The organism is Nocardioides anomalus (genome assembly GCF_011046535.1).
Taxonomy (GTDB): Bacteria; Actinomycetota; Actinomycetes; order Propionibacteriales; family Nocardioidaceae; genus Nocardioides; species Nocardioides anomalus.
The window spans coordinates 4,294,500-4,408,248 of record NZ_CP049257.1 but is presented as its reverse complement, the minus strand read 5'-3'; the positions used below and the strand labels follow the sequence as shown (position 1 = coordinate 4,408,248).

Below are 113,749 nucleotides of genomic sequence, written 5' to 3'. Positions count from 1 at the left end.
GAGCTGAGCCATCGAGCACGACTCGCCGGTCCGCTCGGACAGCGCGACCAGGTGCGGGCGGGCCACCTCCCACAGCCCCTGCGACCCGACGTACGCCGTGCCGAGGTCGAGCACGCGCGGCGTCAGGGCGTAGCGCCCGCCGTCGGTGCGCACGTAGCCGAGCTCGGCCAGGGTCAGCAGGATCCGCCGCACGGTCGGTCGCGCCAGCCCGGTCGCGGCGGACACCTCGGCCAGCGTCAGCGCGTCCCGACCCGGCCGGAAGGCGGTGATCACCTCGAGGCCGCGGGCGAGGGCCTCGATGAAGTCGGGGCCGGTGCCGGTGCGGGGCATGGGGCCACCCTCCCACGCCGCGGACCCGTTGACACCTCGCCGTTCCGGCGCCAGAGTGGCGACGACCGCACAGCGGACGGGTGTCCGCAACTGTCGGGATACCCGGGTACCCGGGTATCCCGACAAGGGACGGCGGCACGGACGGACCACGCCGAGGAGGGCGAATGGCTGACCAGGGCGCGCGACCGCCGGTGCTGCTGCGCGGCGCGACGGTGCTGACCATGGACGACGCGAAGACGGTGCTGACCGACGCCGACGTCCTCACCCAGGACGACCGGATCGCCGCCGTCGGCCCCGGCCTCGAGGCGCCTCCCGGTGCGGTCGAGGTCGACGCCAGCCGCGGCATCGTGATGCCGGGCATGGTCGACACCCACCGCCACATGTGGCAGACCGCGATGCGCGCCTACGGCGCCGACTGGACGCTCACGCAGTACTTCGTCTGGTACTACCTCGAGAACGGCAAGCACTTCCGACCCGAGGACATCCACGCCGGCAACCTGCTCGCCGCCGCCGAGGCGATCGACGCCGGCGTCACCACGTGCGTGGACTGGTCGCACGGCCTGCAGACCGTGGACCACGCCGACGCGGCCGTGGACGCTCTGCAGGCGGTGCCGGGCCGCTTCGTGCTGGCCTACGGCAACATCCAGGCGCCCCCGTCGGAGTGGTCGGCGGCCCCGGAGTTCCGCGACTTCGTCGACCGCCGGATCACCGGCGACGACATGCTCGGCTTCCAGATGGCCTTCGACGTCCCCGGAGACCCGGCGTTCCCCGAGCGCGGTGCCTTCGAGGTGGCCCGCGAGCTGGGCGTCACCGTGACCACCCACGCAGGCGTGTGGGGCGCGACCAACGACGACGGCATCCGGCTCATGCACGAGCACGGCTTCATGACGCCGGGGACCGTCTACGTCCACGCGGCCACGCTGACCGAGGACTCCTACCACCGCATCGCCGCGACCGGCGGCTCGATCTCGGTCTCCACCGAGAGCGAGCAGAGCGCGGGTCAGGGCTACCCGCCCACCTGGGCCATCCGCAAGCACGGCATCCCGGTCTCGCTGTCCATGGACACCAGTGTGTGGTGGAGCGGCGACCTGTTCAGCGCGATGCGGGCCACGCTGGGGGCGGACCGCTCGCGCGAGCACATGGAGGCGCACCGCGGCGGCGACACCGTCACCCACAGCGCGCTGCGGGCCAGCCAGGTCGTCGAGTGGGCCACGCGCGGTGGCGCCGCCGCCCTCGGCCGTGACGCCGACCTCGGCAGCATCGAGGTCGGCAAGAAGGCCGACCTGGTCCTGCTCAAGGACGACCGGTCGCCGGTGTCGTTCCCCGTCCTCAACCCCTACGGCCACGTGGCCTTCCAGGCCCAGCGCGACCAGGTGCACACCGTCCTGGTCGACGGCCGGGTGGTCAAGCGCGACGGCGAGCTGCAGGGCGTCGACCTCGCGGCCATCCGCACCCAGGTCGAGAACACGATCGACCACCTGCGCTCGGTGATGGGCGAGGAGGCGTGGCAGGCCGGCATGAACCCCGACGTGCCGGAGACCGCGCTCCTCGACAACCCCTACCAGTACACCGACTACCGCAGCGACGCCCCGCGCGGCCCGGTGGAGGCCGGCTGACTCCCTCTGGGTCCCGCCGTACGCCGGTCGTAGTCTCGCCCCCGTGGGCGACCAGGCGACCAACGCGCTCGTCGCGGTCGTCCTCGGCACGCTGCTGGCGGTGCTGCTGCTCATCCCGACCGCAGCCGTGCAGTACCGCCTCGACGGCCGGCTCGGGCCGCTCGACCTGGCCGTCCTGGTCAGCGCGGCGGTCTACGCGCTGGCCATCTGGACCTACACCCTGCTGCCGATGCCGGCCGACGGCACCTTCGCCTGCAAGGGCAGCCAGTGGGACGTGTTCGGCTCCCTCGGGCTGATCCACGTCCCCGACCGCGGCGGGCCGCTCGCGCTGCTGCGCGAGCCGGCGTTCCTGCAGATCGTGCTCAACGTGCTGCTGTTCGTGCCGCTCGGCTTCTTCATCCGGGTCATCGCGCACCGCGGCGTCGTGGTCGCCACCCTGGTGGGCTTCACGGTCTCGCTGCTCGTCGAGCTGACCCAGCGCACCGGCGTGTGGCACCTCTACTCCTGCGCCTACCGGCTCTTCGACGTCGACGACCTCATCGTCAACACCCTCGGTGCCGCCCTGGGCTCGCTGGTGTCGGCGCTGGTCGTGCGTCGACGCCGGCCCGACGTCGTCCTGCCCACCACGATCTCCTCCGGTCGCCGACTGGTGGGGATGGTCTGCGACGTCCTCTTCATCGCCATCGCCGGGGCGGTGGCCGCGCTGGCCTACCGCGCGTGGGCGCTCTACCTCGTCGACGACCGCGTGGACCAGACCGTGCAGGCCGCGCTGCAGTGGGGCGTGCCGTTCGTGGTCGAGGCCGTCCTGGTCCTCGGCGCCGGCCGGACCGTCGGGGAGTGGGTGGTCTCGTTGCACACCGTCCCCCGCCGGCGCGCCCTGCTGCTGCCGGGCCGGCTGGTCAAGCTCGCGCTCGGCGTCGGGCCGCTCTTCGTGCTCGCCCCGCTGTGGAACCAGGTCGTCGGGCCGGTCGCGCTGGCCCTCCTGGCGGCGTACGTCGTGGTGACGCTGGTCTTCGCCTGGCGCACCCGCGGCCACCGCGGGCTCAGCCACACCCTGGGCCACCTGGACCTGCGCATCGGCGACGACGCGGACGAGGACCCGGTCGAGCGGCGCGGGGTCAGAGCAGGCGCTTGAGCAGGGGCAGGGGCGTGTGGCGCATGACGGGTGCCAGCGCGGTCCAGGGCAGGGCCGGCACGTAGGCCTGGGCCTTCTCCTTCTCGATGGCGTCGACCATCGCGCGCACGCCGTCCTCGGTGGAGACCATGAACCGCACCTGCTGCTGCACCGACTCGTTCATCTCCGAGGCGATGTAGCCGCAGTGCAGCACGGTGACCTTGATCGGCCGGCCCAGCAGCTCGTACTGCAGCCCCTCGCCGAGGTGGGACAGCGCGGCCTTGGTCGCGGCGTACACGGTCATGGACTTCGGCATCCCGCGCATCGCCGACATCGACGAGACCAGGACCAGGTGCCCGCGGTCCTGGGCGCGGAAGACCTCCATCGCGGCCTCGGCCTGCGCGAGGGCCGCGACGAAGTTGGTCATCGCCGTCTCGCGGTTGGCGTCGTGGCGCCCGGTGCCGAGCGGCGCGCCCTTGCCCAGCCCGGCGTTGACCACCACCCGGTCCAGGCCGCCGAAGTCGTCGCGGAACGCGCGGACCACCTCGAACACCCGGTCGTCGTCGGTCACGTCGAGGGCGCGCACCTCGACCCGTACGTCGGGGTGCGCGGCGGCGATCTCGGTGCGCAGCGCGTCGAGCCGGTCGGTGCGGCGTGCGCAGAGCGCGAGGTCGTGGCCCTTCGCGGCCAGCTGGCGGGCCAGCTCGGCGCCGAGCCCGGAGGAGGCACCGGTGATGAGGGTGGTCGGCATGGCGCCCAGTCTGCGGGAGCGGCGCCGACGTCCGCGCAGAGGGCTTTCTAGCGCTCTTCCGGTGTCATGCATACGTGGTATACATACCCAGTATCCACCGCGAAGGAGACGCTCATGTCGGTCCGCCAGGCCCTGTTGGCCCTGCTCGAGCAGGGCCCGATGTACGGCTACCAGTTGCGCTCGGAGTTCGAGCGGCGCACCGGCTCGACCTGGCCGCTGAACGTCGGGCAGGTCTACACGACGCTGACCCGCCTCGAGCGCGACGGCCTGGTGGCCGAGGACGGTGCCGACGGGGAGGGCCACGTCATCTACCGCGTGACCGACGCCGGACGCGACGAGGTGGCGACCTGGTTCACCACTCCGGTCGAGCGGACCCAGCCGCCGCGCGACGAGCTGGCCATCAAGCTGGCCCTCGCGGTGACCGTGCCCGGCGTCGACGTGGGCGGCGTGATCCAGCAGCAGCGCAGCGCGACGATGTCGGCACTGCAGGACTACACCCGGCTCAAGCGGGCCCGGCCGACCGACCTCGCCGACCCCGCGGACATGGCGTGGAGCCTGGTCCTCGACTCGCTGGTCTTCGCGGCGGAGGCCGAGGTGCGCTGGCTCGACCACTGCGAGGCCCGGCTGCGGCGCGCCCAGCTCGAGCGCGCCGACGCGCCCACCGCGAGCACGACCGCCACGACCGGCGCGAAGGAGGCCACCCGATGAGCGCGGTGCTCCGGCTCGACACCGTCACCCGGGTCCACGGCGAGGGCGAGACGGCGGTGCAGGCCCTGCGCGGCGTCACCTTCGCCGCCCACGCCGGCGAGCTCGTCGCGGTCATGGGGCCGTCGGGCTCGGGCAAGTCGACGCTGCTCACGCTGGCGGGCGGCCTGGACACGCCGACGACCGGGTCGGTGCGCGTCGAGGACCAGGACCTGGTCGAGCTCGGCGCGCGCGGACGCGCCCGGCTGCGGCGCACGTCGATCGGCTACGTCTTCCAGGACTTCAACCTCATCCCGGCCCTGACCGCCGTCGAGAACGTCGCGCTGCCGCTGGAGCTCGACGGCCGCAGCGGCCGGTCCGCGCGGGCCCTGGCCCGGGAGGCACTGGAGGAGGTCGGGATCCCCGACCTGGCCGACCGGTTCCCCGACCACATGTCCGGCGGCCAGCAGCAGCGGGTCGCGATCGCCCGCGCGGTGGTGGGGGAGCGGCGGCTCGTGCTGGCCGACGAGCCCACCGGCGCCCTCGACACCGAGACCGGCGAGGAGATCCTGCGCCTGCTCCGCTCGCGCTGCGACGCGGGCGCGGCCGGCGTGCTCGTCACCCACGAGGCCCGGCACGCGGCCTGGGCCGACCGGGTGGTGTTCCTGCGCGACGGCGTGGTGGTCGACGAGACCGGCACCGACCGGGTCGAGTCCCTGGTCGACGCCGGCGCGGACCGGTGAGGTCCCTCTCCGCGTGGCGGCTGCCGCTCCGGCTTGCCCGTCGCGACGCCGTACGCCACCGCGCCCGCTCGGCGCTGGTGCTGCTCATGATCGCGCTGCCGGTCCTGGCGGTGACCGCCGCCGACGTGCTCATCTCGACCTCGTCGGTGAGCGGCCCGGAGTCGCTCGACCGGCGGCTCGGCTCCGCGCAGGCGCTGGTCACCGTGACCGACGGGATCCAGGACGTCCAGCAGCGGCCCGACCCCGAGGACGGCTTCCCCAACCTCCAGGGCGACGGCGAGAGCCCGGCGCCGGACGCCGACCAGGTCGCCTCGCTGCTCGACGGTGCCCGCCTGCTCGACCTGCGCCAGGGCCAGGTCCAGATCGCCACCGACGACGGCCGCACCGACGCCCAGGCCGTGGAGACCGACCTGTCCGACCCGGTCACCGACGGCCTCTTCCGGCTCACCTCGGGCCGGCTGCCGCGCGCCGCCGGCGAGGTGGTGGTCAATCAGGCGCTCCTCGACGAGGGGTACGACGTCGGCGACCGCCTCGACCTCACCGCGGACGGCGCCCCGGCGGCGCCGACCATCGTCGGCGTGGCGGAGTCCGCGACGGTGCGCGGCTTCCCGGTGGCGGCCGGACCCCTCGACACCCTCGGGGTGCAGACCGAGGGCGCGACCACCTGGCTGGTCGACGGCGGCGCGGTCTCCTGGGCCACCGTCCGCCAGCTCAACGCCATCGGCGCCCTCGTCGCGTCGCGCTCGGTGATCGAGCACCCGCCGCCGTCGTCGCAGTGGCCGCCGGGCCTCCAGCCCGGCTCGAGCGACGACTCGTCCCTCGCGGTCATCGGGCTGGTCGTGGTGATGGCCCTCATCGAGGTCGTGCTGCTGGCCGGGCCGGCGTTCGCGGTGAGCGCGCGCAAGCAGCAGCGGTCGCTGGCCCTGCTCGCCGCCACCGGCGGCACGCCACCCCAGGCGCGGCGCGTCGTCGTCGCCGGGGCCGTGGTGCTGGGTGGTGTCGGCGCGGCCATCGGCGTGGTGCTCGGGATCGGCGTGGCCCGGCTGGCCCAGCCGCTGTTCCAGGCCCGGTCGGTGGAGTGGTTCGGACCGTTCCAGGTGTCGTGGCTGCACCTGCTCGGGGTCGCCGCGTTCGGTCTGCTGAGCGCCGTCCTCGCCGCCGCGGTGCCGGCGTACCTCGCCTCCCGCCAGGACGTCGTCGCCGTCCTGGCCGGTCGCCGCGGCGACCGGCCGCCGTCGCTGCGCTCGCCGCTGCTCGGCCTGGTGCTCCTCGGTGCCGGGATCGCCGGCTCCGTCGCCGGCGCGACCCGGAGCTCGGGCGGCGAGCTGCTCATCGCGGCCAGCGCCATCCCGGCCGTGCTCGGCATGGTGCTGCTGGTCCCGGTGGTGCTGGCCGGGCTGGCCCGGCTGTCGGGCCGGCTCCCGCTCGCGCTGCGCTACGCCGTGCGCGACGCCGACCGGCACCGCACCCGGACCGTCCCCGCGGTCTCCGCCGTGGCGGCGACGGTGGCCGGCGTGGTGGCCCTGGGGATCGGCATGAGCTCCGACGCGGCCGAGAACCAGGCGACCTACCAGCCCTCGCTGCCCCGCGGTGTCGCGATGGTCTCGGGCGCCGACCCCGACACCTCGTGGGACTCCCTGCGCGCGATCGTGCAGCGCACCCTGCCCGGGGCGACCATCACCGCGCAGCGGGGACTGACCGACGAGGACTCCTACACCGAGGTGCTCGACGGCGACGAGCCGCTGGTCAGCAGCTCGGGAGGCGCCGTCGGCGCCAACATCATGGTCTCCGACGACGACCTCCCGCTGGGCCTCCTGGGGGTCTCGGCCGCCGACGCCCGCCGGGCCCGGGCCGCCCTCGCGGCGGGCGAGGTGGTCGCCTTCGCGAACAGCCGTCGTCCCGACGGCCCGGTCGCGCTGGTGACCCACCGCTTCGACCCGACGACGGGTGAGGACCAGGGGGTGCGCCGCGCCCAGGCCGACGCGACGTTCGTGACCGTCGACGGCACCTGGCCCGGCCCGGCCGCGGTGGTGCCGACCGCGGTGGCCGACCAGCTGCAGACCGAGCCGCGCACCGTCTCCCTGGCCGTCACCGGCGTCTCGGTGAGCGAGGACCAGGAGAAGGCGGTCGACGAGGGTCTGACCGCCGTCGCGCAGTACGCCTCGATGTACGTCGAGCGCGGCTACCAGGCCGACGACGCCACCGTCATCATCCAGATCGTGCTGGTCCTGCTGGGCGGTGTCCTCATGCTCGGCGGCACGCTGACCGCCACCTTCCTGGCGCTCTCCGACGCGCGCCCGGACCTGGCCACCCTGGCCGCCATCGGCGCCTCGCCTCGCACCCGCCGGGCCGTCGCCGCGGCGTACGCCGTCGTGGTGGGGGTCGTCGGGGCCGTGCTCGGGGCCGCGGTCGGCTTCATCCCCGGCGTGGCGGTGAGCCGGCCGCTGACCACGGCGAACTACAACGACGGCCCGAGCGGGCCGTACCTCGACGTCCCCTGGCTGATGGTGTTCGGGCTGGTCGTGCTCCTGCCCGCCGTGACCGCGCTGGTGGTCGGGATCGCGGCCCGGTCGCGGCTGCCGCTGGTGGCGCGCTTGGATTGAGGGGTGCCCGAGCTCCGCGTCGACTCCTCGCCGATCGCCGGGCGCGGCCTGTTCGCGGTCGAGTCGCTGCCCGCGGGCACGGTCGTCCTGCGACCGGAGGCGCCGGTGCACGAGACCGGGCCGGTCAACCACGCGTGCGACCCCAATCTCGGCTGGGCGGGCGACGCCCTGGTCGCCCTGCGTGACGTCGCGGCGGGCGAGGAGCTCGTCGTGGACTACGCGATGAGCACCGCCGACCCGGACTGGTTCCTGCGCTGCCACTGCCCGTCGTACCGCTGCCGCCAGATGGTCGAGGGCACCGACTGGCGCATCCCCCAGCTCCAGGCGCGGTACGCCGGCCACTGGGCCCCGGAGGTCCAGCGGCTGGTCGACTCGGGCTGAAGGCCTCCGCGCGCCGCCTCGGCGAGGTACGGTCCGCGCGTGCGTGGACGGATGCGGCCGACGGCCCTGGCAGTGCTCATCGCGTTGATCTCGGCGCTGGTCGCCCTGGTCGGTGCCGCGCCCGGCTCGGACGCGGCCGGCGCCAAGCTCAAGAAGCCGGTGGTCACCCAGGTCGACCCCAAGAACGGCTCGACCGACGGCGGCACCGTGGTCACCCTCAGGGGCAAGCACCTCAAGACCGCCAAGAAGGTGCTGTTCGGCGGCTCGGCCGGCACCTCGCTCAAGGTGGCCTCCGACAAGCAGCTCACGGTCGTCTCGCCGCCGCACGCCGCCGGGCTGGTCGACGTCCGGGTCGTGACCAAGGCCGGCAAGTCCGCGAAGTCGTCGCTGGCCCGCTACACCTTCGCCGTCGTCCGCCCGCAGGTCGCCGCGATCAGCCCGACCACCGGCCCGACCGCCGGCGGCACCCGCGTGACGGTGACCGGCACCGGCTTCAACGCCGTGACCTCGGTGACCTTCGCCGGTGTGCCCGGCACCGACGTCACGGTGACCTCGCCGACCTCGCTGCAGGTCACCTCGCCGCCGCACGCGGCCGGCGTCACCCACATCAACGTCGTCGCCGCGGGTGGCACCTCGCCGACCAAGAACACCGACATCTTCCGCTACGCCGACGCCACGACGATGCGGCTGCTGCTGTCCGACCGGTCCTGACGGATCTGGGCAAAGCGCCCGCGCCGGGGCTCCCGGCTGCTTAGCCTCGGGGAGTGAGGCGGTCGGGGAGCGCGGTGGTGGTCGCGCTCGCCCTCGTGCCGGCCCCCGCGCTGGCCGGCGTCCCGGTCGCCGGGCCGGGCCGGGCCGCTGTCGTCGTCGCCTCGGCGCCGCTGCCGGCGGAGCGGACCGCGGAGCAGGCGAAGCCGGTGGTCCAGCGGGTCACGCCCGCATCCGGTCCCACGCGCGGCGGCTTCACGGTCGTGCTCAAGGGCACGGGGTTCACCGGCGTCAAGCGGGTGCTGATCGGGGAGGGCCGGGCCACCGGCGTGCGGGTCGTGTCACCGCGCAAGCTCACCGCCGACGCCCCGGCGCACGCGGCCGGGCCGGTGCGCGTGCGCGTCGTCACCGACCACGGGTCGTCCAAGGCGACGGGCCAGGCCGAGGTCACCTACCTGGCCCCACCGACGCCCCCGCCCCCGCCGCCGCCCCCGCCGGCCACCGCGCTCGCCTCGGTGAGCCCGGGTGCCGGTCCGACGGCCGGTGGCACGACGGTGACCTTGAGCGGTACGTCGCTCGACGGCGCCAGTGCGGTGCGCTTCGGCGGCACGGCCGCCACGTCGTACCGCGTGCTCTCCGACTCGCGCATCACCGCGACCACACCGGCGCGGCCCCCCGGCCCGGTCAACGTCACCGTGACCACGCCGCACGGCACCGCGGTCCTCGAGGACCGCTTCAGCTACGTCGCCCGGCCGACGCTCGACCACGTGAGCCCGTCGTCCGGCCCGGTGGCCGGCGCGACCGCCACGGTGTTCGGCTCGGGGCTGACCTCCGACCTGGCGGTGAGCTTCGGCGGTGTGCCGGCCACCGAGACCCACGCGGCCGCCGACGGACGGTCGCTGGTGGTCCACGCGCCGCCGCACGCCCCCGGCTTCGTCGAGGTCGCGGTCAGTGGTGTCGGCGGCACGGCGAGCCTGCCGAGCGGCTACCGCTACGTCGGTGGGCCCGATCTGGTCGGCGTCCAGCCGGCGGCCGGCCCGACCGCCGGCGGGACCGCGGTGACCCTCACGGGCACCGGCTTCACCGGCGACACCCTCGTCGTCTTCGGCGCCAAGCCGTCGCTGGCGGTCTCGGCGAACCTGGCCGGCACCGAGCTCACCGCCGAGCTGCCGCCGAGCACCGTCGCCGGCCCGGTCGACGTCACCGTCGGCACCGAGGGCGGCTCCGACGTCCTGGCGAGCGCCTTCACCTACGTCGCCGCGCCGACGCTGGCCTCGGTCGTGCCCGACCTCGGCCCCAGCGCCGGGGGCACGAGCGTCGCCCTCACCGGCTCCGGCTTCCGGCCGGGGATGACCGTGACCTTCGGCGAGACGTCCGCCACCGTCGCTGCCGTCACGGCGACCACGGCCACGGTGACCACCCCGGCCCACGCGCCCGGTCCGGTCGCGGTCGTCGTCACGACCCCCGGCGGGTCCGCCGCCCTGGCCGGGGCGTACACCTACGTGGCCGCCCCGACCCTGACCGCAGTCGAGCCCGACACCGGGCCCGCCACCGGCGGCGCGGCGGTCCGGCTGAGCGGCACCGGCTTCCGCGCGGGCATGACCGTGACCCTCGGCGGCGCGCCGGCCACGGTCACCGCGGTCACGGGCACGACCGCGACCGTCACCACGCCCGCGCACGACCCGGGCCCGGTCGACGTCGCCGTGACCACCCCGGGCGGGTCCGCCTCGCTCTCCGCCGCCTACACCTACGTCGTCGGCCCGACCCTCACGGCGCTCAGCCCGACCGAGGGCCCGGCCGGCGGCGGCGCCACCGTGACGCTCTCGGGCTCCGGCTTCACCCCGGGCCTGACCGTGAGCTTCGGCGGCCGCGCCGCCGAGGTCGGAGCGGTCAGCGCGACGAGCGCCACGGTGACCACGCCGGCGCACGCGCCGGGCTCGGTGAACGTCGTGGTCGCGACCGCGGGCGGCAGCGCGAGCCTCGCGGCGGCGTACACCTACCTGGCGACGCCCACCCTCTCCGCCGTCACCCCGGGGGCCGGTCCCACCGGCGGCGGCACCGCGGTGATCCTCACCGGCAGCGGCCTCCGTCCGGGCATGACCGTGCGGTTCGGCGGCACCGCGGCCACCCTGGTCGGCGCCGCGGACGACGGCACGTCCGCGACGGTCACGACGCCGGCCCACCCCGCGGGCGTGGCCGACGTCTTCGTGGCCACCGCGGGCGGGGCCGGCTCGCTGCCCGGCGGCTACGAGTACGTCGCCGCGCCCGACCTCGACGCGCTCACGCCCGACGAGGGCCCGGCCGGCGGCGGCCAGGGCATCACGCTGAGCGGCACCGGCTTCCGGCCCGGGATGGTGGTCAGCCTCGGCGGCACTCCGGCGACGATGGTCGGCACACCCACCTCGACCACCGTCACGGTCACCACCCCGGCGCACCCGGCCGGGCCGGTCGACGTCACCGTGACGACGCCGGGCGGCACCGCGACCCTGAGCGCGGGCTACACGTTCGTCGCCGCCCCCACGCTCACGTCCGCTGCCCCGGCGGCGGGGCCGGTGACCGGCGGCCAGGCGGTGGTCCTCACCGGGACCGGCTTCCGCGCCGACCTCGCGGTGACCTTCGGCGGTCAGCCGGCCACGGTGATCGGCACGCCGACGGCGACGCAGGCGACGGTGAGCGCCCCCGCGCACGCAGCCGGAATGGTCGACGTCACCGCGAGCACGGCCGGCGGGACCGGCACCCTGGCCGGCGGCTACGAGTACGCCCCCGCGCCCACCCTCGGTGCGGTCAGCCCGGCGGAGGGTCCGGTGACCGGCCACGGCACGGTGACCCTGACCGGCACCGGGTTCCGGCCGGAGCTGAGCGTCAGCATCGGCGGCCAGCCGGCCCCGCTGGTCGGCCCGCCGACGGCGACGCAGGCCACCGTGAGGGTCCCGCCGCACGTCGCCGGCCCGGCGGACGTCGTGGTCACGACGGTGGGCGGCACGGCGATCGCCGCCGCGGCGTACTCCTACCTCGACGCGCCCACCCTCACCTCGGTGGCGCCCGCCCAGGGCTCGAGCGCGGGCGGCACCGTCGTGACCCTGACCGGCACCGGCTTCCGGCCCGGCCTGACCGTGGCCTTCGACGGCGTGGAGGTCCCGGCGGACAGCGTCACCGCCACCTCGGCCACGGTGACCACGCCGGCCCACCCGGCCGGGACCGTCGACGTCTCGGTGGCCACCGACTGCGGGACGGCGACCGCCGCGTCGGCGTACTCCTACCTCGACCCGCCGGAGCGCGTCGCCGTGACGCCGGCCCAGGGGCCGATCGCCGGCGGCAGGGTGATCACGCTGCGGGGTCGCGGTGCGGCGGCCGTGGCCGTCACGACGCCGGTCGGGTCGAGCACGCCGGCCGACGCTTTCGCGTACCTGTTGCTCTAGAAACAATCAGTCTTGACTGTTTGTTGCTGAGCCGCCATCCTGGCCGGGATGGCAGGTCAGGCGGCGGCGACCACGCGGGTCCCGCAGGAGGAGCGCAGCCGCGTCATGCGCGGGCGGCTCCTGGACGCGACCGTCGAGCTGCTCGTCGAGCGGGGGTACGCCGGCACGTCGACCACTCTGGTCAGCGAGCGCGCCGGGGTCAGCCGGGGCGCGCAGCTGCACCACTTCCCGACCAAGCAGGACCTGGTCGTGGCCGCGGTGCAGCACGTGACCGAGGCGCGTGGCGCGGAGCTGCGGCGTGCGGCGCAGGCCCTCCCGCGCGGCCGCGGCCGCACCCGCAAGGTCCTCCGCGTCCTGGGCGACCACTTCACCAGCCCGGTCTTCACCGCGGCGCTCGAGCTGTGGGTGGCCGCGCGCACCGACCCGCAGCTGCTGGCCGAGGTCCAGCGGCTCGAGCGCGAGGTCGGCCGCGAGACGCACCGGATGACCGTCGAGCTGCTCGGCGCCGACGAGTCCGTGCCCGGTGTCCGCGAGCTCGTGCAGGCGACCCTCGACCTGGTCCGCGGCCTCGGGCTGGCCGACACCATCACCGACGACCGCCGGCGCCGCACCCGCATCCTCGACCAGTGGGCAGCGACCCTCGACGCGACCCTGACCCTCACCCCGGAGCGCGCATGAGCGACCTGCTGACCAGCCTGCTCGACGACCTGCGGGCCGAGACCGACGACCTCCGCGCGACGGTCGAGCGGCTCGGCCCCGACGGCTGGACCACCCCCACCCCCGCTCCTGACTGGACGGTGGCCACCCAGGTCGCGCACCTGCTCTGGACCGACGAGGTGGCGGTCGTCGCCGCCAGCAGCCACGAGGGCCCGGAGCAGGAGCAGTCCTGGGACGACATCGTGCTGGCCGCGGTCGAGGACCCCCTCGGGTACGTCGACCAGGGCGCCTTCGACGTCGCCGCCCTCGAGCGCGAGGAGGTCCTGTCGCGCTGGGCCGAGAGCGGCCGGGCCCTCCGCGCCGCGCTGCTCGCGCTGCCGGCCGGGCAGAAGATGCCGTGGTTCGGGCCGCCCATGTCCGCGGCCAGCATGGCCACCGCCCGCTTCATGGAGACGTGGGCGCACGCGCTCGACGTCCACGACGCCGCCGGCGACCGGCCCGCGCCCACCGACCGGATCAAGCACGTAGCGCACCTCGGCGTCCGCACCCGCGACTTCGCCCACTCCGTCCACCAGGAGCCGCCGCCGGCCGAGGAGTTCCGCGTCGAGCTGACCGCGCCCAGCGGTGCGACCTGGACCTGGGGGCCGCAGGACGCCGCCCAGCGGGTCACCGGCTCGGCGTACGACTTCTGCCTGCTCGTCACCCAGCGCGTCCACCGCGCCGACACCGACCTCGAGGCCACCGGCGCCGCCGCCGAGCACTGGCTGACCATCGCGCAGGCCTTCGCCGGCCCGCCCGGACCGGGACGGACCCCGGCGTGAGCGGCAGTCTGCGGATCGGCAACTGCTCGGGCTTCTACGGCGACCGGCTCAGCGCGATGCGCGAGCAGCTGGAGGGAGCCGGTGGCGAGGACCGCCTCGACGTCCTCACCGGCGACTACCTCGCCGAGCTCACCATGCTCATCCTCGGGCGCGACACCATGAAGGACCCGAGCCTCGGCTACGCCCGCACCTTCGTGCGCCAGGTCGAGGACTGCCTCGGCCTCGCCCTCGAGCGCGGCGTGCGGATCGTCAGCAACGCCGGTGGCCTCAACCCCGCCGGCCTGGCCGACAGGCTGCGCGAGGTGGCCCGTGGCCTCGGGCTCGACCCGCAGATCGCGCACGTCGAGGGCGACGACCTGCGTCCTCTGGCCCTCTACGACGGCGCGCTCACGGCCAACGCCTACCTCGGCGCCTCCGGCATCGCGGTCGCCCTGCGCGAGGGCGCCGACGTGGTCGTCACCGGGCGGGTGACCGACGCCAGCCTCGTCGTCGGGCCCGCCCTCGCCCACCACGGCTGGAGCGCCACGCAGTACGACGAGCTCGCCGGCGCCGTCGTCGCGGGCCACGTCATCGAGTGCGGCGCCCAGGCCACCGGCGGCAATTTCTCCGGCTTCCTCTCGCTGCCGCACCGCGACCGGCCGCTCGGCTTCCCGATCGCCGAGGTCGCGGCCGACGGCTCGAGCGTCATCACCAAGCACCCCGGCACCGGTGGCGCGGTCACCGTCGACACCGTCACCGCACAGCTGCTCTACGAGGTGCAGTCCGAGCGCTACCTCGGCCCCGACGTCACCGTCCGCCTCGACACCGTCGAGCTGAGCCAGCAGGGCGAGGACCGGGTCGCCGTCACCGGCACGCGGGGCGAGGCGCCGCCCGAGCAGCTCAAGGTGTGCGTCAACGAGCTGGGCGGCTTCCGCAACCAGCTCGAGTTCGTGCTCACCGGCCCCGACCAGGGCGAGAAGGCCGCCTGGGTCCGCGCCCAGCTCGAGCCGCGGCTCACCGCGCAGGAGGTGCACTGGTCGACGCTGCCCGGCGAGACCACGCTGCTGCGCTGCACCGTCCTGGACCCGCAGGCCGACCCGGTCGGTCGGGCCTTCACCGGCCCCGCCGTCGAGCTGGCCCTCGCCTCCTACCCCGGCTTCACCATGACCACTCCGCCGCAGCCCGGCTCGCCGTACGGCGTCTACCGCCCGGCGTACGTCGACCGCGACCGCGTGCACCACACCGTGGTCCACGCCGACGGCCGCCGCGAGGAGGTCGCATGAGCTTCGTGCACGCCCGCTCCGGCGACAAGGGCGGCGACGCCAACCTCGGGCTGTGGGTCGCCCACGACGGCTCGCCCGCCTACGACGCGCGCGTCGCCTGGCTGCTCGGCCACCTCACGCCCGACCGGGTCCGCGAGCTCGTCCCCGACGCCGCCAGCCTCGAGGTCGAGGTCTTCGCGCTGCCCAACCTCGGCGGCGTCAACGTCGTCCTCCACGGACTGCTCGGCCAGGGCGTGGCCGCCTCGACCCGCCTCGACCCCCAGGCCAAGGGGCTCGGCGAGCAGGTCCGCGCCCGACTCGCCGTACCCGAGGAGCTGGCGTGAGCGACGGGGCCGCGATCCGCGAGCTGGGCACGGAGTTCGTCCGTCGCGAGGTGCTCCCGCACCTGCAGGACTGGGAGGACGCCGGCACCATCCCGCGCGAGCTGCACGCCACCGCGGGCGAGCAGGGCCTCCTCGGCGTCGGCTTCCCCGAGGAGGTCGGCGGCAGCGGCGGCACCCTGCTCGACACCCTCGAGCTCCAGGAGGCGATGTTCGCCGCCGGCGCCTCGAGCGGTCTGATGGCCGGGTTGTTCACCAGCGGCATCGCGCTTCCGCACATCGTTTCGTTCCGGAACCATTTGCTTCTGGAACGATACGTTTCGCCAACGCTACGAGGCCGGACGATCGGCAGTCTCGCCATCACCGAGCCCGGCGGCGGCTCGGACGTGGCGGGCATCCGCACCACCGCCGTGCGCGACGGCGACCACTACGTGGTCAACGGGGCCAAGACCTTCATCACCAGCGGGGTCCGCGCCGACTTCGTGACCACCGCGGTCCGCACCGGGGAGGCCGGCCACGCGGGCGTGAGCCTGCTGGTGGTCGACCGCGGCACGCCCGGCTTCACCGTGGACCGGTCCCTGCGCAAGATGGGGTGGCACTGCTCGGACACCGCCGAGCTGTCCTACGTCGACGTGCGCGTCCCGGTGGAGAACCTGGTCGGCGTCGAGAACACCGGCTTCTACCAGATCGCCGAGCAGTTCGTGACCGAGCGGATCGCGCTGGCGGTGCACGCCTACGGCATCGCCGCGCGCTCGCTGGAGCTGACCGCCGCGTACTGCCGCGAGCGCCAGACCTTCGGCAAGCCGCTGCTGGCCAACCAGGTGGTGCGCCACCAGCTGGTCGAGATGCGCCGGCAGGTCGAGGTGGCCCGCAGCTACACCCGCGAGGTGGCCCGCCGGCACGTGGCCGGCGAGGACGTCATCGCCGAGGCCTGCCTGGCCAAGCAGACGGCGTGCGACGCCGCGACCTACGTGTGCGACCGCGCGGTGCAGCTGCACGGCGGCACCGGCTACATGCACGGGACCGAGGTCGAGCGGCACTACCGCGACGCCCGGATCCTGCCCATCGGAGGAGGAGCGACCGAAGTGCTGACCGATCTCGCCGCGAGGCTGCTGGGGTACGCGTCATGACCGCGATGGGAGGCGAGGTCAGCGTCCACGTCGACGCGCCGCCGGCGCAGGTGTGGGCGCTGGTCAGCGACGTCACCCGCATCGGCGAGTTCTCGCCGGAGACCTTCGAGGCCCGGTGGACCCGCGGCTCGACCGGCCCCGAGGTCGGGGCGACCTTCAAGGGCCACGTGAAGCGCAACGGCATCGGCCCGACGTACTGGTCGGCCTGCCGGGTCACCCGGTGCGAGCCCGAGCGGCTCTTCGAGTTCTCGGTCGGCACCAAGGAGATCACGGTCAACAACTGGGGCTACCGGCTCGAGCCGGACGGCTCGGGCACGAAGGTCACGGAGTACTTCCGGCTCGAGGCCGGACTGCCCATGCGGATCTACTGGACGCTGCTCGGCTGGGCGCGCGGCAAGACCAACGAGAAGGGCATGCGCACCACGCTGGAGCGGATGAAGGCGGTGCTCGAGCAGTGAGCGGCGACAACCGGACGGCGATGCTCGAGAAGCTCGAGGCCCTCGACGCCGAGCACGCCGAGGCCGTGGCCGGCGGCGGCGAGAAGTACGTCGACCGCCACCACGCGCGCGGCAAGCTGATGCCCCGCGAGCGCATCGAGCTGCTCGTCGACGAGGGCTCGGCCTTCCTCGAGCTGTCGCCGCTGGCCGGCTGGGGCTCGGACTTCACCGTCGGCGCGAGCGTGGTCACCGGCATCGGCGTGGTCGAGGGCGTGGAGTGCATGATCACCGCCAACGACCCGTCGGTGAAGGGCGGCGCCTCGAACCCCTGGACGGTCAAGAAGATCTTCCGGGCCAGCCAGATCGCCGAGGAGAACGGCCTGCCCACCGTCTCCCTGGTCGAGTCCGGTGGTGCGGACCTGCCGACGCAGAAGGAGATCTTCATCCCTGGCGGCAAGCTGTTCCGCGACCTCACCCGCGCCAGCGCGCGCAAGGAGCCGACCATCGCGATGGTCTTCGGCAACTCCACCGCCGGCGGCGCCTACGTCCCCGGCATGTCCGACTACACCGTCATGGTCAAGGAGCAGGCCAAGGTGTTCCTCGGCGGTCCGCCGCTGGTCAAGATGGCCACCGGCGAGGAGTCCGACGACGAGTCGCTCGGCGGCGCCGAGATGCACGCGCGCACCTCCGGACTGGCCGACTACCTGGCCGAGGACGAGCGCGACGCCATCCGGATCGGTCGTCGCATCGTGGCGAGGCTCAACCACCGCAAGGCGTACGCCGAGCCCGACCCCGCGTCGTACGCCGAGCCGGACGCCGACCCCGACGAGCTGCTCGACCTCATCCCGACCGACCTCAAGGAGCCCTTCGACCCCCGCGAGGTCATCGCCCGGCTCTGCGACGGCGTCTCGGCGAGCAACGCGGTGGCCTTCGACGAGTTCAAGCCGCTCTACGGTCCCTCGCTGGTCACCGGCTGGGCCCGGATCCACGGGCGCCCGATCGGCATCCTGGCCAACGCCCAGGGTGTGCTGTTCAGCGAGGAGGCGCAGAAGGCCACGCAGTTCATCCAGCTGGCCAACCAGGTCGACACCCCACTGCTGTTCCTGCACAACACGACCGGCTACATGGTCGGCCGGGAGTACGAGCAGGGCGGGATCATCAAGCACGGCGCGATGATGATCAACGCCGTCTCCAACTCCCGCGTCCCGCACCTCAGCGTGATCATGGGCGCGTCCTACGGCGCCGGGAACTACGGCATGAACGGGCGCGCCTACGACCCCCGCTTCCTCTTCACCTGGCCCAGCGCGAAGTCCGCGGTCATGGGCCCGGCCCAGCTGGCCGGCGTCCTCTCGATCGTCGCGCGCGCGTCGGCCGAGGCCCGCGGGCAGGCCTACGACGAGGAGGCCGACCGCGGCATGCGCGAGTTCGTCGAGGCCTCGGTCGAGGAGCAGAGCCTGCCGTTCTTCCTCTCCGGGATGCTCTACGACGACGGCGTCATCGACCCCCGCGACACCCGCACGATCCTGGCCATCTGCCTGTCGGTGATCGAGAACAAGCCCTTCGCCGGCACCGACCGCTTCGGGGTGTTCCGGCCGTGATCGACCGCCTGCTCGTGGCCAACCGCGCCGAGATCGCCAGCCGCGTCTTCCGCACCTGCCGCTCGCTCGGCATCGCCACCGTCGCGGTCCACTCCGACGCCGACGCGGGGCTGCCGTACGTCCGCGAGGCCGACCTCGCCGTACGCCTCCCGGGGAACACTCCCGCCGAGACCTACCTCGACGCCGACGCGGTCCTGGCCGCCGCCCGCGCGGCCGGCGCGGACGCGGTCCACCCCGGCTACGGCTTCCTGTCCGAGAACGCCGCCTTCGCCCATGCGGTCGAGGCCGCCGGCCTCACCTGGGTCGGCCCGGCGCCGGAGTCGATCGAGGCCATGGGCTCCAAGATCGAGGCCAAGCGGCTGATGCGCGGGGCCGGCGTACCCACGCTCGAGGCCCCGGAGGAGCCGACCGAGGCCGACCTGCCGCTGCTGGTCAAGGCCTCGGCCGGCGGCGGCGGCCGCGGCATGCGCGTGGTCCGCTCGCTGGACGTGCTCGACGCCGAGATCGCCGCCGCCGAGGCCGAGGCCCTCTCGGCGTTCGGCGACGGCACGGTCTTCGTCGAGCCGTACGTCGAGCGCGGCCGTCACGTCGAGGTCCAGGTCGTCGGCACCACCGTCTACGGCGACCGCGACTGCTCGCTCCAGCGCCGCCACCAGAAGGTGGTCGAGGAGGCCCCGGCCCCCGGCCTGTCCGACGACGTCCGCGCCGCGCTGCACGAGGCCGCCCGCAAGGCCGCCGAGGCCATCGACTACCGCGGCGCCGGGACCGTGGAGTTCCTCTACGACCCCGACACCGAGCGCTTCTTCTTCCTGGAGATGAACACCCGCCTCCAGGTCGAGCACCCCGTCACCGAGGCCGTCCACGGCATCGACCTGGTCGCCCTGCAGCTCGAGGCTGCTGAGGCTGGTGGGTCCCCTGGGGAACGCCCACCGGTCAACGGTTGGGTGGTTGGCACAGATTCACGCTCAGAGGTACGACAACCGGTTAACGATTGCGCGGTTGGCGGACACGCCATCGAGGTCCGCCTGTACGCCGAGGACCCGGCGGCGGACTACGCGCCGCAGAGCGGCTTGCTGACGCTATTCGAGGTGCCCGACGGCGTGCGGGTCGACGCGGGCTACGAGTCGGGGAGCACGGTCTCGACGCACTACGACGCGATGCTGGCCAAGGTCGTGGCGCACGCGCCGACGCGTGAGCTGGCCGCACGCAAGCTGGCGGGGGTCCTCGAGCGCGCCCGGATCCACGGCGTGCGCACCAACCGCGACCAGCTGGTCGCCGTGCTGCGCGACCAGCGGTTCCTGGCCGGCGAGGTCAGCACCGCGCTGCTGGCCGAGATCGAGCTGCCCGAGACCGACCCGAGCCGGGCCATGGAGGCCGCGGCGCACGCGCTGGCCGAGCGGGCCAGGGCCGAGCGGACCGTCCAGCGCGGCATCCCGGTGGCCTGGCGCAACGTGCCGAGCCAGCCGCAGCTCACGTCGTTCGAGTCCGGCGACGTGACGTGGTGGCCGGGCGGGGCGGTCGCGGCCAGCCCGACCAGCGTGACCCTCGAGCACGACGGCGTGCGCACGACGTACGCCGTGACGGTGAGCGGGCCGAGCGGGCTGAGCGTCGACGTCGACTGGCCCGGCGGCCACGTGACGCTGACGCGCAAGCCGCGGTTCGTCGACCCGGCCGACGCGGTGGCGACCGGCAGCCTGCTGGCGCCGATGCCCGGGACGGTCGTGGCCGTCCACGTGCAGCAGGGCGAGGAGGTCGAGGCCGGCCAGCCCGTCCTGGTCCTCGAGGCCATGAAGATGCAGCACACCGTGCGCGCGCCCGGCGCGGGCACGGTGACCCAGCTCGACGTACGACCCGGTGCGCAGGTCGCCGCCGGAGAGGTCCTGGCAGTGGTGGAGGAACAGTGAGCGAGTTCAGCGAGACCGAGGAGCGCCAGACGCTGCGGCGGGAGGTGGCGAAGCTGGCGGCGAAGTTCGGCCGCGAGTGGTTCACCGACAAGGCGCGCTCGGGCGAGAAGACCACCGAGCTGTGGCTGGAGATCGGCAAGTTCGGCTACCTGGGCATCAACATCCCCGAGGAGTACGGCGGGGGCGGGGGCGGCATCGGCGACATCGCCGCGGTCTGCGAGGAGCTGGCCGCGCAGGGCTGCCCGCTGCTGCTCATGGTCGTGAGCCCGGCGATCTGCGGGACGATCATCAACCGCTACGGCACCGACGAGCAGAAGCGGCGCTGGCTGCCGGGCATCTGCGACGGCACCGGGACCATGGCCTTCGCCATCACCGAGCCCGACGCGGGGACCAACACCCACAACATCACCACGACCGCCCGCAGGGACGGCGACGAGTGGGTCCTCAACGGCCGCAAGGTCTGGATCTCCGGCGTGGACGAGGCCGAGAACGTGCTGGTGGTCGCCCGCGCCGAGGACGCCAGGACGGGCAAGGTCAAGCCGGTGCTCTTCGTGGTGCCGACCGACGCGGCCGGTTTCGAGTACCAGTCGATCCCCATGGAGATCGTCAGCCCCGAGCTGCAGTTCCAGGTCTTCATCGACGACGTGCGGCTCCCGGCCGACGCGATCGTCGGCGACGAGGACGGCGGCCTCGTGCAGCTGTTCGCCGGCCTCAACCCCGAGCGGATCATGGCCGCGTCGTTCTCCACCGGCCTGGCCCGTTTCGCCATCGAGAAGGCCTCGGCGTACGCCAAGGAGCGCACGGTCTTCCAGGGCCCGATCGGCTCGCACCAGGCCATCGCGCACCCGCTCGCCCAGTGCCACATCGAGACCGAGCTGGCCCGGCTGATGACCCAGAAGGCCGCCGCCCTCTACGACGCGGGCGACGACCTGGCGTCGGGCGAGGCGGCCAACATGGCCAAGTACGCCGCCGCGGAGGCCGCGTGCCACGCCGCCGACACCGCGGTGCAGACCCACGGCGGCAACGGGATCACCCAGGAGTACGGCATGGCCGGCCTCCTGGTGGCCACCCGCGCCGGCCGGATCGCCCCGGTCAGCCGGGAGATGATCCTCAACTTCGTGGCCATGCACTCCCTGGGTCTGCCCAAGAGCTACTGAGTGTCGACCCGTCCGGCCTCGACCCGCCAGCGCTGGTCGAGGCGGACGTGGTCGAGCAGGCGGCGGTCGTGCGAGACCAGGAGCAGCGCGCCGTCGTAGGACTCCAGCGCCTCCTCGAGCTGCTCGATCGCCGGCAGGTCGAGGTGGTTGGTGGGCTCGTCGAGGACGAGCAGGTTCACGCCACGGGCCTGCAGCAGCGCCATGGCCGCCCGGGTCCGCTCGCCCGGTGACAGGTGGCCGACCAGGCTGGTGACCTGGTCGGTCTTGAGCCCGAACTTGGCCAGCAGGGTGCGCACGTCGGCGGGGGCCATCGACGGCACCGCCGCCTCGAACGCCTCGCCCAGGGGCCGGGCCTCGGCCAGCCCGGTGCGCGCCTGGTCGATCTCGCCGACCGCGACGGAGGCACCCAGGGAGGCTCGCCCGGTCGTCGGGGCCAGCCGCCCGAGGAGCAGCCGCAGCAACGTGGTCTTGCCGGCGCCGTTCGCACCGGTCACGCCGATGCGCTCGCCGGCGACGACCTGGAGCGAGACCGGACCGAGGGTGAAGTCGCCGAGCTCCGCGGTGACCTGGTCCAGGGTGGCGACCACCGAGCTGGACCGCGGAGCCGCGGCGATCGAGAAGCGCAGCGCCCACTCCTTGCGCGGCTCCTCCACCTCCTCCATCCGGGCGATCCGCGACTCCATCTGACGCACCTTCTGCGCCTGCTTCTCCGAGGACTCCGACTGGGCCCGGCGCCGGATCTTGTCGTTGTCGGGGGACTTGCGCATCGCGTTGCGCACGCCCTGCGAGCTCCACTCGCGCTGGGTCCGGGCCCGGCCCACCAGGTCGGCCTTCTTCTCGGCGTACTCCTCGTAGGCCTCGCGCGCGTGCCGGCGGGCGGTCGCGCGCTCCTCGAGGTAGGCGTCGTAGCCGCCGTCGTGGACCGCGACCTGGTGCTGGGCCAGGTCGAGCTCGACCACCTTGGTCACCACGCGGGAGAGGAACTCGCGGTCGTGGGAGACCAGCACGACGCCGGCCCGCAGGCCGCGCACGAACGCCTCCAGCCGTTCGAGCCCGGCGAGGTCGAGGTCGTTGGTGGGCTCGTCGAGCAGCGCGACGTCGAAGCGGCTCAGCAGGAGCGCGGCCAGCGCGGCCCGGGCCGCCTGGCCGCCCGAGAGCGAGGTCATCAGCGCCTCCGCGCCGACGTCGAGGCCGAGCTCGGCCAGCACCGGAGGCAGCCGGTCGTCGAGGTCCGGCGCGCCGCTGGCCAGCCAGTGGTCGAGGGCCCGGGCGTACGCCTCGTCCGCGTCGTCGCCGCTGCCGAGCGCGGCGGCGGTCCGCTCCATGGCCTCGGTCGCGGCCGTGGCGCCGGTACGCCGGGCGACGTACTGCCCGACCGTCTCGCCGGCGATCCGCTCGTGCTCCTGTGGGAGCCAGCCCACGAACGCGTCGCCGGGCGCGGTGGTGACCGACCCGTCCAGCGGTGCCAGGTCGCCGGCGAGGATGCGCAGCAGCGTCGTCTTCCCGGCGCCGTTGGCCCCGACGACGCCGACCACGTCGCCCGGGGCGACGGTGAGGTCCAGGGCCTCGAAGAGCACGCGGTGCCCGTGCCCACCGGCCAGGCCCTTCGCCACCAGCGTCGCGCTCACCGGGCGATCGTAGGTCCGGGCCCCGGCCTACCTACGCACCCAGCTCCGGTCCGAACCGCCAGCCGCTGTTGCGCACGTCCCCGGCGCGCTGGGCGTCGTCGGCGTACTCCTTGGTGGGGCTGTAGACGCGCACGCCGTGGGCGACCCGCACCCACGCCGGTGACCCGAGGCAGTCGGCGGGGATGATGAGGGTGACGGTGCGGGCCGCGCGGTCCAGGCGCACGCTGCCGCAGTCGGGCTCGTTGGCGACGGGGTCGATGAGCACGAAGATGCCGCGGTCGCGCCCGGCCGGGAGGGTGTAGTCCGCGAACCAGGTGAAGCGGTCCTCCGAGGTCCTGAGCAACCAGCTGAAGTCCTGGTCGTCGCGCGAGGACAGCTGGCGCACCTTGGTGGTGACGACCAGCTCAGAGCCGTACGTCGCGGTGAGCCGGACGATGTCGCCGACCCGCTGCGCCGGCTCCGGGTGATGCGGCTTGCCGTCGTCGGTCACCCCTCGGCTCAGCACGTCGCGGGCCGGGTCCCGGCCGGCGACCGTGGTGGTCGCGGAGGCGGGCCCGGCGACGCCGAGGAGCAGGGCGGCGAGCGCGACGGCGCCCGGGACACGGGGCATGGCAGGAGACTAGGGCGTCGCCGCCGTGTCGTCGCGGAACGCTCGGTAGCGTCATCGCCGTGGGGTTCGTCGGCGCACTCGATCGCGCGCAGCGCAAGCGGTCGGTGCTCGGCTTCCCCGTGGCCACCTTCTACAAGTTCTTCGACGACCAGGGGCCCTACCTCGCGGCCATCATCAGCTTCTACGCCCTGCTCGCGATCTTCCCGCTGCTGCTGCTCGCGGTGACCATCTTCGGCTTCTTCCTCCAGGGCGACGCGGAGCTGCAGAAGCGGGTCATCGACTCCGCGCTCGGGACCTTCCCGATCATCGGCGACGAGCTCGGGCGGCCCGAGCGGCTCCAGGGCTCGACGACCAGCACCGTGGTCGGGATCCTCGCGGCGACGTACGGCTCGCTCGGCCTGGGCCAGGCGCTGCAGAACGCGCTCAACACCACGTGGTCGGTGCCGCGCAACCGGCGCCCCAACCTGGTCCGGCTGCGGCTCAAGAGCCTCGGACTCCTGGTCATCGCCGGCGCCTCGGTGCTGGCCATCACCACGGTGTCCACGATCGGCAGCGAGACCGAGGTGTTCGGCCCGCGGTTGGACACCACGCTGCGCTGGGCGGTCCGGCTGCTCACGGTGCTGCTCATCGGGTTGGTGCTCACGGCGGTGTTCCGGCTGGCCGCGGCCCGTCGGCACCACCTGGGACGGGCGGCGCCGGGGGCGTTCACGGTCGCGGTGCTGTGGCAGGGCCTGCAGTACGTCGGCACGGTCTACACGACCCGCGTGCTGCGGGAGACCGCGGGCATGAGCGGCGTGTTCGGGCTGGTGCTCGGCCTCATCGGCGTCATCTACGTGGCGGCGTTCGTCGGCGTGCTGGGCATGGAGGTCAACACCGTCCTCGCCCGTCGGCTCTGGCCGCGCTCGCTCGCCTCGCTCTTCGTGGACCGCTCCGACCTGACCGAGGCCGACCGCCGCGCGTACGCCAGCTACGTGCGCGCCCAGATGCACAAGTCGGCCGAGATCGTCGAGGTCAGCTTCGAGGATCCGCAGACCGGAGAGCTCCTCGTCGTCGACGACCCCGGTCCACGCGGTAAGAAGGGACCATGAGCGACGACTGGCGCACTGCCACGGCCCAGCGGGCCCGCGAGCTGATCCTGCAGGCCGACCCCGAGATCGAGGAGGAGGCCAAGTGGAGGAAGCCCACCAACCCCGACGGCGTCCCGACCTTCTCCCGCGACGGGATCGTCTGCACGCTGGAGACCTACAAGGACAAGGTGAAGCTCACCTTCGCCCAGGGCGCCTCGCTCGACGACCCGGCCGGGATCTTCAACGCCAGCCTCGACGCCGGCACCCGCCGTGCGGTCGACCTGCACGAGGGCGACGAGCTCGACGCCGAGGCGTTCCAGGCGCTGGTCCGCGTGGCCGTCGCCAGGAATCAGGCGTCGTAGTGCACCAGCCGCGCCCAGACTGAGGACCACGAGCCGGCCGGTCCGTCGCACACCCACACCGGCAGGCCCTCCTCCTCGTTGTCCAGGCCGTAGCGGTTGTGCAGGGTGGTGCGCTGCTCGCACCCGGTGAAGTCCGCGTCGTCCGGGTCGAAGCCGACCACCACGACCGGGGCCGCGCCGTCCGGTGGGGGTCCCCAGTCGCGCCAGCCGTTGTGACCCGAGTAGACGGGCGCGCCCACCCCGTACCACTCGAAGGCCCCGCCCTCCCCGTAGTTGCCGGTGAACACCACCGCCGCGTCGGGCAGGTCGCGGACCACGTCGCGCACCTGTGCGGCGTACGTCGGCCAGCCGATCGTCTCGGGCTGGTCGTCGTCGATCGAGGGGTAGAACGAGCCGGCGTACGTCGCCGCGGGGAGGACCGGAACCAGCGCGGGCCAGGCCACGACGGCGGAGAGCGCGAGCACGAAGCCGAGCTCGTCGGCGTGGCTGGGCCAGCGCTCGGCGACCCAGGTGCACCCGGCCGCGAGCAGCGGCACGATCGCGCCGGCCAGGTAGTAGGCCTTGCCGCCGGTGACCAGGAAGACCACGAGCACGACCACGAAGACGTACGCCGGGAGCCGGACCGCCCGCCAGCGCGCGTCGCGCAGCAGCGCGCCGAGCCCGCGCGCCCAGACCAGGAACATGAGCGGGCTGAAGATCAGCACCGCCTGGACCACGAGCTGCACCCGACCGCCGACGCCGCCGTACTCGTCGGCGATGTCCGCGGACAGGTCGAGCACCGGCCAGCCGTGCTGGGCCTGCCACACCAGGTTGGGCACCCACATGACCGCGGCGACGAGCCCGGCCAGCCACGGCCAGCGGGTCCGCAGCACCGGCCGGTGGATCGGGTCGAGGGCCAGTGCGACCAGCACCCCGAACAGCAGGAAGACCACGGCGTGCTTGTTGTTCAGCCCCACGCCCGCCACCACGCCGGCGACCAGCCACAGCCGCGGCCGGTCGTCGACCAGCGCCTGGGTGACGAGCACCAGGACCGCGGTCCACGCCAGCGTGTCGAAGGTGGCCGTGCTCAGCCGGTGGCCGAGCGCCATCACCACCACGCTGCTCGCGACCACGGCCGCGGTCAGCACCTGGCCGCGGCGGGCGGCGCCGAGCAGCCGCGCGTACTGCACCGCGAGGGAGCACCAGGCCGACCACGGCCAGCAGCGACGGCAGCCGCAGCACGACCGGCGAGTGCGGCGCGACCTCGGTGGCCAGGCGGGCCAGGAGCGGGGTGAAGGACGGCTGGTCCGGGTAGCCCCACGCGAGCCGCCGGCCCGCGGCCACGAAGTAGAGCTCGTCGCGGTGCGGGCCGTAGAACGGCGCCATCGCGAGCAGCACCACCGCTTGGACGGCGACGACGACACCGACCGCACGCCAGGCGTACGCCGGGCGGTCGGGGCTCATGCCCGCAGTCTGGCGCGCAACCGCGCCAGCGTCTCCTCCTCGAGCCCCAGCCCGTCGCGCAGGTAGCCCGCCAGGTCGCCGTACGACGCGGCGACGGCGTCGAGGGCCTCCTGCAGGAAGCCCTCGCTCACCAGCATGGCGACCTCGTAGACCTCGACCTTGTCCGCGCCGAGGTGCTCGCGGACCAGCCCGAGGTACTTCTCGCGGGTGGCGCTGGAGAAGGTGTTGGTCAACAGGTAGTCCTCGAGGACCACCTCGTCGGCGACCCCGGCCACGTGCAGCAGCAGCGCCGCGCCCCACCCCGTGCGGTCCTTGCCGGCCGCACAGTGGAACAGCGTCGCGCCCGCGCGCTCCTCGGCCACGTGCCGCAGGAGCTGCGCGAACGCCGCGCGCGCCTCGGGCGACTCCACGAAGCTCCGGTAGACCGACCGCATCACCTCGTCGGCCGCCTCTCGCGTCGAGAGGTGCTCGAGCTCGAGCATCGGGATGCCGCCGACCTCGAGGTGGTGCCACGTCGCCCCGGCCACCTCCACGTCCGGGTGCTCCTCGACCTCGTGCGCCGTCCGCAGGTCGTAGATGTCGGTGACGCCCAGCCCCGCGATGGTCGTCGCGTCGGCGTCGCTCAGCTGCAGCTCGTTGGAGCGGTAGGCCACCCCGCGGCGCAGCGGTGTCCCGTCCGCGGCGACGTACGCCGTGTCCGGGCCGGCCACGTCACGGAAGTTGTCGGCCGACGCCAGGCGGACCAGCTCCTCGCCCAGCTCGGCGTCCCCCGCGTCGGTCACCGCAGGAGCCTAGGCAGGTGAGGTGAACGCCCGGTGACCGGGACCACCCCCACGGACCAGAGACAGCGGCGGCCCCCAGGGGTCACACTGCGGCGGTGATCAAGCTCGAGCTGCTCGTCAGCGTGGTGGCGTTCGCGGTGTGGGTGTTCACGCTGATCGACGTGGCCCAGACCCCCGAGAACGCGGTCCGGGCGCTGAACAAGATCGCGTGGCTGCTCATCGTGTTCTTCTTCTCCGTGCTCGGCACCATCGCGTGGTACGCCTTCGGCCGGCCGCAGGGCCAGACCCGGCGGATGGGCGCCTGGGACCGCGAGCAGCCGGCCTTCCCGGAGTACGACCGCCCCGGCCGCGCCGCGGCGGTGGACCCGGCCAAGGACGAGGAGTTCCTGGCCCAGGTCCGCGCCCGGGCCGAGGCGCAGCGCAAGCGCCACGAGGAGCAGAAGCGCCGCGAGGCCGGCGAGGCCGGCGAGGCCTAGGCCCTGCGGGGCGGCAGCGGCACGAAGGCCGACGTGCGGGCGGCGTACGCCGGGTAGCCGGGGCGCTGCATCATCGTCTTCTCCAGCAGCTTCACGCCGGTGACCTGGTAGATGAAGAACGTCATCGCCGCCGGGCACAGCACGGTGACCAGGCCGGCCACCCAGCCGGAGCCGAGCCCGGCGACCAGCCACAGTCCCCACCACACGCAGGCGTCGCCGAAGTAGTTGGGGTGCCGCGTGTAGCGCCACAGCCCGCGGTCCATCACCTGCGGACGGCTCTCCTTGGGCTCCGCCTTGTACGCCGCGAGCTGGCGGTCGCCGACGGCCTCGAAGAACAGCCCGACCGCCCACACCACGACGCCGACCGGGACCAGCGGCCACCAGTCCGCCTGCAGGGCGGCGCCGACCATGACCGGGCCGGCCACGAACCACTGCACGACGCCCTGGGTGAGGAAGACCCGGCGCACGACAATGCCCATGCCGACCTCGGACGGCGGCCCGCCGAGCATCTCTGCGTACCGCGGGTCCTCCTTGCCCCCGTGCTCGCCGACGGCGCGGCGACGCACGTGCCAGGCCAGCCGGCCGCCCCACAGCGCGACGAGCACGAAGACCAGCCACGCCCGCCACGGCGAGCCGTCGTCGACCAGCGAGGCGACGACGGCCGAGGCCAGGGCGATGAGCACGAAGCCGGCGCCCCACGCGATGTCGACGACTGCGACCTTGTCGAGCTGCTGGGCCCGTACGGCAGCCGCGGTCATGCCGGCCGCGCCGGCGAGCAGTCCGACGACGAGGGCGACGAGGACGTCGCTCACCAGGAGCGCTCCAGCGGCAGCGTGTGCGCGCCGCCCGGGCGGACCATGAGCAGCTGGTCGACCCCCATCCGACCGTCACGGAAGGCCATCGAGCCGCCGACGAGGTAGAGCTCCCACACGCGCACGACCTCCTCGCCGACCAGGTCGACCAGGCGCGGGCGGTTGCGGTGGAAGTTCTCCAGCCACCCCGCCACGGTCAGCACGTAGTGCTCGCGCAGGGCGTGCACGTCGCGGACCTCGAGCCCGGCGCGCTCGAAGAACGCGACGGTCTCGCCGACCGGGCGCATGTACATGTCCGGCGCGATGAAGCTCTCGATGAACGGCCCGCCGCCGGGCCACTTGCCGGCCCGCGACATCTGCTGCACCAGGACCCGGCCGCCCGGCTTGACCGAGCGGTGCAGGACCGCGGCGTACGTCGGGTAGTTGTCCTGCCCGACGTGCTCGCCCATCTCGATCGAGGACACCGCGTCGTGCTGGCCGACGGAGTCGCGGTAGTCGCGCAGCTGGATGGAGACGCGGTCCCCGAGCCCCCGCTCGCGGATGCGCTGGTCGATGAAGCGCTTCTGCTCCGCGGCGATGGTGATGCCGGTGACCTGCGCGCCGAAGTGCTCCGCCGCGTGCAGCGACAGCGAGCCCCAGCCGCAGCCGACGTCGAGCAGGGTCATCCCGGGCTCGAGGCCGAGCTTGCGGCAGACCAGGTCGAGCTTGGCGGTCTGCGCCTCCTCGACGGGTACGTCGGGCGTGCGGTGGTAGCCGCACGAGTAGGCCATCTGCGGCTCGAGGATGAGCGAGTAGAACTCGTTGGACAGGTCGTAGTGGAACGAGATCGCGCTCCGGTCGCGCAGCGGGCTGTGCAGCCGGCCCCGGAGCCTGGCCTGCGAGCGCGGGGCGGCCGGCGGGCGGCCCAGCGCCCCGATGCCGACCGCGGTGCGCACGGCCTGGAGCAGGGCCGAGGGCGTGGGCCGCACGCCGGAGAGGCCGCGCTGGGCGGCCACCGCGAAGGCGTGGGTGAGCGCCTCGTCCAGGTCGCCGGGGACGTCGAGCTCACCGGTGACGTAGGCCTGCGCGGCGCCGAGCTCGCCCGGGTGCCACAGCAGCCGGCGCACGGCGTCGGGGGAGTTGAGCACGACCAGCGGGGCGTCGTCGGGACCGGCGGTCGAGCCGTCCCAGGCCTTGAGCCGCACCGGCAGGTCGCCGCGCAGGAACGGCCGCAGCGTCTCCTCCAGCAGCGGCGCGACACCCGTCGGCGCGGTCATGCCGCCCGCTCGAAGGTCAGCTGGTGCACGTCGAGGTAGCCCGAGGCGAAGCCGGCCAGGGAGTACTCCAGGTAGAAGTGCCACATCCGCAGGAAGGTCTCGTCGAAGCCGAGCGTCAGCACCCGGTCCGAGGCGGCCAGGAAGGCTTGGTCCCAGCGCTGCAGCGTCCGCGCGTACGACGCGCCCATGGCGAACGGCGCGTCCATCCGCAGCGTCGTGTGCTGGCGGGTGATCTCGTCGATGACGCGCACCGAGGGCAGGAAGCCGCCGGGGAAGATGTACTTGTTGATCCACGTGTAGGTGTTGCGGGTCGCGAGCATCCGGTCGTGCGGCATGGTGATGGCCTGGATCGCCACCCGGCCGCCCGGCGCGAGGACCCGGTCGATGGTCTGGAAGTACGTCGTCCAGTACTGCCAGCCGACGGCCTCGACCATCTCCACCGATACGACGGCGTCGTACTCACCCTGGGCGTGGCGGTAGTCGCGGAGCTCGACCGAGATCCGGTCGCTCAGGCCGGCGGCCGCGATCCGCTCGTCGGCCAGCGCCTTCTGCTCGACCGAGAGCGTGAGGGTGGTGACGGTGGCGCCGCGGCGCGCGGCGCGGATGGCCAGTTCGCCCCAGCCCGAGCCGATCTCGAGCAGGCGCGTGCCGGCGCCGACCCGGGCCTGGTCGAGCAGCCGCTCGATCTTGCGGACCTGGGCCTCCTCCAGCGGCTCGTCGCCCTCGAACAGCGCCGAGGAGTAGCTGAGGGTCCGGTCCAGGAACAGCTGGAACAGCTCGTTGGACAGGTCGTAGTGGTGGGCGATGTTCTGCTGGGAGTTCTCCGGGCTGCTGACCTGCTCGGCCGGCGGCTTGCGCACCACGAGCCCGCGCAGCTTCTGCAGCGGTTCGGGCACCAGGCGCGGCATCTCGGCGGCGAGGACGGAGAGGAAGCCGCCGAGGTCCTCGGCGTCCCAGGCGCCGGTGAGGTAGGCCTCGCCGAAGCCGATGAGCTGGTCGCGCCCGAGCCGCGCGAAGAACTCCTCGGGGCGGTGCACGACCGCGACCGGTCCGCCGCGACCGTACGTCGCGTCGCCGACGTGGACGGTGACCGGGAGGCGGTGGACCGCGCCGCGGAACAGCGTCCGCGCGATGCGGGCGGACACCCGGGCGCGCGGGCCGGTGGGGACCACGTCGAGGCCGGGCCAGTGGTTCGCGTCGAGGTGGCGTCGGGTGGGCTGCAGGTCGGTCATGCGTCGACTCCCTCCTGGTGGTGGGCGGGCCGGGTCTGCACGGGCAAGCGTCGCAGCCACAGCCGGACGCCGTGCGCCCGGATCAGCAGCGAGCCCTTGAGGGCGGCGGGGGCAGCATCACGCACGGTGGCGCCGGTGCGCCGGCCGCTGAGCGAGGCGTGGAAGGTCGCGCCGTCGTCGGTGGTCAGGTTCACGACCACGTCCACGCGGTCGTCGTGCGGCACGGGCACGACCAGGTCGTAGGTGCCGTCGGTGCCGTGGAACGGCGAGACGTACATGGCCTTGTCCGTCTCCGCGCGTCCCTGCGCGTCGGGGTGCACCAGGTAGGCGTGCCGGTCGCCGTAGGTGTTGTGCACCTCGACCACGGTGGCGACGTGCGCGCCGGCCGCGTCCCAGCACCAGTGCACCGAGATCGGGTTGAAGCAGTAGCCGAAGGCACGGGCCTGCGCGGCCATCACCACCCGGCCGCCGGTGAGGTCGACGCCGTGCCGGGCGAGGAAGGCCTCGACGTTGGCGCGGATGCCCAGGTCCGGGTCGCCCAAGTGGTCGCGGGCCTCGAACCGGGCCAGCACGCCGTGGTCGGGCAGGTCGTCGAGGTCGACCACCCACAGGTGCGAGCGGTGCTCGAAGGAGCGCTTCCACGGCGTGCGCCGGGTGTGGCGGACGGTCGTCTCGTAGACGCCGGTCGGCACGTCGTCGGCGGGGGAGTGCGGCAGCACGTCGGGCCAGCTGAGCCCGAGCCGCTCCACGGCCCGCAGGCCGGAGCGCGCGCCGTCCTCGTGGAAGCCCCAGCCGTGGTAGGCGCCGGCGAAGCTGATCCGTGCGGTGTCGATCTCGGGCAGCCGGGCCTGGGCGGCCACCGACGCGGGGTTGTAGAGCGGGTGCTCGTACTCCATCCGGTCCAGGACCGTGGCCGGGTCGATGAGGTCCTCGCCCCCGAGCGTGACCAGGTAGCGGGTGTCGGTGTCCAGGCGCTGCAACCGGGTCAGGTCGTAGGTGACGAGCACCTCGCCGGCACCCTCGGTGCGGCGCGCGAAGTTCCACGACGCGCGGGCGTTCTCCGAGCGCGGGAGGACCGATGCGTCGGTGTGCAGCAGCGCCACGTTGTGCGAGTAGGGCATGGCCGCCAGCACGTCGTGCTGCAGCCGCGTCGGGGCCGCCAGCATGTCCAGGGCCTGGCCCGGGTGGGTGGCGATGACCAGGGCGTCGAAGGTCTCGGCGACGCCGTTGCCGTCGGTCACGACCACGCCGTCGGCGGTCTCGAGCACCGAGGTGACCTTGGCTCCGGTGCGGACGGACTGGATCCGCGCGGCCACCGCGGCGACGTACTGCTGGGAGCCGCCGGTCACCGTGCGCCACTGCGGGCTGCCGAAGACGCCGAGCATCCCGTGGTGCTCGAGGAAGGTGAACAGGTAGCGCGCGGGGTAGTCCAGGGCCACGTCGGGGTCGCAGGACCACACCGCGGCCACGAGGGGCTCCATGAAGTGGCGACGGAAGTACGCCGTGAAGCGGCCCGAGCGCAGGAACTCACGCAGGGTCAGCTCCGGGCCGTCGTCGGCCAGCAGGGCCTGCGCACGGTGGTGGAAGCGCGGGACCTCGGCCAGCATCCGCAGGTAGCGCGGGTTGGTGAGGTTGGCCCGGGTCGGGAACACGCCCTTGCGACCGAGCGCGCCCGCCCACTCCAGGCCGGTGCCGTCGTCGCGGATCGACATCGACATCTCCGAGCCCTGCGTGCGGATCCCCAGCTCGGCGAAGAGCCGCAGCAGCACCGGGTAGGTGCGCGGGTTGTGCACGATGAAGCCGGTGTCGATGGCCAGCTCCCGGTCACCCTCCCGCACGAGGTGGGTGTCGGCGTGGCCGCCGAGGCGCTCGTCGGCCTCGAACAGGGTGACGTGCGCGGTCCGCGAGGCGACGTAGGCCGCCGTCAGCCCGGCCACGCCGGAGCCGACGACCGCGATCCGCTGCGGGGTCTGCGTCATGCGTCGGTCCTAGGCGTCGAAGGAGAACGCGGCGACCACGTCGTCGCTGGGCTGGGTCGGCGCGGTGCCGGCGTCCTCGATGCTCACCGCCGCGCCGTCCGCGGTGGCCGCGTCGCCGCTGAGCTTGACCTTGCTGTCCGCACCCTCCGGCATCACGCCGGCCTGGGTCATGGTCCCGTCGTGCTGCAGCCACAGGACGTACTGCTTCCCGGACGGCGCGGCCGGCATCCGCTTGGCCTCGATGTAGGCCTCGTTGCGCTGCTTGGAGACCACGACCGTCGCGCTGCCGCCGTTGCCGAGCTCGGTGGTGAACGTCCGGGCGTCCGGCGCCTGGGCGATCGCGCTGAAGGTGTCCTGCGGCGCGTCGTCGTTCAGCTGGGTGACCGCGATCCCGGTCCCGACCGCGGCGACCGCCGCAGCGGCCGCCAGAAAGCTGGCGACTCGCCGGCGCCGGCGTGGCGCGAGGGCGACCACGGTCGCGGCCGGCTCGTCCGCCGGACCCTCCGTCCGGTCGTCCGCCCGGTGCCTGGCCTGCTCGGGCAGGGCGGGCGGCAGGGGCCGCACGGTGCTGATGTCGGCGAGCACACGCTCGCGCAGCGAGGCCGGCGGCGTGCCCAGCGTGGTCTCGGCGAACAGCGCCGCGGTCTCGGCGAGCGAGTCGACCTCGGCGCGACAGGTGTCGCACGTGGCCAGGTGTCGCTCGAACTCGCTGCGCTCGTCCTCGTCCAACGCGTGGACGGCGTACGCGCCCGAGAGAGCATGAATGTCACTCATGCCCCCACCCCCATGGTGTCTCGAAGTCTGATGAGTCCGTCCCGGATGCGGGTCTTCGCTGTCCCTACCGGAAGGTCGAGCATGCTCGCCACTTCGGTGTGCGTGTAGCCCCCGAAGTAGGCCAGCTCCAGCGCCTCGCGCTGGACGTCGGTCAGTGTGCTCAGCGCGCCGCGGACCCGCTGGGCCTCCAGCGAGGCCAGGCCGGCCTCCGCCGTGGCGTCGTGGTCCACCGGCTGGTTGCGCTGGGTGTACGTCGTGTCGCGCCGCGTGGACGCCTCGGCCGAGCGGACCCGGTCGACGGCCTTGCGGTGGACGATGGTGAGCAGCCACCCGAGCGGGCTGCCCTTGGCCGGGTCGAAGCGTCCCGACATCCGCCAGATCTCCAGGAACGCCTCCTGGGCGACCTCCTCGGCCTGGGCCGGGTCGCGCACGACGCGCACCGCGAGGCCGAGGACCCGGCTCGAGGTGGCGTCGTACAGCTGGGCGAACGAGGACTCGTCCCCGCGCCCGCAGGCGCGGAGCAGGTCCACGAGATCAGGTGCGGGCGACGACGCCCCCTCCTGCGAGGGGGCGCCGTCGGGCACCGGCCGGAGCTGGTCCACGTGCTCAGTCTTCCTGGTGGAAGGTCACTTGGTGGGCATCAGGACCGAGTCGATGACGTACACGGTCGCGTTGGCGGTCGGGATGTTCCCGCACAGGACCTTCGCGGTGCCGTCCACGGTCATGCCCGACTCGGCGTCACCGGTCACGGAGACGGTGTCACCGTTCAGGGTGTCGTGGTCGCCCACGACCGCGGTCGGGTCGAGCTGCTCGCCGACCACGTGGTGGGTCAGGATCGCGGTCAGCGTGGCCTTGTCGGCCAGCACGGACTTGAGGTCCTTCTCCGGGATCTTGGCGAATGCGTCGTCGGTCGGCGCGAACACCGTGAGGGCCGGCGCCGAGTTCAGCGTGTCGACCAGGCCGGCCGCGCCCACGGCGGAGACCAGCGTCTTGAGCAGCGGGTTGTTCGACGCGGCGGTGGCCACCGGGTCGGTCACCATCCCGTTGAACGAGCCCTTGCCGTCGGCCGGGACCGCGTCACACGCGGGGCCGAAGACCTGGGCGGCGGCGTCGCCGGAGGCGGCGTCGGAGCTCGGCGCAGCGGCGCTGGACTCCTCGCTCGGCGACGCGGCGGCCGACGAGCTGGTGTCGCTGCTGGTGTCGCCAGCGGTGGTGTCGGAGCTGCTGTCGGAGTCGTCGCCACAAGCGGCGAGGCCGATCGAGAGAGCGACGAGGGCGGCACCGGCGGCACCGGTACGGCGGAGGGAGCTGAGGTTCATGGTGAGGCCTTTCAGTCTCAGTGTGATGTCGAGTGGTCTTCGCTGCGGCGGGCTCTTCGGATTTCGCTGGTCTAGTTGGTTCGAGGTCTAGGTGCTGTGTCTCGTGGTGCGGGCTCTCGGGTCCGGCCGCCTGTGGACTGACCCGGCCACCGCCGGATCCGGTGTTCGCCGCCGAAGGCAACCGACGCCGTGTTGCACGCGACTGCTCCCAGCCCTCTTGCGTTGGGCATGCGTGCCCCACGCCGCGGATTCAGCCTTCGACGGCGAACCCCGGCCCGGCGGTGGCCGGGTCAGCCCACAGGCGGCCTGGTCTGGCGGCGGCACCGTCTCGCCTCCGCCCTCACGTGGGTGGGTGGGGGCGGTGCGGGCTCCCGCGGCCGGCGCCGCCGAGAACTTGTAACGCGCAGTTGTCGGATCTTCCGACCCGTTGCAACGGGTCGACAGTTCCCGTAACTGAGCGTTACAAGTGCGTGCAGGCGGACCGCAGCGTGGCCGCCAGAGGCGGCCGCGCACTGCGGGCGGGGCGTGCCCCGCCCTTGAGCGCGTCTTACCGCCCCGACCGGGTCCCGCTGTCAAGGACGGACCACTCGCCGAAGGCCGCCGTCCGCCACGAAGTGGCGCGTAGCGCCCTTGACAGCGGGAGTCGGGGTGGTGAGCGCGCGGCCGCTACGCAATTGATCACCCGAGCAGCGAGAAATGGCGACGGACGAGCCCACAACAGGGCCGTGCGAGGAGAGACCCCAGGGTCAGCGCGGGACCCGGACGAGGACCCGTCCGTGGATGCACTCCATGCGCAGCTCGCGACCGGCTCCGATCGAGTCGCCGTCGAGCTGTCGCGGGGTGTCGGTCGAGGCCCGGACGGCGACCGTGCGGCCGGTCATGCGGTTGACCAGCTCGTCGGTGCGGGAGCGCTTGGCCAGGACGCGGAAGGCCAGGGGGATCCAGGACAGGAAGCGACGCGGGTGCAGGAGGACCACGTCGAGCATGCCGTCGTCGATGGCGGCGTCGGGCAGGAGCGGCATGCCGGCCTGGAGGTAGCCGACGTTGCCGACCACGATGGTGCGGGCGCGGTGGGTGGTGAACTCGGCGCCGTCGACGGAGACCTCGAGCTTGGCGGCGGGGAACATCAGGGACTTCAGGGCCGAGAGGACGTAGGCGATCCAGCCGACGCGGGCCTTGATCTCGTCGTTGACGCCCTCCATGATCGCGGCGTCGAAGCCCATGCCGGCCATGACCATGAAGTAGGTGTCGTCGGCGATGCCGTCGCCCTCGACGTGGACCATGTCGATGGCGCGGTCCTGGCCGGTGAGGGCGACGTCGATGGCGGCGCGGAGGAAGAGCGGGATCGCCAGGTTGCGGGCCAGCAGGTTGCCGGTGCCGGCGGGGATGATCCCGATCGGGATGCCGGTGCCGGCGAGCTCGGCGCAGACCTCGCGCACGGTGCCGTCGCCGCCGCAGACCATGACCAGGTCGGCGCCCTCGATGGCGGAGGCCTCGGCCATGCCGGCGCCCGGGTCCTCGACGGTGGTGTAGCGCCAGGTCACGGGCGACCAGCCGGCCTCGGCGGCCATCGAGGTGACGATGGCGCGGAAGGACTCGACGTCCTCGACCTTGGAGGGGTTGAGGATGACCGAGAGCCGGCGCGAGGTGGGGTACGGCGACGCGGTGAGGTCGGGCAGCAGCTCGGCGTGGCTGCGGGGGAGCGGGCTGTAGACGGCGAGCCCCAGCAGGACCATGCCGGTGCCGAGCAGGAAGCCGCCCACCACGTCGGAGGGGAAGTGCCGGCCGAGCAGCACGCGGTCCAGGCAGACGGCCACGTCGACGAGACCGATGAGGACGTACAGCAGCCGGCGCACGTTGCCGCGGCGGACGAGCATCACCACCAGCACGATCAGCACGCCGCAGAGGGCGGTGGTCGACGACGCGTGGCCGGACGGGAAGGACTTGCTCGACAGCAGGGCGTCCTCGAGCTGCCACTCCGGACGGGCGCGGCCGACGAGCGCCTTGAGGACCTGGGTGACGACGAAGGTCGTCAGCGTGACGCCGATGACGTACGCCGCCGCGCGGCGGTGGCCGCGCGCGAGCATGAGCACGGTGACGAGCAGGACCATGAGCGTCTGGCCCACCGTGTCGAAGATGACCTCGACCACTCGCAGGACGTCGCGGAAGCCGGTGGAGTCCACCGCCCAGTCGCTGGCCGGGCTGCCGCGCTCGTCGAAGGTCGCCACCGGGCCCCAGCCCTGGACCACGGTGACGAGGACGACCACGAACAGGACGAAGCAGACGCCGGCCCAGCTCGCGAGCACGAGGCGGGGGCGGTCCAGCACGTCAGAAGTATGACGGGGCCCCTCCTGTGCAATCTCGGGTGAGGTGCCCCGGACCGCCCGACTAGCCTTGCCGACGTGATCGATCCCCGCATCCTGCGAGACCAGCCCGACCGCGTGCGTGCCGCCCAGGCCAAGCGCGGGCTGTCCGACGCGGTGGTCGACGAGGCCCTGGCCGCCGACCAGCGCCGCCGCCAGGCCATCGCGACCTTCGAGGCCAAGCGCGGGGAGCAGAAGACGCTGGGCAAGCAGATCCCGCAGGCCCAGGGCGAGGAGAAGCAGGCCCTGCTGGCCCGCACCAAGGACCTGGCCGCCGAGGTCAAGGCGGCCGAGGCCGCCCAGGCCGAGGCCGAGGACGCCTGGCAGGGCGCGATGCTCTCGATCCCCAACCTGGCCCACGACGACGCGCCGGCCGGGGGCGAGGAGGACTACACGGTCATCGAGACCGTCGGCACCCCGCGCGACTTCGCCGCCGAGGGCTTCGAGCCGCGCGACCACCTCGAGCTGGGCCGGATGCTCGGCGCCATCGACGTCGAGCGCGGCGCCAAGGTGTCCGGCTCGCGCTTCTACTTCCTCACCGGCGTCGGCGCGCAGCTGGAGATGGCGCTGGTCAACCTGGCCATGGAGCAGGCCCGCGCGGCCGGGTTCATCCAGGTCGCGGCGCCGTCGCTGGTGCGCCCCCGGGCCATGGAGGGCACCGGCTTCCTGGGCCAGGCCGCCGACGACGTCTACCGGATCGAGGGCGAGGACCTCTACCTCGTCGGCACGTCGGAGGTGCCGATGGCGGCCTTCCACTCCGAGGAGATCCTCGACGTCGGCGCGCTGCCGCTGCGCTACGCGGCGTTCAGCCCGTGCTTCCGCAAGGAGGCCGGCTCGCACGGTCGCGACACCCGCGGCATCTGGCGGGTGCACTGGTTCGACAAGGTCGAGATGTTCGTCTACACCACGCTCGAGGACTCCGACGCCGAGCACCAGCGGCTGCTGGCCTGGGAGAAGGAGTTCCTGGACAAGCTCGAGCTCTCCTACCGCGTCATCGACACCGCGGCGGGCGACCTCGGGCTGTCGGCGGCCCGCAAGTTCGACTGCGAGGCCTGGATCCCCAGCCGCGGCGGGTACGGCGAGCTCACGTCGACCTCCAACTGCACCGAGTTCCAGAGCCGCCGGCTCGACATCCGCGGCCGGTTCCCGGCCGACCAGGGCGGCACCCGCCCGGTGGCCACCCTCAACGGCACCCTGTGCGCCTCGACCCGCGCGATCGTCGCGATCCTGGAGAACCATCAGAACGCCGACGGCTCGGTCACCGTCCCTCAGGCCCTGCGCCCGTTCATGGGCGGCCTCGAGGTGCTGAAGCCCCTCCATGACTGAGGCGGCACCGGACGGCTGGGTCCCCCGCCTGGTCGCGCTCGACATCGACGGGACGCTGCTGTCCTGGATCGAGGACACCGGCGCCCCGCACCCGGAGGTCTCGCCCGCGGTCGCGGACGCCGTACGCCGCGCGCGCGAGGCCGGTGCCGAGATCGTGCTGGCCAGCGGCCGCTCGCCGCACGGCATGACCGCGATGGCCGACACCCTCGGCCTGCACGAGCTGACCGAGCGGGCCTGGATCGTGGCCAGCAACGGCGCCGTGGTCTTCCGCTACCCGCCGCTCGAGGTGGTGCTCGAGGAGACCTTCGACGCCGCGCCCGCGGTCCAGGCCGTCCTCGACCGGCGCCCGAGCGCGATGGTGGCGGTCGAGGAGCGCGGGGTCGGCTACCGCGTGAGCAAGGACTTCCCGGTCGGCGAGCTCACCGGCGAGATGATCCTCACCGACGTCGCCGACATCGTGGCCGAGCCCGTCAGCCGCGTCATCATCCGCGACCCCGAGGCCACCGCCGAGGACTTCATCACCCTCGCGCGCGAGCTGGGCCTGCACCCGACCGAGTACGTCGTCGGCTGGACCGCCTGGCTCGACCTCGCCCCGCGCGGGGTGTCCAAGGCGTCCGGGCTGGCCCACGTGGCCGACCGGCTCGGCGTCGACGCCTCGGACGTGCTCGCCATCGGCGACGGCCGCAACGACATCGAGATGCTGCGCTGGGCCGGGCGGGGCGTGGCCATGGGCCAGGCCGTGCAGCAGGTGATCGACGCGGCCGACGACGTCACGGCGCCCGTCGCCGAGGACGGAGCCGCGCTCGAGCTCGCCCGGTGGTTCCCGTGATCGCGCCCGAGCTGGCCACCGCCCGGCTGCGGCTGCCGCTGTGGAGCGCGGCCGACGTCGAGGCCATCCGCGGCGGTGCGCACCTCCCGGGCTGGCACCCGCAGTTCCCGCGCGAGGACGACCGCGACGCCGCCACGCTCTGGCACGACGGCGACCCGTGGTCGAGCCGCTCGGTGACCGTCGACGGCGTGACGGTGGGGTCCATCGGCTTCTTCGGCCCGCCGCAGCCGGCGGCCGACGGGGCACCCGAGGTCGAGGTCGGCTACGGCCTGGTCGAGGACGCCCGCGGCCGGGGCTACGCCACCGAGGCGCTCACCGCCATGGTCGCGGCGGCCGAGGCCGAGGGCGCCCGGCTCCGCGCGAGCGTGCTGCCCGGCAACGCCGCGAGCATCCGGGTGCTGGCCAAGTGCGGCTTCACCGAGCTGCGCGGCAGCACAGAGGACGGCGAGCTGGTCATGGTCCGCCCGCGCGCGGTCCGGCCCGCCCCCGCGCCGGCGTGACGCCCCGGCTGGTCGCCACCGACCTCGACGGCACCCTGGTCCGCTCCGACGGCAGCATCTCCGGGCACACCCGGTCGGTCCTCGCGGCGGTCGAGGCGCACGGCGTGCCGGTCGTGTTCGTCACCGGCCGGCCCCTGCGCTGGGCGCGCGAGGTCTTCGAGCACGTCGGCGACCACGGCCTGGCCATCGTCTCCAACGGCGCCCTGGTCTGGGACGTCGCCGCCGACGAGCCCCGGCTGCGCCGCGAGATCGACCCCGCGACCGTGCTGGAGGTGTGCGCGGACCTGCGCGCCGCCGTACCGGGCTCGGTCTTCGCCCTCGAGACCCTCGACGGGATCGCGCTGGAGCCTGAGTTCATGGAGCGGCACCCCATGCCCGAGGACGTGCGCCGGGCGCCGCTGGCCGAGATCGCGGACGCGCCGGTCGTCAAGCTGCTCGCGCGGCACGAGGAGCTCGGCCCGCAGGAGTTCTGGGACGCCGCCGAGCAGGCGATCGGTGACCGGGTCACCATCACCTGGTCCTCCACCACGACGCTGCTCGAGATCAGCGCCTACGAGGTCACCAAGGCCACCACGCTCGCGCTGCTGGCCGACTCGCTCGGCGTCCCGGCGGAGGCGGTCGTGGCCTTCGGTGACATGCCCAACGACCTGCCGATGCTGGCCTGGGCGGGCACGCCGTACGCCATGGCCAACGCCCACGAGAGCGTCCTGGCCGCCGTCGACCGGGTCGCGCCGGGCAACGACGAGGACGGTGTCGCGTCCGTCCTGGCTGGCATCTTCGCGCTGTGATCTGTTGTGATGAACGGGTGCTCCGCCGCCCGCTGACCGCCCTGTGCCGGGTGGTCGGGGTCGTGCTGGTGGCGCTCCTCGCCCTCGCGCCGCTCGCGCCGGCGCACGCGGCGGACCGTGCCAAGCAGGCGCCGACCTGCGCGCCGATCACCGTCGAGGACAGCGCCAAGAAGGCCACCGCGGTCTTCAGCGGCACGGTCAGCGACCAGACCCAGCAGCCCCGGCCCGACGGCCAACCCGGAGCGGTCTACCTGCAGACCATCACCGTGGACATGGTCTACCGCGGCGGCATCCGCACCGAGACCGTGCAGGTGCAGACCGACCGCCTGCGCGGCGCGTGCAGCCTGGGAGCGCTCGAGGTCGACCGCGAGTACATGTTCTTCGTCAGCGGCACCGGCGAGCCCTGGGTGGCCGCCGGCGACAGCGGCACCCGGGTGCAGAACGACAAGGTCCTCGGCGAGGTCGGCGACCTCCTCGGCGAGGGCGAGCCGCCCATCGCCCCGCCCACCGAGCACGCCGTCTTCGAGCCCGTCGACACCTCGGCGCCGCAGTCGCTGAGCCGGGCCGCCGCCCCGGGCGCCGCGCTGGTCATCGTCGGGCTGCTGGGCCTGCTCGTCGTCGGCGGCATCCGCCGCCGGCTCGGCTAGGGACGGGCCCTAGAGGTACATCCCGCCCGAGTCGCCGGGCTGGGCGCCGGGCTCGCCCTGCCCGGGCGAGGCCTGCGGCCCCGGCATGCCGCTCGCGCCGGCGGGCAACCCGCGGCGCATCTGCTCGAACTGCATCTTGGCCGCCATCTGCTGGGCGTAGATCGCGGTCTGGATGCCGTGGAAGAGCCCCTCGAGCCAGCCCACGAGCTGGGCCTGGGCGATGCGGAGCTCGCCGTCGGAGGGGGTCTGGTCGTCGGAGAACGGCAGGGTCAGCCGCTCGAGCTCCTCGACCAGCTCGGGCGCGAGCCCGGCCTCGAGCTCGCGGATCGAGGCCTGGTGGATCTCCTTGAGCCGGTTGCGGCTGGCCTCGTCGAGGGGCGCGGCCTTCACCTCCTCGAGGAGCTGGCGGATCATGCTGCCGATCCGCATCACCTTGGCCGGCTGCTCGACCAGGTCGGTGATCGCGCGCTCGCCGTCCTCGCCGTCCTGGCCGTTCGCGGCGGCCGCCACGGCCTGCAGGGCCGACTCCGGCACCGAGCCCATCGGCTGGCCGTCGGGGCCGATGACCACGACCTGGCGCTCGCCCTCGGCGGGCGCGTCGGGCTGCTGGTCGGGCTGGTGGTCCGGCTGCTGGTCGCCCTGCTCCGTCATGCCGCCACGGTAACCACCGGGCCCACTCACACCGTGAGCAGGATCTTCCCGGTGTGCGAGCCGGACTCCATCAGCTCGTGCGCCCGACGTACGTCGTCGAGCGGCACGGTGCCCTCCACGATCGGCCGGACCGCCCCGTCGGCGACGAGGGGCCAGACGTGCTCGACGACCGAGGCGCAGATCGCCGCCTTCTCCTCGGCCGGCCGGGCGCGCAGCGTGGTGGCCAGGACCGCGCCGCGCTTGCGCAGCAGCGTGCTGAGGTCGATCTCGCCCTTGGTGCCGCCCTGCATGCCGATGACGACGAGGCGGCCCTCGGTGGCCAGGGCGTCGACGTTGCGCTGGAGGTAGGACGCGCCCATGTTGTCGAGCACGACGTCCGCGCCCCGGCCGTCGGTGACCTCCTTGACCACCGCGACGAAGTCCTCGTCGTGGTAATCGATCGCGCGCTCGGCGCCGAGGGACTCGCAGAAGGCGCGCTTGTCCGCGGTGCCCGCGGTGGTGAGGACCCGCGCCCCGGCCGCGCTGGCCAGCTGGATGGCGAAGCTGCCGATGCCGCCGGCGCCGCCGTGCACGAGGAGCACCTCGTCGGCGGCGAGGTGGGCGAGCATGAAGACGTTGGACCAGACCGTGCACGCGACCTCGGGCAGCGCGGCGGCCTCGACCAGCCCGACGCCAGTCGGTACGGGCATCAGCTGGCCCGCCGGGACGGTGACGTGGGTGGCGTAGGCGCCCGCCGACAGCAGCGCGCACGCCTGGTCGCCGACCGACCAGCCGTCGACGCCCTCGCCGACGGCGGCGACGGTGCCGGAGCACTCCATGCCGAGCACGTCGGAGGCGCCGGGCGGCGGCGGGTAGAAGCCCTGGCGCTGGAGGAGGTCGGCGCGGTTCAGCCCGGCGGCCGCGACCTCCAGGACGACCTCACCCGGACCCGGCGACGGGTCGGGCAGGTCACGGACGACGAGGACCTCGGGGCCGCCGGCCCCGTCGGCGAAGACGGCGCGCATGCCGCCAGCCTCGCACGTCAGTCGTCGACGAGCTCCCCGGCCCGGTCGTCGTCGTACACCTCGCCGCTGTGGTCCACCGTCGCGTCGTCCGGCACGTCGTCGTCGACGTCGTCGGGGTCGCGGGCGCCGGCGGGCCGGTCCCAGCCCTCGGCCAGGGCCTGGGCGCGCGCGGCCAGCCGCTCGACCTCGGCCGGGTCGGCGTGGCGGTCGCCCACCGCGAGGCCCAGGAGGTACGCCGTGACCGGCGCGGCCAGCTTCTCGACGTTGGTGGCGGCGGTCTTGGTCAGGTCGGCGAGCAGCCCCTCGTCGACCTCCACGTCCTCGAGCTCGAGGACGTCACTCAGCTCGTCGATCCAGTCGTGGAGGTTCACCGCTCCAGACTCGCCCTGCGAGCCGCGACCCGCAAGAGTCGGACGGGCTCAGCCCAGGTCCCGCACGTCGGCCCAGGTGTCGACGTCGCGGTGCTCCTCGCCCTCGGCGGGGACCTCGACCAGGTCGAGGGGCGCGAGGAGCCGGTGCAGGGCCAGGCCGTGCTGGTCCTCCGGCGTCGGCCGCACCGCGTCGAGGCGGCCCACGTCCAGCACGAGCGCGAGCTGGCGGCGCCCGTCCGGACCGACCAGGGCCGCGCCGTCCCGGCCCGCCGCCGCGGCGCGGAGCCGGGCGGTGGTCGCGGCGGTGACGTAGGGCATGTCGCAGGCCAGCACCACGACCTGTCCACGCGCGTCGCTCAGTGCGTCGCGGCCGGTGAGCAGCGCGGCCACCGGGCCGCCGTACGGCGGGTCCTCGCGCACGAAGGTGACCGGTCGCCCGGTCGGCACCGGGTCGCCGACGACGACCACCTCGTCGGCCTCGGCCACCGCGTCCAGCGCCCAGACCAGCAGGGTGCGGCCCTGGCGCTCGACCGAGGCCTTGTCGGCCCCGCCGAGCCGGGCCGCGGTGCCGCCGGCCAGCACCACCGCGGTGAAGGGCATGGCCCCAGTCTCGCCCCGGTGGCACCCTGGGCGGGTGAGCAGCCTGTCGGTGACCGTGGTGCAGGAGGCGTCCGGGCTGGACCCGGCCGGCAACCGCGAGCGGCTCGCCGCGCTGGTCCCGGCCGGCAGCGACCTGGTCGTGCTGCCCGAGGCGTTCGCCCGTGACTTCGGTCAGGCCGGCTCGGACGTGTCGCCGTACGCCGAGGCGCCGGACGGTCCCTTCGGCGCCGAGCTGGCCCGGGTCGCGGCCGAGCGGGACACCACGGTGGTGGCCGGGATGTTCGAGCGCTCCGAGCACCCGACGCGGCCCTACAACACGCTGCTGGTCCGCGGCGCGGCTCGTGCGGCGTACCGCAAGATCCACCTCTACGACTCCTTCGGCTACCGCGAGTCCGACGCGCTCAGCGCGGGCCCGTTGGCGCCGGTCCTGGTCACCGTGGCGGGGTTCCGGGTCGGGCTGATGACCTGCTACGACCTGCGCTTCCCCGAGCTGGCCCGGCTGCTCGTCGACCGCGGTGCCGACGTGCTCGTCGCCCCCTCGGCCTGGGTGGCCGGCGAGCGCAAGGTCGACCACTGGCGCACGCTGGTGCGCGCCCGGGCCATCGAGAACACGGTGTACGTCGTCGCGGCCGCTCAGCCCGGTCCGCGCTACACCGGCCACTCGCTGGTCGTCGACCCGCTCGGCGACGTGCTGGCCGAGGCGGGCGACGGCCCCGAGGTGCTGCGGGCCACGCTGGACACGTCCGTCCTCGAGCAGGCCCGGCGCACCAACCCCTCGCTCGCCAACCGACGGCTGCCTTCGACGGCTCTGTAACCTGTCCTGTCGTGCCCAGGACCGCCCCTCGTCGCCGTGCGACGCGCCACGAGCGGGTGGGAGTGCGCCCGGCGGTCCTCTCGCCCGCCCCGGCGGCCTACGTCGAGGAGCCGGTGCACGAGGAGGTGGTGGCCGGGCCGCCCGCGGCCGCCGCACCCGAGCTGACCGTCACGGTCCCCGACCACGAGCCGGTGCAGAGCCGGGTCCTGGCCGGCGTGTGGCTGGTCGTCGTCGGGCTCGGGCTGGCCGCGCTCGTCGCCGCGCTGGTCCCGGTCGGCCCCTCGTGGCTCGACGGCGTCGGCGCGGTCGCCGTCGTCACGGCGTACTCCTGGGCCCTGGCCGCCCGCACCGGCGGCCGGCCCGTCGTCTTCGGTGTGCTCTCTCTCGTGGTCGGCCTCGCGGTCCTGGTGGTCGACAACGACCACCTGCGCACCGGGGCCGCGGTGATGACGTGCGTGGTCTCCGCCGTGCTCGCGGTCATGCTGACCACGCCGGCCGTCCGCTTCGTCCGCGCCGCCCGCGAGTGCGCGGTCGCCGTGCTGGTGGCCGGCATCGGCGCGCTGGCCACGGTCGGCTTCGACCCGGTCGTCTCGGTGGTCCGCTTCGAGTACGTCACGCTAGCTCTGGCCATCCTGGGCGCCTTCGCCGTGGTCTACCGCCTCGGCGCCGGCCTGCACGGCCTCGGGCGCCGCGGCGTGGTCGTGGTGGCCATCGGCGCCGTCGTGCTCGCCGTCACCCTGCTGTACGCCGAGATGCTGCGCCGCTACGGCAGCGCCGGCCTGGTCGACCACCTGCTCGACGGCGTGCGCTGGTCGCGCGACCACCTCGGCGCCTTCCCCCGCCCGATCGAGACCGTCCTCGGCGTGCCCGCCCTCGCCTGGGGCTGCCACATGCGGGCCCGCCGTCGCCAGGGCTGGTGGCTCTGCGCCTTCGGCGTCGCGGCCACCGCCCCTGTCGCCAACGCCCTGGTCAACCCGGCCATCTCGCTGCTCGAGTGCGGCCTCTCGGTGCTCTACGGCCTGGTCGTCGGCCTGGTCCTCGGCTTCGTCGTCATCCGTGTCGACCTGCACCTCACCGGCTCCCGCGGCCAGGGCGGCCGCCGCCTCGAGGAGGCGGGCGCCGTGCGCCCCGAGCCCCCGCGCTCCGCCGCTCTGCTCTAGGTTGCCCTCATGGCCCGGGAGCGCGTGCAGGAGATCGTCGCCGAGATGGTGGCCAACGTCCTCACCGTCTCGGTCGAGCCCGGCGACGCCGTCGCCGCCGGCGACACCGTCGTCATCCTCGAGTCGATGAAGATGGAGATCCCCGTCATCGCCGAGGACGCCGGCACGGTCCGCGCCGTCAAGATCGCCCCCCGCCGACGTCGTCCAGGAGGGCGACGTCCTCGTGGAGATCGTGCTGGCGGACTAGCCACATCGGGCCATACCGCCCGGTCCCCGCCCCTGTCACTGTTCGCAGGACCCAGGGAGGGTGCCATGAGCGTGACGTCGGAGGCGGAGCAGCTGCTCAAGTGGCTGGCGGACCTGGTGGCCGAGCCGCCGGCGCCGAGCTCCGGGGAGGCGGTCGCCGGCACCGTCTGGGAGCTCGCCACCCGGGACCTCCAGCGTGCGGCCGATCGGGCCTGGGCGATCGCTGCCGCGATCGACCGGCGTGCGACGCGTCTGGCCCAGGCGCGGAGCGCGAAGGCGTCGACTGCGGAGCCGGGGACGCGCACCACGGTGCTCGACGAGCTGGTCTCCGACTGGCGCGTCCTCGCCGAGGCCACCCGCGACCAGCACCGCGGCTGCGCCGACCTGGTGGTGCGCGCGCGGGTGCTCGCGCCCCGGGAGGACGTCAAGCACGTCGCCCAGGGCAAGACGGCACTGCCCGCGGAGACGCTCGAGTCGCTCGGTGCGGCGGCGCGGGCGATCGAGTCGCTGGCCAGGCTGCAGGAGTCGATCGCCACCATCGACCGGGACCGCAAGCGACTCGAGCTGGAGCTGGCCCGCGCGGTCGCCGCCGGCGACGAGGCGGAGCGGGCCTACCGGACCGACCTGGCCGCGAAGCTGGACGCGGCACGCGGGCGGGCGGAGGAGGACCGGGAGGACGCGGGAGGGGGTGCCGACGGCCCGGAGTCGCGACGGCCGCCGTCCACCCAGCTGGCGTCGCTGGCCACCAGGACGCTGGAGACGGCGCGAGGTCGTTTCGGGGACACGAGCAGGGTGAACCGGACCACGGAGTCCTTCCTGGACGAGGTCGACCTGCTGTCGGAGAGCACGCGGCGGCTCGGCCGGCGCGCCCGGGAGGTCGAGTCGCGCGAGGACCTGGCCGGGCTCACCGAGGTCGCCACGCCGCGTGTTCTCACCGGACCCGCGGTCGACCCGGCCGTGGAGACCGCCGACGAGGACGGGCAGGCGTCCGGTGACTGACACAGTGCCGAGCGGCGGCCGCTCACCCGAGGAGGTCCGGGCCCTCGCCGACTCCCTCCGCTCCCGCGTCGACCTGTTCGGCAAGGGCCTGGCCGCTCTCGCCACCGTGGGGACCGGGGCCGTCGGGCTGACGCGGATCGGTGACGTCTTCCCGCTCAGCACGTGGGGCTCCTGGGTGGGCGCGGCCGCCGCCGTCCTCGGTCTGCTGGCCGCGGGGATCGGCGCCGTCTTCATCGCCACCCAGCTCATGCAGGTGGGCGACGCCGCCGTGGTCGACTCCAGCCTCGACGGCGTCGCGGAGCAGGACCGGGCGAACGTCAGGCGGGTGTTCGTGGCCGCCGCACGACGCTTCGGCTACGAGTCGCTGCCCGGTCTGGAGGAGCGGGAGCGCGCGCTGCGCCAGTCGGCCTCGCGCGCCTCCTCGACCTCGGAGGCCGAGCGCCGCACGGCCCTCGCCGACGAGGTGAAGCTCGAGGTCGAGCAGGCCCTGGCGCGGGGGCAGCTCGCCGTCGTCCGGGGGCGCGCGACGCGGGCCGTGACCGGGGGCTGGGCGCAGGCGTCGTACGTCGCGATCCTGGTCGGGCTCGTCGTGTTCGCCCTGGGCGCGGACGCCGCGTCGAGCCCGCGCACCGACAAGATCAGCGTCGCCCAGGCCTGTGCCGAGGCCCGGACCGCCGGCGCCGTCGGGCCGGACCTGGAGGACAGCGCGTGCGCGGCCACGCAGAAGAGCACGCCGGACCCGGAGCCGCCCACCGCGGGGGAGGCGCGACACCAGCTGCTGGCCTCGCTCACCGAGGCGTCCGGCGACTGCCAGGAGCTCTCCGGCGGGCCTCGCGGCACGGGGGACCGTCCGCTCACCGACGCCGACTGCCAAGTCATCGACGAGGCGATCGCCGCCCTCGCGGGCAGGCGGTGAGGAGCAGAGGGGGCGGGATTCGAACCCGCGGCTGACATCTCTGCCAGCGACCGCTTTCAAGGCGGTTCCGATCGGCCACTCCGGCACCCCTCCGGAGCCGTCGCGAGCGACGGCACCGGGGTCAGCCTAGGACGTGAACGCTCCCGCTACTCCGAGCCGCCCAGCTCGAGCTCGACCTCGTCGTAGGCCAGGTCGTGCAGGCGCTGGACGTGGCGCTGGATGTCGAGCAGCAGCCGCTTGAGCTCGGCGCGGGTGGCCTCGACGTCGGAGGTCTCGAGGATCGCGGGGCCGAAGGCACCGAGCCGGGCGAGCAGGGCGTTGCGCTCGCGGAAGGCCGAGCCGCCGCGCGCGGCCAGCCAGCCGTCGTCGGAGCCGGCGGCCTCGCCCACGAGCGCGTCGCGCACCGCGCCCATGCGCTGGCGCACCACCCAGCGCCAGTTGCCGAGGGCGACGCCGGGGCGGCGGGGGGCATCCAGGGCGGCGTCCAGCGCCTGGAGCGCTGCGGGCAGCGCGGGTGGGACGGGCACGGGCACGGCGGCCTCCTCGGCCGGGGATCCCCCGAGTGTGACCCAGGTCACTCAGTCGGACAACCCCGCGTCCGGGTGGTGTGGGGTCGCCCTGTTCAATCGTCGGGTGCCCACCGAGCCCACCGTCTACCGCCTCGCGCCGGCGGTCGTCGCGCGCCTGGTCGGGCTGGGCCTGGTGGTCGTGGCCGTGGTGCTGTTCGTCGGTACGGCGGTCGTGGCCCTGGCCGGCTGGCCGTTCCTGGTCGTCGTCGTGCTCGCGGTCGTGGGCGTGGCGGCGGTGGCCGTGACGGGCTGGTGGCTGCGGTCCAGGGCGTGGGTGCTGCGGTGCACCGACGACGGCTACCGCGTGCGCCTGGTCCGGGGCGCCGGCGTGGCCACGGCTCGGTGGAACGCCGTGGAGGACGCCGTCACGACGTACCGCCACGACGTCGCCTGCCTGCAGCTGCGCCTGCGCGACGGGCGGACCACCACCCTCCCGGTCGGGGTGCTGGCCGTGGACCGCGACGCGCTGGTGCGCGAGCTGCAGGAGCGCCTGCAGCGCGGTCACGGTCTGCGGCCGTTCCGGCAGCCGACCGAGGGCACTTCCTGATCGATTCGGCGCTCGCCGCGCGGTCCTTGTAGCCTGCTCCGCGGAGGAGGCGTCGCCTAGTCCGGTCTATGGCGCCCGCCTGCTAAGCGGGTTTGGGGCTACAACCCCATCGAGGGTTCAAATCCCTCCGCCTCCGCCGAGCGCCACGGCTCCCACCCGGTCCGGGTGGGAGCCGTCGCCGCGCCGGGCGTCAGGCATGCTTGGCATCGTCGGTCCCGTGGTGCACACTGCACTCGGTACGGGTGTCTCGGCGGTCTCGGGGTGGCCCCACGTTCTCGTGTGCGGCCCTCAGCGACGTTCTGCAAGGCGACAGGACGGCCTGGTCAAGCGCGCGCCAACTGCATGTTTTTGCAATGCAGGTTTATGAGGCACGCCGGACTCTCCCGCTTCGGCGACCTCCGGGGAGACTACCTGAGCAGGGCCATTCCGTGGGCCCTCGGAACAGCAGAGTGGGGTACGACGATGAAGACTTTCGTGCGCAGGGTGGCCGTCGTGATCGGCGCCGTCGCCGTCTCGGCCGGACTGATCGGGGCGAGCGCCGTGCCGGCTCACGCCGACGACTCGCCGACGGTGTCGACGTTCTTCAAGGACACCAGCTGGGGTCGCTGACCCCCACACAGATTTGAGACGAGGACCCGACTTTCCCCCACTTGTCCGGTCCAGTGCCTACCCCCCAGGCCCGTCTCAACGGCACGAGGGCAGTGACCGTCAGGTCGCTGCCCTCGTGACATGTCCGCGGGTGCACACGGAACTCCCGCGGCACGGATGAACCGGCGGGGTGGGCCACGCGCTCACTCCGCCGGTTCGTCGTCCGGCTCCTCGTGGCCGCTGACCCCCATCCGGCCCATCACGTAGCCGAGCTGGAAGCGCGTCGCGGCGTCGTACTCCGCCTTGAGGTCGGCCACGTAGCCCGCGTAGGTCCGCGGGCTCACCCCGAGCCGCTTGGCGCTGACCGGGTCGCTGTGGCCCTCGATGAGCATCCGCATGGTCATCGACCGCTGCTCGATGGCGATGTCCTTCATCAGCGAGGTCTCGCGGTTGGTGAAGGCCCGCGCGCGCTCCCAGGAGCGCTCGAAGACGTCGACGAGGTAGGCCACGACGGCCGGCTCGCGGATCGCCACGGCGACCGAGAGGTCCTCCTGGTTGGGGATCACCGCGATCCGCCGGTCGATGACGATCATCCGGTTGAAGAACTCGTCCAGCGTGCGCACCTCGGCGCCCCGCGACGTCACCGCGGCGACGTACTTGTGTGTGACCGAGCTGCGCCGCGCGCTGTGCTGGTAGAGCGTGCGCATCTTGACCCCGCGTTCGAGCATCTCGGTGTCGCGCAGCGCGGCCATGGCCAGGAACCGCGGGTCGCGCCCCGCCTGCGGCTGCGCGGTGAGGGTCTCCTCCTCGCACTCGGCCACGATCTGCTCCAGGAAGGAGTCGATCGCGCTGTCGCGCAGGTAGGTGAACGGTCCCCGCGACGACGACTGCGGCGCCCGCCGCCACGCCTGGGTCAGCTGGCTGAACGCCGACGACCACTGCGAGCTCTCCGCCAGCAACTTGGCCGCCTGCTGGCTCAGCGGCGAGACGATCCGCGACTGCACCGTCGTCGGGTCCTCCGGGACCCACGCCTCCTGCTCGCTGTCGTGGACGACGAGGCCCATCTCCACCAGCAGGTCGAACGCCGCCCGCAGCTCGCCGCCCTCGGCGATCCGGTAGTCCGAGACCGCCACCCCGCCGCGCTGGCAGATCTCCTCGTAGAGCTTGGTGGCGTCGTCCTCGAAGAGCGCGCGCTCCTCAGCCCCGTAGCCCGGCACGGCGATCGGTCAGAACCGCCCCGCGGGCGCGTGGTGCGGCGTCTGCTGCGGGCTGGTCGCCGGCTGGGTCACGACAGGCAGGCGCGCGCTGAGGCCGGTCGAGGCGGCGGCCCGACGGAAGGCGTCAGCCGACTCCGCGAGCAGCCCGGCCTGCGCAGCCAGGGTGCCGAGCTCGAACCACATCTGGGCCGCTTCGCGGTCGGCACCCGCGCCGGTCAGCAGCATGATGGCCTGCCGGTACGACGCCTGGGCGCCCTCGCGGTCGTCGAGCGACCAAGCGGCCTGGCCCAGGAGCGTCAGCGCCTCGGTCCGGATGATGACGAGGTCGTCGTCGGCCGTGGCGAGCACGGCCTGGGCGACCGCACGGCATTCCTCGGCCTCTCCGGCCATGAGCATCGCCTTCGCCTGCACGATCTGGTTGCGCGCTCGGTCCGCGGGGCCGGCCTCGCTCCAGTCGAGCTCGGTGTCGGCCAGGCGGAGCTGCTCGCGGGCGTCGTCCAGCTGCGGCTCGTCGGTCTGCAGCTGGATCCACACCATCTGGGTGCGGAGTCGACCGAGGTCGCGCACGCGCTCGGTGGACTCCAGCAGGTGCAGTGCTCGTTTCGCGAGCGTGAGCGCCTCGGCGACGTCGCCGGAGTTGGCGCGGATGGTGGAGGCGTTCCAGTACGCCGACGCGCGCGCAAGGGGAGAGCTGAGCCGCTCGGACTCGGCGATGGCACGGTCACACAGCTCAGCGGCCTCAGCGGTTCGGCCGGACATGTAGAGAGCGGCGGCCAGGGTCACGGCTAGGCGGACGCCCTCCTCGCTCGCGAGGACACCATCGGCCATGTCGCCGAGCTCGCCTCGAGCACACGCGATGGCGCGCTCGAGCTGGCCCTGCTCACGCCAGATGCGGCACAGCGCGGTCGCTGCCTTGAGTCGGATGGCGGGATCGCTCACGTCCGCGAGCAGCGCCTGCATGGCCTGGGCGGCCTGGGGCTGGCCCAGGGTGTCGAGGGCAGCAGCCTCGACGTAGCGAGCGCGATTGCGTCCGCCTGGAACGTTGTCCAACGAGACGGAGGTCAGGGCGTCGCGCACCTGGAGCAGAGCCTGCTCCGCCTCGCCGCCCACCAGGGAGAGCTCCGCGTGGTCCAGTTGGAGCTCGAGGCGCCGGGCGTCCTCCCAGCCCTCACCGATGACCAGGAACTCGACCGTCACGCCGAGGCGCTCTGCGAGGGATCCGAGCAGCTCGGGACCTGGGCGTCGCTGGCCGGTCTCGATGCGCGACAGGAAGGCGATCGATGCCTCTTTGCCGGCCAGCTCGGCCTGGGTCAGGCCGAGCGACACGCGCGTGGCCTTGATCCGCGCCCCGAGCTGGGAGGGGTCGACGGTGGTCAGCGCGTGAGCCAACTCAGGAGCCATACACCACATCTTGCCCTGAAATGTGCTGATTCGTGTCAATTCCCTCGATTTGGTGACGCCAGAACTGGCGCGAGGCGCTTGCCTGTTCTTGACTCGTCGGTGTGGGAGGGACCCACACAACTCTGAGGGAGCACAACATGAACCGCAAGCCCGCCCGTCTCGCCGTCGCCACCCTGGTCGCCGTTCTCAGCGTCTTCGGCCTCTCGCAGGCTGCCCCCGGCGGCGTGGCCTCGGCCCGCACCGGTGGCAGCGGCTGGTGCTGCTGATCATCCACAGCTGAACAGCAACGGGGCTGACGGGCCGTCTCGGGGGACACGGCCCCCTTCAGCCTGCCCGGACACTGGTTCAGGCCAGTGCTGGCGATTGCCAGGATTTGCCTTATAGTTCCCGTGTTGGCTCAGCGCGACCTGTCAGTGCACAGGCCCCCCACGCGCGAGACTTCGTCAGGAAAGTGTCCTGGCGCCGGGAGCCCCCCACACGCACCCCCGGCGCCGGACATCCTGATCCCATGAGTCGGCCCCCGACGCGTTCGCGTCGGGGGCCTTCTCCATGTCGGTGCGCTCAGGCGTCGAGCCGCGCCTTGAGGCCGTCGAGCTCGGTCCACAGCACGGTGGGCAGCTGGTCGCCGAACTTCTCGAACCACTCCTGGATGCCGGGCAGCTCCGCGCGCCACTCCGCGGGGTCCACGGCCAAGGCGGCGGCGAGCGCCTCCTCGGTCATGTCGAGCCCGTCGACGTCGAGGGCGCCCGGGGCCGGCACGTGGCCGATCGGGGTCTCCACGGCGGCAGCCTGGCCGTCGATGCGCTCGACGACCCACTTCAGGACCCGGCTGTTCTCGCCGAAGCCCGGCCACAGGAAGCCGCCGTCCTCGTCGCGGCGGAACCAGTTGACGTAGAAGATGCGGGGCAGCTTGGCCTCGTCGTTGTCCTTGCCCATCTGGATCCAGTGGTTGAAGTAGTCGCCCGCGTGGTAGCCGATGAACGGCAGCATCGCCATCGGGTCGCGGCGCACCACGCCGACCTGGCCGACCGCGGCGGCGGTGGTCTCCGAGGAGAGCGTCGCGCCGAGGAAGGTGCCGTGGGCCCAGTCGCGGGCCTCGAAGACCAGCGGGACGGTGTCGCGGCGGCGACCGCCGAAGAGGATCGCGTCGATCGGGACGCCGCGCGGGTCGTCGTACTCCGCCGCGAGGATGTCGCACTGCTTGATCGGGGTGCAGTAGCGGCTGTTGGGGTGGCTGGACAGCTCGTCGCTGTCCGGCGTCCACGGCTCGCCCTTCCAGGAGGTGGCGCGGGCCGGCTGGTTCTCCAGGCCCTCCCACCAGATGTCGCCGTCCTCGGTGAGCGCGACGTTGGTGAAGACCGAGTTCCCCTTGTTGATGGTCTTCATGGCGTTGGGGTTGGTGTGCTCGTTGGTGCCGGGCGCGACGCCGAAGAAGCCGTACTCCGGGTTGACCGCCCACAGCCGGCCGTCCTCGCCGATCTTCATCCAGGCGATGTCGTCGCCGAGCGTCTCGACCTTCCAGCCGGGGACGGTCGGCTCGAGCATCGCGAGGTTGGTCTTGCCGCAGGCGCTGGGGAACGCCGCCGCGACGTACTTCGTGACCCCCTGCGGGCTGGTCAGCTTGAGGATCAGCATGTGCTCGGCCAGCCAGCCCTCGTCGCGGGCCATGACGCTGGCGATGCGCAGGGCGTAGCACTTCTTGCCGAGCAGCGCGTTGCCGCCGTAGCCGGAGCCGAAGGACCAGATCGCGCGCTCCTCGGGGAACTGCACGATGTACTTGGTGTCGTTGCACGGCCACGACACGTCCGCCTCGCCCTCGGCCAGCGGGTGGCCGACGGAGTGGATGCAGGGCACGAAGTCGGCGTCGAGCTCGGTCATGCGCTCCAGCACCTGCGAGCCCATCCGGGCCATGACGCGCATCGAGGCGGTGACGTACGCCGAGTCGGTCAGCTCGATGCCGAACATCGGCTTCTCGGCGTCGAGGTGACCCATGACGAACGGGATGACGTACATCGTGCGCCCGGCCATGCAGCCGTCGTACAGCTTGCGCATGATGGCCTTCATCTCGTCCGGGGCCATCCAGTTGTTGGTGGGCCCGCAGTCCTTCTCGTCGACCGAGCAGATGTAGGTCCGGTCCTCCACGCGCGCGACGTCGATCGGGTCGCTGGCGGCGTGGAAGGAGTTCGGCTTGAGCTCCGGGTTGAGCCGGGTGAAGGTCCCGGTCGCGACGAGCGCGTCGGTGAGCTCGGTCCACTCCTCGTCGGAGCCGGTGCACCACTGGATGCGGGCCGGCTTGGTCATCGCGGCGACCTCGGCGACGAAGTCGAGGATCCCCTGGTGCGTCGTCGGGGCGCTGCTCGTGAGCGTCGTGTCCGTCGGTGCGTCCTGCGTGGCTGTCATTCGTGTCCTCGTGCGGTTCGCGGTGGGAGGGCTCGCGCGGCAACGTTGTCGGCGACTCGGAGGCCTCGGACGCTACATCTGTACGGAGCCCGGACATATTGGATCGGTCCAAGCCCCATGACCTGGATCACACTGCTCCCGGCGCCTCGTCCGGCGGCTGGCGAGCGGGCACCACGGCCGTTCGGCCGGGGCGGTGCAGGCACGATTCGGAGCCGCCGGGACGCTCGGCTATCCTCGTGCGAGTCCCTCGGTACGACAGTGCCGTGGACGAGCGCCCGTAGCTCAACGGATAGAGCATCTGACTACGGATCAGAAGGTTTGGGGTTCGAATCCCTACGGGCGCGCAGAGCATCTCCACCCGTTCTCCAGCCGCAGTCGACCTCGGTCGGTTGCGGCTGTTGCGTCTCCGGGCCGAGCGTGCCGAGCGTCCCCACAGGGAGCCCGTGCACAATGTGCGCGTGCCGGACGACCTCGCTGAGCTGTTGGCGACCGTCGAGCCGGTTGCCCTGGGGGCACGGCTCAAGCAGGCTCGCCTGCTGGCGGGACTGACCCAGACCCAGCTGGCGGACGGCGCGGCGAGCGTCGGCTACGTGTCGCGGATCGAGTCCGGCCAGCGGCGCCCGGACCTCTCCGTGCTGCTCCGGTTGGCCGAACGGCTGAACGCCTCACCGCTGGCCCTGCTCACCGGTGCCCCGGACCCCACGCTGACCCGGATGCAGGTGGCGCTGGACCACGCGGAGCTGACGCTGCGGGGCGGATCGCCGGACGCCGCGCTGCTGCAGCTCGAGGAGCTCCTCGCGGCGTTGGCGGCCACCCCCGTCGCGGACACCGGGCTGGTGCAGAGCGCCAGGCTCACCCACGCGACCGCCCTGGAGGCGACGGGGCGGCTCGACGAGGCGATCATCGCCCTGGAGGACTTCCGGGCCGAGGTGGGCGACCGCTCGGCCGACTCGGTGCGCGCGGCGGTGGCGCTGAGTCGCTGCTACCGCGAGAGCGGAGACCTCGGCCGCGCGGTGGAGACCGGCGAGCGGGAGCTCGAGGCGCTGCAGGGGCTGGGGCTGGAGGGCTCCGACGAGGCCGTGCAGCTCACGGTGACGGTGGCGGCGGCGCACTTCCTGCGCGGCGACGCGGCCCACGCGGCCCGGTTGTGCCGGCGCGCGATCGAGCGGGCCGAGGAGCTGGGCACGCCGGTGGCCAAGGCGTCGGCGTACTGGAACGCGAGCATCGTGGAGTCCGAGCGCGGCGCGGTGGCCGCGGCCGTCCCCCTGGCCGCGAAGGCCCTGCGGCTGCTCGAGGACGCCGAGGACAACCGCAACCTCGCGCGCCTGCGCTCCGAGCTCGGCATCCTCCTGCTGCGCCTGGACCCGCCGGAGGTCGAGGAGGCCCGCACCAACCTCGAGGCGGCCGAGGCCATGCTGTCCTGGTCGAGCGCCAGCCAGGTCGACCTGTGCCGGAACCGCCTCCACCTGGCGCGGGCCGAGCTGCTCTCCGGCGACGTCGAGGGCGCGCGCGAGGCCGGCCGGGCCGTGCTGGTGGACCTCCCCCGGGGGGTCGCGCGGTTGGACGTGGAGGTGCGGCTGTTCCTGGGTGAGGCCGCGGCAGTCGCGGGTGACGACGCCGACGCGGCCCGACAGCACGCCGCCGCCGCCGAGGCGCTCGAGGCCCAGGCCCAGGACCGCTCGGCCGCCGAGCTGTGGTTCCGGCTCGCCGCGTCGCTGGACGAGGCGGGCTCGGTGCACGAGGCGCTCGACGCCTACCGCCGCGCGGCCGCCTGCAGCGGGATCGCGCCGTCGCGCGCCCGCACCGACGCGTAGGCCGCTGTCCTCCCTGGGCAGACAGCGGCCGCAGCGGACCGCAAGAAGTTGCCGGTGGCGGGTAACAAATGTGCCAACGGTCTGAGATGATCGAACGGCCTCGTCGAACGGCCCCCCCCGTTCGTCGAGGCACACCGCTCGCGGCGGACCGTGCACGTCGACACGGTCCGTCGCGAGCGGTACGAACGGGGAGCGGCTTCCGGTCTCGGCGGAAGTGCGCCCGTCCTCGTGTCCGGCTAGTCGTCTTCCCAGTACGGGCCGGCCGCGGCGGCGCCGTGGTAGACCAGCGACGGGTCGATGACGACCCTCTTGCGGGTCACGGTCCGGTAGGTGACGACCTTCTCGCCGTCCGGGCCCATGCGCACGACGGGCACGCGGAAGTGCAGGTACGTCGTGGTGTAGGCGTTGCGGGAGTTGCCCGGCTTCCACATGAAGTCGAAGTTGGCCTGGTACTGCCGCACGACCCTCTTGCCCTGGATGCCGACCAGGATCTCGTCGTTCACCGAGCCGAGGGCGCCCCAGTTGGAGGAGCCGGTGAAGACGACCTTTGCGTGGGGGTTCCCGTCGTAGTTCCCGTCGATGATCAGGATCTTCTGGTGGGAGTAGTAGTCCAGGGTGAGGTCGAGCTTCCCGTCGGGGTTCTTGACCTCCTGGTCCGGGTGGTAGTCGAAGCTCGAGGCGCGCAGCGGCATCCGGCCGCGGATGGTCTTGGCGCCCAGGTGCGGCTTGGTCTTGCCACCCACCAGGCCGAAGCTGAAGCGCGCCGCGCAGCCCTCGGCGAACTTGCGGCGGTAGGCGTCGGCCAGGTAGCTGCCGCGGCGCCCGCGGATGGTGTGCATGTTGACCGACAGCTTGGTGCGCACGCGCGAGCCGTCGGGCTGCACGGTGATGCACTGGACCTTGTCCAGGATCTGCACGATCGGGTCGTTGACCGGGCCGACCAGGCGCGGGAACGTGACGGTGGTGCCGAAGTCGACCGCGTCGTTGCAGGCCACGCCGTCGGCGGGGACGCCGCAGAACGTCGGCAGCGGCGGCTGGGCGACCTCGTAGTCCTTCTTCATGTCGTCGAACAGCGCGACGTACTGGTTGAAGAGGTCCTCGCGGCCGGCGCTGAGGTACAGGTCGTTCCACTGGTGTCGCGCGGCGTTCATGGTCAGGTTGTGCGAGCCGAAGAACAGCGCGTACTTGGACTTGCCGGTCTTGGTGAACGTGTAGAACTTCGAGTGCAGCAGCCGGTTGCGGTTGTCGGTGCGGCAGCCCGAGTGGCACTTGTAGATGAAGTCCTTCTTGTCCCGATCGGTGCCCAGGCGCGCGCGGAGCATCTTCATCGCGCGGGTGTCCTGGTGGTCGTTGAGCAGCAGCTGCACGTGCACGCCGCGGTTGCGGGCCGCGATCAGCCGCTGGGCGACCGGGATGCGGTCGAAGGAGTAGAGCGCGATGCGGATGTAGGAGCCCTTGCGGGTGTTGTCGATCGCGCGGACGATCTGACGCTCGATGCGCAGCCGCGCGGTCCAGTTGCCGCGGGGGTTGTTGAAGTAGGCGCCCTCGGGGACGGAGTAGCGGTGGCCGCCGCCCTTCCCGCCCTTCCCGCCCTTGCCGCCGCCCTTGAGGATCAGCGGGGACGGACTGGTCGGCGCGCTGGTGGCGGCCGGGCCGTCGAACGACGCATCGCCGTCGGCGGCGTGGCCGGGCGCGGAGCCCAGCGTCAGTGCCAGCACCGCCGAGACGGCGGTCGCCACGAGGGCAGGGACCTTCTTCACGTGCACCCCAATCTGCCGGAGACTCCCTCCGCACTACCGAAGACGCGCGGACGGGGCCGGAGGTTCGCTCTCCCAGCTGGCATTGTGCGACGCGGTTCGCGGTACTGCCTCATCGGCAGGGACGAGAGGGTCCCGGCGTGCCCCCGATGAGCCCTGAGGTCTGGAGCGGTCAGATCAGGGTCGAGTTGGGGACATACCCAGTGGCGTTCCGGTGTTGGGACCCGATAGACCAGCGGGAGGAGGTGTCTTGATGACGATGGTGCACCCCGGCCAAGCGCCGAACCCGGTACGCCGGACGGCAGGCCGCGCCCTGTCGCGCACCGTGGACCGGGTCGGTCCCGCGGCGCTGTCGGCGCTGCGCGAGCTGGTGCTGGTGGCGGTGCTCTTCGAGTTCTACCGGCTCGGTCGCCTGCTCGCCCGCGACGAGGTCGTCGACGCCCGCCACCACGCCGAGTTCGTGCACCGCCTCGAGCACGTGCTGCGGCTGCCCTCCGAGGCCGACCTGCAGGCCCTGGTCCCCTCCGACGCCTGGCTGCACGCGGCTAACGTCTACTACGTCTCGGTGCACTTCCCGGCGATGATCGCGTTCCTGGTCTGGGGCTACGTCTTCCGCCCCCGCTGGGAGTACGTCTGGGCGCGCAACCTGGTCATCGCGCTCACCGGCGCCGCGCTCGTGGTGCACATCCTCTACCCCCTCGCACCGCCGCGGATGTTCCCGCAGTGGGGCTTCGTGGACACCATGGCCGTCCTCGGCCCGGATGCCTACGCCGGCGCGAGCGGCGACCTGGCCAACCAGTTCGCGGCCATGCCGAGCCTCCACGTGGGCTGGGCGGCCCTCATCGCCTACGTCCTGCACCGGACCGGGCCCAAGTGGCTGGCCTGGGTCGCCACCCTGCACCTGGCCCTCACCGTCGTGGTGGTCGTCGTGACCGCCAACCACTACTGGATGGACGGCGTCGTCGCCCTGGCCCTGCTCGCGGTGGCCAGCCGCATCGTGCGGCCCAAGGTCCCCGCGGACGACGCGGGCGAGCAGCCGACCACGCTCGCGCTGTCGCGGGAAACCGCTCACCGCTGACAACCCGACCGCTCCGGTCGGCGTTCAGACGGTTGTGACGAGGAGCAGACCGTGATCAGCGGCCGGGACAAGCGTGAGTTCGAGGCCTTCGTGGCCGCGTCCTCGGACCGGCTGGTGCGCACGGCGTACCTCCTGACCGGCGACGCCGGGCACGCCGAGGACGTGGTCCAGACCGCGCTGCTGCGGACCGCTCGCCGGTGGCGCACGGCCCGGTCCGCGCCCGAGGCCTACGCCCGGACCGTCGTGGCCAACCTGGCCAAGGACCGGTGGCGCCTGCTGGGCCGCCGGCCCGCCGAGGCGCCGCTCACCCTCGACGTGCCTCTCCCGGACGCCGAGCCCCTGCTCGACCGCGACCTGCTGGTCCGGGCCGCGCGCGGGCTGCCGGAGGGGCAGCGGGCGGTGCTCGTGCTGCGCTTCTTCGACGACCTGTCGGTCGAGGAGACCGCGCGGACCCTCGGGGTCAGCACCGGGACCGTCAAGTCACAGACCTCGCGCGCCCTCGCCGCCCTGCGGGTCGCGCTCACCACCCCGAAGGAGAACGCCGATGCTCACCGATGACGACCTGCTGCGCGAGCTGTCCGCCGCGATGAGGGACGAGACCGCCCACCTGAGGTACGCCGGGCGCGTGCCCGCCCCGCGCCGGTCGCTGGCCGCGCCCCTGACCGCCGTACCCGTCGCCGCCGCGGCCGCCGCCGTCCTGGTGCTGCCGCAGCTCGACGGCGGCACGCGCTCCGCGGCGCCCGCCGTACCGGTGACCAGCCCCAGCGCCAGCGCTGCGCCGACGGGCACGCCCACCGCGCCCGCCCTCGTCACCGACACCCTCGAGCTGGCCGGGATGACCCTGAGCTACCGGCACGCCGAGGGCACGCCGTCGCCGGCCGAGCTGCTCTTCCTCGGGGTCCGGCCGCCCGCCGACGCCCGTGCGGTCGACCTCACCGGAGCGCCCGACACGGGCTGGCTGGTCAAGGCCTGGGTCGGCACCAGCCCGGAGATCGGGAAGGAGGGGCTGTTCGTGCAGACCCGCGACGAGGGGATCGGTCAGTACTCCTTCTTCACCGCCGACGGCGTCAGCGCCGACGACTGGGAGCAGATGATCACCACGGGCTCCAACTAGCGGCTCACACCGGCAGCCGGTCCGCGCGGGCCTCCACCAGCGCGGCCGGCGCCGTCAGCCGCCAGGCCTCGAAGGTCAGCTCGGCGAGCTCGTCGCGCTCCAGCCCGTCGAGGCGGCACACCACCCACCCGAAGCCGCCACCGGTGAACTGCACCTCGAAGACCTCCGGCCGCTCGGCCACGAGGGCCGCCTGCTCGGCGATGGTCTGCTTGAGGCCGACCGTGCTGGTCCGCGGCCACAGGTAGCCGAAGGTCCGACCGCCGGTGGTGTACGCCGACCAGTGCTCACGGTCGCGCTGCCCCACGTCGTCGAGCTGGCGGACCAGCTCCACGAAGTCCGCGATCGCGCACGCCACGGGGGCACGCTAGCCACTCGTGAGGAACCCCGGCAGCACGTCCAGCGTGGGGTGCTCGGCCACCGGCGGGTGGTCGGGGTCGCCGTCGAGACCGACCCGGTTGTGCCACCACACGTCCAGCCCGGCACCTGCCGCGCCGGCCAGGTCGTAGCGGGAGCCGGCCACGAACAGCACCCGGTCCGGGGCCAGGCCGAGCTCGTCCGCGGCCCGGAGGTACGCCGTCGGGCGCGGCTTGTAGGCGCCGGCCTCCTCCGCGGTGACCACGACGTCGAACGGCACGCCCACCCGGGCCGCCGCCCGCCGCCCCAGCGGCACCGAGCAGTTGGTGACCACGCCGACGCGGGCGTGCTCGGCCAGGGCGGCCACCACGCCCGGCGCCTCGGGCCAGGGCGCGAGCTCGTCCCAGCGCCGGACCAGCTCGCCCGGGAGCCCCGGGTCGAGGCCCTCGTCCGCGGCCGCCCGGGCGACCAGGTCCTCGTACGGCACGTAGGCGCCGGTGGCGTAGGTGATCGCCAGGTAGCGGTGCCGCCACCGTCGACCCGTCGCCTCGTCGCCGGCCACGTCGTCCCAGAGCGACCACGAGTCGAGCAGGGCGGAGAGCAGGTCGAAGAGGACGGCGTCGTAGCGGGGCACGGTGTGACGGTGCCCACCCGGCGGTGCGGACCACCGGTGACCGGGGTTGGCTGACGCCACGGCGTCTGTCCTAGGTTCGTGGACCGTGTCCGTGAGCAGACGATCCCTGTTGGGCGGCGCGGCGGTGGCGCCGGTGGCCGCGCTCGGCCTCCCGGAGCCGGCCCTGGCCGCGCACTGCGCGCCCCTGGACCACGTGGCGGGGCTCCTCGCGCACGACATGGTCGGCCAGCACGCCGGGCGCATGCACGGCGTGCCCTCGACGTACAACTGGGCCAAGGGTCCCCGCGTCGGCGTGGGCAACCACCCGGCGCGGCACGGGTTCACCGCGGTGAGCGCGTGGGGCCAGGTCTACGAGGACGCGGCCGGCAGCCCGGCGCGCAACGTGCGGGTCTCGTGCAAGGACATCGGGCTCTGGATCCTGTCCCGGCGCACGGGCAGGTGGCGCTCGGCGAACGCCTCCAAGCGCGTGAACGGCGCCAACTACGTCGAGGACTTCGCCGGCAACGCCAGCAAGACCGCCGACCTGCGCGACGAGCCGGGCGGCGCGGTGTCGGCGACCCTGGGCGGCGGCTGGAACTTCCACCTCTACTCCATCCGCGGCCGCGCGCCCATCGACCCGCACGACGTCGGCGGAGTGGTGGCGGTCTACTCGGCGCGGGTGATCATGGACGACCCCAACGGCCCCGACGAGCGGCACCTGGCCCGCTACCTGGCCAGCGCCGGCGCGGACTACTGGCTCGACCGGTACGTCGGCGCGCAGGCCGGCACCGTGGCCGACGTGGGCATCGGCAAGGCGCGCTACCTCACCAGCGAGTGGCTCACGCTGACCATGTCCACGCTGCCGCTGCGCAAGCTGGCCAAGAACCCGCCCACGATCTGTCTGCGCGGCCGGGGCTGACCCCGCGCACCGGAGGCGCCCTCAGCGCGCGACCGGAGCGGTGCTCCCCGAGCCCGCCGCGGCCGCGAAGCCCGTCCCGCCCGTGCCGTTGAGCGCGATGGTCTCGACGAGCAGCTGAGGGCTGTAGACGTAGGACGCCCCCTCGGAGAACGCGCACAGTCGGAACGTGTGGGAGCTCCCGGCCGCCAACGGCTGCAGGACGTCGAGCGAGCTCCCGGTGCCGGTGGCGCTGGCGCCGCCCTGCATGCGGTGGTCGAACCCGAACCCGCTCAGCGTGCTGCACGCCGTGTCGACGGCGTACCACGTGCTGGTGTACGTCGCCGTCGTGCTGAGGTACGCGAGGCCGGCGTGCACCGCGACGGCGTTGACGCCGGCGGGCAGCACGAGGGCGACGGGTGGGAGGACCTCGGTGGCGGAACCCGCGGCCAGGGGCTGCGGACCGGGCGGCTTGGTCGAGGAGGCGGCCCGGTTGAGGTAGGTCGTCGGCGACTGGCCGGCGAGACCGCCGGCGTTCGCGGCGCTGTCAGCACTGCCTGCCGTCGCCGCGTGGGCGACGGACAGCTTTCCCGCCTTCTTCTCGACGACCGAGGCGGCGATCTTCTTCACCGCCCCCTTGGTCAGTCCGGACGCGCTCGCGGTGCCGACGGAGCCGAGCACGAGCGCGACGACCGCGACGACGACCAGCGGCAGTGGGTGGGTGGGTCGCTTCACGGGTGTTCCTCTCGGGGGTGCCTGGACGGCAGGTCGGGCGCGGCCCCGTCAGGCGACCCTCGGCTCCCTTCGGGATGGGGGACGCGCCGCCCGCCCATCGTCGTGGACTCGGGACCTGCTCCGCGTGACCCGTTCGGGCCACGCGCGGGCCACCCCGACGTGCCGGTGCGGCTTCGCCGCCGAGCGACGGGCCCTAGACCTCCGCGGGCGCCGCTTCCCGCTTCTCGTCGCCGTGCCCCGGCCACCAGGCGGCGCGGCCGATGAGCGCGGTGAGCGCCGGGGTGAAGAACATCGAGGTGACGAAGGCCGAGACGATGATGCCGAAGGACAGCGCGAAGCCCATCGAGGACAGCAGGCTGTTGCCGGCGAGCATCAGGGAGCCGAAGGTGCCGGCCAGGATGACGCCGGCGGCGGCGATGGTCGGCCCGGCGTGCTTGACCGCCTCGGCGGCCGCGTTGCGGCTGTCGAGCCCCTCACGGGCCTCCTCGCGCAGCCGGGCCACCATCAAGATGTTGTAGTCGGTGCCGAGCGCGACCACGAACAGGTAGATGTAGATCGGCAGCAGGAAGATCAGCCCGGAGTCGCCCAGCAGGTTCTGGAAGACCAGGGACGTCGCGCCGAGGGTGGCGCCGAAGCCGAGGCCGACCGAGGCCATGAGGTACCACGGCGCGACCAGGCTCCGCAGCAGCAGGGCCAGGATGACGGCGATGATGAGCGCGGCGACCGGGAACACGACCGAGTAGTCGCGGTTCATCGCGGCCTGGAAGTCCACGAAGATCGACGTGGTCCCGCCGACCAGGGCCTCGGTGCCGTCGGGCGCCGCGTCGTGCGCCGCGGTGCGGATCGGGCCCTTGACGTCGGCGATCGAGGCGTCTGAGGCCGGGTCGCCGTTCAGGAACACGCTGTACGACGCCGTCGTGCCGCTCTTGGACGGCGTGGGCGGCCCGACCTGGGCCACGCCCTTCGCCGCGCTCAGCGCCGTGCCGAACTCGGTCATCGCGTCCTGGCCCAGCGGCTGGTCGTCGGTCGAGTGCAGCAGCACGACGGTGGGGTCGGTGGCGCCGGCCGGGTAGCCCTTCTCCAGGGTCTTGAGGGCGACGGCCGACTCCGCGGTGTCGGAGGTGCCGCTCGAGCCGAGGTCGAACGTCGGGTTGAAGGTCAGTGCGGCCAGGGCCAGCAGGGCGAGCACGCCGCCGGAGGCGATGGCGTAGCGGCCGGGGTGCCGGCCCAGGGAACGGCCGACGGCCTCGAAGCGCGCGGACTTGGGCTCGACGAGGTACTTCTTCGACGGCCAGAACAGCGCGCGGCCCAGCAGCGTCGCCAGGGCGGGGATCAGCGTGAGCGCGGCCAGCAGGGTCACCGCGACGGCGATGGCCAGGGCCGGGCCGAGCGAGCGGAAGATGCCGAGCGAGCTCAGGATCAGCGCCATGAAGGCGACGATGACCGCGCCACCGGCCGAGGCGATGGCCTCGCCGGCCCGCTCCAGGGCGTGGGCCACGGCCTCGCGCTTCTCCTCGCCCTCACGCAGGCGCTCGCGGTAGCGGAACAGGAAGAACAGCAGGTAGTCGGTGCCGATGCCGTAGAGGACGACGACCAGGATCGTCTCCACGTCGGTGCTGGCCTTGAGGTCGAACAGCTTGTTGGCGGTGGCGATCAGCCCCATCGAGATCGGGGTCAGGATCGCGCCGACGGTGACGATCGGCAACAGGCAGATCAGCACGCTGCGGAAGATGATCGCGAGCAGCAGCACGATGAGCACGACGGTGGCCACGCCCACGATGAGCAGCGCGTTGTTGCCGGACTCCTGCTGGTCGTAGCCCTGCGCGACCTGCCCGGTCACGCCGTACTGCAGGTCGCCGGTGACCGCGTCCGTCAGGTCCTCGCGCAGCTTCTCGACCGAGTCGAACGACGCGTCGTCGTAGCCCGTGACGTCGTCGGACAGCCCGACCACCGCGATCTGCACCAGGCCGTTCTCCGACGGCGGCGTGGCCTGGATGCCGGTGAAGGCCTTGCCCAGCTTGCCGTCGAGCCCGTCGACGACCTGCTGGATCTCGGCGGTGTCGGCCTCGCTCAGCTTCTCCCCGTCCTTGCGGTCGAAGACGACGATCGCGCCGGTGGTGTCCTCGGACGGGAACTCGTCGGCCTGCAGCTCCGCGGCCTTGATCGACTCGTAGTGGCGGGGCAGGAAATCCGCCTGGTCCTGGGTCGACTCGAACTTGGGGGCGAGCGCGACGACGAGGACGTAGATCACCACCCAGGCGGCGATGACGAACCACGGACGACGAGAGGCGAGGCGACCCAGAGCACCGAACACGTGGCCTCACGCTACCGGCGGTCGCCGACCGGTCGACACCGACTTTCGTATCTCAGAGGCTCACCCGGAGGATGCGGTCGTCCCCCTCCCGGGGAGTGGTGCGACCGTCGCGGTTGGAGGTCGTCACCCAGAGCGAGCCGTCGGGTGCGGCGACCACCGACCGGAGCCGCCCGTAGCGGCCGTCCAGGTGCCGCTCGGCGCGCCCGGCGTCGGGGCCGTCGAGGACCACCGACCACAGGCACTCGCCCCGCAGCGCGCCCAGCCAGGCGCGTCCGGCGGCCACCGCGACGCCGCTCGGCGAGCACTGGTCGACCGGCCACTGCGCGACCGGGTCGGCGTACCCGCCGGCGCCGTCGGAGCCCTCGACGTCGGGCCAGCCGTAGTCCTTCCCGCGGCGGATCAGGTTGAGCTCGTCGGCACCCTTGTCGCCGAACTCGGCGGCCCACAGCCGGCCCTGGTCGTCGAACCGCAGCCCCTCGACGTTGCGGTGCCCGAGGCTCCAGGTCCGGTTGCCGAAGGGGTTGTCCGGCGCGGGCGCGCCGGTGTCGGTGACGCGCAGCACCTTGCCGTTGAGCGACGCGCGGTCCTGCGCCGTGCCGGTGTCCTCGGCGTCGCCGGTGCTGACGTAGAGCCACCCGTCCGGACCGAAGGCCAGCCCACCGCCGTTGTGGTGCGTCGACGTCGCGATGCCGGTGAGGACCGGCTCGGGCGTGCCGAGGCGACCGTCGTACGTCGCGCGCACGACCCGGTTGTCGTCGTCGGTCGAGAGGTAGGCGTAGACCAGCCGGTTGCTCGCGAAGTCCGGGTGCAGGGCCAGGCCGAGGAGGCCGGTCTCGCCGCCCTCGTCGAGCCGGCTGCGCACGTCGAGCGTGGCCACGGTGTCGAGGCCCGACCCGGTGACCCGCAGCAGCCGTCCGGTGTCGCGCTCGCCGACGAGCGCGGACCCGTCGGGCAGGAAGGCGACGCCCCACGGCACGGCCAGGCCGGTGGCGACCTCGCCGGCCACGCGCGGTCGCGGGGCGGCACTGGCCGTGGGGGTCGGCGTGGGCGTGGGCGTGGGCGGGGCGCTGCTCGCCGGCGCGGTGGAGGGGGACGGGGCGGGGTTCGGCGTGCTCGTCGGGCCGGGGTCGGACTCCGAGGAGCACGCCGCCAGCGACACCGCGGCGCCGCCGATCAGCAGCCCGCGCCGGCTCGTGTGCAGCCCCATCCCGCGAGCGTAGGTTGCGGAGCATGACCACCGCCGACCTCGAGCCGATCGAGACCGCCTCCGTCGACGAGCTGCGCGCCCTGCAGACCGAGCGGCTGCGCTGGACGGTGCGCCACGCCTACGAGAACGTCGGGCACTACCGACGCGCGTGGGACGCGGCCGGGGTGCATCCCGACGACGTGCGCGAGCTGGAGGACCTGGCCAGGCTGCCGTTCACCACCAAGGCCGACCTGCGCGAGAACTACCCGTTCGGCATGTTCGCGGTGCCCCGCGAGCAGGTGGCGCGGGTCCACGCCTCGAGCGGGACCACCGGCCAGCCGACCGTCGTCGGCTACACCGCCGAGGACATCGACACCTGGGCCACCGTGATGGCCCGCAGCATCCGCGCGGCGGGTGGCCGGCCGGGCGACGTGCTGCACAACGCCTACGGCTACGGCCTGTTCACCGGCGGCCTCGGCGCGCACTACGGCGCGGAGAAGCTGGGCTGCACCGTCGTGCCGGTCTCCGGCGGCATGACCGAGCGGCAGGTCCGGCTCATCGTCGACTTCGGTCCCCGCGTCATCATGGTGACGCCGTCGTACATGCTCGCGGTCGTCGACGAGATGCGCCGCCAGGGCGTCGACCCGCGGTCCACCTCGCTGGAGATCGGGATCTTCGGCGCCGAGCCCTGGACCGACCAGATGCGCAGCGAGATGGAGGACGTGCTGGGCATCGACGCCGTCGACATCTACGGGCTGTCGGAGGTGATGGGGCCGGGCGTGGCCCAGGAGTGCGTGGAGACCAAGGACGGGCTGCACGTGTGGGAGGACCACTTCTACCCCGAGGTCATCGACCCGGTGAGCGGCGCGGTGCTCCCGGACGGCGAGCGCGGCGAGCTGGTCTTCACGTCGCTGACCAAGCAGGCCATGCCGGTCATCCGCTACCGCACCCGCGACCTCACCCGGCTGCTGCCGGGCACGGCCCGCACGATGCGCCGCATGGAGAAGGTCACCGGCCGCACCGACGACATGATCATCCTGCGCGGCGTGAACCTGTTCCCGACCCAGGTCGAGGAGCTGCTGCTCACCCTGCCCGCGCTCTCGCCGCACTTCCAGTGCGTGCTGACCCGGCCCGGCACCCTGGACGAGATGACGGTCCGCGTGGAGCGTCGCACCGACGCGTCGTACGACGACGGGGTGGCGGCCGGCGCCGAGCTCGAACGGCTGGTCAAGGCCACCATCGGCGTCTCCGTCGCGGTCCGGGTCGTCGACCCCGACGGCATCGAGCGCTCGGTGGGCAAGATGCGCCGGATCGTCGACGACCGCCCGGCCCGCTGAGCGGTCAGCCCAGCCAGCGCAGGGTGGCCAGGACCGACTCGACCAGCTGCGGGTCCTGCGCCAACGTGCCCGGGTCCAGGGTGAAGGTGAGGGAGACGACGCGACCGCTGCGCACCGCCGTGACGACGTAGTCCTCGGACTTGGTGCCCTTGCGGGTGGAGTGGACGTACGACGCGGGCGTGCCCTGCAGGTCGAGGTCCGGCAGCCGCTCGTAGGTGAGCCTCTTGTCGCCCTTGTTCAGCGACACGAAGGACGCGTAGAGGTCGTCGATGGTGGCATCGGGCCCGGCCAGGCTCGCGTTGTCGATGAGCAGCAGCGAGTCGCTGCGCCCCGGCCCGCGCGCCGCGGAGGAGAACTCGGCGGGGGCCGAGTCGGGCTCCCAGCCGGTGGGGGCTTTCACGGCCACGACGGTCTGGGCGAGCTCGGGACCGGCGGCAGCGGCCACGGTCTCCGAGGGGGTGGTCGGAGGCGAGGAGGCGGGCTCGCTGCTGCCGGTGGCGGAGGGCGTGGGGTCGGCACTTGCGCCGGTGCTGGCGCCCGTGTTGGCCGAGTCGTCGGAGCCGCCCCCGCAGGCCGCCGCGCCCAGGGCCAGGGTGGCCACCAGGGCGGGCCCGGCGAGGCGTCGTACCGTCTGGATCACGGGTCCCTCCTGTCACACGCGGGCACAGCGGTCAGCCTGGGACCGCGAACGCGTCCTCACCGTAACCCGACGGTCCTGACCACCTCCTGGTTGCACGGCCTCTCGGGTTTTGCGTCCGCGGAGGCCGGGTAGCAGAGTCTTTGCCCGGCACTTCGCACACCTCTCGGGAGCACACAGCAATGGCCAACTTGTTCGGCGACATCGCGGCGATGGTGGACCGCCTCGTCGAGTTCGGCATCTCCGAGAGCCTGGCTGCGCAGCTGAAGTCGTTCCTGACCGACAGCGCGGACCAGCTCACCGACCAGAAGCCCAACACCGTCTCGCACACCGCGTTCGGTGGCACTCCTGGGAGCGTCCAGCTGGCCAGCGACGCCGGCAAGGCCCGTGCGCACGTGGTCGAGGCGCTCAAGGACATGGCGAGCGGTCTCGACGGCTACGGGCAGATCATCCACCAGCTGTACGTCGACGCGAAGGACACCGACGACGCGGCCGAGGCGGACTTCATCGCCCAGACCAAGAAGGCCGACTCGATGATCCCGGTCTCCTTCGCGGCCGCACACCCGCACAGCCACGGACACGGTGGCCACGGAGGAGGGAGCTGACGTGCTCGGACCCAAGGCCCAGCAGCTCAAGGCGTACGTGCAGCACTCGCGCCCCGAGGACCTGGACGACGCCAGCACCGAGTGGAAGAAGGGCGCCGACCTGCTCAGCAAGATCGCCGAGCAGGTGGCCACGAAGGGGCACTCCTTCGGCAGCGACGACCGGTTCAGCGGTGAGGCGGCCTCGGCCGCGTCCAAGGCGTTCACGCACTCGGCGCAAAAGATGCAGAAGCGCTCGGAGCAGATGAAGCAGGGCTCGGAGGCGTTCACCCACGCCGCCGAGGACCTGCGCCACGCCAAGAAGCAGGTCGCCGAGCTCGACAAGCACGCCGACAAGCAGCCGCCGACCCAGCCCTCGGACCTCGGTGACGCCAAGGCGCAGAGCAAGTTCCAGACCGACAACAAGTTGTTCTGGGACCACTACGCCGACAGCGAGACCGCGGCGGACCACGCCATCACGACCCTGGACAACCACCACCAGAAGCGGGCCGAGGTCTTCCAGAGCATCCACGGCGAGCCGCCGCCCCCGCCGCCGCCGACCAACCCCGGCACGCCGAGCACGCCCACGGGCACCCAGCCCCCGGTGGGCCCGACCGGTCCCGGCGGCAACCCGGGCGAGCCGCACCCGCCCAAGCCGCCGAAGCCGCAGCCGCCCGTGCCCCCGATCCCGCCGGAGCCGCCGGTCCCGCCCCAGCCGCCCCAGCCTCCGCAGCCGCCGAACCCGACGCTGCCCAACCCGACGCAGCCCCCGGTCGACCCGTCGACGCCGCCGACCGGCCACCCGCCGTACGGCACGCCGGCCGGCCCCGGTGGTCCGCTCTCGCCTACCCCGACCATCGCCAACCCGGGTGTCTCCGCGCCCGGCGGAGGGGCCGGGGCCGTGGGTGGCCTCGGTGCCGCTGCCGGCGGCGCGCTCGGCGGCGCGGCCGCGGCCGGCCTGGCCGGTGGTCTCACCGGTGGGCTGCAGCCCGGCCTGGGTGGGCTCGTGCCCGGCTCGGCCGGTGGACGCGGGATCTCCGCGGCCGGCGTGCGCGGCATCGGCAGCACCGGTGCGCGCGGCGCGGGTGCCGGCTCGGTCCTGGGCCGCGGTGGCGGCGCGGGCGGCGGCGCGCGCGGGGCCGGTGCCGGCGGCACCGGCGGTCGTGGCACCGGCGGACGCGGCTCCGGTCGCGGCACGGGTCGTGGCGGTCGCGGGAGCGCGGCCGGGCGAGGCGCTCGGGGCGCGGCCGGCGCGCGCGGCGCTGGCGCTGGCGCCGGTGCGGGTCGCGGTCGCGGTCGAAAGGACGACGAGCGCCGCGGCGAGGAGCGCGACCTGTTCGACGACGGCAAGGACTGGGTCGACGACGAGGACGCCGCACCGGGCGTGCTGGACTGAGGCTCGGGGCTACGCCGCGGTGGCGGCGAAGCTCCAGCAGCCCGCGACCACGTTGCGGGCGTGCACGCACTCGACCCGTTCGTCGGCGACCAGCGCCTCGAGCGCTTCGGCGAGCCCGCCCGGCTCGACCACGCGGTGCAGGTCGTAGGCCTGCCGGCGGTCGTGACCGTAGACGCGCAGCACCTGGCGACGCTCGTGGAACTGCGGCGGCAGCGTGCCGTCCGGTGGGCCGGGGCAGCCCGCGACGTGCACGACGACCGGCCCGGTCTCGGCGTACGCACTGCGCCAGGGGAACGGCGAGAACGCCACGACCGCGATCTGGTCGCCCGGGACCGAGTCGGTGAGGCAGCAGCGCAGGGCCCAGCCGCCATCGTCGTCCTCGAACGGCGCCACCCGGTTGCCGGCGTGGTCGACGCAGCGGTGCAGGAGGTCGGCAAGGGCGTCCGGGTCGGCCCCGGTGATGCGGTAGGTCATGGTCGTCAGGGTGGTCCCACGGCCCCTGCCGGTGCTGGCGGGAAACGGACGGCGAGGCGTCAGGGTCGCGACCACTCGACGGCGACCACCTGGTGCTCCCCGGTCAGCCCCTTGAGCCGGACCTCGCGGGGCTCGGCGAGCGGGAGGTCGTCACAGTCGGCCACGGCGTCGGCGACGGCGCCGCTGAGGAGGATCTCGCCGCCGTCGGCCAGGGCGGCGACGCGGGCGGCGTGGGCGACGTTGCGGCCGAAGATGTCGTTGTCGCGGTGCACCACGTCGCCGTGGTGGATGCCGATGCGGACGAGCACGGGGTTCGGGCCCTTGGTCCGGCCGCGCTCGAAGGCGCGCTGCACGGCGACGGCGCTGCGCACGGCCTGCTCGGGAGCGGCGAACGCGGCCATGAAGCCGTCGCCCTGGGTCTTGACCACGTGGCCGTCGAACCGCTCGATCGCCGAGCGCACGGCCGCGTCGTGCCGGGCCAGCAGGCGCACCCACTCCCGGTCGCCGAGCCGCTCGTTGAGCTCGGTCGAGCCCTCGATGTCGGAGAACAGGATCGCCACGCTGCCGTCGGGGCCGGCCAGCTGCACCAGCGCCGGGCGCTCGACCTGGGCCCAGCCGGCCAGGTCGTCGATCGAGCTGCGGAGCGCGCCGCCGAGTCCCTGCTCGCGGACCCGGTCCACGGTCTCCCAGACCGCCTTGACCGCCTCGTCCGGCGTCGGGACCAGTCGGCGCGGGCGCGGCCTGCGGCCGGTGCCCTCCAGGGCCGTGGCCAGGTCGCCCTCGAGCACGCGCTGACGTCGTCGGCCCCGCAGCCACAGCACGGTCAGGACCACGCACGCCGCACCCTCGAGCGAGACCGCGACGACGAAGACCACCAGCGCCCCCGTGCCCACGACGGCATGGTGGCAGAAGCACCCCGGCGGTGGGCGCCCGCTGTCGGAGCGGTCGAGGATGATGGAGCGACCATGCCCCGGTGGAACCTCGCGTCGGTCGAGAAGGCCGCGCCCGACGCGGCCTCGCTCAAGGCTGCCCACCGGCTGGCCGTGCCGGGGCCGTGGTCGGACACCGGCAGCAGCGAGACCCTGGTGTGGGGCAAGTGCCAGGGCTCCGGCCGGCAGCCCTACCAGGTCAGCATCGACCTCACCGGGCCGGCGTACCGCTGCAGCTGCCCGAGCCGGAAGTTCCCGTGCAAGCACGCGCTGGCCCTGCTGCTGCGCTGGGTGTCCGGGCACGGTGAGATCGGCGCCGGCGACCCGCCGCCCTTCGCCGAGCCCGCGGCCGAGCGGCCGGCGCGGACCACCAAGCCCGTCGACCCCGAGGCGCGGGCGAGGCGGCAGGCCGAGCGGTTCGCACTGATGAGCGCCGGGATCGGTGACTTCTCGCTCTGGCTGGCCGACCTGGTGCGCAGCGGAACGGTCCAGGCGCGACGCCAGCCGTGGGGCTGGTGGGACTCCGCCGCGGCCCGGCTGGTCGACGCGCAGCTGCCCGGGCTGGCCGACCGGGTCCGGACCATGGGCTCGGAGGTGAGCCGGCGCGAGGACTGGGCCGACCACCTGCTCAGCGAGCTGGGGCGCTGGTGGTCGGCGGTCCGCTCCTGGGAGCGGTGGGACGACCTCGACGAGCGCACCCGCGCCGACCTCCGCGCGTACGTCGGTTGGCCGCAGGCCTCCGAGGACGTCCGGGCCGGCGAGACGCTGACGGACGCCTGGCTGGTGCTCGGCGCGCACCGCACCGACGACGGACGCCTGCTCCAGCAGCGCACCTGGCTGCGCGGCGAGGCGAGCGGCGAGGTCGTGCAGCTGCTGGACTTCGCGGCCGGCGGCAACCCGCTGCCCATCGCCCACCTCGCGGGCTCGACGCTGGAGGCCACGCTCGCGCTCTACCCCGGCAGCCGCCCGCGGCGCGCGCTGGTCGTGGACGAGCCGGTGGTCCGGGAGACGCCGGCCGCGCTGCCGGCCGGCGGCAGCCTCGCCGACGGGCTGGACGCCCTGGCCGCGACCGTAGCCGACAACGCGTGGGGCGGGCGGGTGCCCGTCGTGCTCGAGGCCGCCGTGCTGCCGGGCCAGGTCGTGGACGCCGCCGGTGCCGCCGTCCCGCTGCTGGCCGACGCGACCCCGTGGGCCGCGCTGGCCCTGACCGGCGGCCGGCCCACCACGCTGGTCGGCGAGCTGGAGCGGACCGGCTTCCGGGTGCTGAGCGTGGGCACCGACACCGGGCTGGTGGCGGTGTGAGCGAGCGCGTCGAGGGGGTGGGCTCGTGGTGGGAGGAGGTGTCCGCCGCGGCGCTCATCGGCACGGCGCGCCGCCCGGTCCCGGCCCTGCCCGCCGCGCTCGGAGCGGGTCGTCCCGACGCGCCCCGTGAGGTCGCGCTGCTCGACGCCGCCGCCCTGGGCAGCGCGCTGCGCCGCGCCGGCGTGCGACCGGGGGAGCCGGAGGCCGTCGACCCGGCCGCGCCCGACGACCGGCCTGCGGCACCCGCCCGCGCGGTGCAGCTGCTCGAGCTGTTGGTCCGCCAGTCGCCGGTCGGGCCGCACCTGGCCCCCGAGCTGGTCCGGCGGTGGCTGGAGGCGGCCGACGTGGCCGGCGCCCGCCTGCCGCACCACCTGCTGCCCGAGCTGCTCGACCTGGCCAGCGGCCGGACCGACCTCCGCCCCGGCACCCGCCGCGTGGCCGACCAGCGCGGCGCCTGGCTGGCCGCGGCCAACCCGGTCTGGGCGTGGCTGCCCGAGGAGGAGCAGCCGGTGGCCGACGGCGGTGACGTCCGCGCGCTCCTGGCCGAGACCTGGGACCGGGCCACCGCCGGCGGCCGGGCCGAGCTGCTCGACCGGCTCCGGCCGGTCGTCGCTCCCGAGGACGAGCCGCTCCTGGAGCGCGCGCTCGACGACCGGTCCGCGCGGGTCCGCGAGCTCGCCGCGGGCCTGCTCGACGCGCTGCCCGGCTCGGCGCGGGCCGCGCGGATGGCCGCGCGCCTGCGGCCGCTCATCACGAGCGGCGGCCTGCTCCGCAGGACCGTCGACGTCGAGCTGCCGGGTGATCCCGATCCCGCGGGCGTGCGCGACGGGCTGGTCCGACCCAAGCGCGTCGGCTCGGTCCGGGGCTGGTGGCTCCAGCGGCTGGCCGCCGGCGCGCCCCTCGACGTCTGGGGCGAGCCGAGCGCGTGGCGCCGGCTGGCCAGCCAGGACGCCAAGGTCGGCATCGCCGAGGCCGTGCTGGCCCGCCGCGACACCACCTGGGCGGCCGCCCTGGTCGAGGACGTCTGGCACCCCGACCTGGTCGCGCTCGTCCCGCCCGAGCAGCGCGACGCGGTCGCGGCGAGCCAGCTGGCCCGGGCGACGTCGCCGCAGCAGGTCGTCGTGGTGGTCAACGCGGTCCCCGCGCCGTGGGGGCCCGTCTTCAGCCGTGCGGTGCTCCAGCGGCTCGGCTCGGACCGGCAGCCGGCGCTCCTCCTGGGCCAGCTCGGCACCCGCCTGGCCACCGGGCTCGACCCGCTCGCCCGCCCGGCCCTCGAGGCGTGGGCCCGCACGCTCGACGACCCCGGCGCCCGCGACCGGGTCAGCCGCGTGATCCAGTACCTCACCCTCGTCACCGAGATCCCGGAGGCCTTCCGATGACCGTCACGCCCGACCTGCCCACGGATCTGCTCCGCGCCCACGCCGAGGACGAGTACGCCGCCGAGCTGGCCGCGCTCGCGGCGGCCGACGACCGGCCCCGGCCGCCGCGGTGGCGGCTGTCGCCGTGGGCCGTCTCGACGTACCTCCTCGGCGGCGAGCTCCCCGACGGCACCACCATCACGCCGAAGTACCTCGGCGCGCGCCGGCTCATCGAGGTCGCCGTGGCCAGCCTGGCCACCGACCGTGCGCTGCTGCTCCTGGGCGTGCCCGGCACGGCCAAGACCTGGGTGAGCGAGCACCTGGCCGCCGCGGTGTCCGGCGACTCCACGCTCGTGGTCCAGGGCACCGCGGGCACGCCGGAGGAGTCGCTGCGCTACGGCTGGAACTACGCCCGGCTGTTGGCCGAGGGGCCGAGCCGCGACGCGCTGGTCCCGAGCCCGGTGATGCGGGGGATGCAGGCCGGTGCGGTGGTGCGGATCGAGGAGCTGACCCGCATCCCCGCCGACGTCCAGGACGCGCTCATCTCGATCCTGTCCGAGAAGGCGCTGCCGATCCCCGAGCTCGACGACGAGGTGCAGGCGCTCCAGGGGTTCAACGTCATCGCCACGGCCAACAACCGCGACAAGGGCGTCAACGACCTCTCCTCGGCGCTGCGCCGCCGGTTCAACACGCTGGTGCTGCCGCTGCCGGACACCCTCGACCAGGAGGTCGAGATCGTGCGCACCCGCGTCGCCGCGATCGGGCGCTCGCTCCAGCTGCCCGCCGACGTCGAGGCGCTGTCGGAGATCGAGCGGGTGGTGACGATCTTCCGCGAGCTGCGCTCGGGCCGGACCGCCGACCAGCGCACCCAGCTCAAGTCGCCGAGCGCGACGCTGTCGACCGCCGAGGCCATCTCGGTGATGACCAACGGCGTCGCCCTCGCGGCCCACTTCGGCGACGGCGTGCTGCGGGCGGCCGACGTGGCCGCCTCCCTGACCGGCGCGGTGGTCAAGGACCCGGTCCAGGACCGGATCGTGTGGCAGGAGTACCTCGAGACCGTGGTCAAGGACCGCGCGGAGTGGACCGACCTCTACCGCGCCTGCCGGGAGATCGGCTGACCGTGGGTGAGCAGTGACCGACCTCGAGGTCCTCGGCGTGCGCCACCACGGACCGGGCTCGGCCCGGTCCGTGGCCGGCGCGCTCGCGGAGCTCGAGCCCGACCTGGTCGTCATCGAGGGCGCGCCCGAGCTCGACGCGCTGCTGCCGCTGGCCGGCCACCCCGACCTGGTCCCGCCGGTGGCCGGGCTGGTGTACGCCGTCGACGCGCCCCGCCGCGCGGCCTTCTACCCGCTGGCCGTCTTCTCGCCGGAGTGGGTGGCCCTGCGCTGGGCCCTCGCGCGCGGCGTACCGGTGCGGTTCGCGGACCTGCCCGCCGCGCACTCGCTCGCCGAGCACGACCGCGCGGAGGGGCGAGGGTCCGACGCCATCGCCACGCTGGCCCGGGTGGCCGGCTACGACGACCCCGAGCGCTGGTGGGAGGACGCGGTCGAGCACCGCGACAGCTCGACGCTCGAGCAGTTCGCGATGATCCGCGAGGCGATGGCCGAGGTCCGCGCCGGCGACGACGACGACACCGAGAACCAGCGCCGCGAGGCTGCGATGCGCCGGGTGCTGCGGGCCTCGCTCAAGGAGGGGTTCGCCCGGATCGCGGTGGTGTGCGGCGCCTACCACGCCCCGGTGCTGCACCCCGACGCGTTCCCGCCGGCCACCCACGACAACCGGATGCTGACCAGGCTGCCGCGCACCAAGGTCGCGGTGACCTGGGCACCGTGGACGGCCGACCGGCTGGCCACGGCGAGCGGGTACGGCGCCGGCGTCACCTCGCCGGGCTGGTACCAGCACCTCTTCGTCACCTGGGAGCAGGACCCAGCCGCCGTCGTGCCGTCCTGGCTGACCAGGGTGGCCCGCGCGTTGCGCGACGAGGGGCTGCCCGCGGCACCGGCCACGGTGGTCGAGGCGGTCCGGCTGGCCGAGGCCCTGGCCGCCGTCCGCGGCCGCCCGTCGGTCGGGCTGAGCGAGCTGACCGACGCCACCCGGTCGGTGCTCTGCGAGGGCTCCGACGTGCCGCTGGCCCTCATCGACCGCCGGCTGGTGGTCGGCGAGCAGCTCGGCTCGGTTCCCGACGAGACGCCGATGATCCCGCTGGCCCGCGACCTGGACCGGCTCCAGCGCTCGCTCCGGCTCAAGCCGTCCCCGACGCCGACCACCGTGGTGCTCGACCTGCGCAAGGAGAGCCAGCGCGACCGCTCGGTGCTGCTGCACCGGCTGCGGCTGCTCGGCGTGCCGTGGGGCACGCCGGCCGACGCCGGCCGCACCACCGGGACGTTCAAGGAGGGCTGGCAGCTGGAGTGGCGCCCGGAGTTCGCGGTGTCGCTGGTCGAGGCCGGGCTCCACGGCACCACCGTCGTGTCGGCGACCACCGCGCTGGTCTCGGAGAGGGCCCGCGACGCCGCCGACCTCGACGCCCTCGGCGCGCTCGTCGAGCAGTGCTTCCTGGCCGACCTGCCCGAGGCCCTGGACGAGGTGGTCACCGCGCTCGCCGCCGCGACGGCCCGCCAGCAGGACGTGGTCGGGCTCCTCGAGGCCATCGAGCCACTGGCGCGGACGCGGAGGTACGGCGACGTGCGCGACGCCGACACCGGCCGGGTCGCCGAGGTCCTCGACACGGTCGTGGCCCGCGCGTCGGTCGACCTGCGGCCGGGCTGCGCCTCGCTGGACGACGACGCGGCCACCCGGATGCGGGCGGCCGTCGACGCGGCCCAGCGCGGCATCAGCCTGGTCCAGGACGAGCCACCGGTCTGGCGCGAGGCGCTGGTCGCGGTGGCCGCCGACGACGGCGTGCACGGCCTGGTCTCCGGCCGGGTGAACCGGATCCTGCTCGACCTCGGCGTGCTCACGTCCGAGGACGCGGCGGCGCGGCTGAGCCGGCGGCTCTCGGTCGGCACCACGCCGATCGCCGGCGCCGCGTGGCTGGACGGCTTCCTCGAGGGCGACGCGGTGCTGCTGCTGCACGATCCGGAGCTGCTGCGGATCGTGGACGAGTGGGTGACCACGGTGGCCGAGGACTCCTTCGAGGACCTGCTCCCGCTGCTGCGCCGGACCTTCGCGCGCTTCGCGGTGGCCGAGCGGCGCCGGCTCGGCACCCGCCTGCGCCAGCTCGGCGAGGGCGGCCCCGCGCCGCTCACCGCAGCGGCCGAGTGGGACGTCGAGCGCGCGCTGCCCGCCGTACGCCGGGTGGCCGAGCTGATCGGACTGACCCGTGGCTGAGGACCGGGACCGGCTCACCCGCTGGCGGCTGGTGCTGGGCGGTGAGGACGCCGACGGCACCGGCGTCGGCGGCGGGCTCGAGGCCGAGGACCTCGAGCGCGACCGCGCGCTGTCGGAGCTCTACGACGGCGACCGGCGCGGCGGCATGGGCACGAGCGCGCCGCGGGTGGCGCGGTGGCTGGGCGACATCCGCACCTACTTCCCGTCCTCGGTGGTCCAGGTCATGCAGGCCGACGCCATGGACCGGCTCGGGCTGCACCAGCTGCTGCTCGAGCCCGAGCTGATGGAGGCGGTCCAGCCCGACATCGGCATGGTCACCACGCTGGTCGGGCTCAACCACGCCATCCCCGAGGCCAGCCGCGCCACCGCTCGTGCCGTCGTCCGCACGGTCACCGACCAGCTCGAGGAGCGGCTGCGGGCCGAGACGGTCCAGGCCGTGACCGGTGCGCTCAACCGCGCCGCACGCACCCGCCGACCGCGCGCGGCCGACATCGACTGGGGCCGGACCATCGCGGCCAACCTCAAGCACTACCTGCCCGAGCACCGCACGGTCGTGCCCGAGCGGCTCGTCGGCCACGCCCGGCGCACGACGCGGGTCGAGCGACACGTCATCCTCTGCGTCGACCAGTCCGGGTCGATGGCGGAGTCGGTCGTCTACTCCAGCGTCTTCGGGGCGGTCCTGGCCTCCCTGCGCTCGGTCGAGACCAGCCTGGTCCTCTTCGACACCGAGGTCGTCGACCTCACCGACGAGGTCGACGACCCGGTCGACGTGCTCTTCGGCGTCCAGCTCGGCGGCGGCACCGACATCAACCGCGCCATCGCCTATTGCCAGGGGCTGGTCCGCGACCCGGTCGACACCGTCTTCGTGCTCATCAGCGACCTCTACGAGGGCGGGATCGCCGAGGAGATGCTGCGGCGAGCGGCCGAGGTCGTGGGCTCCGGCGCGACCATGGTGGCGCTGCTGGCGCTGAGCGACTCCGGTGCGCCGTCGTACGACGTGGAGCACGCCGCCGCACTGGCCGGCATCGGCGTGCCGGCGTTCGCCTGCACCCCCGACCTCTTCCCCGACCTGATGGCGGCGGCCATCGAGCGCCGCGACCTCGGCCAGTGGGCGGCCGCGAACGACGTGGTCACGGCGGCGCCGCTCAGCGAGGAGTGAGCAGCACCCCGTCCGCGAGCCGGTAGGGACCGGTCGCCACCAGGGCCCCGACCACGCGTCGCAGCCGCGAGACCTCGGCCCGCGCGGTGACCACGTGGGCGTCGTCGCCGAACAGCCGGGTGCTGAGCACGGCCGCGGTCATCGGCCCCGTGGCCAGCAGTCGCAGGATCTGGGCGTGCCGGGGGGTCAGCACCGCCCGCCACGCGCCGCCGTCGGCGTGCACCTCGAGCACGGTGCCGGTCAGCGTGGCGTGGATGGTGGTGGCCCGGTCGTGCGGACGCACCAGCCACCCGGCGCCGAGCCGCTCGGGCAGGCAGAGCCCGAGGCCGGGGACCGCGACGGGCCGGTCGGCCTGGGGCACGTCGATCCGGTCGCGGACGGCGACCCCGGTGCGGTGGGCCACCCACCCGTGGTCGTCGACGACGAGCAGCGGCCCGGACGTCGTGCTGACCACGGACTCGGTCGAGCGGCGCAGCGCCTCGAGCCCCTCCTGGTGCTGGCGCCACAGCGCGCCCTCGGCCAGCCGGACGGCGCTCTCCACGAGCGCGCCGATGGCCGGGTGCAGGGTCAGCGCGGGACCGCTCACGTCGACCACGCCGAGCAGCGTGCCGTCGCGCGGGTCGTGGACCGGCGCGGCCGTGCAGTACCACGGGTGCTGCTGCGCCTCGAAGTGCTCGGCCGAGAACAGCTGCACCGGCGCCGCCTCGGCCAGCGCGGTGCCGATCGCGTTGGTGCCGACGACCTGCTCGGTCCAGTCCATGCCCTCGAGGAAGCCGAGCCGGTCCGCGGTCCGCTGCACCCGCGCCGAGCCCTCGCGCCACAGCACCACGCCGTCGGCGTCGGTCACCACGACCAGGAACATCGAGGCGTCCGCGACGCTGGTCAGGACCCGGCGCAGCTCGTCGACGACCAGCGAGAGCCGCGACGTACGACGGCGGCGCTCGAGCTCGGCGGTGGGCAGCGGCCGGCGCTGGTTGACCCGGTCGGCGGCCAGGCCCAGCCCCATGACCCGGGCCCAGGAGCGGGCGACCAGGGCCCGCGGCCGCTCCGGTGGCCGCGCGCCGGAGAGCACCGCGTCGTGGATGCGCACCAGCTCGCGCGCGTGCTGCGACAGGTCGGTGCCCGGCGCGACCGCGCCGAAGGAGGGCATGACCCAGTGTGACGCCGGCCACGTCGCAACTCAATGCAACCCTGTCCTCGCCCGACCCCGGAGGCGTCTGCTGACGCCATGACCCAGACCGAGGAGCGGCCCAGCGCCGCGACCACCGCCGACGACCGGGCCACGGCCTGGTTCGCGGCCTTCGAGGACGCCCTCCGTGCGCGCGACGTGGACCGGGCGTCCAGCCTGTTCGCCGCGACCAGCTTCTGGCGCGACCTGGTCTCCTTCACCTGGAACCTCAAGACCGTCGAGGACCCCGGCGGCGTCGCCGACCTGCTCACCCAGACCCTCGAGGCCACCGACCCGAGCGGCTTCGCCCTCACCGAGTCGGCCACCGAGGAGGACGGTGTCGTCACCGCGTGGTTCCGCTTCGACACCGCGGTCGGCCGCGGCGTCGGGCTGGCCCGGCTGGTCAGCGAGGACGGCCGGGACAGGGCCTGGACCTTCCTCACCTCGCTCCAGGAGCTCAAGGGCCACGAGGAGCCGCGCGGCACGAGGCGGCCGATGGGCGCCCAGCACGGCGCGGACCGTGACCGGCAGACCTGGAAGGAGCGGCGCCAGGAGGAGGCGGAGTCGCTGGGCTCGACCACCCAGCCGTACGTGCTGGTGGTCGGCGGCGGTCAGGGCGGCATCGCGCTCGGCTCCCGGCTGCGCCAGCTCGACGTACCGGCCCTGGTCATCGACAAGCACCCGCGCCCCGGCGACCAGTGGCGCAACCGCTACAAGTCGCTGTGCCTGCACGACCCGGTCTGGTACGACCACCTGCCCTACCTCAAGTTCCCCGACAACTGGCCGGTCTTCGCGCCCAAGGACAAGATCGGCGACTGGCTCGAGTCCTACGTCACCACGATGGAGGTGCCGTACTGGTCCTCCACCGTCGCCACCTCCGCGACGTACTCGGAGGAGACCGGGGAGTGGACCGTCGAGGTGGAGCGCGAGGGCCAGCCGCTCACCCTCCGTCCGCAGCAGCTGGTGCTCGCCACCGGCATGTCCGGCAAGCCGAACATCCCGACGCTGCCCGGCCAGGACGCCTTCCGAGGCGACCAGCACCACTCCTCGCAGCACCCCGGCCCCGACGCGTACGCCGGCAAGAGGTGCGTCGTCATCGGCTCGAACAACTCGGCCTTCGACATCTGCGGGGCGCTGTGGGAGCACGGCGCCGACGTGACGATGGTGCAGCGGTCCTCGACGCACATCGTGAAGTCGGACTCGCTCATGGAGTACGGCCTCGGCGACCTCTACTCCGAGCGTGCGCTCGAGGCCGGAGTGACGACCGAGAAGGCCGACCTGATCTTCGCCTCGCTGCCGTACCGGATCCTGCACGAGTTCCAGATCCCGGCGTACGAGGCGATGGCGGAGAAGGACAAGGACTTCTACGAGCGGCTCGAGGCGTCCGGCTTCTGGCACGACTGGGGCGACGACGGCTCGGGGTTGTTCATGAAGTACCTGCGCCGCGGCTCCGGCTACTACATCGACGTGGGTGCCGCCGACCTGGTGGCCAACGGCGACGTGAAGCTGGTGCACGGCCAGGTCACCCACCTGACCGAGGACTCGGTGGTGCTCGACGACGGCACCGAGCTGCCCGCGGACCTGGTCGTCTACGCGACCGGCTACGGCTCGATGAACGGCTGGGCCGCCGACCTGATCTCGCAGGAGGTCGCCGACCGGGTCGGCAAGGTGTGGGGGCTCGGCTCGGACACCACCAAGGACCCCGGACCGTGGGAGGGCGAGCAGCGCAACATGTGGAAGCCGACCCAGGTCGAGAGCCTGTGGTTCCACGGCGGCAACCTGCACCAGTCGCGGCACTACTCGCTCTACCTCGCGCTCCAGCTCAAGGCGCGGCACGAGGGGATCGCGACGCCGGTGTACGGCAAGCAGGAGGTGCACCACCTGGCTTGAGCTCCACCGCGGTCCACGTCCTACCGTGGCGAGGTGACCGCGACCGAGGAGCCGGCGACCACGCCGCTGCTCGCGGCGCCGTACCGCTCGGCGACCATCGGCATGGTCGGGCTGATCTTCCTGGCCGCCTTCGAGGCCCTCGCGGTCACCACGATCATGCCGTCGGTCAGCGCGGACCTGGACGGTCGGGCGTGGTTCTCAGCAGCGTTCTCGGCGACCCTGGCCGCGAGCGTGGTGGGCATGGTCGCGGGCGGGCTGTGGGCCGACCGCACCGGGCCGCGGCGGCCCCTGGTGGTCTCCACGCTGGTCTTCGTGCTCGGGCTGCTGCTGGCCGGGCTGGCGCCGAACATCGAGCTCTTCGTGGCCGCGCGGTTCCTGCAGGGGCTCGGCTCGGGCGCGGCCATCGTCGCGGTGTACGTCGCCGTCGCGCGGATCTTCGCGCCGGTCGACCACCCGCGGATCTTCGGTGCCTTCGCGGCGGCCTGGGTGATCCCCTCGATGGTCGGCCCGACGCTGGCCGGGGTGGTCAACGACACCGTCGGCTGGCGCTGGGTCTTCCTCGGGGTGGTCGGCCTCGCGCTGCTCTCCGCGGTCACCCTGGTGCCGGCGCTGCGCACGATGGTCGACGACCCCTCGCCGACGCCGGTCGCCACCGGCGGCCGGCTGGTCCTCGCCGTCGTCGTCGCGGGCGCGGTGGTGGTCCTCGACCTGGCGGGCCGGGCCTCGGCGGCCCTCGGCTCGGTCGTCGCCGCCGGGGCGGTGGTCGTCGTGCTGCTCGCCGTACGACCCCTGCTGCCGGCCGGCACCCTGCTGCTGCGCCGGGGCCTGCCCGCCGTCGTCGCGCTGCGCGGCGTGATCGCGGCGACGTTCTTCGCCACCGAGATCTACCTGCCCTACCTGCTCCAGGAGCAGTACGACGTCCGCCCGTGGCTCTCCGGCGCCACGCTCACCGTCGGCGCGCTCGGCTGGTCGGCCGCGTCCGAGGTCCAGGCCCGGCTGGGCTCCCGGCTCACCCACGCCGCCGCCCTGCGGACCGGCTCGACCCTCCTCGCCGTGGGCGTGGGCGCCGAGCTCGCCGCGGCGGCCCTGCGGCTGAGCCCCGTGCTCATCGGTGCGGCCTGGGTGCTGGCCGGGGCCGGCATGGGCCTGATGTTCCCGCGCATCACCTCCGCCGTCCTGGCCGCCTCGTCCGAGCGCGAGCAGGGCGGCAACTCCGCGGCGGTCTCGATCTCCGACGCGGTCGGCGGCGCCACCGCCATCTCGCTGTCGGGGCTGCTGTTCACTGCCGTCGGCACCTCGGCCGACCTCGCGCCGTTCCTCGCCGCGCTGACGCTCACCACCGCGCTGGCCGTGGGCGCGGTGCTGGTCTCGCGGCGCACCGGCTGAGCCTGGTTGGATCGCGGGGTGCACCGCGCCGAGGAGATCACCGAGGCGTACGCCGCCCTGCACGCCCGGGTCCAGCAGCACGCCGCGAGCGGCGACTGGACCGGCTTCGCCGACAGCTTCACCGAGGACGCGACGTACGTCGAGCACGCCTTCGGCACCTTCCGCGGCCGCGAGGAGATCCGGGCCTGGTCGGTGCGGACCATGACGTCGTTCCCGGGCTCGGTGATGACCGGCTTCCCGCTGGCCTGGCAGGTGGTGGACGCGCCGACGTCGCGACTGATCTGCGAGGTGCGCAACCTGATGCCCGACCCCGGCGACGGCACGGCGCTGGAGGAGTCGAACCTGACGATCATGACCTACGCCGGCGACGGGCTCTTCGCGCGCGAGGAGGACGTCTACAACCCGCTCCGCTTCGCCCGGATGTCGGTGCGGTGGGCGCGCATCGCGGAGGCCCACGGCCGCCTCGACGACGAGGGTCGTGCGTACCTCGAGCAGTTCGGCTGAGGTCCACACCGGTCTTGCCCCGCTCTGGCAGGCTCACCCCATGAAGGGCGCAGCCAAGCGGGTCGGTCTCGAGGCCGTGGGCTGGCTCCTGGTGGTGGCCGGCATCGCGGCACTGATCCTGCCCGGACCCGGCCTGCTCATGATCGCCGGCGGGCTCGTGATCTTGTCCCAGCAGTACGAATGGGCCGAGCGGCGCGTGGAGCCGGTCAAGCGCGAGGCCCTCAAGGGCGCCGCCCGCTCGGTCGAGACCTGGCCCCGGGTGGTGGCCACCGCGCTCATGGCCGTGCTCATCGCGGCCGCCGGCGTGCTGTGGTTCGTCGGCCCGGCGATGCCGGGCTGGTACCCGCTCTCGGAGAAGTGGTGGCTGCCCGGCGGCAAGGCCACGAGCATCTCGCAGTTCCTGTCCGCGATCATCGTGGTCGTCCTGCTCGTCTGGAGCTTCCGCAAGTTCCACGGCAAGCCCGAGGAGATCGAGAAGGTCGTCTCCTCGGCCTCCGAGGACGACGACCGCAGCGGGTTCTGGGGCAGCTGACGACGCCCCCCGCGTCTGTCGGACCCTCCGCCTAGGGTCGTCCCGTGGTGCTCCACCTCCACCGCGCCCCGCGGACCGACCTGCTCGCCGATGCCCTCGGCGAGCTGTTGTCGACCCCGCTGGGCGACCCGTTCGCGACCGAGCTGGTGCTGGTGCCCGCGCGCGGGGTGGAGCGGTGGCTGAGCCAGCGGCTGTCCCACCGGCTCGGCACGTCGTCCGGCGGCGCGGACGGGGTGTGCGCGGGCGTGGAGTTCCGGTTCCCCCGCTCGCTGGTCGCCGAGCTCACCGGCACCCGCGACGAGGACCCGTGGGCGCCCGACGCGCTGGCCTGGCCGCTGCTGTCGGTGCTCGACACCTGTCTCGACGAGCCGTGGGCGGCGACACTCGCGGCGCACCTCGGGCACCGCGACACCGGCGACGAGGCGGAGTTCCGGCGCGGCCGGCGCTACGCCGTGGCCCGGCGCCTGGCCGGCCTCTTCGCGTCGTACGCCGCCCAGCGGCCGCAGCTGCTCGCCGACTGGTCGACGGGGCGCGAGACCGACGGGCTGGGCGGCGAGCTCGACGCCGACCTGCGCTGGCAGCCACCCCTGTGGCGAGCCCTGGCCGCGAGCGTCGACGCCCCCGTGCCGGCCGCGCGGCACGCCGCGACGCTGCGGCGCCTCAGCGACGGGCCGGCCGACCTGCCCGAGCGCCTGTCGCTGTTCGGCCACACCCGGATGCCGGCCACCGAGATCGAGCTGCTGCGCGCGCTGGCCACCCACCACGACCTGCACCTGTGGCTGCCCCACCCGAGCGCCGACCTCTGGGCTCGGCTCGGTGCGGCGGCCGGCCCGGTGCCACGGCGCGCCGACCACAGCCACCGCGAGGTCCGCCACCCGCTGCTGGCCTCGCTGGGCCGCGACCTGCGCGAGCTCCAGCGCGGGCTCGGACCGGCTGCTCACGACCAGGCGGTGCCGGCCGGCGACCTGCCCGACACCCTGCTCGGCCGGCTCCAGTCCGACCTGCGCGCCGACCAGGTGCGACCGGCCGGTCGCCGCCACGACCCGGCCGACCGCTCGGTGCAGGTGCACCGCTGCCACGGCCCGGCCCGGCAGGTCCAGGTCCTGCGCGAGGTGCTGCTCGGGCTGCTCGCCGACGACCCGACCCTCGAGCCGCGCGACATCCTCGTGATGTGCCCCGACATCGAGAGCTACGCACCGCTCATCACCGCGTCGTTCGGCCTGGGTGACGTCGTCGAGGGCGGCCACCCCGCCCACCGGCTGCGCGTCCAGCTGGCCGACCGGTCGCTGACCCAGACCAACCCGCTGCTGGGGGTGGCGGCCCAGCTCCTCGACGTGGCCGGCAGCCGGGCCACGGCCAGCGCGGTCCTCGACCTGGCCCAGAGCCCGCCGGTGCGGCGCCGGTTCGGCTTCGTCGACGACGACCTCGACACCCTGGCCGACTGGGTCCGCGAGGCCGGCGTGCGGTGGGGCTTCGACGCCGCGCACCGCGAGCCGTTCGGCGTCCGCTACCTGCAGAACACCTGGCGCTTCGGCCTCGACCGCGTCCTGGTCGGCGTGGCCATGTCCGACGACTCCCAGGCCTGGCTCGGCACCGCGCTGCCGCTCGACGACGTCGGCAGCAACCGGGTCGAGCTGGCCGGCCGGTTCGCCGAGTACGTCGACCGGCTGGTCGCCGCCACCGACCGGCTCACCGGGACCCGGCCCCTGGCCGACTGGCTCGACGGGCTGGTGGCCGGCGTGGCCGACCTGACCCGCGTCGACGGCGACGACCAGTGGCAGGTCGGCCAGGTGCAGCGCGAGCTGGCCCGTGTCGGGGTCGAGGCGGGCGAGCGCGGGGCGAGCCCGCTGCGGCTCACCGACGTCCGCGCGATGCTCGAGGACCACCTGGCCGGGCGGCCCACCCGCGCCAACTTCCGCGCCGGGAGCCTCACCGTCTGCACCATGGTGCCGATGCGCTCGGTGCCGCACCGGGTGGTCTGCCTGCTCGGCGTGGACGACGGCGTCTTCCCGCGTCAGCGCACGGTCGACGGCGACGACGTGCTGGCTCGCGAGCCGGTGACCGGCGAGCGCGACGTGCGCGCCGAGGACCGCCAGCTGCTCCTCGACGCGATCGGCGCCGCGACCGAGCGGCTGGTCGTCACCTACACCGGGGCCGACCCGCACAGCGGGCAGGAGCGACCGCCCGCCGTACCCCTCGGCGAGCTGCTCGACGCCCTCGACCGCACCACCGAGGCGCCGGTGCGGGCCGACGTCGTCGTCAAGCACCCGCTCCAGGGCTTCGACCTGCGCAACGTCGAGCCCGGGCGGCTCGGCACGCCCACGCCGTTCACCTTCGACCCCCAGATGCTGGCCGCCGCGCGCGCCGTCACCGGACCGCGCCAGGACCCGCCGGCGTTCTTCGAGCGGCCGCTCACCGAGCCGGCCGCCGGCGTCGAGGAGATCGCGCTGGCCGACCTGGTCCGCTTCTTCGGCCACCCGGTCAAGGGCTTCTTCCGGGCCCTCGACCTCACCCTGCCCTGGGACGTCGACGCGGTCAGCGACGCGATGCCGGTCGAGATCGACCAGCTGGAGACGTGGGGCGTGGGCGACCGGATGCTCGACGACATGGTCCGCGGCATCCACCCCGACACCGCCCGCGAGATCGAGTGGCGCCGCGGCGCGCTGCCGCCCGGCCAGCTCGGCTGGCGCAAGGCGACCGAGGTCCGCGAGACGGCGATGAACCTCGCCCTCGCCGCGCTCACCCACCGCCAGGTCGAGCCCAAGGCCTACGACGTCGACGTCGCGCTGCCCGGCGGCCGGCGGCTCACCGGCACCCTCACCCCGGTGTACGCCGACCGGCTGGTCTCGGTCGGCTACTCCCGCCTCGACGGCAAGCACCTGCTCGAGTCGTGGGTCCGCCTGCTGGCCCTGGCCGCCGGCCACCCCGACCACAACTGGACCGCGCTCACCATCGGCCGGGCGCCGCGCGGCTCCCAGGCCGCCCAGCGACTGCTCGGCCCGCCCGGCGACGAGCCGCTGAAGCTGCTGAACGGCCTGGTCGAGCTCTACGACGAGGGTCGCCGCGCGCCGCTGCACCTGCCCCTCAAGACGTCGTTCGCCTGGGCCTCCGCGGCCCGGATGGGCCAGGACCCGCGCCCCGAGGCGCTGAAGAAGTGGAAGTCCAGCCGCTACCCCGGCGAGGACGCCGACGCCGCGCACGTCCGGGTCTGGGGCGAGCACGCCGACCTCGACGACCTGTCCGAGCTGCCGGCCCTCGCCGAACGGCTGTGGGCCCCGCTGCTCGACAGCGAGCGGGGGCCCCTGTGACCCGGCCCCCGACCACGGGTCCGTTCGACCTCCACGCCCCGCTGCCCGAGGGGCCGACCACGACCGTGCTCGAGGCCAGCGCCGGCACCGGCAAGACCTACGCGCTCGCTGCCCTGGTCACGCGCTACGTCGCCGAGGGCCGGGCCCGCCTCGACGACATGCTGCTCATCACCTTCAGCCGGGCCGCGAGCCAGGAGCTGCGCGAGCGGGTGCGCCGGCAGCTGGTCACCGCGGCCGAGGCCCTCGACGACCCGAGCCGCGCCGACGACGAGCTCCTCCGCGCCCTCGTCGCGGGGCCGCCCGAGGAGCTGGTCGAGCGGCGCCGCCGGCTGGGCGACGCCCTGGCGGCGTTCGACACCGCGACCATCGCCACCACCCACCAGTTCTGCCAGCTGGTGCTGCGCTCGCTCGGCGTGGCCGGCGACACCGACGCCGGCGTGACCCTGGTCGAGAACCTCGACGACCTGGTCGGCGAGATCGTCGACGACCGCTACCTCCAGCGCTTCGGCGACGACCGGGAGACCCCGGTGCTCACCCGGGCCCAGGCGCTCGAGCTGGCCCACGAGGTGGTGCGCAACCCCCGCACCCGCCTGACGCCCACCGACCCGCTGGCCGAGACCACCGCGGGCGTGCGGCGCGCCTTCGCCGACGAGGTGCTGCGCGAGCTCGAGCGGCGCAAGCGGCTGCTCGGCGTCCTCGGCTTCGACGACCTGCTGTCCCGGCTGGCCGTCGCCCTCGAGGCCGACGACGCCCCGGCCCGCGATCGGATGGCCCGGCGCTGGTCGATCGTCATGGTCGACGAGTTCCAGGACACCGACCCGGTGCAGTGGGAGGTCATCGAGCGGGCCTTCCTCGGCCGGGTCACGCTCGTGCTGATCGGCGACCCCAAGCAGGCCATCTACGCCTTCCGCGGCGGTGACGTGGTCACCTACCTGCGCGCCCGCGAGGCCGCCGACGCGCTGCTCACCCTCGACACCAACTACCGCTCCGACGCGCCGCTGGTCCAGCGGCTGCTGCGCGTGCTCGACGGCGCCGCGCTCGGCCACCCCGACATCGTGGTGCGACCGGTCGAGGCCGACCGGACCAGCCACCGGCTCGCCGACGCACCGTGCAACGACCCGTTCCGGCTGCGCGTGGTCTCCCGCGAGTCCTTCGGCATCCGCGGCACCCGCACCATCCCCATGGACGAGCTGCGGCCGTTCATCGCGGCCGACCTGGCCGCCGACGTGCGCGCGCTGCTGGCCTCCGACGCGACCTACGACGACGGGGCCGGACCCCGCCCGGTCCAGGCCCGTGACGTGGCGGTCATCGTGGAGAGCCACCGCGACGCGCGGGCCTGCCGCGACGCGCTGGCCGCGGCCGGGGTGCCTGCGGTCTACACCGGTGACACCGACGTCTTCGCCTCCCAGGCCGCCGCCGACTGGCAGTGCCTGCTCGAGGCCTTCGAGCAGCCGGGCCGGGCCGGGCTGGTGCGCGCCGCGGCGACCACCATGTTCTTCGGCCGCACGGTGGCCGAGCTCGCCGCCGACAGCGGCGACCGGCTCACCGACGAGGTCGCCGAGACCCTGCGCCGCTGGGCCGACCACGCCCGGGCCCGGGGCATCGCGGCGGTCCTCGAGGCGGCGTACGTCGCCGGCATGGCCACCCGCGTCCTCGCCCACCGCGGCGGCGAGCGCCACCTCACCGACGTCGAGCACCTCACCCAGCTGCTGCACGAGGTGGCCCACCGCGACGGGCTCGGGCTGCCCGCGCTGCTGCAGTGGCTGCGCGACCAGCGCGAGGAGCGGGGCGGTGCCGCGGAGCGCAACCGGCGCCTCGACCGCGACGCCGCGGCGGTGCAGATCATGACCGTGTGGGTCAGCAAGGGGCTGCAGTACCCCCTCGTCTACCTGCCCTTCGCCTTCAACCGCAACGTCCGCCTCGGCGAGGCCGTGCTCTACCACGAGCCCGACGACACCCGCTGCCTCGACATCGGCGGCTCCGGCTCGCCGGGGTACGCCGCAGTCACCGCGAAGGGCCGCGCCGAGGCGGCCGGCGACGACATCCGGCTGACCTACGTCGCGCTCACCCGCGCACAGTCGCAGGTCGTGGCCTGGTGGGCGCCGTCGTGGGACGAGGTCAACGGCGGGCTGTCCCGGCTGCTGCGCGGCCGCGTGCCGCGCCAGGCCGCGGTGCCGGACTCCCTCGACCCCAAGGTCAGCGACGCCGAGGCCCTGGAGCACCTGCGCAAGTGGGAGGGCGTCGGCGGCCCGCACCTCGAGCGCGCCGAGCCGGCCCGCGACGTGCCCGAGCCCCCGTCGTCCGGCCCACCGCGCGGGCTCGGCGTGCGCCGCTTCGACCGGGCCATCGACGTGGCCTGGCGCCGCACGTCGTACTCCGCCCTGGTCCGCGCCGCCGAGGAGACCGTCGGCGTCAGCTCCGAGCCCGAGCTCTCGGCCCGCGACGACGAGCTGGTCGAGGAGTTGGCCGACGAGTCCTCGGACGGAGGAGTCGTGGCGGCCGCCCCGGACACCGAGCCCGACTCGGTGCCGTCGCCGATGGCCGACCTGCCCTCCGGTGCGGCGTTCGGCTCGCTGGTCCACGGCGTGCTCGAGGTGGCCGATCCGCACGCGCCCGACCTCGAGGCCGAGCTGCTGCGCCACGTCGAGGAGCAGCGCGTGTGGTGGCCGGTCGCGGCGCCGCCCGCCGAGCTGGCCGCGGCGCTGGTCCCGCTGCACCACACCCCGCTCGGGCCGCTGGCCGACGGGCTGACCCTGGGCGAGCTGGGGCTGGCCGACCGGCTCTGCGAGCTCGACTTCGAGATCCCGCTGGCCGGCGGCGACGCCCCGTCCGGCCCCGACGTCGCGCTGGCCGACGTGGGCGAGCTGCTGGCCGAGCACCTGCCGGCCGACGACCCGCTGCGCCCCTACGCCGACCGCCTGCGCACGCCGGCGCTCGGTGGCCAGCCGCTGCGCGGCTACCTGTCGGGCTCCATCGACGTGGTGCTGCGGGTGCCGGGGCCGCGCTACCTGGTCGTCGACTACAAGACCAACTGGCTGGGGCCGGTCGACCAGCCGCTCACGGCGGCGGCGTACTCCCGCCCGCGGCTGGTCGAGGCCATGCTCCACTCGGACTACCCGCTCCAGGCGCTGCTCTACGTCGTCGTCGCGCACCGCTACCTGCGCTGGCGCCAACCCGGCTACGACCCGGCCACGCACCTCGGCGGCGTGCTCTACCTCTACGTCCGCGGCATGTGCGGGCCGCAGACGCCGCAGGAGGACGGCCACCCGGCCGGCGTGTTCTCCTGGCGGCCGCCGGTGGCGCTGGTGACCGCGCTGAGCGACCTGCTGGACGGTGCGGCGTGACGGTGGTGACGCCGGACCCGACGGCCGGTCTCGACGACGCCCACGACCCGCGGTTGGCCCGCGGCGCCGAGGGGCTGTTGCGCACCTTCAACGAGGCCGGCGTCCTCGACGCCGCGGACGTGCACGTGGCCCGGCGGCTCTGCGCGCTGGCCGAGGAGGACGACGAGCGGGTCGCGCTGGCCGTGGCCTGCGTGGTCCGCGCGGTGCGCGGCGGCTCGGTCTGCGTCGACCTGGCCACGGTGGCCGACGTCGACCCGGTCCCCGACCTCCCGTGGCCCGAGACCGACGAGTGGCACGCCGCCGTCACCGCCAGCGCCCTGGTCACGGCGCCCGCGCCGGTGCTGCGGCTGCTCGAGCACGAGGGGGTCCGGCTGCTCTACCTCGACCGCTACTGGCGGGAGGAGGAGCAGGTGCACGCCGACCTGGTCGGCCGTCCGTCCGGCACGGCTCCGCCGGCCGAGGCGTGGCTGGCCGCGGCGCTCGACCGGGTCTTCCCGCCCGAGGGGTACGACGAGCAGCGCGCCGCCGCCCGCGTCGCCCTGACCCACGCCACCACCGTGCTCACCGGCGGCCCCGGCACCGGCAAGACCACCACCGTCGCGGCGCTGCTGGCCCTCTGTGCCGAGCAGGCGTCGCTGGCCGGTGCGCCGCCGCTGCGCATCGCGCTGGCCGCGCCGACCGGCAAGGCCGCCGCCCGGCTCCAGCAGGCCGTCGAGGAGGAGGTGGCCAAGCTGCCGTCCTCGGACCGCGACCGGCTGCTCGGCGTACGCGCCGTCACGCTGCACCGGCTCCTCGGCGCGCGCCCGGACACCGCGTCGCGGTTCCGCCACCACCGCGACAACCGGCTGCCGCACGACGTGGTCGTGGTCGACGAGAGCTCGATGGTGTCGCTGACGATGATGGCCCGGCTGCTCGAGGCCGTGCGGCCCGGTGCCCGGCTGATCCTGGTCGGCGACCCGTTCCAGCTGGCCTCGGTCGAGGCCGGCGCCGTACTCGCCGACCTGGTCGAGACCGTGCAGGAGACGACGCAGGTCGGCGTGGCGGCCCTGATCACCTCGCACCGCTTCGGCGCCTCCATCGGCGAGCTGGCCGAGGCCGTGCGGACCGGCGACGCCGACCGCGCCGTCGAGCTCCTCGAGGCGGGCGGCGACCACGTCCGCCTGGTCGACACCGACGACAACGCCGCACACGTCCGGGCCCTCGTCGTGCCGCACGCCCTCGACGTGCTCCGCGCGGCCGAGGCCGGCGACGCCGCGACCGCCCTGGCGCTGCTCGACCGGCAGCGGCTGCTCTGCGCCCACCGCGAGGGCCCGTTCGGCGTCCGCCAGTGGAACGCGCAGGTCGAGCGCTGGCTCGGCGAGGAGACCGGCGAGCCCGTGCACACCCAGTGGTACGCCGGCCGCCCGCTCCTCGTCACCGCCAACGACTACGGCCTCGGCGTCTACAACGGCGACACCGGCGTGGCCGTCCGCGCCCCCGCCACCGCCGCGACCCGCGGCCTGCGCGCCGCCGTCGCGGGCAGCGCCGGCCTCCTCGACCTGGCCCCCAGCCGCCTCGGCCAGGTCGAGACCATGCACGCCCTCACCATCCACAAGAGCCAGGGCTCCCAGGCCGACGAGGTCGTGGTCGTCCTGCCCCCGCCCGACTCCCGCCTGCTCACCCGCGAGCTCTTCTACACCGCCCTCACCCGCGCCCGGCAGCGTGTGGTGGTCGTGGGCTCGCCGGCCGACGTACGAGCCGCCGTCGACCGCCGCGCTCTCCGCGCGACCGGCCTGCGCCAACGGTTCAACCGCTGAGCTTCGGGTAGGCCGCCCGCACCTCGCGCCGCAGCACGCAGACCGCGATCCCCGCCAGCAGCACGGCACTCACGAGCTGGGCGACGACGAACCACCACGGCAGCTCCCGAGTGGCGCTGACGAACACCACGGTCCCGAGCGGCGCCAGCACCGAGATCACCGCGAGCCGCAGCCACGAGCTCCGCTTGCCCTGGGCCATGCCGCGCAGCAGGGCCAGCAGCACGAAGCCGCCGACGGCGAAGACGCCGGCCCGCAGCACCACGGTGGCCTCCGCGTCCCGCGCGATGCTTCCGTGTGCGACCAGGACGACGACCAGCACCACGACCAGGACGACGTCGTTCCACACCACGAAGCCTCGTGCGAGCGTGCGGGCCCGCGCCAGCGCCTGCGCCACCGCGCCCTGCGCGGCCACGTCCTTCTCCATGCCCCGACGCTCGCAGCCTGCGTCGCACCCGGACAGAGACCGCGGCACCTGCTCGAGCAGACGAAAGGAGGAGCCGCGAGCGCCCGTGGTCGCGTTCCGGAGGGCGAGCCGGCCGCAACAGCAGCGTCACGCAGGTGCCCTAGGGTCGAGGAGTGCCGTTCCTGCTGCGTGTCGAGCTCCCCGACGTCCCGGGGTCGCTGGGCCGCGTCGCGACCGCGATCGGTGAGGCCGGCGGCGACATCGAGGCCATCGAGATCGTCGAGAAGGGTGACGGCACCGCGGTCGACGACGTGCTCCTGGAGATGCACGGCGGCGCCATGCCGGACTCCATCGTCTCGGCCTGCAACACCCTCGACGGCGTGCAGGTCATGTGGATCAGCCGGTACGCCGCCGGCGGCAACCTCTTCCTCGACCTCGAGGTCGTCGAGGAGCTCACCACCGACCCGGAGCAGGCCCTCGACCGCGTGGTCGACCTCCTGCCCGTGGCCTTCCGCGCCGACTGGGCCCTGCGCGTCCACCGCAGCCAGGGCGTCGTCCACCGCACCGACGCCGCCCCCACCGACTGGCCGTTCCTGGAGATCGAGCGCGCCTCCCGCGTCGACGTCGACGGCGACGAGGTCAACCTCTACGCCGGCGCCCGCATCGACGGCAACGACGTCGTCGTCCTCTGCCGCCGGGGCGGACCCGAGTACGTCGAGTCGGAGCTCGCGCGCCTCGGCCACCTCGTCGGCCTCGCCGCCTCCCTCGCCCGGCCCTGACCGCGCGGCTGCCGCCCCGCCGGCCCGCACCGCGCGACCGGCCGGTGCGCCGACCCCACCGTCGATAACGTTTTCCAATAGGCTGCGCCCATGGCCACCGGTGAGCGCGTGAAGATGGCCGACGTGGCCCGCGCGGCCGGTGTCTCGGTGGCCACGGTGTCCAAGGTGGTCAACGGTCGCTACGGGATCGCGCCGGCGACCGTCGACCGGGTGTCGGCGGCGGTGGCGGAGCTGGGCTACGAGGCGAGCCTCGGGGCGCGCAGCCTGCGCAGCAGCCGCACGGGCGTGCTGGGCGTGCTGGTGGCCGAGTTCGAGCCGTTCAGCACCGAGCTGCTCAAGGGCGTGTCGGCGGCGATGGGCGGGACGGGCTACGAGCTGCTGGCCTGGTCCGGCGGTCACCGCGAGGACGCCGTCGGGTGGGAGCGCCGGTCGCTGGCGCGGCTGGGAGGGACGCTCATCGACGGGGCGATCCTGGTCACGCCGACCGTGGTCGACGCCGGCGCGGGCATCCCGGTCGTCGCCGTGGACCCGCACACCGGCCCGGCCGACGCGCCCAGCGTGGACTCCGACAACCTGGCCGGCGCGGTGCTGGCCACCGAGCACCTGCTGGGCCTCGGCCACCGGAGGATCGCGCTGCTGAGCGGTCGCCAGGACCTGGAGTCGGCGCGGCTGCGCGAGCAGGGGTTCCGGCAGGCGATGGCCGCGGCCGGCGTACCCGTCGACGAGTCGCTGGTCGGCAACGGCGACTACCGCGCCGAGACCGCCGAGGGCCCGGCCCGGGCGCTGCTCACGCGCGAGGACCGGCCGACGGCCGTCTTCGGCGGCAACGACCTGATGGCGCTGCGCACCATGGAGGTCGCGGCCGGGCTGGGCCTGCGCGTGCCCGAGGACCTCTCGGTGGTCGGCTTCGACGACGTCCCCGAGGCGGTCGGCGGCACCCCGCCGCTCACCACCATCCACCAGCCGTTGCACGAGATGGGCGCGGCCGCCCTCGACCTGCTCGTGCGCATGCTCGAGGAGCCCGGCACCCGTCCCCCCGACGTGCGGATGCCGGTCTCGCTCGTCGAGCGGGCCTCGACGGCCCCGCCTAGCTGACCCGGACCCCGGTGCCGAGCGGCGACCCGGACGGCACCTCGTGCACCGGCCCGGTCAGGGCCACGGTGGCGGTGACCTCGCGGTCGTCGCACGACGCACCCACCCACAGCACCAGGTCCCCGGGCTCGACCACCTTCACGCCGGCGGCGCCGGTGAAGGCCAGCCTCGCGGGAGGTACGTCGAACGCCACCGTCCGGCTCTCCCCGGGCTCGAGCTCGACGCGCGCGAAGCCGAGCAGCTGCGCGACCGGCCGGGTCACGCTGGCCACCACGTCGCGACCGTAGAGCTGCACGACGTCGGCCCCGGCCCGGTCGCCGGTGTTGGTGACGCGCACCTCGACGGCGACGCCCTCGGAGGTCGCGGCGGTGGGCCCGGCGACGAGCTGGTCGTGGACGAACGTCGAGTACGACAGCCCGAAGCCGAACGGCCGCGCCGGGGTGCTGTCCAGGCTGGTCACCTCGCCCGGCCCGGCCAGCGGCGGGCGCAGGTAGCCGTAGGGCTGCGCACCGGCCGAGCGCGGGATGCTCACGGGCAGCCGTCCGGACGGGTTCACGCGCCCCGAGAGGACCCCGGCGATGGCCGGACCGCCCTCCTCGCCGGGGAAGAACGCCTGCACGACGGCCGCACATCGGGCGAGAGCCCAGCCCACGGCGTACGGCCGACCGGTGAGGAGCACGAGCACCACCGGCGTCCCGGTGGCCAGCACCTCCTCCACCAGCTGCCGCTGCACGCCGGGCAGCTCGAGGTCGTCGCGGTCGCAGCCCTCACCGACCGTGCCGCGCCCGAAGAGCCCGGCCCGGTCGCCGACCACCACCACGGCCAGGTCGGCGTCGGAGGCCGCGGCGCGGGCGTCCGCGAGGCCGGCGGTGTCGGGGCCGTCGACCGAGCAGCCCTCGACGTGGGTGACGTCGCCCAGCTCGTCCGCGAGAGCGGCGAGGACGGTGGGTGCGGCGATCCCGAGCTCGGTGCCGGGGTGGTCGGGCAGCACGTGGTTGGCGAAGGAGTAGCACCCGAAGAGCGCGGCGGAGCGGTCGGCGTTCGGGCCGATGACCGCGACGCGGCCGGGGGAGCGCAGCGGCAGCGTGCCGTCGTTGGCCAGCAGCACCACCGACTCCTCGGCCAGCCGCCGGGCCAGCGCGCGGTGCTCGTCGTCGTCGAGGTCCACGGCCGTGGGCGGCGGGTCGGTGAAGGTGGCGTCGAGCAGCCCGAGGTCGGCCTTCTGTCGGAGCACCCGCGTCACGGCCCGGTCGACGGCGTCCATCTCGACGGCCCCGCTGCGGACCGCCTTGGCCAGCGGCGCGAGGTAGGTGTCGCCGGTGGGCAGCTCCACGTCGATGCCCGCGCACAGCGCCTGCCCGGCGGCGTCGCCGGGGTCGGCGGCCACCCCGTGCAGCAGGTGCAGGAAGGCGACGGCGTAGTAGTCGGCCACGCACGTGCCGTCGAAGCCCCACTGCTCACGCAGCAGCCCGGTCAGCAGCGACCGGTCGGCGGCGACCGGCACGCCGTCGATCTCGGTGTAGGCGTTCATCACCGATCGCGCCCCGGCGCGCACGGCCATCTCGAACGGCACCAGGAACACGTCGGCCAGCTCGCGTGGCCCGGCGTGCACCGGCCCGAAGTTCCGGCCCGCCTGCGAGCCGGAGTAGCCGACGAAGTGCTTGAGCGTCGCGTGCACCCCGGCCGACTGCAGCCCGGTGACGTACGCCGTGGCGATGGTGCCCACGGCGTACGGGTCCTCGGAGATGCACTCCTCGACCCGCCCCCAGCGCGGGTCGCGGATGACGTCGAGCACCGGCGCCAGGCCCTGGTGCACGCCGAGCTCGCGCATCGAGCGGCCGATGGCGGCGCCGACCTGCTCGACCAGCCCGGGGTCGAACGACGCGCCCCACGACAGCGGCGCGGGGAAGGTCGCGGCCCGCCACGCGGCCAGGCCGGTGAGGCACTCCTCGTGCACGATCGCCGGTACGCCGAGCCGGGTCTGCTCGACCAGGTGCCGCTGGAACCCCCACAGCCACGCGGCCCGGTCGGCCGGCTCGACCGGCCGGGTGCCGTAGGGCCGGGACAGGTGGCCGAGGCCGTGCCGGCTGAACTCCTCCAGGCCGGGACCGCTGTCGAAGGCTCCCGCGAGCGGCGCGACGTCGGAGCCCGTCGCGTCCTTCTCCCAGTAGCCGACGAGCTGGGCCAGCTTCTCTTCCAGCGTCATCTGCGCCAGGAGGTCGGCGACCCGCGGGTCCTCGCCGGCGGCGGTCTCGGTCACGGGGCCTCCTGGGTGAGGGGTCGTGGTGGACACGGACATCAGCCCTTCACCGCGCCCTGGAGGCCGCTGACGATGCGGCGCTGCACGGCGAGGAAGAAGACGAGGGCGGGGACCATGGCCAGGGTGGTGAAGGCGAGGACGCCGGCGGTGTCGGAGGAGTACTGCGTGGAGTAGTCGGCCACACCGAGCGGCAGCGTCTTCATGTCGCCCTGGAGCAGCAGCAGCGGGAGCAGGTAGGCGTTCCAGGACGCGACGAAGGCGAGCACCCCGACGGTGATGGTGGCCGGGGCCGACAGCGGCACGACCACGCGGAAGAAGAAGCCGATCCGCGAGGCGCCGTCCATGAGCGCGGCCTCCTCGAGCTCGTCGGGGATCGCGACGAGGAACGGGCGCAGGATCACCACGGTCATCGGCAGCCCGAACGCCGCCTGCGGCAGGGCCACGCCCCACCAGGTGTTGCCCAGCTGCAGGTCCCGGCTGACGAGGATGAACAGCGGGATGATCGCCACCGTCGCCGGGAAGAGCAGACCCACGAGGAAGACGCTGTAGAGCGCCTCGCGCCCGGGGAAGCGGTAGCGCGCCAGGGGGTAGGCCGCCATCAGCCCGAAGACCACGACCAGCAGCGTGGTGAGCCCGGCGACCACGGTGGAGTTGAGGGCGTAGCGCCAGAACGTCGGGCTGGTCAGCACCCGGCGGTAGTTGTCGAGCAGCCACGGGTCGGGCAGCCCGGCCGGGGAGTCGGCCAGCTGCGCGTTGCTGCGGAAGCCGCCCAGCACGCCGTACACGACGGGGCCGAGGGTGAGCGCGACGACGACGAGCGCCCCGAGGTACACCAGCGGCGAGCCGCCGCCCCCGCGCACGGACGTCGTACGCCGCGGCGCGGGCCGGGCCGGTGCCGGCGGGGTGACGTCGGGCAGCGTGTCGGTCACCGCGCCGCCCCCTTGGTGTCGCGACGCAGCACGAGCAGCTGGTAGGCGAGCGCGAAGAACAACGCGACCACGAAGAGGATCACCGAGGCCGCGGCGGCGATGCCGTAGTTGTGCCGCTTGGTGCCCTCGTTGACCAGGAACGTCGCCATGGTCGTCGTCGAGTTGGCCGGGCCGCCGCCGGTGAGCACCCACACCATGTCGAAGCACTGCAGCGAGCCGATCATCGACAGGAACACCCAGATCCGCACGGTCGGCCCGAGCAGCGGCACGGTGATCCAGCGCTGGACCTGCCACCAGCTCGCGCCGTCGATCTCGGCGGCCTCGACCACGTCCTGCGGCACGCCCTGCAGGCCGGCGAGGAACAGGAGCACGGCCAGTCCGAGGTACTTCCACGTCAGGACGATGAGCACGGTCCACAGCGCTCGGTCGGGGGAGCCCAGCCAGCCCTGGTCGGGCACGGGCACGCCGACGCCGGAGAGCAGGGAGTCGACCGCGCCGTACTCCGGCTGGAGCAGCTGCAGCCAGACGACCGCCGCGATGACCTCGGCCAGGACGTAGGGGACGAAGACGATGGTGCGGAGCAGCCCCTGGCCGCGGATCCGCCGGTTGAGCAGCAGCGCCACGGCCAGGCCGAGCGGCAGCTGCAGCACGATCGAGCCGACGACGATGAACAGGTTGTGCGAGAACGCACCCCGGAAGACCTCGTCGTGCAGCACGGTCGAGTAGTTCTGCAGCCCGACGAAGTCGCTGAGCGGGCCGAAGCCCCGCCAGCGGTAGAGCGAGAACTGCGCGGCCTTGACGATCGGCCAGACCACGAAGAGCAGGAACAGCGCCAGCGCTGGGCTGACGAAGAACAGGACCTCGGCCGCGGTGCGCACGCGGGCGCCGGCCGAACGCCGCGCCCGCGGCGGCCGGGCGGGCGCAGCCGGGGCGGGGGAGGGCCCCGCCCCGGCCACACGCTCGAGGGAGACCGTCACTTCTCTGCGTCAGCAGCGTCCTGGGTCGCCGAGACGATGTCCTCGGGCGAGGCCTGGTCGGCGAAGAGCAGCGCGATCTCGTCGTTCATCGCCCCACCGACCGACTGGCCGAACGCGGTGTCGAAGTAGAGCTGGACGTACGGCGCCGCGTCGCGCACCTTGATCAGGCCGGCCAGGGCCGGGTCCTTGACCGAGCCGGTCGCCGCCGGGTTGGTGGGCAGCCCCATGTCGCGCTCGGCGAAGCCCTGCTGGACCTCGTCGGAGAGCAGGTAGTCCACGAAGTCGACCGCGGCGTCGGGCGCTCCTTCGGACACCGCCCAGGCGTCGCCGCCGCCGAGCGCGGCGGTGGGGTCGCCCTCGCCGCCCTCGACGGTCGGGAACGGGAACCAGCCGAGGTCGTCGCCCAGCCCCAAGCCGTCGTCGGTGAGCCCCTGCATCACGCCCGGCTCCCAGTGCCCCTGGAGCTCCATGGCGACCTTGCCGGTGGCCAGCAGCCCGGACGCGCTGCTCGGCCCGTCCTGGGCGCCGGTGGAGAGGAAGCCCTTGTTGAAGGGCTCCTCCCCGACCAGGTGCTCGAGGTCCTGCCCGGCCCGCAGGAAGCAGTCGTCGGAGAAGTCCAGGCTGGTCACCGCGTCGGTGAGCACGTCCTGGCTGCACTCGCGGACCGCGAAGTAGTACCAGTAGTGGGCGGCCGGCCACTTGTCGCCGGCGCCGACCGAGAGCGGCTCCATGCCCGCCGCCTTGACCTGGGCGATGGTGTCGTCCATCTCGTCCCAGGTCGTCGGCATCGTGGTCACACCGGCCTGGGCCATCATCGACTTGCTGTACCAGAAGCCGACCACGCCGACCGAGAACGGCAGCGCGTAGGTCTTGTCGTCGACCTGCCAGCCGGCCACCGAGCCGCCGAGCTTGCCGATGATGTCGGCGGACGACTCCGAGAGGTCCTTGGTCAGCCCCGCGTCGACGTGCTCGGCCAGCTCGCCGCCGCCGCGTTCCATGTAGACGTCGGGCGCGTCGCCGCTCTGGAAGGCCGCGTCGAGCTTGGTCAGCATGTCCTCGTGCTGCATGGCCTCGACCTTGATGTCGACGTCCGGGTGGTCGGCCTCGAAGTCCTGGGCCACCTGCTCGTAGTAGGACTTCCCGGGGTCGTTGTTGGAGTTGTGCCACCAGGTGACCACGGTCTTGCCGTCGGCCGACGTCGAGTCGTCGGAACCGCACGCGGCCAGCCCGACCGAGGCGGCGACGAGGGCCAGGGCGGGGATGATCGGGGACCTCTTCATGGGGCGCTCCTCCTGGTGTGACCTGTTGCACACGGACGGTGCCAGCCCCTCGCGGGGCTTGTCAATCGTTATCGATATCGTTTTCCAAGGATGACGCAGATCGAGGTGGCGCGGGCCGACGGCCGGGGCCGGTGCGTGGCCCTGACCGTCGACGACGGGCCCGCGGGCGCGACGACCGCGGCCCTGCTGGACCTGCTGGCCGAGCACGCCGTGCCCGCGACGTTCTGCCTGGTCGGGGAGCGGGCCGCCGGTCCGGGCGCCGCACCGCTCGTGCGGCGGGTGGTGGCCGAGGGCCACGTGCTGGCCAACCACGGGTGGTCCTACGACGACCTCGGGGCGGCGCCCGTGCCCCGGGTCGCGGACGAGCTGGCCCGCACGACGGCGGCGATCCGGGCCGCGGCCGGGGACCCCGACGTACCCGTGCCGTTCTACCGTGCGCCCAACGGCAGCTGGGGCTGCTCGGCGGACGTCGCCGCGGCCCAGGGGATGCGGCCGCTCGCCGTCACGGGCACCATCGACGACTGGCTGACCCAGGACGCGGACACGCTCGTCGAGCGGCTGCGCGCCGCACGCCGGCCGGGCGGCCTGCTGCTGGTGCACGACGGTGGCGGCGACCGGTCGGGCACGCTCGCCGCGCTCCGGCGCGAGCTGCCGCGCTGGCTGGCCGAGGGCTGGACCTTCGTCCGGCCCGTGGGGTGGGCGGGTCCGGCTAGCTGATCGGCTCGAGCAGGAACACCGGGATCTCGCGGTCGGTGTTCTGCTGGTACTCCGCGTACGGCGAGTACGCCGCCACCGAGCGCTCCCACCACTCGGCGCGCTCGTCGCCCTCGGCCACCCGGACCGAGTAGGTCCTCTTGTCCGCGCCGTCCTGGAGGTCGACCTCGGGGTGGGCCACGAAGTTGTGGTACCAGGTCGGGTGCTCCGGCGCACCGCCCTTGGACGCGACCGCGGCGTACACGCCGTCGTGCTCGACCCGCATGACCGGGTTCTTGCGCAGCTTGCCGGACTTGGCGCCGCGCGAGGTGATGACGACGATCGGCCACTCGGGGTGGTCCTTCAGGGTGTTGGCGCGCTGGCCGTCGGAGGCCTCGAACTCCTCGACCTGGTCGCGCACCCACTGCTCGGGGCTGGGCTCGTACTCGCCTTCAAGGGTCACGTCCCCCAGTAACCCGGCGGCGCCGGTCGCCATTCCTCCGGGCCGACTAGCGTGACCCCCCGTGAGCGCGATCGACGCAGTGTCGCAGACCTTCGACCCCGATGCCTGGGACGTCGTCCGCGGCTTCGAGGACCTGACCGACCTGACCTACCACCGGGCCAGGGCGCACGGCACGGTCCGCATCGCCTTCGACCGGCCCGACGTGCTCAACGCGTTCCGCCCGCACACCGTCGACGAGCTGCTGCGCGTCCTCGAGCACGCCCGCACCACCAGCGACGTCGGCTGCGTCCTGCTCACCGGCAACGGCCCCAGCGAGAAGAACGGCAAGTGGGCCTTCTGCTCCGGCGGCGACCAGCGGATCCGCGGCAAGGCGGGCTACCAGTACGCCGAGGGCGAGACCGCCGACACCGTGGACAAGGCGCGCCTGGGCCGCCTGCACATCCTCGAGTGCCAGCGGCTGATCCGCTTCATGCCCAAGGTCGTCGTCTGCGTCGTCCCCGGCTGGACCGCCGGCGGCGGCCACTCCCTCCACGTCGTCTGCGACCTCACCATCGCCTCGCGCGAGGAGGCGCGCTTCAAGCAGACCGACGCCGACGTCGGCTCCTTCGACGGCGGCTTCGGCTCGGCGTACCTCGCGCGGCAGGTGGGCCAGAAGTTCGCCCGCGAGATCTTCTTCCTCGGCCAGGAGTACTCCGCCGAGGACGGCGTGCGCATGGGCACCGTCAACCGCGCCGTCCCGCACGCCGAGCTCGAGGCCACCGCCCTGGAGTGGGGCCGGCTCATCAACGGCAAGAGCCCCACCGCCCAGCGGATGCTCAAGTACTCCTTCAACCTCATCGACGACGGCCTGGTCGGCCAGCAGCTCTTCGCCGGCGAGACCACCCGGCTGGCGTACATGACCGATGAGGCCCAGGAGGGCCGCGACCAGTTCCTGGAGAAGCGCGAGCCGGACTGGTCGCCGTACCCCTGGTACTACTGAGCCTCCCAGCGGGGCCCGGTCCTCTCCGTAAAGGCGCTGTTCACCCGGGGTTCAGGGCGCCACCCCCGGCTGGCCCGCGCCGCTGCCTACGTTCCGGCTGACGCCCGGGAGTGGCTCGGGCGTGCTCGCAGGAAGAAGGCACGATGCCCCACACCCTCGTCAGCCGGCGCAGCTCGCGCCTGCTCGTCGGCACGGCCGCCCTCGCGGTCGTGGCGGCCGCCTCCGGCGCGGCGTACGCCGACCTGAAGGACACCGGCGGCGCCAACCGCCACAACGGCGACCAGACCGCGGAGGTCGCCGCCCAGATCAAGTACGGCAAGGCCAAGAACGTCATCCTCTTCATCGGTGACGGCATGGGCGACTCCGAGATCACCGTCGCGCGCAACTACCTCGTCGGCGCCAACGGCACGCTCGCGGGCATCGACAGCCTCCCGCTGACCGGTCAGTACACGACGTACGCGCTGCACAAGGGCGACGACCCGCTGACCCCGACCGACGACACCAACAAGCCCGACTACGTGCCGGACTCCGCGGCGACCGGCACCGGGTGGGCGACGGGCACCAAGACCTACAACGGCGCCATCGGTGTGGGCATGGACGGCACCACCCCCAAGCAGAGCCTCATCGAGTGGGCCAAGTCCGCGGGCAAGAAGACCGGTGACATCACCACCGCCGAGGTGCAGGACGCCACCCCGGCCGTGCAGCTCGCGCACGTCGCCGACCGCGGCTGCTACACCCCGCTCGGCCAGACGGTCACCGTCGACGGCAAGGCCCAGAAGAAGGACACGACCAAGTGCCCGGGCCAGAAGTCGATCTCGGAGCAGATCCTCGACACCCGTGCCGACGTGGTCATGGGCGGCGGGCGCGGCTGGTTCGACGCACAGGCCGCGAACGGCAAGTCGGTCTACCAGAACGCGATCGACGCGGGCTTCAACGTCCCGCAGACGAAGACCGCGCTGCAGGGCGTCACGACCGCCGACCAGACCCACCCGGTCCTCGGTCTGTTCGCCTCGGGCAACATGCAGACGCGCTACAAGGCCACCCCGGCCACGGCCACGGGCTACAAGCAGCCGTCGGCGAAGTGCGTGACCAACGACGTCGCGCCCGACCCGGCCGCCCCGCAGACCTTCCCGGGCAACCAGCCGACGCTGGCCGAGATGACCACGAAGTCCCTGCAGCTGCTGGACAACCCGAACGGCTTCTTCCTCCAGGTCGAGGGCGCGTCGATCGACAAGCAGGACCACGCCGCCAACGCGTGCGGCCAGGTCGGTGAGACCCAGGACCTCGACGAGGCCGTCCAGGTCGGCATGAACTTCGCCAAGACCCACGGCGACACCCTGGTCATCGTCACCGCGGACCACGCCCACACCAGCCAGATCATCAACGCGGCTGACATCACCGACGGCACCAGCAGCGTCCCGCTCGCGGCGACGTTCAACCTGCTGACCGCGGACGGCACCACGGAGACCGTGGCCTACGGCACCGCCCAGATCGGCGGCTCGCAGCAGCACACCGGCACCCAGCTCCGCGTCGCGGGCTTCGGCCCGGGTGCGGCCAACGTGGTCGGCCTGTCCGACCAGACCGACCTGTTCAACACCATCAAGGGTGCGCTGAGCGGCGTCGGGCTCGACCCGGCCCCGACCGGCCCGGTCGTGCAGCCCACGCCGCCGAACAAGGCCTGCGCCGCGGCGCTGGCCCTGCTCGACAAGCTGCAAGACAAGCTGAAGAAGGCCAAGAAGAAGCACCAGAGCAACAAGATCGCCCGGCTCAAGGGCGAGATCTCCGGTGTGAAGTACCTCAGCAAGCTCTGCTGACCCCGCGCGACCAGCAGCACCGCTCCACCGCGTGACCGCCGACGGCGGGTCCGGCTCCGTGCCGGGCCCGCCGTCGGCGACCGTCTGCGCCGCAGGTGCGCGATCATGGTCGGGTGACCCGTTGGCAGCAGATCGCGCGCACGTCGGTGGGCCCGGACTACGCGCGGCGCTACGCCGAGCGGTTCCGGCGGCTGGCCGAGCGCGGCGACGACGTGCACGGCGAGGCGACGTTCGTGGCCGGGCTGGTCGAGCCGCCGGCGCGCGTGCTCGACGCCGGGTGCGGGACCGGGCGGGTGGCGATCCGGCTGGCCGAGCTCGGCTACGACGTGGTCGGCGTCGACGTGGACGCCTCGATGCTCCTCGAGGCGCGCGACCAGGCCCCGGAGCTGGACTGGCGGGTGGGGGACCTGGCCGCGCTCGACACGGGCCAGCTCTTCGACGTCGTCCTGGTCGCCGGCAACACCATCCCGCTGCTCGAGCCGGGCACGCTCGGGTCCGCCGCCACCCACCTGGCCGCCCAGCTCGACGAGGGCGGGCTGCTGGTCTGCGGGTTCGGGCTCGACGAGGCGCACCTGCCCGGTGGCTGCCCGGTCACGACGCTGGCCGAGGTCGACGCCGCCTTCGCCGCGGCCGGGCTCGCGCCGGTGACGCGGTACGCCTCGTGGGACCGCGCGCCGTACGACGGGGGCGGCTACGTCGTCACCGTCGACGACCGCAGCGCCACCACCCGCGACACCCGCGCCTAGGCTCGCCTCGTGCTCGCCCTCGACGCGATGGTCGACCAGGCCCTGTTCGTCTGTCCCCGGTGCGCCAGCCCGGTGCGGCCCGAGGACGGGGCGTGGCACTGTGCGGGTGCGTCCTGCCGCTACGCGCAGGAGGCGTTCCCGGTGGTCGGTGGCGTCCCGGCCCTGGTCGACTTCGAGCACAGCGTCCTCGACGCCGACCGCCTGCGGGCGGTGGCCGGGGCCAGCGAGGTGCAGCGTTCCGGGCTGGCCGGGCTGCTGCGGCGCCTGGTCCACCCGGCCAACACCACCGCGCCCACCCAGGTCGCGCGGCTGGTCTCGCTCCTGAAGGCCGGAGGAGGACGCCCGCGGGTCCTCGTCGTGGGCGGCGGCACCGTCGGCGACGGCCTCGAGGACCTGTACGCCGACCCGGGGGTCGACCTCATCTCCTTCGACGTCTACGCCAGCCCGGTCACCCAGTTCATCGGCGACGGTCACGCGATCCCGCTCGCCGACGCCAGCGTCGACGGCGTCGTCGTGCAGGCCGTGCTCGAGCACGTGCTGGAGCCGACCGTCGTCGCCGCGGAGATCGAGCGGGTGCTGCGCGTGGGCGGGATCGTCTACGCGGACACGCCGTTCCTGCAGCAGGTCCACGAGGGCGCCTACGACTTCACCCGGTTCACCGACAGCGGGCACCGGTTCCTGTTCCGCCGCTTCGAGCGCATCGACTCCGGTGCCGTCGCGGGGGCGGGCACCGCGCTGCGCTGGTCCGTCGACCACTGGGTCCGCGCGCTGACCCGCTCGGTCCCGCTCGGCCGCATCGTGGCCCTGGCCTTCTTCTGGCTCAGCTGGACCGACCGGTTCCTGGACCGGCGGCACTCCGTGGACGCGGCCAGCAGCGTCTTCTTCCTCGGTCGCCGCACCGAGCACCCCATCGGCGGCGCTGAGATCATCGACTACTACCAGGGCGGTCAGTGACCTCGCCCCGGGTCGTTGTGCTCACCGGCGCCGGCATCTCGGCCGAGAGCGGCGTGCCCACCTTCCGCGACGCCGACGGTCTCTGGGAGGGCCACCGGGTCGAGGACGTCGCCACGCCCGAGGCCTACGAGCTCCAGCCCTCCGCCGTCCACGCCTTCTACGACGCCCGCCGCGCCGCCCTGGCCCGAGTGGCGCCGAACCCCGCCCACCACGCGCTGGCCGCGCTCGAGGCGGCGTACGGCGACGACCTGCTCGTCGTCACCCAGAACATCGACGACCTGCACGAGCGCGCGGGCGCGACCCGCGTCCTGCACATGCACGGCGAGCTGCGCTCCGCGCTGTGCCGGGGCTGCGGCGGCCGGTACGCCTGGGACGGCGACCTCGGTGACCGCCCGCCCTGTCCCGGCTGCGGCGCCACCGAGCTCCGGCCGGACGTGGTCTGGTTCGGCGAGGTGCCGTACGAGATGGACCGGATCTTCGCCGCCCTGGAGCGCGCCGACCTGTTCGTCTCCATCGGCACCTCCGGGGCCGTCTACCCCGCGGCGGGCTTCGTCCAGGCCGCCTCGGCGTACGGCGCGCGCACGCTCGAGCTCAACCTGGTGCCCAGCGACGGCAGCCACTTCTTCGACGAGACCCGGCACGGGCCGGCCGGCCGACTCGTGCCGGCCTGGGTGGCCGAGCTGCTGGGCTGAGCCCGCCCGCCGTTACCGTGGGGCGCATGACGCGGCTGCTCGGACTGCTCCTCGCCCTGGTCGTCTCCCTCGGCCCGGCGACGGCCGTGGAGGCCGCGGCCCAGGCCGCCCAGCAGGGCCGTGCCGCCGACCGCGCCAGCGACAGCGCCACCGGCAGCGCCGCCGCGGCCAAGCGCAAGGTCCCGACCCGCGAGCAGTGGCTGGCCGACGTGAAGACGGCGATGGCCGGCTCCCGCGCGTACGTCAAGCAGCGCGCCGCCGACGCGGCCCCCGGCGAGCGCCTCGCGGTCAACTTCGACATCGACAACACCGTCATCGCCACCTACTACGACGGTGGCGGCGCCATCCCGCTGATGAAGCGCTTCGCCCGGCTGCTCGGTCGCCTCGACGTCGACCTGGTCTTCAACACCGGCCGGCTGGCCAACCAGCGCAACCGCACCGTCACCCAGCTGACCCGCGCCGGCTTCGACGTCGCCGACGTCTGCCTGCGCGCCAAGGGCGAGACGCTCCCCGTCGGCAAGCAGCGCTGCCGCGACGGCTTCGCCGCCGACGGCTACACGCTGATCGCCAACGTGGGCAACAACGACACCGACTTCGTCGGTGACGGCTACGAGCGGGCCTACCGACTGCCCAACTACGGCGTCCTGGGCTGAGCCCGGCTCAGGCGCCGAAGACCGCGCTGCAGCTCTTGGCGGTGGTCGGCGCGGTGAAGGTGACCGTCGACCCCGACCGCGAGCCCTCGGTGGGCCGGTCACACCGACTGAGCAGGTCGTGACCGGGTCCCGCGTGCAGCTCCGCGCGCCAGCCGCTGTCTGCCCAGCCGCGCCGGTCAGGGCTGGAGGACGTAGCGACCGCGCACGCCGCCACGGGCCACCGCGGCGTGCGCGTCGGCGTACTGCTCCAGCGGGAGCACCGCGGCCACCCGCGCCGGGAGCTCGCCGGACGCCGTGCGGTGCAGCAGGTCGGCCAGGCGGGTGCTGTCCGGGACCACGCTGACGACCTCGACGCCCACGCCGCGCTCGGACGCCGGGGGGAACGCCGGGAGCACGCCGATGAAACGGCCGCCGTCGCGGACCAGGGCCACGGCGGCGTCCTGCAGCCCGGCCGGGTCGACCACGGCGTCCCAGCCGGGCGTGGGCTCGGCGGTGAAGTCGGCGCCGAGGCCGCGGACGTACGCCTCGTCCGCGGGTCGCGCGAGCCCGGTCACCCGCCAGCCGCGCTGGAGGGCGAAGGGGATCGTGTACGCACCGACGGCACCCGCGGCGCCGGTGACCAGCAGGGTGCGGCCCTCGCCGTCGCCGAGGAGGTCGCTCAGCTGGGCGGCGGTGAGCGCGTTGAGCGGCACGGTGGCGGCCTCGGTGAGGTCGAGTCCGTCGGGCACGACGGCGACGGCGTCGGCCGGGACGACGACCTGGGCGGCGTAGGTGCCGAAGTCGCGGTCGAGCCCGGCGACCAGCCCGGCCACGGGCGTGCCGGGGGCCAGGTCGACGCCCGCGCCGGCCTCGAGCACGGTGCCGGCGAAGTCCCAGCCCAGGCCGGTGTGCTCCGGCTGGTGGATGACGCCGGCGCCGTGGAACACGCCGTCGCGCACGGCCAGGTCGACGGGGTTCACGGTCGCGGCGGCGACCCGGACCCGGACCTGACCGGCGCCGAGCGGCGGCACCGGCAGGTCGAGCAGCGCGATCGCGTCGGGCTCGCCGGGCCGGGTCACCACGGCGGCGCGGTAGGTGGTGGTGGCGGTGGTGCTCTCGGGGGTGGGGCTGGTGCTCATGTCGTCCTCCTCGAGGGGTGGGTGTGGCTTCCTGTCCGCCCGAACACCGGACGGCGGACTTGCGCTTCCCGTTGGAGAGCAGGCACCTTGAAGTGCGTAACTCACCCGCAGGAGGACCCGTGCCCACGATGACCGCCGCCCAGCGCCGGGCCGCCGACAAGGCGGAGTACGACGCGTTCCTCGCCGCCTGTCCCAGCCGGCAGCTCCTGGACCGGCTGTCCGACAAGTGGGTGACGCTGGTCCTGGTCGGCCTGGAGGAGGGGCCACGCCGCTACTCCGAGCTCAGCCGGACCATCGCCGGCGTGAGCCAGAAGATGCTGACCCAGACCCTGCGCACCCTCGAGCGCGACGGCCTGCTCACGCGCACCGTCACCGCCTCGGTGCCGGTCACCGTGACCTACGAGCTGACGCCGCTCGGCCGCTCGCTGCAGCAGCTGATGGCCCAGCTCAAGGACTGGGCCGAGGCGCACATGGATCAGGTCCTGACCGCCCGCGACTCCTATGATGCCCAGCCATGAGGTCTCCTCGCGTCGGTGCGGCCGCCGCTCTCGCCCTGCTCGCCCTCCTGGCCGGCTGCGGCGGTGACGACAGCGGCAGCGACTCGAGCGCCAGCCGCGCCGACAGCAGCTCCGACACCAGCTCCGACAGCAGCGCCGACGTCTCGTCGGACAGCTCGGCCTCGGCCGACAGCAGCGACGACGGCGGCTCGTCCGCCGGTGACGCCACGGGCGAGGAGTTCGCCCAGCAGCCGGCGGCGAACATCGCCGACGCGGCCAAGGAGGACATGCTCGGCCTCGACGCGGTCCGCTACTCCGGCGCCCTCTCCTCCGGCGGCAGCGACGTCGGACTGGACATGCGGGCCAGCTCCAGCGGCGACTGCCAGGGCACGGTCACGCTCGGCCAGGGCAGCGCCGAGGTCGCCTCCCAGGACGGCACGAGCTGGTTCCGCCCGGACGAGGCGTTCTGGCGCCAGCAGGTGCCCGACACCGCCGACCAGATCATCGCCGCGGTCGGCGACAAGTGGGTCCTCGACACCGACAACCAGTTCACGCAGTTCTGCGACCTCGACGAGTTCTTCTCGGGCATCTTCACCGACGACAGCGCCGACGAGCAGTACGACGTCAAGGGCACCGACCAGCTCGACGACCAGGACGTCGTCGCCGTGGACAACACCTCCGCCGACGGGGGCACGGCCACCGCCTACATCCTGCTCGACGACCCGCACTACGTCCTCAAGGTCGAGAAGACCGCCGGCGACGACCAGGGCGCCGTCGAGTTCAGCGAGTTCGACGAGGACTTCGACGTCGACGCCCCGACCCCGGACGAGGTCGCCGACCTCAGCCAGCTCGGCTGAGGCTCAGCGGCCGACCGCAGGGGTCGGCCGCACCAGCGCACCGGCGTGCGCCGGCAGCGTCAGCACCCCACCGGACAGCTCCACCCCGGACTCGGTCTCGAAGAGCAGCTCGGCCGCCCCGATCTCGGCGGCCATCGGCTGGTCGCCGAAGTTCACCAGGACCGTGACCTCGTCACGCTCCATGGTGAAGAAGCGCGCCTCCTCGTCGGCCCGGCACCGCACATGGGTGAACGACGGGTCGGTCAGCTCCGGCAGCTCGCGGCGCAGCCGCGCCAGCTCGCGGTAGATGCCGAGCATCCGCCGGCCCCGCTCGCCCTCGCGCTCTGACCAGTCCAGCTTGGAGCGCTCGAAGGTCGCCGGGTCCTGCGGGTCGGGCACCGCTTCGGGGTCCCAGCCGTGCTCGGCGAACTCCCGGGTCCGGCCCTCGGCCACCGCCCGGCCCAGCTCCGGCTCCGGGTGGGAGGTGAAGAACTGGAACGGCGTCGACGCCGCCCACTCCTCGCCCTGGAACAGCATCGGCGTGAACGGCCCGCACAGCGTGAGCAGCGCGGCGCACGCGAGCTGGTCGTCGTCCAGGTGGTCGCTCAGCCGGTCGCCGGCCGCCCGGTTGCCGATCTGGTCGTGGTTCTGGCTGGCCACGACCAGCCGCCAGGTCGGCATCGCCCGGGTGTCGATCGGCGCGCCGTGGTCGCGACCGCGGAACGACGAGTACGTCCCGTCGTGGAAGAACCCGCGCTCGCACACCTTGGCCAGCGCGCCGAGCGGCTCGAAGTCGGCGTAGTAGCCCGCCGTCTCCCGCGTCAGCGCCACGTGCACCGCGTGGTGGAAGTCGTCGCTCCACTGGGCGTCCAGCCCGTAGCCGCCCGCCTCGCGCGGCGTCACCATCACCGGGTCGTTGAGGTCGGACTCGGCGATCAGCGTCAACGGCCGGCGCACGTGCGCCGAGAGCGACGCGACCTCCACGGCCAGCTCCTCGAGCAGGTGCGGGTCGGAGGAGTCCTCCAGCGCGTGCACGGCGTCGAGCCGCAGCCCGTCGACGTGGTAGTCGCCGAGCCACATCAGCGCGTTGTCGATGATGTAGCGGCGGACCTCCGCCGAGCCCTCGCCGTCGAGGTTGATGAGGTCGCCCCAGGTGTTGGCCCCCTCCTTGAGGTAGGGGCCGAACTCGGGCAGGTAGTTCCCCGAGGGACCGAGGTGGTTGTAGACCACGTCCTGGATCACGCCGAGCCCGGCCGCGTGGCAGCCGTCGACGAAGCGCTGGTAGCCCTCCGGGCCGCCGTACGGCTCGTGCACGGCGTACCAGAGGACGCCGTCGTAGCCCCAGTTGTGGTCACCGTTGACGGCGTTGACCGGCATCAGCTCGACGAAGTCCACCCCGATGTCGCGCAGGTGGTCGAGCCTGCCGAGCGCGGCGTCGAAGGTGCCCTCGGGCGTGAACGTCCCGACGTGGAGCTCGTAGACCACCGCACCGGCCAGCTGCCGGCCGGTCCAGGCCTGGTCGGTCCAGGCGAAGCGGGACGGGTCGAAGGTTCGCGAGCGCTGGTGGACGCCCGCCGGCTGACGCCGCGACCGCGGGTCGGGTCGAGGCGTGTCCGTGTCGTCGATCAGGTAGCCGTAGTCGGTCTCCTCTCGCAGGTCGCTCAGGTCCAGGTCGCTCGGCGCCCACCAGTCGCCGGGGCCGCGGAGCATCGGGACAGTCGCGCTGTCCACCTGCAACAGGATGCGCTCGGCGCGCGGCGCCCAGACGTCGAAGGGACCGCGCTGGGGAGAACCGCTCATGACTCCGCTCCTGTGGATGATCCGGGGACACCGGTGCCGGGGTCCGGCTCGGGTGCCAGCAGCGCCACCGGGTCGCCGCCCAGCAGCTCGGAGACCAGCCGCACCGTCCCGTCCGGCAGCCGCAGCGACGTCTCGCCCCACCCGCCCCGGGCCGCGAGCCCGAGAGGCAGCCGGGTCACCACGGCCACCGCGCCACCGCGGTCGTAGGCCAGGACGTGCTCGGCGGCCGGGCCCTCGGCCACCAGTGGCGTGTAGGAGGTGAACAGCTCGGGCCGGTCCCGCCGCAGCCGCAGGGCGCGGGCGGTGATCCGCTGCTTGTCGTTGGAGCCGTCGGCCAGGGACGCAGCGGCCGCATCGAAGTCCACCGGACGCCGGTTGTCGGGGTCGACCAGGCTCAGGTCGCCGAGCTCGCTGCCCTGGTAGACGTCGGGCACACCCGGCAGGGTCAGCGCCAGCAGCTTGGCGGCCAGCGCGTTGGTCCGACCGGCCTCGGCCAGCTCGGTGTCGAGCTGCTCGAGGACCGTGCGCACGCGCTCGTCGTCGTACGCCGCGTCGACGGCCGCGTGCACGGCCTGCTCGTAGGCCTCGTCGGGGTCGGTCCACGTGGTGTGGTCGCCGGCCTCGCGCATTGCCTTCTCGGCGTAGGCGTGCAGGCGCTCGCGGGTGATCGGCCACGCGCCGTACGCCGCCTGCCAGAGCAGGTTGCCGAAGGCCCGGTCCGGCACGGGGGCGGCGTCGAGCAGGCCGCCCAGCGCCTCCTGCCACGCGCCGGGCGCCTCGGCCAGCACCGTGATCCGCGCGCGGACGTCCTCGCTGCGCTTGGTGTCGTGGGTGGACAGGGTGGTCATCGCGTCCGGCCACTCCGCCTGCCGCCGCTGCATGGCCTCGTGGAACTCGGCCACCGGCAGCGAGAAGACGGCCGGGTCGCCGCCGACCTCGTTGAGCGAGGTCAGCCGCGAGTAGCGGTAGAACGCGCAGTCCTCCACGCCCTTGGCCATCACCATGCCGCTGGTCTGCTGGAAGCGCTGCGCCGCGGGCTGGTCCGGATCGGCCAGCACCGGCTCGAGCACGTCGAGGACGGGCGACAGGTCCGGCCGGTGCGAGCGCGCGGCGCCCACCGCCGCGGTGAGGTGCTCACGACCCTCCGGCAGGTAGGAGCGGTACACCGGGAAGCAGGCCAGCACC

The 113,749-nt window shown here is 73.9% G+C and carries 104 protein-coding genes and 3 tRNA genes (2 of these 107 only partly in view); 65 read left to right on the top strand and 42 right to left on the bottom strand.

Annotation, left to right across the window (positions count from 1 at the left end; all coding sequences use genetic code 11):
* On the bottom strand, positions 1-330 hold the 5' end (the start) of the coding sequence (locus tag G5V58_RS21950) for an IclR family transcriptional regulator domain-containing protein (RefSeq protein ID WP_165237268.1). 465 nt of this gene lie to the left of the window's left edge; the window shows 330 of its 795 coding nt (coding positions 1-330); it begins with the start codon at positions 328-330; its stop codon lies off the left edge, out of view.
* 164 nt (positions 331-494) lie between these two features.
* Here G5V58_RS21950 and G5V58_RS21945 point away from each other — a divergent pair, with 164 nt between their 5' ends.
* Both G5V58_RS21945 and G5V58_RS21940 read left to right on the top strand, forming a co-directional pair.
* The gene (locus G5V58_RS21945; protein ID WP_165237266.1) at positions 495-1,946 is read left to right on the top strand and encodes an amidohydrolase family protein; all 1,452 of its coding nucleotides are present in this window, start codon (positions 495-497) and stop codon (positions 1,944-1,946) included.
* 43 nt (positions 1,947-1,989) lie between these two features.
* On the top strand, positions 1,990-3,081 hold the full coding sequence (locus tag G5V58_RS21940; RefSeq protein WP_165237264.1) for a VanZ family protein: 1,092 nt from the start codon (positions 1,990-1,992) through the stop codon (positions 3,079-3,081).
* Here G5V58_RS21940 and G5V58_RS21935 read toward each other — a convergent pair.
* Positions 3,065-3,811 (bottom strand): SDR family oxidoreductase, encoded by a 747-nt coding sequence (locus G5V58_RS21935; RefSeq protein WP_165237262.1) that lies wholly within the window; start codon positions 3,809-3,811, stop codon positions 3,065-3,067. The two genes, G5V58_RS21940 and G5V58_RS21935, sit on opposite strands and share 17 nt — an antisense overlap.
* A gap of 114 nt (positions 3,812-3,925) precedes the next feature.
* Between G5V58_RS21935 and G5V58_RS21930 the strand changes: the two genes are divergently transcribed.
* Genes G5V58_RS21930 through G5V58_RS21865 form a run of 15 tightly spaced genes read left to right on the top strand, consistent with a single transcriptional unit; the run spans position 3,926 to position 21,635 of the window.
* Positions 3,926-4,519, top strand: coding sequence for a PadR family transcriptional regulator (locus G5V58_RS21930; protein WP_165237260.1), 594 nt, complete (start codon positions 3,926-3,928; stop codon positions 4,517-4,519).
* Positions 4,516-5,238, top strand: coding sequence for an ABC transporter ATP-binding protein (locus G5V58_RS21925; protein ID WP_165237258.1), 723 nt, complete (start codon positions 4,516-4,518; stop codon positions 5,236-5,238). The genes G5V58_RS21930 and G5V58_RS21925 overlap by 4 nt, the downstream gene beginning before the upstream one ends.
* Positions 5,235-7,841 (top strand): ABC transporter permease, encoded by a 2,607-nt coding sequence (locus tag G5V58_RS21920; RefSeq protein WP_165237256.1) that lies wholly within the window; start codon positions 5,235-5,237, stop codon positions 7,839-7,841. The genes G5V58_RS21925 and G5V58_RS21920 overlap by 4 nt, the downstream gene beginning before the upstream one ends.
* Before the next feature lie 3 nt (positions 7,842-7,844).
* Positions 7,845-8,222, top strand: coding sequence for an SET domain-containing protein-lysine N-methyltransferase (locus G5V58_RS21915; RefSeq protein ID WP_165237254.1), 378 nt, complete (start codon positions 7,845-7,847; stop codon positions 8,220-8,222).
* Between the two features lie 39 nt (positions 8,223-8,261).
* Positions 8,262-8,933: an IPT/TIG domain-containing protein gene (locus tag G5V58_RS21910; protein WP_165237252.1), complete on the top strand. Its 672-nt coding sequence runs from the start codon at positions 8,262-8,264 to the stop codon at positions 8,931-8,933.
* A gap of 53 nt (positions 8,934-8,986) precedes the next feature.
* Positions 8,987-12,349, top strand: a complete 3,363-nt coding sequence (locus tag G5V58_RS26495) for an IPT/TIG domain-containing protein (RefSeq protein ID WP_165237250.1) — start codon at positions 8,987-8,989, stop codon at positions 12,347-12,349.
* A gap of 48 nt (positions 12,350-12,397) precedes the next feature.
* Positions 12,398-13,027 (top strand): TetR/AcrR family transcriptional regulator, encoded by a 630-nt coding sequence (locus tag G5V58_RS21900; protein ID WP_165237248.1) that lies wholly within the window; start codon positions 12,398-12,400, stop codon positions 13,025-13,027.
* Positions 13,024-13,827 (top strand): TIGR03084 family metal-binding protein, encoded by an 804-nt coding sequence (locus G5V58_RS21895; protein WP_165237246.1) that lies wholly within the window; start codon positions 13,024-13,026, stop codon positions 13,825-13,827. Before G5V58_RS21900 ends, G5V58_RS21895 begins: the two co-directional genes overlap by 4 nt.
* Positions 13,824-15,089, top strand: a complete 1,266-nt coding sequence (locus G5V58_RS21890; RefSeq protein WP_230486842.1) for an acyclic terpene utilization AtuA family protein — start codon at positions 13,824-13,826, stop codon at positions 15,087-15,089. The genes G5V58_RS21895 and G5V58_RS21890 overlap by 4 nt, the downstream gene beginning before the upstream one ends.
* Positions 15,086-15,412, top strand: coding sequence for an AtuA-related protein (locus tag G5V58_RS26190; RefSeq protein WP_230486841.1), 327 nt, complete (start codon positions 15,086-15,088; stop codon positions 15,410-15,412). Before G5V58_RS21890 ends, G5V58_RS26190 begins: the two co-directional genes overlap by 4 nt.
* The gene (locus G5V58_RS21885; RefSeq protein ID WP_165237244.1) at positions 15,409-16,539 is read left to right on the top strand and encodes an acyl-CoA dehydrogenase family protein; all 1,131 of its coding nucleotides are present in this window, start codon (positions 15,409-15,411) and stop codon (positions 16,537-16,539) included. The genes G5V58_RS26190 and G5V58_RS21885 overlap by 4 nt, the downstream gene beginning before the upstream one ends.
* Positions 16,536-16,997 carry an SRPBCC family protein gene (locus G5V58_RS21880; RefSeq protein ID WP_230486840.1) on the top strand — a complete coding sequence of 154 codons (462 nt, stop codon included), beginning with the start codon at positions 16,536-16,538 and terminating at the stop codon, positions 16,995-16,997. Before G5V58_RS21885 ends, G5V58_RS21880 begins: the two co-directional genes overlap by 4 nt.
* A gap of 20 nt (positions 16,998-17,017) precedes the next feature.
* Entirely contained in the window at positions 17,018-18,574 is a 1,557-nt protein-coding gene (locus G5V58_RS21875; RefSeq protein ID WP_165239470.1) for an acyl-CoA carboxylase subunit beta, read from the top strand.
* The gene (locus G5V58_RS21870; protein WP_165237242.1) at positions 18,571-20,478 is read left to right on the top strand and encodes an ATP-binding protein; all 1,908 of its coding nucleotides are present in this window, start codon (positions 18,571-18,573) and stop codon (positions 20,476-20,478) included. Before G5V58_RS21875 ends, G5V58_RS21870 begins: the two co-directional genes overlap by 4 nt.
* Positions 20,475-21,635, top strand: a complete 1,161-nt coding sequence (locus G5V58_RS21865; protein ID WP_165237240.1) for an acyl-CoA dehydrogenase family protein — start codon at positions 20,475-20,477, stop codon at positions 21,633-21,635. The genes G5V58_RS21870 and G5V58_RS21865 overlap by 4 nt, the downstream gene beginning before the upstream one ends.
* Here the strand turns inward: G5V58_RS21865 and G5V58_RS21860 are convergent.
* Together G5V58_RS21860 and G5V58_RS21855 are read right to left on the bottom strand one after the other, a co-directional pair.
* Positions 21,629-23,263, bottom strand: a complete 1,635-nt coding sequence (locus tag G5V58_RS21860; protein ID WP_165237238.1) for an ABC-F family ATP-binding cassette domain-containing protein — start codon at positions 23,261-23,263, stop codon at positions 21,629-21,631. The two genes, G5V58_RS21865 and G5V58_RS21860, sit on opposite strands and share 7 nt — an antisense overlap.
* A 31-nt stretch (positions 23,264-23,294) precedes the next feature.
* Positions 23,295-23,873: a hypothetical protein gene (locus G5V58_RS21855; RefSeq protein ID WP_165237236.1), complete on the bottom strand. Its 579-nt coding sequence runs from the start codon at positions 23,871-23,873 to the stop codon at positions 23,295-23,297.
* A gap of 59 nt (positions 23,874-23,932) precedes the next feature.
* Here G5V58_RS21855 and G5V58_RS21850 point away from each other — a divergent pair, with 59 nt between their 5' ends.
* Together G5V58_RS21850 and G5V58_RS21845 are read left to right on the top strand one after the other, a co-directional pair.
* Entirely contained in the window at positions 23,933-24,961 is a 1,029-nt protein-coding gene (locus G5V58_RS21850) for a YihY/virulence factor BrkB family protein (protein ID WP_165237234.1), read from the top strand.
* Positions 24,958-25,302 carry a DUF1801 domain-containing protein gene (locus tag G5V58_RS21845; protein WP_165237232.1) on the top strand — a complete coding sequence of 115 codons (345 nt, stop codon included), beginning with the start codon at positions 24,958-24,960 and terminating at the stop codon, positions 25,300-25,302. The genes G5V58_RS21850 and G5V58_RS21845 overlap by 4 nt, the downstream gene beginning before the upstream one ends.
* Here the strand turns inward: G5V58_RS21845 and G5V58_RS21840 are convergent.
* A complete protein-coding gene (locus tag G5V58_RS21840; RefSeq protein ID WP_165237230.1) occupies positions 25,290-26,471 on the bottom strand; it encodes a glycosyltransferase family 39 protein in 1,182 nt (393 codons plus the stop codon). The two genes, G5V58_RS21845 and G5V58_RS21840, sit on opposite strands and share 13 nt — an antisense overlap.
* 270 nt (positions 26,472-26,741) lie before the next feature.
* Positions 26,742-27,527 (bottom strand): tyrosine-protein phosphatase, encoded by a 786-nt coding sequence (locus G5V58_RS21835; RefSeq protein WP_165237228.1) that lies wholly within the window; start codon positions 27,525-27,527, stop codon positions 26,742-26,744.
* Between the two features lie 95 nt (positions 27,528-27,622).
* Here G5V58_RS21835 and G5V58_RS21830 point away from each other — a divergent pair, with 95 nt between their 5' ends.
* Entirely contained in the window at positions 27,623-28,003 is a 381-nt protein-coding gene (locus G5V58_RS21830; protein WP_165237226.1) for a PLD nuclease N-terminal domain-containing protein, read from the top strand.
* On the opposite strand, the gene G5V58_RS21825 is transcribed toward G5V58_RS21830, so the two are convergent.
* The 8 genes from G5V58_RS21825 to G5V58_RS21790 all read right to left on the bottom strand — a co-directional run bounded on the left by G5V58_RS21825 (position 28,000) and on the right by G5V58_RS21790 (position 37,702).
* A complete protein-coding gene (locus tag G5V58_RS21825; RefSeq protein ID WP_230486839.1) occupies positions 28,000-28,815 on the bottom strand; it encodes a DUF1295 domain-containing protein in 816 nt (271 codons plus the stop codon). The two genes, G5V58_RS21830 and G5V58_RS21825, sit on opposite strands and share 4 nt — an antisense overlap.
* Entirely contained in the window at positions 28,812-30,071 is a 1,260-nt protein-coding gene (locus G5V58_RS21820) for an SAM-dependent methyltransferase (protein WP_165237224.1), read from the bottom strand. The genes G5V58_RS21825 and G5V58_RS21820 overlap by 4 nt, the downstream gene beginning before the upstream one ends.
* Positions 30,068-31,303, bottom strand: coding sequence for an SAM-dependent methyltransferase (locus G5V58_RS21815; RefSeq protein WP_165237222.1), 1,236 nt, complete (start codon positions 31,301-31,303; stop codon positions 30,068-30,070). Before G5V58_RS21815 ends, G5V58_RS21820 begins: the two co-directional genes overlap by 4 nt.
* The gene (locus G5V58_RS21810) at positions 31,300-33,282 is read right to left on the bottom strand and encodes an FAD-dependent oxidoreductase (protein WP_165237220.1); all 1,983 of its coding nucleotides are present in this window, start codon (positions 33,280-33,282) and stop codon (positions 31,300-31,302) included. Before G5V58_RS21810 ends, G5V58_RS21815 begins: the two co-directional genes overlap by 4 nt.
* Positions 33,283-33,291: 9 nt before the next feature.
* Positions 33,292-34,056 carry an anti-sigma factor gene (locus G5V58_RS21805; protein ID WP_165239466.1) on the bottom strand — a complete coding sequence of 255 codons (765 nt, stop codon included), beginning with the start codon at positions 34,054-34,056 and terminating at the stop codon, positions 33,292-33,294.
* Complete coding sequence (sigK, locus tag G5V58_RS21800) at positions 34,053-34,658, bottom strand: ECF RNA polymerase sigma factor SigK (protein ID WP_165237218.1); 606 nt, start codon at positions 34,656-34,658, stop codon at positions 34,053-34,055. Before sigK ends, G5V58_RS21805 begins: the two co-directional genes overlap by 4 nt.
* Before the next feature lie 24 nt (positions 34,659-34,682).
* Positions 34,683-35,375: a fasciclin domain-containing protein gene (locus tag G5V58_RS21795; protein WP_165237216.1), complete on the bottom strand. Its 693-nt coding sequence runs from the start codon at positions 35,373-35,375 to the stop codon at positions 34,683-34,685.
* 746 nt (positions 35,376-36,121) lie between these two features.
* A complete protein-coding gene (locus G5V58_RS21790) occupies positions 36,122-37,702 on the bottom strand; it encodes a YegS/Rv2252/BmrU family lipid kinase (protein ID WP_230486838.1) in 1,581 nt (526 codons plus the stop codon).
* A 75-nt stretch (positions 37,703-37,777) separates the two neighbouring features.
* Between G5V58_RS21790 and serS the strand changes: the two genes are divergently transcribed.
* Genes serS through G5V58_RS21765 form a run of 5 tightly spaced genes read left to right on the top strand, consistent with a single transcriptional unit; the run spans position 37,778 to position 41,828 of the window.
* Positions 37,778-39,064, top strand: a complete 1,287-nt coding sequence (gene serS / locus G5V58_RS21785; RefSeq protein WP_165237214.1) for a serine--tRNA ligase — start codon at positions 37,778-37,780, stop codon at positions 39,062-39,064.
* Positions 39,065-39,092: 28 nt separating this feature from the next.
* Positions 39,093-39,893, top strand: coding sequence for an HAD family hydrolase (locus G5V58_RS21780; RefSeq protein WP_407939762.1), 801 nt, complete (start codon positions 39,093-39,095; stop codon positions 39,891-39,893).
* The gene (locus tag G5V58_RS21775; RefSeq protein WP_230486837.1) at positions 39,890-40,393 is read left to right on the top strand and encodes a GNAT family N-acetyltransferase; all 504 of its coding nucleotides are present in this window, start codon (positions 39,890-39,892) and stop codon (positions 40,391-40,393) included. Before G5V58_RS21780 ends, G5V58_RS21775 begins: the two co-directional genes overlap by 4 nt.
* The gene (locus G5V58_RS21770) at positions 40,390-41,181 is read left to right on the top strand and encodes a Cof-type HAD-IIB family hydrolase (protein ID WP_165237208.1); all 792 of its coding nucleotides are present in this window, start codon (positions 40,390-40,392) and stop codon (positions 41,179-41,181) included. Before G5V58_RS21775 ends, G5V58_RS21770 begins: the two co-directional genes overlap by 4 nt.
* 17 nt (positions 41,182-41,198) lie before the next feature.
* Entirely contained in the window at positions 41,199-41,828 is a 630-nt protein-coding gene (locus tag G5V58_RS21765) for a hypothetical protein (RefSeq protein ID WP_165237206.1), read from the top strand.
* Positions 41,829-41,837: 9 nt separating this feature from the next.
* Here G5V58_RS21765 and G5V58_RS21760 read toward each other — a convergent pair whose 3' ends face one another.
* The 4 genes from G5V58_RS21760 to mobA are packed head-to-tail and all read right to left on the bottom strand — an operon-like array spanning position 41,838 to position 44,454.
* Entirely contained in the window at positions 41,838-42,479 is a 642-nt protein-coding gene (locus G5V58_RS21760) for a bacterial proteasome activator family protein (RefSeq protein WP_407939642.1), read from the bottom strand.
* A 26-nt stretch (positions 42,480-42,505) separates the two neighbouring features.
* Complete coding sequence (locus G5V58_RS21755) at positions 42,506-43,483, bottom strand: NAD(P)H-quinone oxidoreductase (protein ID WP_165237204.1); 978 nt, start codon at positions 43,481-43,483, stop codon at positions 42,506-42,508.
* Positions 43,484-43,500: 17 nt separating this feature from the next.
* Positions 43,501-43,854, bottom strand: a complete 354-nt coding sequence (locus G5V58_RS21750) for a DUF6457 domain-containing protein (protein WP_165227626.1) — start codon at positions 43,852-43,854, stop codon at positions 43,501-43,503.
* 48 nt (positions 43,855-43,902) lie between these two features.
* Positions 43,903-44,454 carry a molybdenum cofactor guanylyltransferase gene (gene mobA / locus G5V58_RS21745; RefSeq protein WP_165237202.1) on the bottom strand — a complete coding sequence of 184 codons (552 nt, stop codon included), beginning with the start codon at positions 44,452-44,454 and terminating at the stop codon, positions 43,903-43,905.
* Between the two features lie 34 nt (positions 44,455-44,488).
* On the opposite strand from mobA, the gene G5V58_RS21740 reads away from it, so the two are divergent.
* The 4 genes from G5V58_RS21740 to G5V58_RS21720 all read left to right on the top strand — a co-directional run bounded on the left by G5V58_RS21740 (position 44,489) and on the right by G5V58_RS21720 (position 48,589).
* Positions 44,489-45,268 (top strand): carbon-nitrogen hydrolase family protein, encoded by a 780-nt coding sequence (locus G5V58_RS21740; protein WP_230486836.1) that lies wholly within the window; start codon positions 44,489-44,491, stop codon positions 45,266-45,268.
* A 62-nt stretch (positions 45,269-45,330) separates the two neighbouring features.
* Positions 45,331-46,428 carry a hypothetical protein gene (locus G5V58_RS21735; protein WP_230486835.1) on the top strand — a complete coding sequence of 366 codons (1,098 nt, stop codon included), beginning with the start codon at positions 45,331-45,333 and terminating at the stop codon, positions 46,426-46,428.
* Between the two features lie 9 nt (positions 46,429-46,437).
* Positions 46,438-47,673, top strand: a complete 1,236-nt coding sequence (locus G5V58_RS21725; protein ID WP_329957541.1) for a biotin/lipoyl-binding carrier protein — start codon at positions 46,438-46,440, stop codon at positions 47,671-47,673.
* Positions 47,666-48,589 (top strand): hypothetical protein, encoded by a 924-nt coding sequence (locus tag G5V58_RS21720; RefSeq protein WP_165237197.1) that lies wholly within the window; start codon positions 47,666-47,668, stop codon positions 48,587-48,589. The genes G5V58_RS21725 and G5V58_RS21720 overlap by 8 nt, the downstream gene beginning before the upstream one ends.
* Positions 48,590-48,593: 4 nt before the next feature.
* Here the strand turns inward: G5V58_RS21720 and G5V58_RS21715 are convergent.
* Positions 48,594-48,682 (bottom strand) — tRNA-Ser (locus G5V58_RS21715).
* A gap of 53 nt (positions 48,683-48,735) precedes the next feature.
* Entirely contained in the window at positions 48,736-49,122 is a 387-nt protein-coding gene (locus G5V58_RS21710; protein WP_230486834.1) for a hypothetical protein, read from the bottom strand.
* Positions 49,123-49,222: 100 nt separating this feature from the next.
* Between G5V58_RS21710 and G5V58_RS21705 the strand changes: the two genes are divergently transcribed.
* The 3 genes from G5V58_RS21705 to G5V58_RS21695 all read left to right on the top strand — a co-directional run bounded on the left by G5V58_RS21705 (position 49,223) and on the right by G5V58_RS21695 (position 50,314).
* Positions 49,223-49,705 (top strand): hypothetical protein, encoded by a 483-nt coding sequence (locus tag G5V58_RS21705; protein WP_165237195.1) that lies wholly within the window; start codon positions 49,223-49,225, stop codon positions 49,703-49,705.
* 45 nt (positions 49,706-49,750) lie between these two features.
* Positions 49,751-49,841, top strand: a tRNA-Ser gene (locus G5V58_RS21700).
* Positions 49,842-50,167: 326 nt separating this feature from the next.
* A complete protein-coding gene (locus tag G5V58_RS21695) occupies positions 50,168-50,314 on the top strand; it encodes a hypothetical protein (RefSeq protein ID WP_165237193.1) in 147 nt (48 codons plus the stop codon).
* A gap of 182 nt (positions 50,315-50,496) precedes the next feature.
* On the opposite strand, the gene G5V58_RS21690 is transcribed toward G5V58_RS21695, so the two are convergent.
* Both G5V58_RS21690 and G5V58_RS21685 read right to left on the bottom strand, forming a co-directional pair.
* Positions 50,497-51,510, bottom strand: a complete 1,014-nt coding sequence (locus G5V58_RS21690; protein WP_165237191.1) for a phospholipase D-like domain-containing protein — start codon at positions 51,508-51,510, stop codon at positions 50,497-50,499.
* 9 nt (positions 51,511-51,519) lie between these two features.
* Positions 51,520-52,950, bottom strand: a complete 1,431-nt coding sequence (locus G5V58_RS21685; protein WP_165237189.1) for a helix-turn-helix domain-containing protein — start codon at positions 52,948-52,950, stop codon at positions 51,520-51,522.
* Positions 52,951-53,048: 98 nt separating this feature from the next.
* Between G5V58_RS21685 and G5V58_RS26490 the strand changes: the two genes are divergently transcribed.
* Positions 53,049-53,177 (top strand): hypothetical protein, encoded by a 129-nt coding sequence (locus G5V58_RS26490; RefSeq protein ID WP_268991243.1) that lies wholly within the window; start codon positions 53,049-53,051, stop codon positions 53,175-53,177.
* A 295-nt stretch (positions 53,178-53,472) separates the two neighbouring features.
* Here the strand turns inward: G5V58_RS26490 and G5V58_RS21680 are convergent, their stop codons facing one another.
* Positions 53,473-55,311: a phosphoenolpyruvate carboxykinase (GTP) gene (locus G5V58_RS21680; RefSeq protein WP_165237187.1), complete on the bottom strand. Its 1,839-nt coding sequence runs from the start codon at positions 55,309-55,311 to the stop codon at positions 53,473-53,475.
* Between the two features lie 271 nt (positions 55,312-55,582).
* On the opposite strand from G5V58_RS21680, the gene G5V58_RS21675 reads away from it, so the two are divergent.
* Positions 55,583-55,655, top strand: a tRNA-Arg gene (locus tag G5V58_RS21675).
* Between the two features lie 114 nt (positions 55,656-55,769).
* Positions 55,770-57,125 carry a helix-turn-helix domain-containing protein gene (locus tag G5V58_RS21670; RefSeq protein ID WP_165237185.1) on the top strand — a complete coding sequence of 452 codons (1,356 nt, stop codon included), beginning with the start codon at positions 55,770-55,772 and terminating at the stop codon, positions 57,123-57,125.
* Positions 57,126-57,361: 236 nt separating this feature from the next.
* Here G5V58_RS21670 and G5V58_RS21665 read toward each other — a convergent pair whose 3' ends face one another.
* On the bottom strand, positions 57,362-58,885 hold the full coding sequence (locus tag G5V58_RS21665; RefSeq protein WP_165237183.1) for a phospholipase D-like domain-containing protein: 1,524 nt from the start codon (positions 58,883-58,885) through the stop codon (positions 57,362-57,364).
* Positions 58,886-59,135: 250 nt separating this feature from the next.
* Here G5V58_RS21665 and G5V58_RS21660 point away from each other — a divergent pair, with 250 nt between their 5' ends.
* From G5V58_RS21660 to G5V58_RS21650, 3 genes are read left to right on the top strand one after another with little or no spacing between them, the layout of a single operon-like run.
* Positions 59,136-59,960 carry a phosphatase PAP2 family protein gene (locus G5V58_RS21660; protein ID WP_230486833.1) on the top strand — a complete coding sequence of 275 codons (825 nt, stop codon included), beginning with the start codon at positions 59,136-59,138 and terminating at the stop codon, positions 59,958-59,960.
* A 51-nt stretch (positions 59,961-60,011) separates the two neighbouring features.
* On the top strand, positions 60,012-60,518 hold the full coding sequence (locus G5V58_RS21655; RefSeq protein ID WP_230486832.1) for a SigE family RNA polymerase sigma factor: 507 nt from the start codon (positions 60,012-60,014) through the stop codon (positions 60,516-60,518).
* On the top strand, positions 60,505-61,074 hold the full coding sequence (locus tag G5V58_RS21650; protein ID WP_165237181.1) for a hypothetical protein: 570 nt from the start codon (positions 60,505-60,507) through the stop codon (positions 61,072-61,074). The genes G5V58_RS21655 and G5V58_RS21650 overlap by 14 nt, the downstream gene beginning before the upstream one ends.
* A 4-nt stretch (positions 61,075-61,078) precedes the next feature.
* Here the strand turns inward: G5V58_RS21650 and G5V58_RS21645 are convergent, their stop codons facing one another.
* Entirely contained in the window at positions 61,079-61,429 is a 351-nt protein-coding gene (locus tag G5V58_RS21645; protein WP_165237179.1) for an MmcQ/YjbR family DNA-binding protein, read from the bottom strand.
* 9 nt (positions 61,430-61,438) lie between these two features.
* A complete protein-coding gene (locus G5V58_RS21640; protein ID WP_230486831.1) occupies positions 61,439-62,062 on the bottom strand; it encodes an HAD-IA family hydrolase in 624 nt (207 codons plus the stop codon).
* A 91-nt stretch (positions 62,063-62,153) separates the two neighbouring features.
* Here G5V58_RS21640 and G5V58_RS21635 point away from each other — a divergent pair, with 91 nt between their 5' ends.
* Entirely contained in the window at positions 62,154-62,960 is an 807-nt protein-coding gene (locus G5V58_RS21635; protein WP_230486830.1) for a hypothetical protein, read from the top strand.
* A gap of 21 nt (positions 62,961-62,981) precedes the next feature.
* Here G5V58_RS21635 and G5V58_RS21630 read toward each other — a convergent pair whose 3' ends face one another.
* The 3 genes from G5V58_RS21630 to G5V58_RS21620 all read right to left on the bottom strand — a co-directional run bounded on the left by G5V58_RS21630 (position 62,982) and on the right by G5V58_RS21620 (position 67,192).
* Complete coding sequence (locus G5V58_RS21630) at positions 62,982-63,671, bottom strand: hypothetical protein (RefSeq protein WP_165237173.1); 690 nt, start codon at positions 63,669-63,671, stop codon at positions 62,982-62,984.
* A gap of 193 nt (positions 63,672-63,864) precedes the next feature.
* A complete protein-coding gene (locus G5V58_RS21625) occupies positions 63,865-65,985 on the bottom strand; it encodes an MMPL family transporter (RefSeq protein ID WP_165237171.1) in 2,121 nt (706 codons plus the stop codon).
* A gap of 52 nt (positions 65,986-66,037) precedes the next feature.
* Entirely contained in the window at positions 66,038-67,192 is a 1,155-nt protein-coding gene (locus G5V58_RS21620) for a PQQ-dependent sugar dehydrogenase (protein ID WP_165237169.1), read from the bottom strand.
* A gap of 23 nt (positions 67,193-67,215) precedes the next feature.
* Between G5V58_RS21620 and paaK the strand changes: the two genes are divergently transcribed.
* Positions 67,216-68,508, top strand: coding sequence for a phenylacetate--CoA ligase PaaK (paaK, locus tag G5V58_RS21615; RefSeq protein WP_165237167.1), 1,293 nt, complete (start codon positions 67,216-67,218; stop codon positions 68,506-68,508).
* A gap of 4 nt (positions 68,509-68,512) precedes the next feature.
* Here the strand turns inward: paaK and G5V58_RS21610 are convergent, their stop codons facing one another.
* Positions 68,513-69,148, bottom strand: a complete 636-nt coding sequence (locus G5V58_RS21610; protein WP_165237165.1) for a RodZ family helix-turn-helix domain-containing protein — start codon at positions 69,146-69,148, stop codon at positions 68,513-68,515.
* Between the two features lie 179 nt (positions 69,149-69,327).
* On the opposite strand from G5V58_RS21610, the gene G5V58_RS21605 reads away from it, so the two are divergent.
* Positions 69,328-69,750: a hypothetical protein gene (locus tag G5V58_RS21605; protein ID WP_165237163.1), complete on the top strand. Its 423-nt coding sequence runs from the start codon at positions 69,328-69,330 to the stop codon at positions 69,748-69,750.
* A 1-nt stretch (position 69,751) separates the two neighbouring features.
* On the top strand, positions 69,752-71,122 hold the full coding sequence (locus G5V58_RS21600; protein WP_165237161.1) for a hypothetical protein: 1,371 nt from the start codon (positions 69,752-69,754) through the stop codon (positions 71,120-71,122).
* Positions 71,123-71,131: 9 nt separating this feature from the next.
* Here G5V58_RS21600 and G5V58_RS21595 read toward each other — a convergent pair whose 3' ends face one another.
* The gene (locus tag G5V58_RS21595) at positions 71,132-71,596 is read right to left on the bottom strand and encodes a DUF1203 domain-containing protein (protein WP_165237159.1); all 465 of its coding nucleotides are present in this window, start codon (positions 71,594-71,596) and stop codon (positions 71,132-71,134) included.
* Positions 71,597-71,655: 59 nt separating this feature from the next.
* Positions 71,656-72,489: an adenylate/guanylate cyclase domain-containing protein gene (locus G5V58_RS21590; protein ID WP_230486829.1), complete on the bottom strand. Its 834-nt coding sequence runs from the start codon at positions 72,487-72,489 to the stop codon at positions 71,656-71,658.
* A 72-nt stretch (positions 72,490-72,561) separates the two neighbouring features.
* Here G5V58_RS21590 and G5V58_RS21585 point away from each other — a divergent pair, with 72 nt between their 5' ends.
* From G5V58_RS21585 to G5V58_RS21565, 5 genes are read left to right on the top strand one after another with little or no spacing between them, the layout of a single operon-like run.
* Complete coding sequence (locus G5V58_RS21585) at positions 72,562-73,827, top strand: SWIM zinc finger family protein (protein ID WP_165237157.1); 1,266 nt, start codon at positions 72,562-72,564, stop codon at positions 73,825-73,827.
* Positions 73,824-75,206 (top strand): DUF5691 domain-containing protein, encoded by a 1,383-nt coding sequence (locus G5V58_RS26485; protein WP_165237154.1) that lies wholly within the window; start codon positions 73,824-73,826, stop codon positions 75,204-75,206. The genes G5V58_RS21585 and G5V58_RS26485 overlap by 4 nt, the downstream gene beginning before the upstream one ends.
* The gene (locus G5V58_RS21575; protein ID WP_165237152.1) at positions 75,203-76,303 is read left to right on the top strand and encodes an ATP-binding protein; all 1,101 of its coding nucleotides are present in this window, start codon (positions 75,203-75,205) and stop codon (positions 76,301-76,303) included. The genes G5V58_RS26485 and G5V58_RS21575 overlap by 4 nt, the downstream gene beginning before the upstream one ends.
* 13 nt (positions 76,304-76,316) lie before the next feature.
* Positions 76,317-78,512 (top strand): DUF5682 family protein, encoded by a 2,196-nt coding sequence (locus G5V58_RS21570; RefSeq protein WP_165237150.1) that lies wholly within the window; start codon positions 76,317-76,319, stop codon positions 78,510-78,512.
* Entirely contained in the window at positions 78,505-79,671 is a 1,167-nt protein-coding gene (locus G5V58_RS21565) for a vWA domain-containing protein (RefSeq protein ID WP_165237148.1), read from the top strand. Before G5V58_RS21570 ends, G5V58_RS21565 begins: the two co-directional genes overlap by 8 nt.
* Here the strand turns inward: G5V58_RS21565 and G5V58_RS21560 are convergent.
* Entirely contained in the window at positions 79,658-80,821 is a 1,164-nt protein-coding gene (locus tag G5V58_RS21560; RefSeq protein WP_165237146.1) for a GAF domain-containing protein, read from the bottom strand. The genes G5V58_RS21565 and G5V58_RS21560 overlap by 14 nt on opposite strands.
* A 78-nt stretch (positions 80,822-80,899) precedes the next feature.
* Between G5V58_RS21560 and G5V58_RS21555 the strand changes: the two genes are divergently transcribed.
* From G5V58_RS21555 to recD, 7 genes are read left to right on the top strand one after another with little or no spacing between them, the layout of a single operon-like run.
* Positions 80,900-82,729 carry a flavin-containing monooxygenase gene (locus tag G5V58_RS21555; RefSeq protein WP_165237144.1) on the top strand — a complete coding sequence of 610 codons (1,830 nt, stop codon included), beginning with the start codon at positions 80,900-80,902 and terminating at the stop codon, positions 82,727-82,729.
* 33 nt (positions 82,730-82,762) lie between these two features.
* Positions 82,763-84,115 carry an MFS transporter gene (locus G5V58_RS21550; RefSeq protein ID WP_230486828.1) on the top strand — a complete coding sequence of 451 codons (1,353 nt, stop codon included), beginning with the start codon at positions 82,763-82,765 and terminating at the stop codon, positions 84,113-84,115.
* 18 nt (positions 84,116-84,133) lie between these two features.
* Positions 84,134-84,619 (top strand): nuclear transport factor 2 family protein, encoded by a 486-nt coding sequence (locus G5V58_RS21545; RefSeq protein ID WP_230486827.1) that lies wholly within the window; start codon positions 84,134-84,136, stop codon positions 84,617-84,619.
* Positions 84,620-84,659: 40 nt separating this feature from the next.
* On the top strand, positions 84,660-85,151 hold the full coding sequence (locus tag G5V58_RS21540) for a PGPGW domain-containing protein (RefSeq protein WP_165237140.1): 492 nt from the start codon (positions 84,660-84,662) through the stop codon (positions 85,149-85,151).
* A 44-nt stretch (positions 85,152-85,195) separates the two neighbouring features.
* Positions 85,196-88,459: an exodeoxyribonuclease V subunit gamma gene (gene recC / locus G5V58_RS21535; protein WP_165237138.1), complete on the top strand. Its 3,264-nt coding sequence runs from the start codon at positions 85,196-85,198 to the stop codon at positions 88,457-88,459.
* Positions 88,456-91,803: a UvrD-helicase domain-containing protein gene (locus tag G5V58_RS21530; RefSeq protein WP_230486826.1), complete on the top strand. Its 3,348-nt coding sequence runs from the start codon at positions 88,456-88,458 to the stop codon at positions 91,801-91,803. Before recC ends, G5V58_RS21530 begins: the two co-directional genes overlap by 4 nt.
* A complete protein-coding gene (gene recD / locus G5V58_RS21525; RefSeq protein ID WP_230486825.1) occupies positions 91,800-93,599 on the top strand; it encodes an exodeoxyribonuclease V subunit alpha in 1,800 nt (599 codons plus the stop codon). Before G5V58_RS21530 ends, recD begins: the two co-directional genes overlap by 4 nt.
* Here recD and G5V58_RS21520 read toward each other — a convergent pair.
* The gene (locus G5V58_RS21520; RefSeq protein ID WP_165237134.1) at positions 93,589-94,023 is read right to left on the bottom strand and encodes a hypothetical protein; all 435 of its coding nucleotides are present in this window, start codon (positions 94,021-94,023) and stop codon (positions 93,589-93,591) included. The genes recD and G5V58_RS21520 overlap by 11 nt on opposite strands.
* A 152-nt stretch (positions 94,024-94,175) precedes the next feature.
* Here G5V58_RS21520 and G5V58_RS21515 point away from each other — a divergent pair, with 152 nt between their 5' ends.
* On the top strand, positions 94,176-94,781 hold the full coding sequence (locus G5V58_RS21515; RefSeq protein ID WP_165237132.1) for an ACT domain-containing protein: 606 nt from the start codon (positions 94,176-94,178) through the stop codon (positions 94,779-94,781).
* A gap of 90 nt (positions 94,782-94,871) precedes the next feature.
* Positions 94,872-95,876 (top strand): LacI family DNA-binding transcriptional regulator, encoded by a 1,005-nt coding sequence (locus G5V58_RS21510; protein ID WP_165237130.1) that lies wholly within the window; start codon positions 94,872-94,874, stop codon positions 95,874-95,876.
* On the opposite strand, the gene G5V58_RS21505 is transcribed toward G5V58_RS21510, so the two are convergent.
* The 4 genes from G5V58_RS21505 to G5V58_RS21490 form a co-directional block, all read right to left on the bottom strand.
* Positions 95,869-98,133, bottom strand: a complete 2,265-nt coding sequence (locus G5V58_RS21505) for a beta-xylosidase/alpha-l-arabinosidase (RefSeq protein ID WP_230486824.1) — start codon at positions 98,131-98,133, stop codon at positions 95,869-95,871. The two genes, G5V58_RS21510 and G5V58_RS21505, sit on opposite strands and share 8 nt — an antisense overlap.
* Before the next feature lie 38 nt (positions 98,134-98,171).
* Positions 98,172-99,062 carry a carbohydrate ABC transporter permease gene (locus tag G5V58_RS21500; protein WP_230486823.1) on the bottom strand — a complete coding sequence of 297 codons (891 nt, stop codon included), beginning with the start codon at positions 99,060-99,062 and terminating at the stop codon, positions 98,172-98,174.
* A complete protein-coding gene (locus G5V58_RS21495) occupies positions 99,059-99,940 on the bottom strand; it encodes a carbohydrate ABC transporter permease (RefSeq protein ID WP_230486822.1) in 882 nt (293 codons plus the stop codon). The genes G5V58_RS21500 and G5V58_RS21495 overlap by 4 nt, the downstream gene beginning before the upstream one ends.
* A gap of 95 nt (positions 99,941-100,035) precedes the next feature.
* Positions 100,036-101,319, bottom strand: coding sequence for an ABC transporter substrate-binding protein (locus G5V58_RS21490; RefSeq protein ID WP_165237124.1), 1,284 nt, complete (start codon positions 101,317-101,319; stop codon positions 100,036-100,038).
* A gap of 90 nt (positions 101,320-101,409) precedes the next feature.
* On the opposite strand from G5V58_RS21490, the gene G5V58_RS21485 reads away from it, so the two are divergent.
* Positions 101,410-102,036, top strand: coding sequence for a polysaccharide deacetylase family protein (locus tag G5V58_RS21485; protein WP_165237122.1), 627 nt, complete (start codon positions 101,410-101,412; stop codon positions 102,034-102,036).
* Here G5V58_RS21485 and G5V58_RS21480 read toward each other — a convergent pair.
* Positions 102,029-102,475: a nitroreductase family deazaflavin-dependent oxidoreductase gene (locus G5V58_RS21480; protein ID WP_165237120.1), complete on the bottom strand. Its 447-nt coding sequence runs from the start codon at positions 102,473-102,475 to the stop codon at positions 102,029-102,031. The genes G5V58_RS21485 and G5V58_RS21480 overlap by 8 nt on opposite strands.
* Before the next feature lie 61 nt (positions 102,476-102,536).
* Between G5V58_RS21480 and G5V58_RS21475 the strand changes: the two genes are divergently transcribed.
* The 6 genes from G5V58_RS21475 to G5V58_RS21450 all read left to right on the top strand — a co-directional run bounded on the left by G5V58_RS21475 (position 102,537) and on the right by G5V58_RS21450 (position 108,313).
* A complete protein-coding gene (locus tag G5V58_RS21475) occupies positions 102,537-103,454 on the top strand; it encodes a 1,4-dihydroxy-2-naphthoyl-CoA synthase (RefSeq protein WP_196240533.1) in 918 nt (305 codons plus the stop codon).
* Between the two features lie 143 nt (positions 103,455-103,597).
* Entirely contained in the window at positions 103,598-105,268 is a 1,671-nt protein-coding gene (phoA, locus tag G5V58_RS21470; RefSeq protein ID WP_165237118.1) for an alkaline phosphatase, read from the top strand.
* A 113-nt stretch (positions 105,269-105,381) separates the two neighbouring features.
* On the top strand, positions 105,382-106,014 hold the full coding sequence (locus tag G5V58_RS21465) for a class I SAM-dependent methyltransferase (protein WP_165237116.1): 633 nt from the start codon (positions 105,382-105,384) through the stop codon (positions 106,012-106,014).
* 9 nt (positions 106,015-106,023) lie between these two features.
* On the top strand, positions 106,024-106,968 hold the full coding sequence (locus G5V58_RS21460) for a methyltransferase domain-containing protein (RefSeq protein ID WP_165237114.1): 945 nt from the start codon (positions 106,024-106,026) through the stop codon (positions 106,966-106,968).
* Entirely contained in the window at positions 106,965-107,660 is a 696-nt protein-coding gene (locus G5V58_RS21455; RefSeq protein WP_165237112.1) for an NAD-dependent deacylase, read from the top strand. Before G5V58_RS21460 ends, G5V58_RS21455 begins: the two co-directional genes overlap by 4 nt.
* A 26-nt stretch (positions 107,661-107,686) precedes the next feature.
* The gene (locus G5V58_RS21450; protein ID WP_165237110.1) at positions 107,687-108,313 is read left to right on the top strand and encodes an HAD family acid phosphatase; all 627 of its coding nucleotides are present in this window, start codon (positions 107,687-107,689) and stop codon (positions 108,311-108,313) included.
* Between the two features lie 176 nt (positions 108,314-108,489).
* Here G5V58_RS21450 and G5V58_RS21445 read toward each other — a convergent pair whose 3' ends face one another.
* Entirely contained in the window at positions 108,490-109,431 is a 942-nt protein-coding gene (locus tag G5V58_RS21445; RefSeq protein ID WP_165237108.1) for an NADP-dependent oxidoreductase, read from the bottom strand.
* A gap of 128 nt (positions 109,432-109,559) precedes the next feature.
* Between G5V58_RS21445 and G5V58_RS21440 the strand changes: the two genes are divergently transcribed.
* Together G5V58_RS21440 and G5V58_RS21435 are read left to right on the top strand one after the other, a co-directional pair.
* Positions 109,560-109,949 carry a winged helix-turn-helix transcriptional regulator gene (locus tag G5V58_RS21440; RefSeq protein ID WP_230487391.1) on the top strand — a complete coding sequence of 130 codons (390 nt, stop codon included), beginning with the start codon at positions 109,560-109,562 and terminating at the stop codon, positions 109,947-109,949.
* Positions 109,946-110,785, top strand: a complete 840-nt coding sequence (locus G5V58_RS21435) for a hypothetical protein (RefSeq protein ID WP_165237104.1) — start codon at positions 109,946-109,948, stop codon at positions 110,783-110,785. Before G5V58_RS21440 ends, G5V58_RS21435 begins: the two co-directional genes overlap by 4 nt.
* A gap of 3 nt (positions 110,786-110,788) precedes the next feature.
* On the opposite strand, the gene treZ is transcribed toward G5V58_RS21435, so the two are convergent.
* Complete coding sequence (gene treZ, locus G5V58_RS21430) at positions 110,789-112,564, bottom strand: malto-oligosyltrehalose trehalohydrolase (RefSeq protein ID WP_165237102.1); 1,776 nt, start codon at positions 112,562-112,564, stop codon at positions 110,789-110,791.
* On the bottom strand, positions 112,561-113,749 hold the 3' portion of the coding sequence (gene treY, locus G5V58_RS21425) for a malto-oligosyltrehalose synthase (RefSeq protein WP_165237100.1). The gene runs 1,046 nt beyond the window's last position; only the last 1,189 of its 2,235 coding nucleotides appear in the window; the start codon falls outside the window, past its right edge; its stop codon occupies positions 112,561-112,563. Before treY ends, treZ begins: the two co-directional genes overlap by 4 nt.

Excerpts from the sequence above, each read along its gene's own strand:
- G5V58_RS21585 (WP_165237157.1), top strand. The coding sequence starts at position 72,562 with ATGCCCCGGTGGAACCTCGCGTCGGTCGAGAAGGCCGCGCCCGACGCG.
- phoA (WP_165237118.1), top strand. The coding sequence starts at position 103,598 with ATGCCCCACACCCTCGTCAGCCGGCGCAGCTCGCGCCTGCTCGTCGGC.
- G5V58_RS21855 (WP_165237236.1), bottom strand. The coding sequence starts at position 23,873 with ATGCCCCGTGTCCCGGGCGCCGTCGCGCTCGCCGCCCTGCTCCTCGGC.
- G5V58_RS26190 (WP_230486841.1), top strand. The coding sequence starts at position 15,086 with ATGAGCTTCGTGCACGCCCGCTCCGGCGACAAGGGCGGCGACGCCAAC.
- G5V58_RS21820 (WP_165237224.1), bottom strand. The coding sequence starts at position 30,071 with ATGACCGCGCCGACGGGTGTCGCGCCGCTGCTGGAGGAGACGCTGCGG.
- G5V58_RS26490 (WP_268991243.1), top strand. The coding sequence starts at position 53,049 with ATGAACCGCAAGCCCGCCCGTCTCGCCGTCGCCACCCTGGTCGCCGTT.
- mobA (WP_165237202.1), bottom strand. The coding sequence starts at position 44,454 with ATGCCCTTCACCGCGGTGGTGCTGGCCGGCGGCACCGCGGCCCGGCTC.
- G5V58_RS21930 (WP_165237260.1), top strand. The coding sequence starts at position 3,926 with ATGTCGGTCCGCCAGGCCCTGTTGGCCCTGCTCGAGCAGGGCCCGATG.
- G5V58_RS21880 (WP_230486840.1), top strand. The coding sequence starts at position 16,536 with ATGACCGCGATGGGAGGCGAGGTCAGCGTCCACGTCGACGCGCCGCCG.
- G5V58_RS21795 (WP_165237216.1), bottom strand. The coding sequence starts at position 35,375 with ATGAACCTCAGCTCCCTCCGCCGTACCGGTGCCGCCGGTGCCGCCCTC.
- G5V58_RS21725 (WP_329957541.1), top strand. The coding sequence starts at position 46,438 with ATGGCCCGGGAGCGCGTGCAGGAGATCGTCGCCGAGATGGTGGCCAAC.
- G5V58_RS21755 (WP_165237204.1), bottom strand. The coding sequence starts at position 43,483 with ATGCGCGCCGTCTTCGCCGACGGGGCCGGCGGCCCCGAGGTCCTCGTC.
- G5V58_RS21560 (WP_165237146.1), bottom strand. The coding sequence starts at position 80,821 with ATGCCCTCCTTCGGCGCGGTCGCGCCGGGCACCGACCTGTCGCAGCAC.
- G5V58_RS21445 (WP_165237108.1), bottom strand. The coding sequence starts at position 109,431 with ATGAGCACCAGCCCCACCCCCGAGAGCACCACCGCCACCACCACCTAC.
- G5V58_RS21620 (WP_165237169.1), bottom strand. The coding sequence starts at position 67,192 with ATGGGGCTGCACACGAGCCGGCGCGGGCTGCTGATCGGCGGCGCCGCG.
- G5V58_RS21660 (WP_230486833.1), top strand. The coding sequence starts at position 59,136 with ATGACGATGGTGCACCCCGGCCAAGCGCCGAACCCGGTACGCCGGACG.
- G5V58_RS21510 (WP_165237130.1), top strand. The coding sequence starts at position 94,872 with ATGGCCACCGGTGAGCGCGTGAAGATGGCCGACGTGGCCCGCGCGGCC.
- G5V58_RS21680 (WP_165237187.1), bottom strand. The coding sequence starts at position 55,311 with ATGACAGCCACGCAGGACGCACCGACGGACACGACGCTCACGAGCAGC.
- G5V58_RS21925 (WP_165237258.1), top strand. The coding sequence starts at position 4,516 with ATGAGCGCGGTGCTCCGGCTCGACACCGTCACCCGGGTCCACGGCGAG.
- G5V58_RS21935 (WP_165237262.1), bottom strand. The coding sequence starts at position 3,811 with ATGCCGACCACCCTCATCACCGGTGCCTCCTCCGGGCTCGGCGCCGAG.
- paaK (WP_165237167.1), top strand. The coding sequence starts at position 67,216 with ATGACCACCGCCGACCTCGAGCCGATCGAGACCGCCTCCGTCGACGAG.
- G5V58_RS21575 (WP_165237152.1), top strand. The coding sequence starts at position 75,203 with ATGACCGTCACGCCCGACCTGCCCACGGATCTGCTCCGCGCCCACGCC.
- G5V58_RS21805 (WP_165239466.1), bottom strand. The coding sequence starts at position 34,056 with ATGAGTGACATTCATGCTCTCTCGGGCGCGTACGCCGTCCACGCGTTG.
- G5V58_RS21900 (WP_165237248.1), top strand. The coding sequence starts at position 12,398 with ATGGCAGGTCAGGCGGCGGCGACCACGCGGGTCCCGCAGGAGGAGCGC.
- G5V58_RS21490 (WP_165237124.1), bottom strand. The coding sequence starts at position 101,319 with ATGAAGAGGTCCCCGATCATCCCCGCCCTGGCCCTCGTCGCCGCCTCG.
- G5V58_RS21895 (WP_165237246.1), top strand. The coding sequence starts at position 13,024 with ATGAGCGACCTGCTGACCAGCCTGCTCGACGACCTGCGGGCCGAGACC.
- G5V58_RS21945 (WP_165237266.1), top strand. The coding sequence starts at position 495 with ATGGCTGACCAGGGCGCGCGACCGCCGGTGCTGCTGCGCGGCGCGACG.
- G5V58_RS21555 (WP_165237144.1), top strand. The coding sequence starts at position 80,900 with ATGACCCAGACCGAGGAGCGGCCCAGCGCCGCGACCACCGCCGACGAC.
- G5V58_RS21695 (WP_165237193.1), top strand. The coding sequence starts at position 50,168 with ATGAAGACTTTCGTGCGCAGGGTGGCCGTCGTGATCGGCGCCGTCGCC.
- G5V58_RS21810 (WP_165237220.1), bottom strand. The coding sequence starts at position 33,282 with ATGACGCAGACCCCGCAGCGGATCGCGGTCGTCGGCTCCGGCGTGGCC.
- G5V58_RS21485 (WP_165237122.1), top strand. The coding sequence starts at position 101,410 with ATGACGCAGATCGAGGTGGCGCGGGCCGACGGCCGGGGCCGGTGCGTG.
- G5V58_RS21650 (WP_165237181.1), top strand. The coding sequence starts at position 60,505 with ATGCTCACCGATGACGACCTGCTGCGCGAGCTGTCCGCCGCGATGAGG.
- G5V58_RS21520 (WP_165237134.1), bottom strand. The coding sequence starts at position 94,023 with ATGGAGAAGGACGTGGCCGCGCAGGGCGCGGTGGCGCAGGCGCTGGCG.
- G5V58_RS21875 (WP_165239470.1), top strand. The coding sequence starts at position 17,018 with ATGCTCGAGAAGCTCGAGGCCCTCGACGCCGAGCACGCCGAGGCCGTG.
- treZ (WP_165237102.1), bottom strand. The coding sequence starts at position 112,564 with ATGAGCGGTTCTCCCCAGCGCGGTCCCTTCGACGTCTGGGCGCCGCGC.
- G5V58_RS21540 (WP_165237140.1), top strand. The coding sequence starts at position 84,660 with ATGAAGGGCGCAGCCAAGCGGGTCGGTCTCGAGGCCGTGGGCTGGCTC.
- G5V58_RS21760 (WP_407939642.1), bottom strand. The coding sequence starts at position 42,479 with ATGACGGAGCAGGGCGACCAGCAGCCGGACCACCAGCCCGACCAGCAG.
- G5V58_RS21845 (WP_165237232.1), top strand. The coding sequence starts at position 24,958 with ATGAGCGACGACTGGCGCACTGCCACGGCCCAGCGGGCCCGCGAGCTG.
- G5V58_RS21595 (WP_165237159.1), bottom strand. The coding sequence starts at position 71,596 with ATGACCTACCGCATCACCGGGGCCGACCCGGACGCCCTTGCCGACCTC.
- G5V58_RS21450 (WP_165237110.1), top strand. The coding sequence starts at position 107,687 with ATGACGCGGCTGCTCGGACTGCTCCTCGCCCTGGTCGTCTCCCTCGGC.
- G5V58_RS21440 (WP_230487391.1), top strand. The coding sequence starts at position 109,560 with ATGACCGCCGCCCAGCGCCGGGCCGCCGACAAGGCGGAGTACGACGCG.
- G5V58_RS21435 (WP_165237104.1), top strand. The coding sequence starts at position 109,946 with ATGAGGTCTCCTCGCGTCGGTGCGGCCGCCGCTCTCGCCCTGCTCGCC.
- G5V58_RS21815 (WP_165237222.1), bottom strand. The coding sequence starts at position 31,303 with ATGACCGACCTGCAGCCCACCCGACGCCACCTCGACGCGAACCACTGG.
- G5V58_RS21605 (WP_165237163.1), top strand. The coding sequence starts at position 69,328 with ATGGCCAACTTGTTCGGCGACATCGCGGCGATGGTGGACCGCCTCGTC.